General features: G+C 72.7%; 91 protein-coding genes and 1 pseudogene. 32 read left to right on the top strand and 60 right to left on the bottom strand.

The annotated features are described in order from the left end of the window. The 4 genes and pseudogenes from QL987_RS00965 to QL987_RS00950 all read left to right on the top strand — a co-directional run. Positions 1–342 (top strand): annotated as a pseudogene (locus tag QL987_RS00965) (hypothetical protein); the annotation flags it as partial. Beyond that, entirely contained in the window at positions 339–845 is a 507-nt protein-coding gene (locus tag QL987_RS00960; protein WP_290155832.1) for a SprT-like domain-containing protein, read from the top strand. The pseudogene QL987_RS00965 and the gene QL987_RS00960, both read left to right, overlap by 4 nt. 9 nt (positions 846–854) lie before the next feature. Beyond that, the gene (locus tag QL987_RS00955) at positions 855–1,550 is read left to right on the top strand and encodes a CGNR zinc finger domain-containing protein (protein ID WP_111073967.1); all 696 of its coding nucleotides are present in this window, start codon (positions 855–857) and stop codon (positions 1,548–1,550) included. A 134-nt stretch (positions 1,551–1,684) separates the two neighbouring features. Continuing rightward, positions 1,685–2,935, top strand: a complete 1,251-nt coding sequence (locus QL987_RS00950) for an Nramp family divalent metal transporter (RefSeq protein ID WP_111073968.1) — start codon at positions 1,685–1,687, stop codon at positions 2,933–2,935. Positions 2,936–2,990: 55 nt separating this feature from the next. On the opposite strand, the gene QL987_RS00945 is transcribed toward QL987_RS00950, so the two are convergent. Continuing rightward, a complete protein-coding gene (locus tag QL987_RS00945; protein ID WP_111073969.1) occupies positions 2,991–3,293 on the bottom strand; it encodes a DUF427 domain-containing protein in 303 nt (100 codons plus the stop codon). Positions 3,294–3,344: 51 nt separating this feature from the next. After that, entirely contained in the window at positions 3,345–3,959 is a 615-nt protein-coding gene (locus QL987_RS00940) for a 2-phosphosulfolactate phosphatase (protein WP_290155831.1), read from the bottom strand. Positions 3,960–4,032: 73 nt separating this feature from the next. Here QL987_RS00940 and QL987_RS00935 point away from each other — a divergent pair, with 73 nt between their 5' ends. The 4 genes from QL987_RS00935 (at position 4,033) to QL987_RS00920 (ending at position 6,250) form a co-directional block, all read left to right on the top strand. Next, positions 4,033–4,665 carry a GNAT family protein gene (locus QL987_RS00935; RefSeq protein ID WP_111073971.1) on the top strand — a complete coding sequence of 211 codons (633 nt, stop codon included), beginning with the start codon at positions 4,033–4,035 and terminating at the stop codon, positions 4,663–4,665. A 92-nt stretch (positions 4,666–4,757) separates the two neighbouring features. Beyond that, positions 4,758–5,231, top strand: a complete 474-nt coding sequence (locus tag QL987_RS00930) for a hypothetical protein (RefSeq protein ID WP_290155830.1) — start codon at positions 4,758–4,760, stop codon at positions 5,229–5,231. 16 nt (positions 5,232–5,247) lie between these two features. Further along, positions 5,248–5,880 (top strand): DUF1684 domain-containing protein, encoded by a 633-nt coding sequence (locus QL987_RS00925; protein ID WP_290155829.1) that lies wholly within the window; start codon positions 5,248–5,250, stop codon positions 5,878–5,880. 10 nt (positions 5,881–5,890) lie between these two features. Beyond that, positions 5,891–6,250 (top strand): GntR family transcriptional regulator, encoded by a 360-nt coding sequence (locus QL987_RS00920; protein ID WP_111074195.1) that lies wholly within the window; start codon positions 5,891–5,893, stop codon positions 6,248–6,250. A 104-nt stretch (positions 6,251–6,354) separates the two neighbouring features. Here the strand turns inward: QL987_RS00920 and QL987_RS00915 are convergent, their stop codons facing one another. Next, entirely contained in the window at positions 6,355–7,251 is an 897-nt protein-coding gene (locus tag QL987_RS00915; RefSeq protein ID WP_290155828.1) for an endo alpha-1,4 polygalactosaminidase, read from the bottom strand. Positions 7,252–7,778: 527 nt separating this feature from the next. On the opposite strand from QL987_RS00915, the gene QL987_RS00910 reads away from it, so the two are divergent. Continuing rightward, entirely contained in the window at positions 7,779–9,335 is a 1,557-nt protein-coding gene (locus QL987_RS00910; protein ID WP_290155837.1) for a DEAD/DEAH box helicase, read from the top strand. Positions 9,336–9,449: 114 nt separating this feature from the next. Beyond that, positions 9,450–9,650, top strand: coding sequence for a CsbD family protein (locus QL987_RS00905; protein ID WP_111073976.1), 201 nt, complete (start codon positions 9,450–9,452; stop codon positions 9,648–9,650). A gap of 113 nt (positions 9,651–9,763) precedes the next feature. On the opposite strand, the gene QL987_RS00900 is transcribed toward QL987_RS00905, so the two are convergent. Next, positions 9,764–10,318 (bottom strand): NUDIX hydrolase family protein, encoded by a 555-nt coding sequence (locus QL987_RS00900; protein ID WP_221849474.1) that lies wholly within the window; start codon positions 10,316–10,318, stop codon positions 9,764–9,766. 194 nt (positions 10,319–10,512) lie between these two features. Between QL987_RS00900 and QL987_RS00895 the strand changes: the two genes are divergently transcribed. Continuing rightward, positions 10,513–11,493, top strand: coding sequence for a nuclear transport factor 2 family protein (locus tag QL987_RS00895; RefSeq protein ID WP_290155824.1), 981 nt, complete (start codon positions 10,513–10,515; stop codon positions 11,491–11,493). A 107-nt stretch (positions 11,494–11,600) separates the two neighbouring features. Here the strand turns inward: QL987_RS00895 and QL987_RS00890 are convergent, their stop codons facing one another. Then, entirely contained in the window at positions 11,601–12,302 is a 702-nt protein-coding gene (locus tag QL987_RS00890) for a PadR family transcriptional regulator (protein ID WP_290155823.1), read from the bottom strand. Between the two features lie 142 nt (positions 12,303–12,444). On the opposite strand from QL987_RS00890, the gene QL987_RS00885 reads away from it, so the two are divergent. Both QL987_RS00885 and QL987_RS00880 read left to right on the top strand, forming a co-directional pair. Beyond that, the gene (locus tag QL987_RS00885) at positions 12,445–17,208 is read left to right on the top strand and encodes an ATP-dependent helicase (RefSeq protein WP_290155821.1); all 4,764 of its coding nucleotides are present in this window, start codon (positions 12,445–12,447) and stop codon (positions 17,206–17,208) included. Further along, positions 17,201–17,980: a DNA-formamidopyrimidine glycosylase family protein gene (locus QL987_RS00880; RefSeq protein WP_290155819.1), complete on the top strand. Its 780-nt coding sequence runs from the start codon at positions 17,201–17,203 to the stop codon at positions 17,978–17,980. The genes QL987_RS00885 and QL987_RS00880 overlap by 8 nt, the downstream gene beginning before the upstream one ends. Positions 17,981–18,043: 63 nt before the next feature. Here QL987_RS00880 and QL987_RS00875 read toward each other — a convergent pair whose 3' ends face one another. From QL987_RS00875 to QL987_RS00845, 7 genes are all read right to left on the bottom strand, one after another. Next, the gene (locus QL987_RS00875; RefSeq protein WP_290155817.1) at positions 18,044–18,562 is read right to left on the bottom strand and encodes a hypothetical protein; all 519 of its coding nucleotides are present in this window, start codon (positions 18,560–18,562) and stop codon (positions 18,044–18,046) included. A 94-nt stretch (positions 18,563–18,656) separates the two neighbouring features. Continuing rightward, positions 18,657–19,223 carry a glycosyl hydrolase gene (locus QL987_RS00870; RefSeq protein ID WP_290155815.1) on the bottom strand — a complete coding sequence of 189 codons (567 nt, stop codon included), beginning with the start codon at positions 19,221–19,223 and terminating at the stop codon, positions 18,657–18,659. A gap of 339 nt (positions 19,224–19,562) precedes the next feature. Then, complete coding sequence (locus QL987_RS00865; RefSeq protein WP_290155813.1) at positions 19,563–20,225, bottom strand: ATP-binding cassette domain-containing protein; 663 nt, start codon at positions 20,223–20,225, stop codon at positions 19,563–19,565. Next, positions 20,222–21,496 (bottom strand): hypothetical protein, encoded by a 1,275-nt coding sequence (locus QL987_RS00860; protein ID WP_290155811.1) that lies wholly within the window; start codon positions 21,494–21,496, stop codon positions 20,222–20,224. The genes QL987_RS00865 and QL987_RS00860 overlap by 4 nt, the downstream gene beginning before the upstream one ends. Then, positions 21,487–22,404 (bottom strand): hypothetical protein, encoded by a 918-nt coding sequence (locus QL987_RS00855; RefSeq protein ID WP_290155809.1) that lies wholly within the window; start codon positions 22,402–22,404, stop codon positions 21,487–21,489. The genes QL987_RS00860 and QL987_RS00855 overlap by 10 nt, the downstream gene beginning before the upstream one ends. A 64-nt stretch (positions 22,405–22,468) precedes the next feature. Next, a complete protein-coding gene (locus QL987_RS00850; protein WP_146248067.1) occupies positions 22,469–22,729 on the bottom strand; it encodes a hypothetical protein in 261 nt (86 codons plus the stop codon). Positions 22,730–23,007: 278 nt separating this feature from the next. Then, positions 23,008–23,934 (bottom strand): LysR family transcriptional regulator ArgP, encoded by a 927-nt coding sequence (locus QL987_RS00845; RefSeq protein ID WP_290155807.1) that lies wholly within the window; start codon positions 23,932–23,934, stop codon positions 23,008–23,010. 68 nt (positions 23,935–24,002) lie between these two features. Between QL987_RS00845 and QL987_RS00840 the strand changes: the two genes are divergently transcribed. After that, entirely contained in the window at positions 24,003–24,776 is a 774-nt protein-coding gene (locus tag QL987_RS00840; RefSeq protein ID WP_290155805.1) for a LysE family transporter, read from the top strand. Between the two features lie 184 nt (positions 24,777–24,960). Here the strand turns inward: QL987_RS00840 and QL987_RS00835 are convergent, their stop codons facing one another. The 5 genes from QL987_RS00835 to QL987_RS00815 all read right to left on the bottom strand — a co-directional run bounded on the left by QL987_RS00835 (position 24,961) and on the right by QL987_RS00815 (position 30,722). After that, on the bottom strand, positions 24,961–26,433 hold the full coding sequence (locus tag QL987_RS00835) for an amino acid permease (RefSeq protein ID WP_253465321.1): 1,473 nt from the start codon (positions 26,431–26,433) through the stop codon (positions 24,961–24,963). 87 nt (positions 26,434–26,520) lie between these two features. Continuing rightward, complete coding sequence (locus QL987_RS00830; protein ID WP_290155804.1) at positions 26,521–27,408, bottom strand: hypothetical protein; 888 nt, start codon at positions 27,406–27,408, stop codon at positions 26,521–26,523. Positions 27,409–27,459: 51 nt separating this feature from the next. Continuing rightward, entirely contained in the window at positions 27,460–28,284 is an 825-nt protein-coding gene (locus tag QL987_RS00825) for an alpha/beta hydrolase (RefSeq protein ID WP_111073991.1), read from the bottom strand. A gap of 219 nt (positions 28,285–28,503) precedes the next feature. After that, positions 28,504–29,016, bottom strand: a complete 513-nt coding sequence (locus tag QL987_RS00820) for an MGMT family protein (RefSeq protein WP_290155802.1) — start codon at positions 29,014–29,016, stop codon at positions 28,504–28,506. Beyond that, complete coding sequence (locus QL987_RS00815; protein ID WP_290155800.1) at positions 29,013–30,722, bottom strand: AlkA N-terminal domain-containing protein; 1,710 nt, start codon at positions 30,720–30,722, stop codon at positions 29,013–29,015. Before QL987_RS00815 ends, QL987_RS00820 begins: the two co-directional genes overlap by 4 nt. 104 nt (positions 30,723–30,826) lie before the next feature. On the opposite strand from QL987_RS00815, the gene QL987_RS00810 reads away from it, so the two are divergent. Beyond that, positions 30,827–31,387: a molybdenum cofactor biosysynthesis protein gene (locus QL987_RS00810; protein WP_290155798.1), complete on the top strand. Its 561-nt coding sequence runs from the start codon at positions 30,827–30,829 to the stop codon at positions 31,385–31,387. Between the two features lie 97 nt (positions 31,388–31,484). Here QL987_RS00810 and QL987_RS00805 read toward each other — a convergent pair whose 3' ends face one another. The 5 genes from QL987_RS00805 to folE all read right to left on the bottom strand — a co-directional run bounded on the left by QL987_RS00805 (position 31,485) and on the right by folE (position 35,138). Then, positions 31,485–32,033 carry a type 1 glutamine amidotransferase domain-containing protein gene (locus tag QL987_RS00805; protein ID WP_111073995.1) on the bottom strand — a complete coding sequence of 183 codons (549 nt, stop codon included), beginning with the start codon at positions 32,031–32,033 and terminating at the stop codon, positions 31,485–31,487. A gap of 89 nt (positions 32,034–32,122) precedes the next feature. Continuing rightward, on the bottom strand, positions 32,123–32,779 hold the full coding sequence (locus QL987_RS00800; RefSeq protein ID WP_290155796.1) for an HAD-IA family hydrolase: 657 nt from the start codon (positions 32,777–32,779) through the stop codon (positions 32,123–32,125). A gap of 57 nt (positions 32,780–32,836) precedes the next feature. After that, positions 32,837–33,583, bottom strand: coding sequence for a pyrimidine reductase family protein (locus QL987_RS00795; protein WP_290155795.1), 747 nt, complete (start codon positions 33,581–33,583; stop codon positions 32,837–32,839). Further along, positions 33,580–34,521, bottom strand: coding sequence for a dihydropteroate synthase (folP, locus tag QL987_RS00790; RefSeq protein WP_290155794.1), 942 nt, complete (start codon positions 34,519–34,521; stop codon positions 33,580–33,582). The genes QL987_RS00795 and folP overlap by 4 nt, the downstream gene beginning before the upstream one ends. Then, positions 34,521–35,138, bottom strand: coding sequence for a GTP cyclohydrolase I FolE (gene folE, locus QL987_RS00785; protein WP_290155835.1), 618 nt, complete (start codon positions 35,136–35,138; stop codon positions 34,521–34,523). The genes folP and folE overlap by 1 nt, the downstream gene beginning before the upstream one ends. A gap of 154 nt (positions 35,139–35,292) precedes the next feature. Here folE and QL987_RS00780 point away from each other — a divergent pair, with 154 nt between their 5' ends. Then, positions 35,293–36,762: an NCS2 family permease gene (locus QL987_RS00780; protein ID WP_290155793.1), complete on the top strand. Its 1,470-nt coding sequence runs from the start codon at positions 35,293–35,295 to the stop codon at positions 36,760–36,762. 103 nt (positions 36,763–36,865) lie between these two features. On the opposite strand, the gene QL987_RS00775 is transcribed toward QL987_RS00780, so the two are convergent. Continuing rightward, entirely contained in the window at positions 36,866–37,321 is a 456-nt protein-coding gene (locus tag QL987_RS00775; protein WP_111074001.1) for a hypothetical protein, read from the bottom strand. Positions 37,322–37,455: 134 nt separating this feature from the next. Between QL987_RS00775 and QL987_RS00770 the strand changes: the two genes are divergently transcribed. Together QL987_RS00770 and QL987_RS00765 are read left to right on the top strand one after the other, a co-directional pair. Next, positions 37,456–37,719, top strand: coding sequence for a hypothetical protein (locus tag QL987_RS00770; protein ID WP_111074002.1), 264 nt, complete (start codon positions 37,456–37,458; stop codon positions 37,717–37,719). 92 nt (positions 37,720–37,811) lie between these two features. Continuing rightward, positions 37,812–38,333 (top strand): DUF1697 domain-containing protein, encoded by a 522-nt coding sequence (locus tag QL987_RS00765; RefSeq protein ID WP_290155792.1) that lies wholly within the window; start codon positions 37,812–37,814, stop codon positions 38,331–38,333. Between the two features lie 15 nt (positions 38,334–38,348). Here QL987_RS00765 and QL987_RS00760 read toward each other — a convergent pair whose 3' ends face one another. From QL987_RS00760 to QL987_RS00750, 3 genes are all read right to left on the bottom strand, one after another. After that, the gene (locus QL987_RS00760) at positions 38,349–39,116 is read right to left on the bottom strand and encodes an SDR family NAD(P)-dependent oxidoreductase (RefSeq protein ID WP_111074003.1); all 768 of its coding nucleotides are present in this window, start codon (positions 39,114–39,116) and stop codon (positions 38,349–38,351) included. 165 nt (positions 39,117–39,281) lie between these two features. Continuing rightward, positions 39,282–41,789 carry a glycosyl hydrolase family 65 protein gene (locus QL987_RS00755; RefSeq protein WP_253465352.1) on the bottom strand — a complete coding sequence of 836 codons (2,508 nt, stop codon included), beginning with the start codon at positions 41,787–41,789 and terminating at the stop codon, positions 39,282–39,284. Next, positions 41,786–42,556 (bottom strand): beta-phosphoglucomutase family hydrolase, encoded by a 771-nt coding sequence (locus tag QL987_RS00750; RefSeq protein WP_221848975.1) that lies wholly within the window; start codon positions 42,554–42,556, stop codon positions 41,786–41,788. The genes QL987_RS00755 and QL987_RS00750 overlap by 4 nt, the downstream gene beginning before the upstream one ends. A gap of 159 nt (positions 42,557–42,715) precedes the next feature. Between QL987_RS00750 and QL987_RS00745 the strand changes: the two genes are divergently transcribed. Then, positions 42,716–44,068 (top strand): APC family permease, encoded by a 1,353-nt coding sequence (locus tag QL987_RS00745; RefSeq protein WP_290155788.1) that lies wholly within the window; start codon positions 42,716–42,718, stop codon positions 44,066–44,068. A 104-nt stretch (positions 44,069–44,172) separates the two neighbouring features. On the opposite strand, the gene QL987_RS00740 is transcribed toward QL987_RS00745, so the two are convergent. The 7 genes from QL987_RS00740 to hxlB all read right to left on the bottom strand — a co-directional run bounded on the left by QL987_RS00740 (position 44,173) and on the right by hxlB (position 49,772). Beyond that, complete coding sequence (locus QL987_RS00740) at positions 44,173–44,934, bottom strand: alpha/beta family hydrolase (protein ID WP_290155786.1); 762 nt, start codon at positions 44,932–44,934, stop codon at positions 44,173–44,175. 53 nt (positions 44,935–44,987) lie between these two features. Then, positions 44,988–45,623: a PepSY domain-containing protein gene (locus QL987_RS00735; protein WP_290155784.1), complete on the bottom strand. Its 636-nt coding sequence runs from the start codon at positions 45,621–45,623 to the stop codon at positions 44,988–44,990. 104 nt (positions 45,624–45,727) lie between these two features. Beyond that, positions 45,728–47,104 (bottom strand): HAMP domain-containing sensor histidine kinase, encoded by a 1,377-nt coding sequence (locus tag QL987_RS00730; protein ID WP_290155780.1) that lies wholly within the window; start codon positions 47,102–47,104, stop codon positions 45,728–45,730. Then, positions 47,097–47,774 carry a response regulator transcription factor gene (locus tag QL987_RS00725; protein ID WP_204606670.1) on the bottom strand — a complete coding sequence of 226 codons (678 nt, stop codon included), beginning with the start codon at positions 47,772–47,774 and terminating at the stop codon, positions 47,097–47,099. The genes QL987_RS00730 and QL987_RS00725 overlap by 8 nt, the downstream gene beginning before the upstream one ends. Before the next feature lie 127 nt (positions 47,775–47,901). Continuing rightward, positions 47,902–48,369 carry a hypothetical protein gene (locus tag QL987_RS00720; RefSeq protein WP_290155776.1) on the bottom strand — a complete coding sequence of 156 codons (468 nt, stop codon included), beginning with the start codon at positions 48,367–48,369 and terminating at the stop codon, positions 47,902–47,904. Between the two features lie 180 nt (positions 48,370–48,549). Then, the gene (gene hxlA / locus QL987_RS00715) at positions 48,550–49,179 is read right to left on the bottom strand and encodes a 3-hexulose-6-phosphate synthase (RefSeq protein ID WP_111074010.1); all 630 of its coding nucleotides are present in this window, start codon (positions 49,177–49,179) and stop codon (positions 48,550–48,552) included. Positions 49,180–49,199: 20 nt separating this feature from the next. Continuing rightward, complete coding sequence (gene hxlB, locus QL987_RS00710; RefSeq protein WP_221848980.1) at positions 49,200–49,772, bottom strand: 6-phospho-3-hexuloisomerase; 573 nt, start codon at positions 49,770–49,772, stop codon at positions 49,200–49,202. Positions 49,773–49,885: 113 nt separating this feature from the next. Between hxlB and QL987_RS00705 the strand changes: the two genes are divergently transcribed. Then, the gene (locus QL987_RS00705) at positions 49,886–50,710 is read left to right on the top strand and encodes a LuxR C-terminal-related transcriptional regulator (protein ID WP_290155771.1); all 825 of its coding nucleotides are present in this window, start codon (positions 49,886–49,888) and stop codon (positions 50,708–50,710) included. A gap of 319 nt (positions 50,711–51,029) precedes the next feature. Here QL987_RS00705 and QL987_RS00700 read toward each other — a convergent pair whose 3' ends face one another. The 7 genes from QL987_RS00700 to QL987_RS00670 all read right to left on the bottom strand — a co-directional run bounded on the left by QL987_RS00700 (position 51,030) and on the right by QL987_RS00670 (position 60,078). Continuing rightward, positions 51,030–51,719: a response regulator transcription factor gene (locus tag QL987_RS00700; RefSeq protein WP_221848983.1), complete on the bottom strand. Its 690-nt coding sequence runs from the start codon at positions 51,717–51,719 to the stop codon at positions 51,030–51,032. Then, complete coding sequence (locus QL987_RS00695) at positions 51,716–54,208, bottom strand: ATP-binding protein (protein WP_111074014.1); 2,493 nt, start codon at positions 54,206–54,208, stop codon at positions 51,716–51,718. Before QL987_RS00695 ends, QL987_RS00700 begins: the two co-directional genes overlap by 4 nt. A 123-nt stretch (positions 54,209–54,331) precedes the next feature. Further along, positions 54,332–54,937 (bottom strand): potassium-transporting ATPase subunit KdpC, encoded by a 606-nt coding sequence (gene kdpC / locus QL987_RS00690; RefSeq protein WP_290155766.1) that lies wholly within the window; start codon positions 54,935–54,937, stop codon positions 54,332–54,334. Positions 54,938–54,939: 2 nt separating this feature from the next. Beyond that, a complete protein-coding gene (kdpB, locus tag QL987_RS00685) occupies positions 54,940–57,081 on the bottom strand; it encodes a potassium-transporting ATPase subunit KdpB (protein ID WP_290155763.1) in 2,142 nt (713 codons plus the stop codon). Continuing rightward, entirely contained in the window at positions 57,081–58,763 is a 1,683-nt protein-coding gene (gene kdpA, locus QL987_RS00680) for a potassium-transporting ATPase subunit KdpA (RefSeq protein ID WP_111074017.1), read from the bottom strand. The genes kdpB and kdpA overlap by 1 nt, the downstream gene beginning before the upstream one ends. Beyond that, positions 58,763–58,852 carry a potassium-transporting ATPase subunit F gene (locus QL987_RS00675; protein WP_111074018.1) on the bottom strand — a complete coding sequence of 30 codons (90 nt, stop codon included), beginning with the start codon at positions 58,850–58,852 and terminating at the stop codon, positions 58,763–58,765. The genes kdpA and QL987_RS00675 overlap by 1 nt, the downstream gene beginning before the upstream one ends. A gap of 233 nt (positions 58,853–59,085) precedes the next feature. Further along, positions 59,086–60,078 (bottom strand): WYL domain-containing protein, encoded by a 993-nt coding sequence (locus tag QL987_RS00670; RefSeq protein ID WP_290155756.1) that lies wholly within the window; start codon positions 60,076–60,078, stop codon positions 59,086–59,088. 99 nt (positions 60,079–60,177) lie between these two features. On the opposite strand from QL987_RS00670, the gene QL987_RS00665 reads away from it, so the two are divergent. The 3 genes from QL987_RS00665 (at position 60,178) to QL987_RS00655 (ending at position 62,452) form a co-directional block, all read left to right on the top strand. Then, positions 60,178–60,597 carry a VOC family protein gene (locus QL987_RS00665; RefSeq protein ID WP_290155753.1) on the top strand — a complete coding sequence of 140 codons (420 nt, stop codon included), beginning with the start codon at positions 60,178–60,180 and terminating at the stop codon, positions 60,595–60,597. Positions 60,598–60,672: 75 nt separating this feature from the next. Then, positions 60,673–61,497 (top strand): hypothetical protein, encoded by an 825-nt coding sequence (locus QL987_RS00660; RefSeq protein ID WP_290155751.1) that lies wholly within the window; start codon positions 60,673–60,675, stop codon positions 61,495–61,497. A gap of 40 nt (positions 61,498–61,537) precedes the next feature. Beyond that, complete coding sequence (locus QL987_RS00655; protein WP_290155749.1) at positions 61,538–62,452, top strand: hypothetical protein; 915 nt, start codon at positions 61,538–61,540, stop codon at positions 62,450–62,452. Between the two features lie 14 nt (positions 62,453–62,466). Here the strand turns inward: QL987_RS00655 and QL987_RS00650 are convergent, their stop codons facing one another. Continuing rightward, positions 62,467–63,303, bottom strand: coding sequence for a putative RNA methyltransferase (locus tag QL987_RS00650; protein ID WP_290155747.1), 837 nt, complete (start codon positions 63,301–63,303; stop codon positions 62,467–62,469). Between the two features lie 36 nt (positions 63,304–63,339). On the opposite strand from QL987_RS00650, the gene QL987_RS00645 reads away from it, so the two are divergent. Continuing rightward, on the top strand, positions 63,340–63,954 hold the full coding sequence (locus QL987_RS00645) for a hypothetical protein (protein ID WP_290155745.1): 615 nt from the start codon (positions 63,340–63,342) through the stop codon (positions 63,952–63,954). A 109-nt stretch (positions 63,955–64,063) separates the two neighbouring features. Beyond that, positions 64,064–65,002 (top strand): aldo/keto reductase, encoded by a 939-nt coding sequence (locus tag QL987_RS00640; protein ID WP_290155743.1) that lies wholly within the window; start codon positions 64,064–64,066, stop codon positions 65,000–65,002. Positions 65,003–65,004: 2 nt separating this feature from the next. Here the strand turns inward: QL987_RS00640 and QL987_RS00635 are convergent, their stop codons facing one another. The 14 genes from QL987_RS00635 to QL987_RS00570 all read right to left on the bottom strand — a co-directional run bounded on the left by QL987_RS00635 (position 65,005) and on the right by QL987_RS00570 (position 77,381). Beyond that, positions 65,005–65,571, bottom strand: a complete 567-nt coding sequence (locus QL987_RS00635; RefSeq protein WP_290155740.1) for a type II toxin-antitoxin system RelE/ParE family toxin — start codon at positions 65,569–65,571, stop codon at positions 65,005–65,007. Then, positions 65,568–65,885 carry a prevent-host-death family protein gene (locus QL987_RS00630; protein WP_290155738.1) on the bottom strand — a complete coding sequence of 106 codons (318 nt, stop codon included), beginning with the start codon at positions 65,883–65,885 and terminating at the stop codon, positions 65,568–65,570. The genes QL987_RS00635 and QL987_RS00630 overlap by 4 nt, the downstream gene beginning before the upstream one ends. 62 nt (positions 65,886–65,947) lie before the next feature. Beyond that, the gene (locus tag QL987_RS00625; RefSeq protein WP_111074027.1) at positions 65,948–66,142 is read right to left on the bottom strand and encodes a hypothetical protein; all 195 of its coding nucleotides are present in this window, start codon (positions 66,140–66,142) and stop codon (positions 65,948–65,950) included. A gap of 64 nt (positions 66,143–66,206) precedes the next feature. Then, the gene (locus QL987_RS00620) at positions 66,207–66,476 is read right to left on the bottom strand and encodes a hypothetical protein (protein WP_221848997.1); all 270 of its coding nucleotides are present in this window, start codon (positions 66,474–66,476) and stop codon (positions 66,207–66,209) included. A gap of 34 nt (positions 66,477–66,510) precedes the next feature. Then, positions 66,511–68,133 (bottom strand): serine/threonine-protein kinase, encoded by a 1,623-nt coding sequence (locus tag QL987_RS00615; RefSeq protein ID WP_290155734.1) that lies wholly within the window; start codon positions 68,131–68,133, stop codon positions 66,511–66,513. A gap of 45 nt (positions 68,134–68,178) precedes the next feature. Further along, a complete protein-coding gene (locus QL987_RS00610; protein WP_290155733.1) occupies positions 68,179–69,033 on the bottom strand; it encodes a phosphatase PAP2 family protein in 855 nt (284 codons plus the stop codon). A 46-nt stretch (positions 69,034–69,079) separates the two neighbouring features. Further along, positions 69,080–70,765 (bottom strand): bifunctional 3'-5' exonuclease/DNA polymerase, encoded by a 1,686-nt coding sequence (locus QL987_RS00605; RefSeq protein ID WP_290155729.1) that lies wholly within the window; start codon positions 70,763–70,765, stop codon positions 69,080–69,082. A 94-nt stretch (positions 70,766–70,859) separates the two neighbouring features. Then, positions 70,860–71,054, bottom strand: a complete 195-nt coding sequence (locus QL987_RS00600) for a multidrug transporter (RefSeq protein WP_110824332.1) — start codon at positions 71,052–71,054, stop codon at positions 70,860–70,862. Beyond that, positions 71,051–71,845, bottom strand: coding sequence for a hypothetical protein (locus QL987_RS00595; RefSeq protein WP_290155725.1), 795 nt, complete (start codon positions 71,843–71,845; stop codon positions 71,051–71,053). The genes QL987_RS00600 and QL987_RS00595 overlap by 4 nt, the downstream gene beginning before the upstream one ends. Next, positions 71,842–72,750 carry a carbohydrate ABC transporter permease gene (locus QL987_RS00590; RefSeq protein WP_181439155.1) on the bottom strand — a complete coding sequence of 303 codons (909 nt, stop codon included), beginning with the start codon at positions 72,748–72,750 and terminating at the stop codon, positions 71,842–71,844. The genes QL987_RS00595 and QL987_RS00590 overlap by 4 nt, the downstream gene beginning before the upstream one ends. Continuing rightward, positions 72,747–73,706, bottom strand: a complete 960-nt coding sequence (locus QL987_RS00585; RefSeq protein ID WP_290155719.1) for a sugar ABC transporter permease — start codon at positions 73,704–73,706, stop codon at positions 72,747–72,749. The genes QL987_RS00590 and QL987_RS00585 overlap by 4 nt, the downstream gene beginning before the upstream one ends. 109 nt (positions 73,707–73,815) lie before the next feature. Continuing rightward, a complete protein-coding gene (locus QL987_RS00580; protein ID WP_111074034.1) occupies positions 73,816–75,126 on the bottom strand; it encodes a sugar ABC transporter substrate-binding protein in 1,311 nt (436 codons plus the stop codon). After that, complete coding sequence (locus QL987_RS00575) at positions 75,123–76,364, bottom strand: Gfo/Idh/MocA family oxidoreductase (protein WP_290155716.1); 1,242 nt, start codon at positions 76,362–76,364, stop codon at positions 75,123–75,125. The genes QL987_RS00580 and QL987_RS00575 overlap by 4 nt, the downstream gene beginning before the upstream one ends. A 228-nt stretch (positions 76,365–76,592) precedes the next feature. Further along, entirely contained in the window at positions 76,593–77,381 is a 789-nt protein-coding gene (locus QL987_RS00570; protein ID WP_111074036.1) for a DeoR/GlpR family DNA-binding transcription regulator, read from the bottom strand. Between the two features lie 132 nt (positions 77,382–77,513). On the opposite strand from QL987_RS00570, the gene QL987_RS00565 reads away from it, so the two are divergent. From QL987_RS00565 to QL987_RS00545, 5 genes are read left to right on the top strand one after another with little or no spacing between them, the layout of a single operon-like run. Then, the gene (locus QL987_RS00565) at positions 77,514–78,392 is read left to right on the top strand and encodes an SIS domain-containing protein (protein ID WP_111074037.1); all 879 of its coding nucleotides are present in this window, start codon (positions 77,514–77,516) and stop codon (positions 78,390–78,392) included. After that, entirely contained in the window at positions 78,392–79,354 is a 963-nt protein-coding gene (locus tag QL987_RS00560) for an ROK family protein (RefSeq protein ID WP_290155711.1), read from the top strand. Before QL987_RS00565 ends, QL987_RS00560 begins: the two co-directional genes overlap by 1 nt. After that, entirely contained in the window at positions 79,351–80,478 is a 1,128-nt protein-coding gene (locus QL987_RS00555; protein ID WP_290155708.1) for an amidohydrolase family protein, read from the top strand. Before QL987_RS00560 ends, QL987_RS00555 begins: the two co-directional genes overlap by 4 nt. Further along, the gene (locus QL987_RS00550; protein ID WP_290155705.1) at positions 80,475–81,422 is read left to right on the top strand and encodes a PfkB family carbohydrate kinase; all 948 of its coding nucleotides are present in this window, start codon (positions 80,475–80,477) and stop codon (positions 81,420–81,422) included. Before QL987_RS00555 ends, QL987_RS00550 begins: the two co-directional genes overlap by 4 nt. Next, a complete protein-coding gene (locus QL987_RS00545; protein ID WP_290155702.1) occupies positions 81,419–82,255 on the top strand; it encodes a class II fructose-bisphosphate aldolase in 837 nt (278 codons plus the stop codon). Before QL987_RS00550 ends, QL987_RS00545 begins: the two co-directional genes overlap by 4 nt. 9 nt (positions 82,256–82,264) lie before the next feature. Here the strand turns inward: QL987_RS00545 and QL987_RS00540 are convergent, their stop codons facing one another. The 3 genes from QL987_RS00540 to QL987_RS00530 form a co-directional block, all read right to left on the bottom strand. After that, positions 82,265–84,604: a S8 family serine peptidase gene (locus QL987_RS00540; RefSeq protein WP_290155699.1), complete on the bottom strand. Its 2,340-nt coding sequence runs from the start codon at positions 84,602–84,604 to the stop codon at positions 82,265–82,267. A gap of 141 nt (positions 84,605–84,745) precedes the next feature. Next, a complete protein-coding gene (locus QL987_RS00535) occupies positions 84,746–86,134 on the bottom strand; it encodes an L-serine ammonia-lyase (protein ID WP_290155696.1) in 1,389 nt (462 codons plus the stop codon). A 64-nt stretch (positions 86,135–86,198) separates the two neighbouring features. After that, positions 86,199–86,870, bottom strand: a complete 672-nt coding sequence (locus QL987_RS00530; protein ID WP_290155693.1) for a response regulator transcription factor — start codon at positions 86,868–86,870, stop codon at positions 86,199–86,201. 134 nt (positions 86,871–87,004) lie between these two features. Here QL987_RS00530 and QL987_RS00525 point away from each other — a divergent pair, with 134 nt between their 5' ends. Continuing rightward, complete coding sequence (locus QL987_RS00525) at positions 87,005–87,280, top strand: GlsB/YeaQ/YmgE family stress response membrane protein (protein WP_111074045.1); 276 nt, start codon at positions 87,005–87,007, stop codon at positions 87,278–87,280. Between the two features lie 102 nt (positions 87,281–87,382). Here QL987_RS00525 and QL987_RS00520 read toward each other — a convergent pair whose 3' ends face one another. Continuing rightward, the gene (locus tag QL987_RS00520) at positions 87,383–87,577 is read right to left on the bottom strand and encodes a PspC domain-containing protein (protein ID WP_111074046.1); all 195 of its coding nucleotides are present in this window, start codon (positions 87,575–87,577) and stop codon (positions 87,383–87,385) included. Positions 87,578–87,712: 135 nt separating this feature from the next. After that, positions 87,713–88,651, bottom strand: coding sequence for an NADP-dependent oxidoreductase (locus QL987_RS00515; RefSeq protein ID WP_290155690.1), 939 nt, complete (start codon positions 88,649–88,651; stop codon positions 87,713–87,715). Positions 88,652–88,751: 100 nt separating this feature from the next. Between QL987_RS00515 and QL987_RS00510 the strand changes: the two genes are divergently transcribed. Further along, entirely contained in the window at positions 88,752–89,570 is an 819-nt protein-coding gene (locus tag QL987_RS00510) for a shikimate 5-dehydrogenase (RefSeq protein WP_290155688.1), read from the top strand. The last annotated feature ends 62 nt before the right edge of the window (positions 89,571–89,632 follow it).

The raw sequence follows: 89,632 nt of genomic DNA, 5'->3' as shown, positions 1-89,632 counted from the left end.
CGCTTCGAGGAGGCCCGCGCCGTCCTCAGCCGGTCGTACGACGCGTTCCGCGCTGCCGGCGCCCCGGCGGAGCGCACCGAGGCGCTCCGGACCGCCGTCGAGGCCGCACTCCGGGCCTCCATGACGCAGCCGGCGGCGGAACCCGAAGCCGAGCGTCCCCGGACCGCCCGCGACTTCGCGGTGCGCACCGACGCCGAACCCGCACCGCGTGCGGCCGAGCCGGCCACGCCGCTGCCGACGACCCCGCGACGGGTGCTCGGCGCTCCGGACGCCGCGCGGACCGAGGGCGACTCGCTCTGGGGTCGACTGGCCCGTCCGTCGCGCACGGACCGGGACGAGTGACGCTGCTCGACGACGTACGGACCCGTGCCGCGGAACTGATGGGCGACCACCTGACCGACGGCTCGTGGACCTTCGCGTTCGACAACGCGAAGACCCGCGCCGGCCAGTGCGACTTCGCGCGGCGGCGGATCACGGTGAGTCGGCACCTGGCGGTCCGGTTCACCCCGGAGGACGTCGAGCAGGTGCTGCTGCACGAGATCGCACACGCGCTGAGCGGGCCGCGCGCCGGCCACGGTCCCACGTGGCGGCGGACGGCCCAGGGGCTCGGGTACACCGGCTCACGGCTGCACGACGGCCCGATCGCCAGCGAGCTGGCACCGTGGGTGGGGACCTGCCCCGCGGGGCACGAGCACTTCCGGTACCGGACGCCCACCCGGCCGCTGGCGTGTGCACGCTGCGGGCGGCGGTTCGACGAGCGCAACGTCATCACCTGGCGCCGTCGAAGCGGGACGGTTACCCCAGCTTCGGCAGATCGTGCCGGAGGCGCGCCGCTCACCCGTTAGCCTGGGCGGATGCGAACAGGCCAGGACATCCGGACCGATGCCGGGTCCTCGTGGTTCTTCGACGCGGGCCGGATCGCCCTGGACTTCGCACACACCGGCGGGTTCGCGGACGACCCGGACCGCCGACGTCCCCGGGGGCACCTCGGGGAGCTGCTGGCCACCCCCGCCGACCTCGACGAGTGGCTGGGGCTGCACACCGAACCGATCGACGTCGGCGCGACCGCCCGCGAGCTGCAGGACGCTCGGGCGCTCCGAGCCGCGATCGCCCGGTTGGCCACCGCCGCTGCCCCGGCACCCGCCGACTCCGCTGCGGAACGGACCGCGGTCGCCGCTGGACTCCGCGCCGGGACCGGCCGGACGCGTCCGGCGCCGGACGACATCGACACGGTGAACCTGTTCGCCGCTCTGCCGGACGTGCCCCCGAGCCTCCCGGGTGGCCGACGCCGCGCCGGGGCGAACCGGGTGCGGCTGGCGCAGGCGCTGTCGAGTGTCGCGCGCGACGCCGTGGCCCTGCTCACCGAGGTCGGCTTCGACGACGTCGAGGCGGACGGACGCCCGGCGCGTCTGAGCCGCTGTTCCGCGCCGGACTGCGGGCTCGTGTTCTACGACTCCTCGCGCGGCGGCACCCGTCGCTGGTGCTCGATGCAGCGCTGCGGCAACCGGGCGAAGGTCCGCGCCCACCGGGCCCGCCGCGCGGCCGTCTGAACCGAGCGCAGCGCGCGGCCGCCTGAACTGAGCGCAGCGCGCGGCGTCCGGAGCGTGGGCGAGGATCCGCGTAGAACGGACGGCACACCGAAAGTCTGGATTCGGTACGCCGAAACCTCTGGCATGGTGGGTGCATGACGGACACCGCCACCCCGGTCGTGGGCCAGCGCCCGCCCGGTCGCCGCGCCGCCGGACTCGGGCTCCTCGGTCCGGCGTTCGTCGCGGCCATCGCCTACGTCGACCCCGGCAACGTCGCCGCGAACCTGACCGCCGGCGCCCGCTACGGCTACCTGCTGCTCTGGGTCCTGATCGCCGCGAACGCCAGTGCCGTCGTCGTCCAGTACCTCTCCGCCAAGCTCGGCATCGTCACGGGCAGGTCCCTGCCGGAACTGCTGGGCCTGCGGATGCGCCGCACGCCCCGCCTGCTGTTCTGGGCCCAGGCCGAGGTCGTCGCCGCCGCCACCGACGTCGCCGAGGTGATCGGCGGCGCCCTGGCCCTGCACCTGCTCTTCGGCGTCCCCCTCGTCGTCGGCGGGCTCATCACCGGCGTGGTCTCGATGGCGATCCTGCTGCTCCAGCACCACCGGGGCGCACGGACCTTCGAGGCCGTCGTCACGGCGATGCTCGCGGTGCTGACGGTCGGGTTCTGCGCGGGACTGCTGTTCGCGCAGGTCTCCCCCGCGGCACTCGTCGCCGGCATCGCCCCGCGGTTCGCCGACTCCGGCTCGGTGCTGCTCGCCGCGTCGATGCTCGGCGCGACCGTGATGCCGCACGCGGTGTACCTGCACTCGGCTCTGGCGCGCGACCGGCACGGCGACACCCCGGTCGGCCCGGAGCGTCGGCGCATCCTGGTCGCGACCCGGTGGGACGTGGCGCTGGCGCTCGTCCTCGCGGGCGGGGTGAACATCGCGATGCTCGTGCTCGCCGCGGCCACACTGCAGGGAGTGTCCGGCACCGACTCGATCCCGGGAGCGCAGCACGCCATCGCCGAGAACGTCGGCCCCGTGGTCGGGGTGCTCTTCTCGGTCGGGCTGCTGGCGTCCGGCCTCGCGTCCACCTCGGTCGGCTGCATGGCCGGGGCGGAGATCATGCACGGGCTGCTGCACGTGCGGGTCCCGCTCGTCGTGCGGCGCCTCGTCACGCTCGTGCCGGCGATCGTCCTGCTGGCGCTGCGGTACGACCCGACGCAGCTGCTGGTGATCAGCCAGGTGGTGCTGAGCTTCGGGATCGCCTTCGCGATCGTCCCCCTGGTGGCCTACACGTCACGGCGGAGCGTCATGGGTGACGACGTCAACGCGCTCGGCACGAAGGTGCTCGCCTGGCTGATCGCGGCGGTGATCGTCGCGCTGAACATCGCGCTGATCGTGCTCACCGTCACGGGCTGAGGACACCGGGCGGGGCGGCGACCGCACCGCCCGAGGGCAGTGCGGTCGCGGGGCCTCACTCGGAGACCTTGGCGTCCTTCCAGAACGCGACGTACCCGCTGTAGTCCTTGCCGACGCGGTCGAACGACGTCGGGATCGGCTGCGGGTAGGACCATGCGGCGTCGACGTGCTGCTGCCCGTCCACGGTCACGGTCCAGTACTGCGTGTCGCCCTTCCACGGGCAGTGGTACTGCGTGGGGCTCTCGCTGAAGAGCTCGGTCTTCACGCTCGCCGGCGGGAAGTACCAGTTGCCCTCGATCTGGATGAGGTCCGTCTCCGGGGCCTCCGCGATGACGGTGTCACCGATCAGTGCCTGCATGGCTCACTCCTCGTTCTTCGCCGTCGGTGGGACGGCGGTCGACTCGGGACGTTACGCCCGCTCGGTGGACGGCCGCAGCGTGACCAGCTCCGGTCCGACGGCGAGGGCTGCGTGCACCCGGTCGACGTCGAGCGCACCGGCGGACTCGGACGCGGTCACCAGGTGCGTGGCCGCCTGCCGGAGACCCGTCCACGCCGCACAGGCCGCCGCCGCCTCGGGCGAGGTGTGGTCGACGCCGCTGGTCACGAGGGCGTCCACGACCGCGCCGGCCGCGAGCAGGTCCTCGACCGCGAACTCCGGCACCGCGGGCACGTCGGGGAACTCGCCGGCGTCGTCCGCCGTGCCGCCGCCGACCGGCTCGTCGAGGTGGCCGGCCGCGACGACCGCGACGACACAGCGGTCCCCCCGGTCGGCCTGGAGGCGCAGCACCCGTTCCGCGACGGCCGTCACGTTCCCCAGGTGGCCGAGCACGACCTCCGGTCCGTCCGGCAGCAGCGTGAGGGGTGCGCGCGTGCCGTCCGGCCCGGGGCACGGTGCCGTTGCCGTTGCCGTTGCCGGGAGCACGTCGACCCAGACGAGGAGGTGCGCGTCCGCCGCGATCCGTGCGGCACCCGCCGCGCCCCAGCCGAACCGCACCTGGTACCCCCGCTGCCCTCGCTCCTGCACGCCGACACGATACCGAGACGGCAGGGGGTGCTCGCAGCCGGGGTGTCCGCGCCGGCCGGTACGATCCGATGCCATGGAGACCGACCCCGCGCCCACCCTCACCGGCGACCGCGTCACGCTCGAGCCCCTGTCGCTCGAGCACGCGGACGACCTGCGGGCCGCGGTGGCGGACGGGGACCTCTGGCGTGCCTGGTACACCTCGGTCCCCGCGCCGTCGCAGGTCGAGACGGAGATCGAACGGCGGCTGGCCGAGCAGTCGGCGGGCCGGATGGTGCCCTTCGCCGTGCGCGACCGGCCGACCGGTCGGGTCGTCGGGGCCACCACGTTCCTGCACCTCGACGACGCGAACCGCCGGGTGGAGATCGGGTCGACGTTCCTCGCCGCCTCGTCGCAGCGCACCGGCATCAACACCGAGGCGAAGCTGCTGCTCCTCTCGCACGCCTTCGAGACGTGGCAGTGCATCGCCGTGGAGTTCCGCACGCACTGGCACAACACGCGGTCCCGCGCGGCCATCGCCGGGATCGGTGCGAAGCAGGACGGCGTCCTCCGGAACCACTCGGTCGGGCCGGACGGCAGCATGCGCGACACCGTCGTGTTCTCGGTCATCCAGTCGGAGTGGCCGACGGTCCGTCTGTCCTTGTCTGAACGTCTGCGCAGCCACGACCGGGCCGAGGGTGCCCGCCGCCGGTCAGCACGCCACGCCTGAGCCCCGCCACGACCGATCGCCACGCCTGGCCGTCCCACACCGCAGCAGGTCGGTGCGGCCGGACCCCAGCCGGTCCGCGTAGCGTCCGCCGCATGCACGTCGGTCTCCGCATCGTCCTGGACGCTCCCGTCGACGCCGTCCGGGACGCCCTCCTCCGGCCGTCCGTGATGGTCGCCGTCACCAAGCCGTTCCTCGTCTACCGCTCGCTCGACCCCGCCGGGTTCCCGGAGCACTGGACGCCGGACGAGCCGCACCCGATCAGCGCGTCGACGTTCGGCCTGGTGCCGAGCGGTACGAGCCACGTCGACATCGACCTGCACGAGACCGACGGCGTCCCGATCCAGGTCGACCGCGGCGGCGGCACGAGCGGTCTGTTCGCCCGGATGGACATGCGCCACCGGATGGCCGTCTCCGCCCTCCCCGACGGCCGGACCCTGTTCCGCGACCGCCTGACCTACCGCACGCGCCCCGCGCTCCTCGGCATCGCGCTCTGGCCCGGCATGTGGGTCATCTGGCAGTGGCGGGCGTTCCGGATGCGCGCCCTCGCCCCCACCTGGCGGGCGTGAGCGTACGCTCGTCGACGTGACCCAGACGGAGACCACCGACCGCGTCCGCACCGCCCTCGCCACCGCCGACTGGCGCCGCGAGACGTTCGACCTCTTCCGCCGGGTCCGGGCCACGCCCGACCCCGAGGCGGCCCACACGCTGTGGCGCGAGGGTCGCGACGCGATGTTCGCGGGACACCCGGCCAGCCCGCTGCTGCCCGAGGACGCCGAGGGCTTCACGTCGCTGCCCTTCCCGGCCTACGACCCGGCCTGGCGCTTCCACGCCCGGATCGAGGAGGCCGAGCCGAAGGTGCTCGACGTCGAGACCGGCACCGACGGCATCGTGCACTTCGACCGCCTCGGTGTCGTGCAGGTCCCCGGGGTCGGATCGCTCGACGTCTGGAAGCACGGCGGCTACGCGGGCGGCCTGTTCGTCCCGGTGAAGGACGCCAGCGCCGGCAAGCCCGGTGGCACCTACGGCGGCGGGCGCTACCTGATCGACACGATCAAGGGCTCCGACCTGGGCGACACGGACGGTGAGCTCGTCCTCGACTTCAACTTCGCGTACAACCCGTCGTGCGCGTACGACCCGGCGTGGGCGTGCCCGCTCGCGCCTCACGGCAACACCCTGCCCGTGGCGGTCCCGGTCGGCGAGCGGTACGGCTCCTAGGGTGGACCGCATGTCCGGATTCGTCGCGATCGACGCCGGTGGCCGTGTGCCGCCCTTCGAACAGGTGCGCTCGCAGCTCGCCGCCCAGATCGCCGCCGGGTACCTGGTCGACGGGGAGCGCCTGCCGAGTGTCCGCGGACTGGCCGCCGAACTCGGGCTGGCCGCCGGGACGGTCGCGAAGGCCTACCAGCTGCTCGAGGAAGCGGGGCTCGTGCAGACCGCACGCGGTGCCGGCACCCGGGTGGTCCGACCGGCTGCGGTGCCGGAGTCGGTCACGCACGCCGCAGCCGCCCTGGTCGCCGCCGCGCGCGAGGCCGGGCTGTCGGCCGACCAGACCGCGGCCGCGCTGCACGACGCCTGGCCCGCGTAGTCGGTCCGGCCCGGGTTCGCGCTGAGCGACATCCCGCGGCCCGCCACACACGAGCGCCGTCGCCCAGCGCGAACAGCGCCCGCCGCGAACCACGCCCGCCGCACTCAGCAGTGGCGGAAGACGTACCCGTCCTCGCCGGCCGGCACGAGGTCCCGGTCGCGCAGGATCGTCATCCGCGGGCGGTCGGTCATCGCGCACACCGCGGACCACTTCCCCTTGAGGGTGTCCGCGTACTCGACGTCGATCACGCGCGCCCCGTACACGTCCGTGTAGGCGGCGCACTCGTCGTACTGCACGCACTCCTCGGCGACCACGAAGTCGAACCCGGTGCGCTCCCGTCCGTCGGTGCCGAGCTGCGGGGTGTTCTTCTGGGCGGCGGCCAGGCCGTGCTGGTGGGCGACCCGGACGAGCGACGCGGCGAGCGCCAGGTTCCCCGAGCGGGTCATCCGGCCGCCGGAACGGGTCCACGAGTCGAGGTTGTCGAACTCGACGGCGTCGAACCCGTGGTCGGCGCAGCGGGCGATCGACCGTGACAGCACCGAGGTGATCGTGGCCCGGGCGCTCGCGGTCCGGGTGTCGAGGATGAGCTCGTCCGGCCACCCCGGGTCGATGACGGGCTTGCCGGCGGCCGTGCGGAGGACGGCGTCGGGGTGTTCGGACAGCCAGGACGCCCGGTCCTCCGGCTGGGTCTGGAACCCGTTGACGTAGCAGATGCCGTACACGCCGGCGGCGGCCTTCTCCGTGCTGTCCCGTTCGACCACGGTGACGCCGGCGGGAGGCGTGTACGAGCCGCCGAGCTGGTAGTCGGGGACGCCGCCGGTGGGCAGGGCACGCGCGGCGACGTCGGCGCCGGCGGTCGCGCCTCCCGTCCCGGCGTCGTCGACGGTGCGGTGCGCGCCGGGGGTGGTGCCCGCGGAACCGGAGGGGGCGGCGCAGGCCGTCAGCCCGGTGAGGGCGACGGCGAGCAGCGCGGTGGTGACGAGGGTCCTGCGAAAGAGCACGAGGCATCCTCGCACGTGGCGGTGACCCGCCTGTGCCGCCGTCGTCGAGACCGGATCGCAACGCCCGACGCGAACACCCCTCCCGTTCCGACGCCCGAGGCCGCTATGCTGGGACCACTCGAGGCGCCGATCGCCTCGTGCGTCGTACGGACGCCCCCGAAACCTCCCGGTGTCCCGCACACTCGAACAGACTCCCGTGTCTGGTCGGATCGCGTGCGGAACCGACACCGATGTGTATCGCGCACCACCCTCGCCCCGGAATCCGTCCGGTGGCGCAGATCCCGGTGCCAGGCTCTCTGCTGCGGCGACAGCACCCGCACTCCAGCACCGACGTCCACCAGGACCCGGACCGCTGAGCGGATGCGCTCCCGCCCGCGCCGGCCTCGACCGCGCGCCCTTCCGGCCCATCCCGGGCCCGAGAGGTCACCATGACCACCCAGAACTCCAGCACGACACAGAACACCAGCACCACCCAGAGCGCTGACAGCACCGACGTCCGGTTCGCCGACCTCGGTGTCCCCGCCCCGATGGTCGACGTCCTCGTCGGCCAGGGCAAGGAGAACGCCTTCCCGATCCAGGTCGACACCCTGCCCGACTCGCTCCAGGGCAAGGACGTGCTCGGTCGCGGCCGCACCGGCTCCGGCAAGACGATCGCCTTCGCGATCCCCCTCGCCGCCCGCCTGGCAGCGTCGTCCCGCAACCGTCGCGCCGGTCGCCCCCGTGCCCTCGTGCTCGCCCCGACCCGTGAGCTCGCGACGCAGATCGACGCGACGCTCGCCCCCCTCGCCAAGGCGATGGGCCTGAACACGACGACCATCTTCGGTGGTGTCGGCCAGGGCCGTCAGGTCGAGGCCCTCAACCGCGGCGTCGACATCGTCGTGGCCTGCCCCGGCCGCCTGGCGGACCTCATGCAGCAGGGCCACGTGCACCTGGACGCCATCGAGGTCACCGTCCTCGACGAGGCCGACCACATGGCCGACATGGGCTTCCTGCCCGGCGTCACCAAGATCATGCAGGCGACCCCGGTCAAGGGCCAGCGTCTGCTGTTCTCCGCCACGCTCGACAACGGCGTGGACAAGCTCGTCAAGAAGTTCCTGCACGACCCGGTGATGCACTCGGTCGACGACGAGAACAGCCCCGTCGAGGCGATGACCCACCACCTCTTCGAGGTCGCGGACGCCGACGCCAAGAAGGACCTGGTCAAGGCCCTCGCCTCCGGCACCGGCCGTCGCATCCTCTTCATGCGCACCAAGCACCATGCCAAGCGCCTGGCCAAACAGCTCTCCAGCCAGGGCATCCCGGCCGTCGACCTGCAGGGCAACCTGTCGCAGGGTGCCCGTGAGCGGAACCTCGCCCGGTTCTCCTCCGGCGACGCCCTGGTCCTCGTCGCGACAGACGTCGCCGCCCGCGGTGTGCACGTCGACGCCGTCGAGCTGGTCGTGCACGTCGACCCGCCCACCGAGCACAAGGCGTACCTGCACCGTTCCGGCCGCACCGCCCGTGCCGGTTCGTCGGGCGACGTCGTCACCGTGACGATGCCGGCCGAGCGTCGCGACGTCGCGCAGATGATGCGTGCCGCAGCGATCAAGGTCAGCCCGCAGCACGTCACCGCGACCTCCGCGGCCGTCACCGAGCTCGTCGGCGAGGTGGCCCCGTACCGCGAGGACACCACCCCGGCACCGCAGCAGCAGCAGCCGCGCCGTCAGTCGTCCGGTGACGCCGCCGGCCAGGGCCGTGGCCGCTCGCGTGGTCGTGGCGCCCCCGCCGGTGGCACCGGTGGCCGTTCGGGAGGCTCGTCCTCCGCCGGACGCTCCGCCGCCGGTTCCGACTCGGCCGGCTCCGGTGCCCGCCGCGGCGGTCGCGCCGAGGGCGCCGGTCGTGACGACCGTCGTGGCGCCTCGGCCGGTCAGCGTGGCGGTGCCCCGCGTCGTGCCGGTTCCGACACCACCCGCGGTGGCTCGGCGTCGGTCTGGTCCTCGGACGGCGGCTACAGCGCCGGCCGTGCGCCGCGCGACGACGCTGCTCCCGCAGGCCGTCGTGGTGGCTCGCGCCGCGCCTCCCGTCCGGCCGGTACCGGTCGCTGACCCTGGTCCTGAACGCTTCCTCCGAAGACCACGGACGACGAGCGTACGGTTCTGGTCACCGGCGGGAGCGCGAGCAACTGCCGGCGACTTTTTCCGTTGTCGAGAGGAGCGCACATGGCTGGGATCGAAGACATCAAGAACGCCGCTGAGAAGGCGGCAGGCAAGGCCAAGGAAGCCCTCGGCAACGCCACGGACAACGACCGTCTGAAGGCCGAAGGCCAGACCGACCAGGGCAAGGCCTCGGCCAAGCAGGGTGTCACGGACGTGAAGGACGCGGCGCACGGCGTCGCCGACAGCTTCAAGAACGACAAGTAACCAAGCCGGTCTCGTACCGCGCTGCGAAGCCCCCGGATCCGATCGGATCCGGGGGCTTCGTCGTGTGCCAGGTGCAGCGCCGGTCAGTGCAGTGCGACTCAGTGCAGCGCGACTCAGTGCAGCGCGCCGACCGAGGCCAGGCCCGCGCGGAGGAGCGTGCCGCGGCCGCCCTCCATCTCGTCCGCGACGGCGTCGGACGCGGCCTCCATCGGAGTCATCCAGGTGAGTTCGAGGGCGTCCTGCCGGGGCTCGCACGTCCCGGTGACCGGGACGACGTAGGCGAGCGAGATCGCGTGCTGCCGCTCGTCGGTGTACACCGAGGCGCCGGGCAGCGGGAAGTACTCGGCGACCGTGAAGGGGTTCGGGCTCGCCGGCAGCTGCGGGAACGCCATCGGGCCGAGGTCCTTCTCGAGGTGGCGGAACAGCGCGGTGCGGATCGACTCGCCGTACATCACCCGGCCGGAGACGAGCGTGCGGGCGATCGAACCGCTGGGCGACACCCGCAGCAGGACGCCGACCTCGGTCACGACCCCGAGGCCGTCGAGCCGCACGGGCACCGCCTCGACGTAGGTGATCGGGAGACGACGGCGGACGGACGCGAGTTCCTCGTCCGACAGCCAGCCGGAGCCGGAGTCGGGATCGGGATCAGGGGTGCGGGTCGAGGACATGCACCGTTCCTACCAGGCCCGGCGGCGAACTCGGCGACGGACCCGGCCGCGGTGCGCTCCCGGTCCTCGGTGCGCCCTGCTCGTCGCTGGGTCGGCGCTGCGTCGCGGTGAGCGGTGCTCGTGATGAGCGGGTCCTCACGAGCGGGACCGGGGTCTCGCCGGCAGGGCCCAGCCCCCGCCCCGAGGGTGAGCCCATGACGACACCACGAACGACAGCACTCCTGTTCGCGCGCGCTGCCGCTGCAGCCGCCGGCGCCGCCCTGCTCGCCGGCTGCTCCGCCGGTCCGGCCTCGGCCGCCCCCTCGACCACGACGTCCCCCGCGACGACCTCCGCCGCGACTGGGTCGGCGTCCGGGTCCGCGTCCGGCGGCACCGGGGACCGCCTGGACGCCGCCGCCGAACACGCCGACGCCAGCCTGGTCCGGCGGCTGTTCACCCAGGTCTTCCCGGCCCCGTCCAGCGCCGCCGCCGTCCGGACCGCGGGCCGCATCGTCGCACCGGACGCCGTCTCCCACGGCGGGGCCTCCGGGCCGGCCGGGCTCCTCACCGCGTTCCGTGCCGACCACGGCCGGATCGCCGGGGCCCACGCGGTCGTGAAGCACCTGGCGGCCGACGGGGACCTGGTCGCGGTGCACTGGCAGCTCACCGCGGACGTCCACGACGAACGGCAGGGCGAGGCCGCGGTCGACCTCTTCCGGGTCAGCGGCGATCGGGTCGTCGAGCACTGGTCGCTCGCCCAGCCGGTGGCGACCGGGAAGCCGGCCAGCGGCAACACCAACACGATGTTCAGTGACCTGTACCGGGCCCCGGCCGCGCAGCGCCACCCGTCGGAGCGGCAGGAGGAGCGGAACCGCCGCTTCGCCGTCAGCGCCTACGACACCCTGTTCCGCGACCACGACGTGTCGGTGCTCGACCGCGACTTCGACCCGGGGTACCTGCAGCACAACCCGGTCGCGCCGAACGGCACGGCCGCGCTGAAGAAGCTGTTCGGCGGCGGCACCGGGTTCCCGGCGCAGGAGTCGGTGGTCTCCCTGTCCGACGGGGACCTGGTGTGGACGTTCTCCCGCCCGGTCGGTGCCTCGGCGGACAGCCCCTTCCTCGCCGCGGACCTGTTCCGTGTCGACGGCGGGCTGATCCGCGAGCACTGGGACGTGGTCCCGCCCGCGGCTGGCTGACACCGCCGGAGCCGGCCACAGACGAACGGGAGGCCCGTTGCCAGCTGGCAACGGGCCTCCCGTTGGTCTGTGGTGCTGCGGCGCCGGGGTCCGGTGTTGCGGACCGCTCAGTCGCTGAGGACCTGGAGCAGGTCGCGGCGCAGGCCGTCGATCTTCTCGGTGGCGGCCTTCGTCTGCTCGTCCGTCGCGCTCGTGCGGAACACGTGCATGACGCTGGCGAGCTTGCGGAGCGACTCGAACAGCTCGCGCTGCGAGTCCGGCATGCCGGGCGTGGACTCCCACGCGGCGGCGATCTCGTCGGCCTTGGACTCGGCCTCGGCCCGACCGGCGTCGGTGAGCTCGAAGAGGGTCTTCCGACCGTCGCCCGTCGAGACCACGAGGTCTTCGTCGACCAGCTGCTGGAGCGTCGGGTAGACCGAGCCCGGGCTCGGCTTCCAGGCGCCGCCGGTGCGTTCCGCGATCGTCTTGATGACCGCGTAGCCGTTCTGGGGGCCCTCGGCGAGGAGCCCGAGGATGGCGAGGCGGACGTCGCCGCGGCGGCGTCGTTCACGGCCGGGGCCGAAGCCCGGACCGAAGCCGCCGCCGAAGCCGGGACCGAACCCCGGACCGCCGAAGCCCGGTCCGCCGAAGCCGGGACCGAAGCCCCGCCCACCGCGGCCACCGCGGCCGTGTTCGTGGTCACCGTGGTCACGGCCGGGGAACCCGGTGCCGTGGTGCTGGCGGGCGCTGCCGAAGCGGGGCCCGCGCTGGCCGCGACCGAAGGGGTCGCGGGGGGACGTGGAGCTGTTCTCGTCGTCGATGGGGCGCATGACGACTCCTTTCTCGAAGTTGGTTCGCGACCTGTTCAGGACCGGTCGCGATGCATTAACGATAGATCGGTAGTGTTCTCGTTGTCAAGCACCGATCCGCCCCGGGCTCCTGTCGGTGGTGAGGAGCAGGATGGAGCGGACCATGACGGACGTCTTCGAGCGCTTCTCCCCCGCCACCGCCGAGTGGTTCCGGGGGGCGTTCCGCGAACCGACGGCCGCGCAGGCCGGCGCATGGGACGCCATCTCGACCGGGCAGCACGCGCTCGTCATCGCCCCGACCGGCTCCGGCAAGACCCTGGCCTCGTTCCTGTGGTCGATCGACCGGCTCATCTCGGCGTCGGACACCCCGCCCGCCAAGCAGCGCACCCGCGTGCTCTACGTCTCGCCGCTCAAGGCCCTCGGCGTCGACGTCGAACGGAACCTGCGCTCGCCGCTCGTCGGCATCACGCAGACGGCCAAGCGGCTCGGGCTCGAACCGCCCGACGTCACGGTCGGCGTCCGGAGCGGTGACACCCCCTCGTCCGACCGGCAGAAGCTGCTGCGCCTGCCGCCGGACATCCTCATCACCACGCCCGAGTCGCTCTACCTGATGCTCACGTCGAAGGCGCGCGAGACCCTGGTCAACGTCGACACCGTCATCGTGGACGAGGTGCACGCGGTCGCGGCGTCCAAGCGTGGCGCCCACCTCGCCGTCTCGCTCGAACGCCTCGACGACCTGCTCGAGAAACCCGTCCAGCGCATCGGGCTGTCCGCGACCGTCCGCCCGGCGGAAGAAGTGGCGCGGTTCCTCGGCGGCCGGGCCCCGGTGCAGATCATCGCGCCGCCCGCGCAGAAGACCTTCGACCTGCGCGTCGTCGTGCCGGTCGACGACATGACCGAGCTCGGCGCCCCGCCGGTCGGCGCCGACGCGACCTCCAGCCCGACCAACGGCTCGATCTGGCCGCACGTCGAAGAGTCGGTCGTGGACCTCATCGAGCAGCACCGGTCGACGATCGTCTTCGCCAACTCCCGCCGGCTGGCCGAACGCCTGACCGCCCGGCTCAACGAGATCCACGAGGAACGGGCCCTGGCGACGACGGACGTGGCCGAACCCGTGGGTGCCGGTGTCGGCGTGCCGGTGGTCTCGCAGTCCCCGGGGCGGGCGTCGGCACATGCGCCGGTACCCCAGCCCACCCGGCCACCGGCCCAGCTGATCGGCGGGTCCGGCCAGACCGACGGCGGCGGCTCAGACCGGAACATCCCGGTGCTCGCCCGCGCCCACCACGGCTCGGTGTCCAAGGACCAGCGCGCGATCATCGAGGACGACCTGAAGTCCGGACGGCTGCGTTGCGTGGTCGCCACCAGTTCGCTCGAACTCGGCATCGACATGGGCGAGGTCGACCTCGTCATCCAGGTCGAGGCGCCGCCCTCGGTCGCCAGCGGCCTGCAGCGCGTCGGCCGCGCCGGACACCAGGTCGGCGAGATCTCCCGCGGCGTGCTCTTCCCGAAGCACCGGGCCGACCTCGTCAACAGCGCCGTCACCGTCGAGCGCATGGTCAGCGGGCAGATCGAGTCGATCTCGGTGCCCGCCAACCCGCTCGACGTCCTGGCGCAGCACACCGTCGCGGCCGGGGCGATCGACACCGTCGACGTCGAGCACTGGTTCGAGCTCGTCCGACGCAGCGCCCCGTTCAGCGGCCTGCCCCGCTCGGCGTTCGACGCGACGCTCGACCTGGTCACCGGCCGCTACCCGAGCGACGAGTTCGCCGAACTCCGGCCGCGCCTGGTCTGGGACCGCGTGCACGGCACCCTCACCGGGCGTCCCGGAGCGCAGCGCCTGGCCGTCACGAGCGGTGGCACGATCCCGGACCGCGGCATGTTCGGCGTCTTCATGGTCGGCGAACGGGCGTCCCGCGTCGGCGAGCTCGACGAGGAGATGGTCTACGAGTCCCGCGTCGGCGACGTCTTCGCACTCGGCGCCACCAGCTGGCGGATCGAGGAGATCACGCACGACCGGGTCCTCGTCAGCCCGGCGTTCGGGCAGCCCGGCCGGGTGCCGTTCTGGAAGGGCGATGGACTCGGCCGGCCCGCCGAACTCGGCCGTGCCACCGGTGCCTTCGTGCGGGAGGTCGAATCGGCCTCGGACGAGGACGCCCGGGCCCGGGTCGCCGCCGGTGGCCTCGACGAACGGGCCGTCACGAACCTCATCGCCTTCCTCCGCGACCAGCGCGCCGCCACCGGTCACGTGCCGAGCGACACGACGCTCGTCGTCGAACGCTTCCGCGACGAGCTCGGCGACTGGCGGCTCATCCTGCACTCCCCGTACGGCATGACCGTGCACGCGCCGTGGGCCCTGGCGGTCGCGGCCCGACTGCGGGAGCGGCACGGGATCGACGGCGGCGCCATGGCCGCGGACGACGGCATCGTGGTGCGGATCCCGGAGACGGACGCCGAGCCTCCCGGAGCGGAGCTGTTCGTCTTCGAGCGCGACGACCTCGAGACCATCGTCACCGACGAGGTCGGCGGCTCCGCGCTGTTCGCCGCACGCTTCCGCGAGTGCGCGGCCCGGGCACTCCTGCTGCCCCGCCGTGACCCGGGGCGCCGGTCCCCGCTCTGGCAGCAGCGCCAGCGTGCGTCGCAGCTGCTCGAGGTGGCGCAGAAGTACCCGACGTTCCCGATCCTGCTCGAGACCGTGCGCGAGGTGCTGCAGGACGTGTACGACGTCCCCGCCCTGCTCGGCATCGCGGACGAGATCGCCCGGCGGCGGATCCGCCTGGTCGAGAGCGAGACCGAGCAGCCCTCGCCGTTCGCCCGCACCCTGCTGTTCGGGTACGTCGCGGCCTTCATGTACGAGGGGGACTCGCCGCTCGCCGAACGCCGGGCCGCCGCACTGTCCCTCGACTCGACCCTGCTCAGCGAGCTGCTCGGTCGTGCGGAACTGCGCGAACTGCTCGACCCGGCCGTCATCGACGGTGTCGAACGCGACCTGCAGCGGCTCTCCCCGGACCGCCGCGCACGGGACGTCGAGGGCATGGTCGACGTCCTCCGGCTGGTCGGGGCGCTCGACCTCGACGAGCTGGTCGACCGGAGCTGGCTGGCCGACGCCACGGACCGCAGCGAGGCCCAGGCGACGCTCCGCACGGCACTGGAGGCCCTCGAGCGCGACCGCCGTGTCCTCGCCTTCTCGCATGCCGGGGCCACCCGCTGGGCCGTGATCGAGGACGCGTCCCGACTCCGCGACGCCCTCGGGGTGCCGCTGCCGATCGGCGTGCCGACCGCCTTCGTCGAGCCGGTCGCCGACCCGCTCGGTGACCTGGTCGGTCGGTACGCCCGCAGCCACGGTCCGTTCGGCGCGCAGGAGGCCGCGTCGCGTCTGGGGCTCGGCGTCGCGGTGGTGCAGGACACCCTGCGCCGCCTGACCGCCGACCGACGCCTGGTCGAGGGCGAGTTCCGACCCGACCGCCAGGGTGCCGAGTGGTGCGACTCCGAGGTGCTCCGCCGCATCCGGACGAAGTCGCTCGCGGCACTCCGGCACGAGGTCGAACCGGTCGCACCGGACGCCCTCGCCCGCTTCCTGCCCGCGTGGCAGCACGTCCGCGTCCCCGGGGCCCGCGGTGGGCTGCGCAGCATCGACGGCGTGCTGCAGGTGGTCGACCAGCTGTCCGGGGTCGCCCTGCCCGCCAGCTCGTGGGAGTCGCTGGTGCTGCCGGCCCGCGTCTCCGACTACGCCCCGAGCATGCTCGACGAGCTGACCGCCACCGGCGAGGTCCTCTGGTCCGGCGGCGGCACCCTGCCCGGCAACGACGGCTGGGTCCGGCTGCACCTCGCCGACACCGCCGCGACCACCCTGGCCGAGGCGGCGGGCGACGAGACCACCGAACTGCAGCGGGACGTCCTGGGTGCCCTGGCCGGCGGCGGCGCGTACTTCTTCCGGCAGCTCGGGCAGGCCGTCGGCAGCACCGACGACTCCGCCCTGACCACCGCGCTGTGGGACCTGGTGTGGGCCGGCCAGATCACCAACGACACGTTCGCCCCGCTGCGGGCGATGCTCGGCGGCAAGGCCCGGACCTCGAGCGCACCGCGCACCCGCGCCTACCGGGGTCGCCGGCGCCCGACGCTGCCGAGCCAGTCCGGTCCGCCGAACGTCGGCGGACGCTGGTCACTGCTGCCGCTCGCCGAACCCGATGCCACCGTCCGGGCAGCGGCGACCGCGGAGCTGCTGCTCGAGCGCTACGGCGTCGTCACCCGCGGTGCCGTGCAGGTGGAGGGCGTCCGCGGCGGCTTCGCCGGGGTCTACCGCGTGCTCGCCAAGTTCGAGGAGTCCGGCCGTGCCCGACGCGGGTACTTCGTCGAGGGACTCGGTGCCGCGCAGTTCGCCACCGGCCCGACCGTCGACCGACTCCGCATGTACGCCCGAGACCTGGACGACGAGGAGCGCGCCGACCCGGACCGCGCCCGTGAGGCCCTGACGCTGTCGGCCACCGACCCGGCGAACCCCTTCGGCGCCTCGCTGCCGTGGCCGCACGAACCCGCACCGGTCGACCCCGACGACCCGGCCGTGGCGGCGCAACCGGCCGGGGCCGCGAGCGCCGGTCCGGTCGCCCAAACCAGCATCAGCACCACACCCGCGAAGGGCGGCGCCCGCGGCCACCGTCCGGGTCGCAAGGCCGGCGCGCTCGTCGTGCTCGTCGACGGTCGGCTGGCCGTCTACGTCGAACGCGGCGGCAAGAGCGTGCTGACGTTCACGGAGGACCCGGCCGACCTGGCAGCGGCCGCCACCTCGATCGCGGCGACCGTCCGGAGCGGCCTCGGCAAGCTGTCCGTCGAACGGGTCGACGGCGTCTTCGTGCTGGAAGCCCCGCTCGGGGACGCCCTCCGCACCGCGGGCTTCACGGCCACGCCCCAGGGACTGCGGCTCCGTGCCTGAGGGCGACACCGTCTTCCGCGCGGCGGCCCGGTTGCACGCGGCGCTGGCGGGCAAGGTCCTGACCCGCAGCGACTTCCGGGTGCCCGCGTTCGCCACGCTCGACCTGGTCGGCCGCACCGTCGACGAGGTCGTCCCGCGCGGCAAGCACCTGTTGCACCGGATCGGCGACCTGACCGTGCACTCGCACCTCAAGATGGAGGGCCGATGGGACGTCTACGCCCCGGGTGAGCGCTGGCGCCGACCGGCGTTCCAGGCGCGGGTCGTCCTGGACGCCGCCGACGTCTCGACCGTCGGCTTCACCCTCGGGGTCCTGGAGGTCGTCCCACGCGACCGGGAGTCCGAGGTCGTCGGGCACCTCGGCCCGGACCTGCTCGGACCGGACTGGGACGCCGACGTCGCCCTCCGGAACCTCACCGCGGACCCGGACCGACCCGTCGGCCTGGCGCTCCTCGACCAGCGGGTGATGGCGGGGCTCGGCAACGTCTACCGGAACGAGCTCTGCTTCCTCCGGGGTGTGCTGCCGACCCGGCCGGTCAGCGAGGTGCGGGACCCGGCGCGGATGGTGACCATGGCCTCCCGGCTGATCGTCGCGAACCGCGACCGGAGCAACCGGGTGACCACGGGCGTGGACCGGCCGGGACAGCGCTTCTGGGTCTACAACCGGGCCGGCAAGCCCTGCCTGCGCTGCGGCACCCGGGTCCGATCGGGCGACCTGGGTGAGTCGGAGCTGACGCTGCGCGACACCTACTGGTGCCCGCGCTGCCAGACCTGACCGCGGAGGACAGAGCTGACCACGGACCAGACCTGACTGGTCAGGTCTGGTCGTGATCGGGCGTCAGTGGTCGACGGCCTCGACGATGCAGCTCTGGACCTGCTTCGCCGCGTCCGAAGTCTCGGAGAAGTCGGCCGGTGCCGCGGTGGCGGTGCTCTCGTCGGCGACGACGTCCTCGGCGACCTTGTTCACCGGGACGACCATGCCGTCGAAGTCCTCGGCGGTCGGGTCGGACTCGGTGCCGAAGACCGCGACCTCGTCGTCGTTGGGGTCGTCGCTCTGGTTCGGGGCCACCGAGACGCCGAGGTACCAGCCGGCCTCGCCCTTCGTGACGCTCGCGACGTCCGTGTTGTCGTGCGGCCCCACGGCCTCGTCGATCGCGTCGACGGCGGCACTCGAGGCGACCTGGCAGGGGGCGCTGTTGCGCTGGCCGGGGTCGGTGCGGGTGGCGGACTCCTCGGAGCCCGGAACCTTCGCGACCGGGTCGCCGTTCTGGGCGCCGGCGTTCGAGCAGCCGCCGAGCAGCATGCCGATGGTGGCGAGGCCGACGAGGGTGGCAGTGGTCTTCGCGCGCATGCTCATGGCGTGGACGGTAGGCGGACGCAGGTGTGCCGGAGCCCAGGAGTGCGTCCCGTGGCTCCGGCACACGAGGGTCCGGCACATGAGTCGACTCCCGCTACTGGTGCGACATGATCCACGCCAGCAGGTACGACCGGGTGTTGCCCGTGTCGATGTCCTCCGCCGGCAGTTCGCGGGCGAGGGCGAGTGCCGCCGTCGCCTGGCTGCCCGACGCCAACGCCCGGTACATGAGCAGGTAGTCGCCGAACTGCACCGCGTAGTCACCCTCCGGCACGGCCTCGTCGAGGACCTTCCCGATCTGCTGCTTGCCGCCGGCGGCCACGTAGTCCGCGGCGACGGCGGGCATCGGGATGAGCTCGATGCCGGCCGGTGCCGCCGGGTCCGCGCTGAACCAGGTGGCGTGGTCCCGCTTGCCGCCCCAGTTCAGGGAGACGACGGTGTGCTGGAACCCGGGGAACGGCCGCAGGTCCGGGTCGAGGACGTCCCGCTCCGCCGAGGCCGCCTCGTTCGCGAGCAGCCAGTCACCCAGCTGTTCGGTCGCGCGCGACCCGGAGACCTGTCCCCAGCGGGTGAGCCCGTTCCAGGCCGACACCGCCTCGGACGACGACTCCTGGTTTCTCCTGTCGGGTGTCGGAGATGCCGTCCGTCGGGCCCACGGGGGCATGACGGACGACGGTGTCGGCGACGGTGGCGACAGGGACCCGGACGCGGTGGTCCGGCGCGGACGGCGGCTAGGGTTCCTCGTCCGTGGCACGGTGCGCGCCGAGGGTGCGGCGTGCACCGGAGCGGTCCGCCCTCGGGAGACGGGACCGGTGTTCGGTGTGTGTTCGGATGTGTGTCGGCGACCCGTGCCGCCGATGGGGTGAGCGTACGTCACGACTTGCACCCGGCGTGTGACGATCGTGTGAACACGGCCCCTGACCGGGGGTCACGGGCCTGTCACCCCGCGGGCCCTGCGTTCTGGGGACAGTCGGCGGCGGGCGGGCGTGGCTGCGGCTCCGTGTCAGACCTCGGCGAGTCGCTGGTCGACGATGCGGAACCGTCGTGCGCACCTCGCTGCGACGCGTTCGCTGTGTGTCGCGATCACGAAGGTGGCGCCCTCGTCCTGCAGGCGCTCGAAGAGATCGAGTACCTGCGTTTCCGTCTCTTCGTCGAGCGCTCCCGTCGGCTCGTCGGCAAGCACCACAGAGGGTCGCTTCATCAGTGCGCGAGCGATCGCGACCCGCTGCGCCTCCCCGCCCGACAGTGCACCCGGACGGTTCCTCTGGATGCCCGGGAGTCCGACGAACTCGAGACATTCAGCCGCTCGGGTCCGTACCCCGGATCTGTCAGTGGCACCGAGGACGAGGTTCGCGAGCACGCTGCGGTCATGCAACAGGTCGTACCCCTGCGTCACGATCCCCATCGTCTCGAGCCGATGTCGTGCCATCACTGCAGACGTCCGGACGAGGGGTCGTCCAGCACTGGAGTACGAACCGTCGTAGTCCAAGTCGAGGCCCGCCAGCATCCGGAGCAGTGTGCTCTTCCCGCTGCCGCTGCGGCCGAGCAGCGCCACGGAGGGATCAGTGTCGCCGACGACCAGATCCAGTCCGCTGAAGAGTGACCGGATGGCTCCGTTCGGTTCACGGATGGACTTCGACACGTTCCTGAGCTCGATGCTCGTCATCGTCCCCGCCGTCCAGGAGTCTCCGTGGCGAGGATCCGGTGGGCGCGGCTCACAGCGTCGAGCGAGAACCAGACCCCGAGCGCGGCCATCACTCCGAGGAAGGGGTAGGCATGGTGGTTCGGGAGCAGCGCGCATCCCACGGCGTAGAGGACGACGACGATCGAGTACTCCACGGCCCAGGTCTGGCCCACCGTCCGGAGGATCGCGCGGTCGCTTCGCCCGACCGTCCTGCAGATGCGCACCCATCGTCGGCGGTGGTCGCCGAGGACCCTGTTGATCCTTCGGCAGACGACGATCGTCGCCACGCCCGTCATCGCCGACACTGCGCCCAACAGCCCGAAGTTCTCGATCACGATCTGGCGAACGAGTCGGAGCTGGACCAAGTACGTCGGGATGCCCTGCAAGGAGTACTCGTGGAACCCGGTCCTCGCGGCGATCGCACCGAGCTCGCCGATCACGTCGTCGTAGGTCATCGACGTCGACGCCGCGATGTCCGTGTTGAGCATCGCGAAGGCGACGATGCCTCCGGTGTACCGATCTTGCTGGACGAAGCGACCGACATCAGCCGGGTAGGGCAGGACGATCGTGTCGTCCAAGTAGTGGTTGATGTCGCCGCGGTGGAACACGGCGCTGCCGGGCGAGAGGAACCCGGTGACCCGGAGGCGCTCGCGCACACCGTAGACATCCGCCCGGAGTTCGTCGCCGATCTCGTACAGGCCGCGGTAGTCGGAGCCGAGGACGACCGGCACCAGGCCGGAGCTGTAGTCGACGTCCGTCCAGACCGGAGCCGAGCCGGACGTCACATCGAGCCTCGAGAACGCGAACATCTCATGGTTCATCTGCATCGACTTCACGTCGCGGAGCCGTTCCCCACCCTCGCCGCGGTACTCGCCGCGCTCTGCGAGGCCGGAACCAGCGTTCGCGTCGAAACGACCGTCACCGCGGAAGTCCTCGATGACGACGGGCTGGTCGAACGCCGACAGGAAGTCCAGCCGGTCGTTGTGTCCGAGTTGCGCGACGAAGTCGGTGAGCGTGCGGAGGTCACGGTCCGACGCTCGGAAGCGCTCGAAGCCGTCGGTGTCGCCGAGGAAGGTGTCGACGAGGCCGTAGAGGTCGACGTCGCGGTCTGCCGCCAGTGAGCCGTTGACCGCTCCACTCGTCGACTGTGCAAAGGTGCCGAAGGTGTAGAGCGACACGGCGAAGACCGCCATGACGAGCGCCTTGACAGCGATCAGGAGACCGTTGCGCCGAAGATCACGGATCAACTCCATGATCGCCGCCTCATCGGCCCGACGAGGAGCATCACGACGACGAACACCATGCACTGGCTCGAGACGGCGGCCAGGACCGGCCCGGCCAGGCGGACGCCGAAGCAGGACAACCCGGTGAGGACCGCGGCGCAGACGATGATCGGGGTGCTGCACGCGACCAGGACGGTCCGGAACAGCACTGCTGCGGAATCGAGTCCGACCAGGCGGCGGATCCGCGCTCGATCGCCCTCGTGCCGAGCCGCCGAGACGGCCGCCACAGCGCTCGCCATCGTCGCGACGGCGAAACCGAGCGTCAGGACGATCGGCGTGACGAAGTCGACTGTCGTGCGGCGGTTGGCGCCACCGGCCACGGGTTCGATCCGGTCGCTGCCGAAGACCGCCACGGCGCGGGTGCCGATGTCGGGCCCGTCCAGGACCGTGCGGGTCTGGGCCGCGTCGAAGAGGGCCGGGGCTGCGATCAGGATGTCCTCCGCGAGCAGGCTGTCCTCCCTGAGCCCGAGACGCCCGACGACCTCGTACTGTGCACCCGCGACCTCGACGAAGGGGACGCCGCCCTCGACTTCGGTGTGCACGGCTTCCCCGACCAACGCCCGCCCGACATCGGACGCCGAGAACCGGATCCCGATCGACGGTGCGACGTCGGACCAGTTCCCGTTGAGCACGACCACAGTTCGAGCACGAGGTACTTCCTCGAGATCACGGAACGCCCGCGTCCCGACCGCGAACTCAGCTCGGTGCTCCATCAGCTCGCCGACGGTCGCGTGCACGGCGACCGCCTCGGGCGAGAGGAGGGCGCGGCCCTCTGCCGCGAGCGCCTGCGCGCGGGTCTGGAACACACCGAGGGCGCAGACCAGCCCCGTCGTCATCAGCAGCAGCGCGGCAACTGCCAACGCCTGCCTCCAGGTCATAGCTCCCTCTCGATCGACAGCCCACGGACCGGCCGAGCCGGCCTGTGGGGCGCCCCGCTGCTGCTCAGCGGCCGTAGTAGGTCTTCGCAGCGCCGTTCCCGTTGCTCGCCGCGTTGGGGTTGAACGCCTTCCACGGCGACACGGCTTCGGTGGCGCCGGTACCCCATTTCCGACCCGAGGTCGCGATGACGCCGGACGCCGGCCAGTAGTGCTCGAGCTGGGCGGTCGTGTAGTGCCGGGTTCCTGCCCACTTGGTCCATCCGTGTGCACGTTTGTTCGTCGTCCCGCCGATGACGCGCGACTCTGCGGTCCCACGGTGGCTCACGCTCGCGAACGTCCCAGCACGGGGCGCGGAGCCGTCCGAGAAGCTCCCGCTGATCTCACTCCAGCCACCGGCCGTCTCCCGCCCGGTATCGGTGGCGGACGCAGGTGCGGCGATCAGCACCGCGGATAGAGCGACTGCTGCCACACATCCTGCAGCGAGATGACGACGTACGGCCGTGTTCTTCATGGTGCCCCTCCCCTGACCGGCAGTATTCCACCGGTGAGATGATGCTGCCACGCCGCCGATCAAGTGGCAAGGGTCGCATCACCGCAGGTGCATCACATCGACCCCGCCTGGTGCAGCCGCTCCGCCGCGACCGCCCGCACGGCCTCGGTCACCCGTTCGAGCAGCGGCGACGCCAGGTTCCACCGCTGCCACCAGAGCGCCACGTCCGCCCGACGTCCCGGGGTGAGTTCGACCAGGTCGCCCCGCTCGATCGCCCCGAGGCACTGCGCCTCCGGCAACAACCCCCACCCGAACCCGAGCTGCACCGCCCGGGCGAAGTCGGCCGAGTTCGGGACGAAGTGCCGTGGACCACGGGGCGCGTGGCCGAGCACCCGCCGGAGGAACCCCTGCTGCAGGTCGTCGTCGCGGTCGTAGTCCACGAGCGGCACCCGGTCCAGGCGGGCCGTCATCCGCCGCTCGGTGTCCGCGCCGTCGAGGTACCGCCGGACGAACGACGGTGCGGCGACGGCCCGGTAGCGGTCCACCCCGAGCGGCACCGACGAGCACCCCTGCACCGGCTCCGCCTCGGCCGTCACCGCAGCCATCACCGTGCCCGCACGGAGGAGCTCGGCGGTGCGGTCCTGGTCCTCACGGTGCAGGTCGAAGACCACCTCGGTGTCGGCACGGACGATCGCGAGGGCGTCGAGGAACCACGTCGCGAGCGAGTCCGCGTTGACGGCGAGTGGGATCGACGGCGTGCGTCCCGGCACGTCGGAGTCCGGTACGTCGAGCGCCCGGGAGGTCTCCTCGTCGAGCAGCCGCACCTGTCGCGCGTGGCGGAGGACGACCTCACCGTCCGGCGTCGGCGCGATCGGCGTGGTCCGCTGCAGCAGCACCCGGCCGACGAGCTGCTCCATCGCCTTCACCCGCTGGGACACCGCCGACGGTGTGATCGACAGCTCGCGGGCGGCGGCGTCGAAGGTCCCCGCGTCGACGGCGGCCAGGAGGGTCTCGAGGTGGTCACGCTGGAACTGCACCATCAGCGCAGCTTACGGCGCACCAGGAACCTGAGCTGGTCTACGGGTGCGTACCGGCCTAGCGTTCCCCTGTGACCACACCGCTCGACGCCCTGCTCCCCGCCCTGTCCGGCCTGGGCACGGGGCTCGCCCTCATCGTCGCGATCGGGGTGCAGAACACCTACCTGCTGCGGCTCGCGGTGAGCGCGCGACTCGGGGTGGTCGCCGTCGCGGTGGCCGTCTGCGCGCTGTCGGACGCGGCCCTCATCATCGCCGGGGTGCTCGGCGTCGGGGCCGTCGTCGAACGGGTCCCGGCAGCACTGCTGGTCATCCGGTTCGTGGGCGCGGCGTTCCTGCTGACGTACGGGGTGCTCGCGGCCCGGCGGGCGCTGCGGCCCTCGGGCGAGGCGATCCGTCTCGACGAGCGGGCCGCCGAGGACGGGGTGCCCGTCTCGGCGGGTGCGGGCCCTGGGGCCCACGGCCTGGAGGCTGCACCGGCGTCGCGGGGGGAGGGCGTGCCTCCCGGCCGGGCCGGTCTGGGCGACCGGCGTCCGGGAGGCGACCCGGCGGGGCCGACGATGCCTGCCGCGGTCCTGACCATGCTGGTGTTCACGTGGGCGAACCCGCACGTGTACCTGGACACGCTGGTGTTCCTCGGGTCGGTCGCGAACCAGCAGGGGGTCGACGACCGGTGGTGGTGGACCGTGGGGGCGGTCGCGGCGAGCTGCCTGTGGTTCGGGGCCCTCGGCTTCGGAGGTCGGCTGCTGCGCCCGCTGTTCGCGAAGCCGCTGACCTGGCGGGTCTTCGACGCCCTGGTCGCCGTCGTGATGCTCGCCTTCGGCCTGGCGCTGCTCCTCGGCGCCTGAGCCCGCGGCCTCGTCGGCGCTGCCGCCCGCTGCCGCCCGCCGCAGCCCGCCGCCCGGCGTCCCGCCGGCGTCGTCGGGCGCCGCACCACAGAAGACGGCTCGCGCCACGGGATGCCGTGGCGCGAGCCGTCTTCTGTGGTGCTGATCCGAACGGCACCGGGCGGCACGCTGGTCGGCGGAGGTGCTACTCGCGCATCGCCTTGCCGACGCGGCTGTTACGGCGGCTGTAGCCGAAGTAGATCGCGAAGCCGATGACGAGCCAGACGACGAACCGGATCCAGGTCTCGACCTCGAGGTTGAGCATCAGCCAGAAGCAGAGCACCGCGGACAGGATCGGGACCACCGGCGACCACGGCACCCGGAAGGCGCGGGGTGCGTCGGGGCGGGACTTCCGGAGCACGATGATGCCGATCGACACGAGCACGAAGGCGGAGAGCGTGCCGATGTTGATCATGCCCTCGAGCTTGTCGACCGCGGTGAACCCGGCGAGGAACGCGACGACGATGCCGGCGACGACCTGCACCCGGACCGGGGTCTGCGTCTTCGGGTTGGTGACCGAGAACCAGCGGGGCAGCAGGCCGTCGCGGCTCATCGAGAACACGATGCGGGACAGGCCGAGCAGCAGCACCATGACGACCGTGGTCAGGCCGATCAGGGAGCCGATGGCGATGATGCCGGCCGCCCAGGGCAGCCCGACGATGTCGAACGCGGACGCCAGCGAGGGAGCCTTCTCCTCAGCGAGCTGCTTGTACGACACCATGCCGGTGATCACGATGCTGACGCCGACGTAGAGCAGCGTGACGATGCCGAGCCCGATGAAGATGCCTCGGGGCAGGGTCTTCTGCGGGTTCTCGGTCTCCTCGGCACTCGTGGCGACGACGTCGAAGCCGATGAAGGCGAAGAACACCAGCGACGCCGCGGCGAGCAGGCCGAAGACGCCGTACTGCGCCGGTGCCGCACCGGTCACGAAGGAGACGAGCGACTGGGTCAGCACGCTGCCCTCGGCACCCTTGGTCGGCTCCGCGGCGGGGATGAACGGCGTGAAGTTCGCGGCCTTGACGAAGAAGGCGCCGACCACGATGACGAACAGGACGATCGCGACCTTGATGACGGTGATGACCGCGGAGACCCGGCTGGACAGCCGCGTGCCGAACGCCAGCAGCGCGGTGAACACGCCGACGATGAGGACCGGACCCCAGGTGAAGCCGATCGGCCCGATCGCGATGGTGCTCGGCAGTGTGACGCCGAACACGTCGAACGCGGTGCTGAGGTAGATGCCCCAGTACTTCGCGATGACGGCGCTGGCGGTCAGGGTCTCGAGGATCAGGTCCCAGCCGACGATCCACGCGAGCAGCTCGCCCATCGTGGCGTAGGTGAACGTGTACGCCGAGCCGGCGACCGGGATCGTCGAGGCGAACTCGGCGTAACACATGATCGCCAGGCCGCACGTGACGGCGGCGAGCAGGAACGACACGATCACGCCGGGGCCGGCGAAGTTCGCGGCGGCGTTCGCGCCGACCGAGAAGATGCCGGCACCGACCGCGACGGCGATCCCCATCGCGGCGATGTCGAACGTCTTCAGGGAGCGCTTGAGCGAGCGCCCCTTCTCGTCGGCGTCGGCGAGCGACGCCTCGATGGACTTGGTGCGGAGGGCCATGGGACGTTCCTGTCATCGGAGCAGGCGGACCCCGGAAGGGTAGTGGTATACCGCACAGCGGTGCAACCGGGGACCGTGCGTCGCCGATCAGACGGCAGCGTCGGAGCGCCCCTCGCGCCACGCACGGAGGAACCGGGCACCGGCCTCGTCGTGGATGACCCCGTCCGGCGCGGTGAGCACCGGGTACGGCGTCTCGGGGACACCGTCGGCCGGTCGGACGTCGACGTGCGCGACCCGGTGCCCGTTCGCGTGCAGCCAGTCCGCCATCGCGTAGTCGCTGCGGGAGTCGCCGACCGTCCGCCACTCGAGGGGCAGGTCGCCGTCCTCGGCCAGGAGCTCGAGCGCCCGCTCGGCACCGAGGTCCTTGCCGCTGCGGTCGGACTCGACGTCGGTCGAGATGATCGTCGGGTCGATGCGCCACGCGACCGCGCCGTGCTCGTCCGGACGCACGTCGTCGAGGCGGCGGACGCCGAGCCCGCGGCGCTCGAGTGCGGCCATCGCCTGCGCGTCGAACGCGGGCTGCCGGGCCAGGTACGCCGCACTGTCGACGTCCACCAGCTGCTCGATCGACACCATGGCGTGCTTGGTCTCGTCGAAGAAGACCAGGTCGGCGTACTCCTCACGGACGAGCTCGCGCATCTCGTCGGCGAAGTCGCGCGGCAGCGCCAGGTCCTCGGCGACGGTCAGGTCGCCCATGCCGCCGGGGAACTGCGGGCCGATCGAGCACCAGACGGCACCCTTCTCGCACACCGCGTGCACCCGCCCGCCCGCGGCGAGACCGCCGGCGAGGAGGGGGCCGACGACCTGCTCCCGGATGAAGGCGTCGCTGCGTCCGGTGTTGAACACGACGGGGATGCCCTCGGCCGCCAGGGCGACGAGGTCCTCGACGATGCTCGGGATCGCGATGGTCCGCGAGAGCGGGCTGGCGATCGGGCCGTCGACGTCGAGCAGGAGTCCGAGGCGGGGTGCGTTCACCCGTCCATCCTGGCGTAGGTCAGCGCGCGCAGCCACGGCGCGGCGTGCGGTTCAGTGCGCGTCGGGACTGGGCTGGGTCTGGAGGAACCCGTCGACCGTGCTCCGCAGCACCGCGGGGTCCGGCACGTGGCCCTGCCCCTCGAGCACCACGGCCGTCGAGCCGGGCACCGTCTCGACCACCGCGCGCGCGGCCGCCCGGGTCCAGGTGGGTCCGGTGGTGCCCGCGGCGACGAGCACCGGGATCCCCACCGCGGCGAGTGCCCGCTCCGGCACGACGAGGCCACTGAGGACCCGGACGTCACGGCCGAGGACCCCGGCGTCGGCGAGCAGGGCCTTCCACAGCTTCGGTTTGAGGGGCACGGCGGAGACCTGCAGCATCGGGATGCCGAGCACCCGGGTGAGGTAAGCGCGGACCGCGGCGGCTCGGCGGCCGCCGGCGATCATCTCGTCGAGGCGGTCGGCGAAGAGGACGTCGTCGGCGTGCGCGTCGACGCTCGCGCGGTACGGCGGTTCGTAGAGCACGGCACGGCCGACCGGGACGCCGGTGGCGACGGCGTGCAGGACGACGGCGGCACCGACGCAGATGCCGAGGAGGTCGACGGGAGCGCCGACGTCGGCGACCACGGCGGCGAGGTCCTCGACCTCTCGCGCGACCGACCAGGGCCGGGTGTCACCGCTCTCTCCGCGGCCGCGGCGGTCGTACGTGACGACCCGGTAGCGGTCGGAGAACGCGGCGACGACCCCGTCCACGAACGGGGTGCCCCGGTGGTCGAAGGCTCCGCCCACGAGGACGAGCGCAGGGCCGTCCCCGCTCGACGAGACCGCGATCCGTGTGCCGTCCGCTGACAGCACCGATCGGTCGGCGGTGGTCGTCATGGCGTCCTCGTTCGGTCTCGACGGCGAGTGGCGCGCCCCCGGTCGTGCGGCACCCGGGGGGTACGACACGCATCGCGCTCGACGCTGATCTCGGTCCACGGAGTTCCGTGGACCACGCCGTCGTCGTGAGTCTGACAGGCCCGGGGCTCCGCGTCACCACCCACGTCCTGGGGGAGCGCTTGATGCTCCCTGTGAACGCGTGACCCGTCCGAGGGGTGCTCAGACGAGGGCGTCAGCGGCCACGGACTCGCGCTCGAGCAGCGACCGCTTGACGTCGAGCCCCCAGGCGAACCCGCCGAGGGAACCGTCAGAGCGCAGGACCCGGTGACAGGGCACGAAGAGGGCGGGGGCGTTCCGGGCGCAGACACTGGCGGCAGCGCGGACGGCGTCCGGGCGACCCATCGCGCTCGCGAACGCCGTGTACGTCAGCGTGGACCCCGCGGGGATGTCCCGGAGCCGCCGCCAGCCCTCGGCGAAGAGCTCGGTGCCGACCTGGTGGACGGGCACCTGCATGGCGTGCTCGGGCTCCCCCGCGTAGTAGGCGTCCACGGCGTCGGCCGCGCGGACCTGCCCGTCGAGGACCCGCGTCGGCCGGTGCCGTTCGGCCAGGCGCGCGAGGATCCGGTCCGGGTCGGCGGTCCACCCCGAGGCGAGGACCCGCCCGCGGTCGTCTTCGAGCACGGTGAAGGGCCCGTCGGGGGTGGAGAGGGTGGTGAGGACGGCGTCGGTCATCGGGGTTCCTTCCCGGGGTTCGTGGAGGTCGCTGCGGTCCGGTCCATCGCGCGATCGATGATCGGCCGCCAGCAGTGCATCGTGAGGTAGCTCCGCCAGGGGGCCACCCGTTCCGACCATAGGGAGAGTTCACGCGCCGTCCCGGGCAGCCCGAGTTCCTGTGCACCGTTCCGCACGGCGAGGTCGCTGTGCAGGAAGAGATCGGGGTGGTGCCGGACCCGGAGTGCGACGTAGTCCGCCGTCCACGGGCCGATGCCCTTCACAGCGAGCAGGCCGGAGCGGAGTTCGTCGAGCGACTGACCACCGTGGACGACGAGACTGCCGTCCGCGAGCGCCGCCGCGACGCGCATGATCGTGTCGACCCGGGCTGCGGGGCCGCGGAGGACCTCCCGCCCGCGCTCGGCGATCACCCCGGCACGGGGGAACAGCCGGACGACGGGCTCGTCGGAGTCAGGGACCCCCGGCACGAGACCCGCCGCCACCTGCTCCCCCAGCGCCGCCACGAGCCGCGTCTGCGCCGTCCGGGCCGCCGCGACGGACACCTGCTGCCCGATGAGGGTGCGGAACACCACCTCGTGCGGGTCCACCGCCCCCGGCAGCCGCATGCCGGGCACCCGTGCGACGACCGGTGCGAGCTCGGGCACCGCCGCGAGGGCCGCGTCCACCGCCACCGGGTCGGCATCGAGGTCGAACAACGATCGCACCCGGGCCACGAGGGTGGGCAGGTCGGACAGGTCGGTGAGCCGGACGAGCAGGTCCAGCCCGGTCCGCCCCCGACCGGAACGCTGGCCGGAGCCACCAGAACCGTGCCCGGCCCCGCCGGGCCCGGCCCCGCCGGACCCAGCCCCGCCGGTACCGGACGCGACCCCGTCGTGGTCCGCAGCCGTCGCGCGGAACCAGCCCGGGCCTCCCGGCAGGTCCAGCACCCGCCCGTAGGACGCGACCCGCCCGGCCGCGTCGAAGCCGACCTGCTCCATGCCGGCGAGCGCGTGCAATGCGTGCCACTCGAGCAGCCCCTGCACGTCGAACGGCGGCCGCGCCGGCAGGTGCACGCGGAGCGCGCCGTCACCGCCCGGCGCGACCCGTCGTCGGGACCGCAGTTCGGTGGGGGTGAGCGCGAAGACCTCGCGCACGGTGTCGTTGAACTGGCGGACGCTCGCGAACCCCGCGGCGAAGGCGACGTCCGCCATCGGCAGGTCGGACGAGGTGAGCAGGGTCCGCGCGGTCTGCGCCCGGTGCGCGCGGCTGAGGGCCTTCGGTCCGGCGCCGAGCTCGTCGGTCATGATCCGGTTGAGTTGCCGTTCCGAGTAGCCGACGCGGGTGGCGAGGCCGGGGACGCCCTCCCGTTCGACGACGCCGTCGAGGACCAGGCGCATCGCGCGGCCGGCGACGTCCTCGCGGAGGTCCCACTCGGGGCTGCCGGGCGTCGCCTCGGGCAGGCACCGGCGGCAGGCGCGGAAGCCGGCGAGGTGCGCGGCGGCACTCGTCCGGTAGAAGGTGACGCCGGTCGATCGGGGTGTGCGGGCCGGGCAGCTCGGGCGGCAGTAGATGCCGGTGGAGTGCACGGCGGTGACGAACTGACCGTCGAACCGCGCGTCCCGCGAGGCCGCGATCCGGTACCGCTCGTCGTGCTGTGAGACGGGCTGCGAGACGGGCTGCAGATCGGGCTGCGCGTCGAGCGGCGCGTCGGCTCCGGTGGTCGTCATGCGGTCAGCCTGGCACGGGCCGACGACACCGGACTGGCGGGAATCGGACGTCGCAGCACCCCGGGTGGACGGGACGGCCGGGAGGCGCGGCTACCGTCGACCGCATGCCTCCCGTCCTCGACCCGGTCGCCTCCGTCGCGCTGCCGCACGCCCGCGACGTCGAGGTGACGATGCTGCTGGTCTCCCGGAGGCACCGCTACGAGGGCCGTCCCGCGGACGGGGCGACACCGTCCGACGAGGAGGAGCTCCGCGACCGCATCGAGCTGCGCGCAGGACTCGGGATCGTCGGCGACCGCTACTTCGCTGCCCGGGCGCACGTGCACGCGTCGGTGACCCTGATCGGGCTCGCGGGGCTCGAGGCGGTGGGACGGGAGCTCGGGGTGTCGATCGACCCGGCGGCGACCCGACGGAACGTGTTCCTGCGCGGCGTCGACGTCGAGGCACTGCGGGGCGAGCCGTTCGCCCTGGACTCCGGTGACGGCCCGGTGCTCTTCCGCGGCTACCGGCCGGCGAACCCGTGCGCGTGGATGGACACCGAGGTGGCACCGGGGGCGTTCCGGGCGATGCGCGGGCGCGGCGGGGTGCGCTGCGACCCCGAGTCCGACGGCGTGCTCACCCTCGGCCACGCCGTGCTCCGCACCGCGCACCCGGTCCCCGCCGGCTGAGTCCCGCAGCCTGGCGGGTCCGCGGAACGCAACGTGGGCGGCTCCGCGCAACGGAGTACCGCTGCGCGTTGCCGCCCACGTTGCGTGTTGCGAGGGGTCAGGCGAGGGCGGCCTGGATCGCGTCGACGAACGCCGGCAGGTCGCCGGGGTTCCGCGACGTGATGATCGTGCTGCCGGTCTCGTCGACCTGGACCTCCTGGTCGACCCACTCGGCACCGGCGTTGCGGACGTCCGTCTGCAGCGAGGGGAACGAGGTGATCGTGCGACCCGGCAGGACACCGGCCTCGACGAGGGTCCACGGGCCGTGGCAGATCGCCGCGACCGGCTTGCCGGCCTCGACGAACGCCTTCACGAGGTCGATCGCGGTGGCCTCCTGGCGGATGGTGTCGGCGTTGATCGTGCCGCCGGGGACCACGAGGGCGTCGAAGTCGCCGGCCGAGACACCGTCGAGGGTGGTGTCGACGTCGACGTCCTTGCCCGGGTCCTTGTCGCCGACCAGGGTCTGGATCGAGCCCGACTCCTTCGCGGCGACCGTCACGGTGGCGCCGCGCTCACGGAGCTGGTCGGTGGGGACGACGATCTCGTCCTGCTCCACGCCGTAGTTCGTCGCGATGACGAGGATCTTCTTGCCGTCGAGGGCTGCCATGGTCACTCCTTCCGCAGGCCGGGGTCTCCGGCTGCGCACACCACGGTCGTCGGACGCCGCTGGGTGTGTTCGCAGAGCGCAGGAGACGCTCAGCCCCGGATGCGGAACCCGTCGCCCTCGGCCGTCACGGTGACCCCGTCGTACCCCGTGATGCGCACCAGGTCCGCCGGCAGGTCGGCGGAGGCGAGCGTCCCGACGGCGACGGTCGTCGCACCGGAGGCGAGCGCAGCCTCCAGTCCGGCGGGGGCGTCCTCGAAGGCCAGGCAGTCCTCGGCAGCGACCCCGAGCAGGGCGGCACCCCGCAGGTAGCCGTCCGGGTGGGGCTTGCCGTGCTCGACGTCGTCGGCGGCGACCACGGCGTCCGGGACGGGCACGTCGGCGGCGCGCATCCGGTTCACGGCGAGGTCCCGCGGGGCGCTGGTGACGAGCGCGACCGGCACACCTGCGGCCAGGAGCCGACGGACGAACGCACCGGCGCCGGGGACCTCGATGATGCCGTCGGTGTTCTCGACCTCGTCGTTGACGAGCTCGAGCGCGACCCGGCGCTGCTCGTCGGGAGCCAGGTCGGGCAGGAAGTGGCGGATCGTGTCGATCGTCTGTCGGCCGTGCGAGAAGCCGAGGATCGTCTGCGGGTCGAGGTCTTGCTCGGCGCCGAACCGGCTCCACGCACCCTCGACGATGGCGGTCGAGTCGACGAGCGTCCCGTCCATGTCGAACAGGACCCCGGACACCACGACGTCGATCACGCGCCCGACCCTACCCGGCAGGCGTGACGTGCAGCGGGACGAGCAGGGGGCTCCTCGTCAGCGCGCCCGCACGTACCGCGTCAACAGCACGTCCCCGGCCCCGTGCAGCACGTGCGCGAGCCGCATCGGCCGGAGTTCTGGCGACGACCCGTGCACGATGCGGCCGCCGTCGCCGCCCTCGAGCGACGGGTCGATCGACAGGCACAGCTCGTCGACCAGGTCGGCCGCCACCAGGGCACCGAGGAAGGACGGCCCGCCCTCGCAGTGGATCGTGCGGAGGCCCCGGTCGACCAGGGCGGCCCGGACCTGTGCCGGGTCGACGGAGTCCTCGCCGCAGGACACCACGTCGGCGACGGCCTCGAGCGCGTGCCGCCGCTCGAGGTCCGCGGACGCCGAGGTGAGGACGACCGGTCGGACCGGCGCCTCGGTGAACACCCGCGAGGCCGGGTCGAGGCCGAGCGACCCCGTCACGATCGCGAACACCGGGTGGTCGGGCAGTCCGTGCTCTCGACGCCAGGCGACGTCGGCGTCGTGCAGCACCATCGGCCCGTACCCCTCGTCGCGGACGGTGCCCGCGGCGACCAGGACGACGTCGGCGACGCGGCGCAGCAGGTCGAACACGCGCAGGTCGTCGTCACCGCCGAGGGAGCCGGACTTGCCGGCCGCGGTGGCGGAGCCGTCGAGGGAGCTGACGAAGTTCACGCGGAGCCAGCCGCCGTCAGCGGTGCCCTCGGCACCGTCGGTGTAGGCGGCGAGCAGCTCGTCGTCGGACAGGTCGGCGATCGGGTCGGGCAGGTGCGTCACGTGTTGTGCCTCGCTTCCAGGGGGGCGCGCCAGCCGAGGACGGTCTCGACCATGCGCATCGCGTCGACGGACTCGACGACGTCGTGCATCCGGACGATGCGGGCACCGAGCATGGCGCTGACCGTCGCGGCCGCCAACGACCCGGACAGCCGTTCACCGCGGGGTCGGCCGAGGCTCTCCCCCACGAAGTCCTTGTTCGACACCGCGGCGAGGACCGGGTAGCCGAGCGCGACGACCTCCGGCAGACGCCGGGTCAGCTCGAGCGTGTGCACGGTCGTCTTGTTGAGGTCGTGACCGGGGTCGATGATGATCCGGTCCTCGGGGATGCCCGCCTCGAGCGCCCGGTCGACGCGCAGCCGCAGGAAGGCCGCGACCTCGCCCGCCACGTCGGCGTACTGCGGCTTCGGGTACTGCTGGCGCGGTGCCGCGAGCGAGTGCGTGATGACGATCGTCGCATCCGAGTCCGCCACGACGGCGGCCATCCGCGGGTCGGCGAGGCCGGTGGTGTCGTTGACGACGCTGGCACCGGCGGCGATCGCGGCGGCCGCGACCTCGGGCCGGAAGGTGTCGACGCTGATCGTCACGTCGGACTGCTGCGCGACCTGCTCGACGACGGGCAGGACGCGCTCGATCTCGTCGGCGGCGGACAGCTCCGGCCCGGGGGCGAACTTCACGCCGCCGATGTCGACCCAGTCGGCGCCCTGTTCGGCGGCGGTGACGGCGGCCTCGACCGCGCGGTCGAGCGCGAAGGTCCGGCCCTTGTCGTGGAACGAGTCCGGCGTGCGGTTCACGATCGCCATCACGGCGATGCGGTGGTCGAAGTCGAAGGTGCGGCGGCCGATGGTGCGGACGGGTTCGCGCAGGTCCGGCACCACCCACCCGGGTCCGGACGACGCGGCCGCACCGGACGGGAGGCCCGTGCCGAGTCCGACGCGCATCAGGCGTCCGCCCCGGTGCCGGTGCTGCTGCCGGTGCCGCTGCTGGCTCCGGCTCCGCTGCCGATCAGCGCGATCGCCTCGGCCCGGCCCGCCGCGTCGGCGAGGATCCCGCTCGCCGCGACGGTGACGGTCGTGGAGCTCGTCTGCCGCTCCCCCCGGGTCGTCACGCACTGGTGCTGGGCGTCGAGGACGACCAGGACGCCGCGCGCCTCGAGGCCGTCCTGCACCGCCTGGACGACCTGCTCGCCGAGACGCTCCTGCAGCTGCGGGCGGGAGGCCAGTGCCTCCACCACCCGCGCCAGCGTCCCGAGGCCGATGAGCCGCTCGCCCGGCGCGTACGCCAGGTGCGCGGTGCCGAGGAACGGCAGCAGGTGGTGCTCGCACACCGACCGGAACAGGATGTCGCGGACGATCACCAGGTCACCGCGCTCACCGTCGCCGGCGGGCACCGTGCCGTCGCGGGCGATCTGCGTCGCGTCCTGGTCGAGCCCGCGGAAGAACTCCGTGTAGGCGTCGGCGACCCGCTGCGGGGTCCGCTCCAGTCCGGGTCGGTCGGGGTCTTCGCCGATGCCCGCCAGCAGCTCTCGCACGGCGGCCTCGACACGGGCACGGTCCATGCGCTGCGTCACCCGGTCATCCAACACCGCCCGGCGGGGGTGCGACTGGACACGGAACGCGGTGACGTACCCCGATCACGGGGAACGGGCCTCCCGGATGGCTACCCTGCGGCCGCGACGTGCCGGCGGTCCCAGGTTCCTTTAAACTCCCCCGGTGAGCGCCCCGCAGACATCCAGCCCGCCCCGGAACAGCGTCGCATCCGGCCTCGACCGCTTCTTCTCGGTCACGAAGCGCGGATCGACCATCCCCCGAGAGATCCGTGGTGGTCTCGTCTCCTTCGTGACGATGGCCTACATCGTCATCCTCAACCCGCTCATCCTCGGCGGGTTCAGTGCCGACCAGGCCGCCAAGGACGTCAGCGGCGGATGGCTCGAGAACGCTCAGGTGGCCGCGGCCACCGGCCTGGTCGCCGGTCTCATGACCATCGCGATGGGCGTGGTCGCGAACCTGCCGTTCGGCATCGCGGCGGGCCTGGGGATCAACTCGTTCCTCGCCGTCAGCGTCGTCCACCAGGTGACGTGGGCCGAGGCGATGGGTCTCGTCGTCATCAACGGCGTGATCATCGTGATCCTGGCGTTGACGGGCATCCGGACGATGATCTTCACCGCCGTGCCCGCGCAGCTCAAGGCGGCGATCACGGTCGGCATCGGCCTGTTCATCGCGTTCATCGGCCTGGTCGACTCCGGCTTCGTGCGCTCCTCGGGGCTCGCCTCGCCGCCGCTGCAGCTCGGTGAGGACGGCTCGGTCGGGGCCCTGCCGACGATCGTGTTCCTCATCGGCCTGGTGATCATCGGCACGCTGATGGCCCGTAAGGTCAAGGGCGCGCTGCTCATCGGCATCATCGCGACGACGATCATCGCGATCATCCTGCAGGCGGTGTTCCACGTGCCGACCTCGGTCGACTCGAAGACCGGCTGGAACCTCAACGCCCCGGGCCTGCCGAGCGCCCTGTTCGCCCTGCCCGACCTGTCGCTCGTCGGCCAGTTCGACTTCGGCGCGTTCGCCCGGATCGGCCCGCTCGCCGCGTCGATGCTCGTCTTCACGCTGGTCTTCACGAACTTCTTCGACGCCATGGGCACGATGACCGGACTCGCGAAGGCCGCCGGGGTCGCGGAGAAGGACGGCACGTTCCCCCGTCTCCGCGCCGCGCTCGTGGTCGAGGGTGCCGGCGCGATCGCCGGTGGCGGCGCCTCGGTGTCGTCGAACACGGTGTTCATCGACTCCGCCGCCGGCATCGGCGAGGGTGCCCGGACCGGCATGGCCTCGGTCGTGACGGGCCTGCTGTTCCTGGCGTCGATGTTCCTGACGCCGCTGACGCAGGTGGTCCCGCTCGAGGTCGCCGCCGCCGGACTCGTCGTGGTCGGCGCGCTCATGGTCGCGCAGGTCGCGGACATCGACTGGTCGGACTTCGGCTCGGCGCTGCCGGCGTTCCTGACCATCGTGGTGATGCCGCTGACGTACTCGATCGCGAACGGCATCGGCGCGGGCTTCATCAGCTGGGTGCTCATCAAGGCGCTGTCCGGCAAGGGCCGACAGGTCTCGTGGCTGCTGTACGTCGTCGCCGCGGGCTTCCTGCTGTACTTCGCCCGCGGCCCACTGGAGACGGCGCTCGGCGTCGGCTGACCCGACCCGCTGAACGCAACGTGGGCGGTTGCTCGCAACGACATCTCGTGGCGAGCAACCGCCCACGTTGCGTTCCGAGGAGGGGACGGACGGGAGGCGCGGGTCAGTCCGGCAGGTCGGTGGGCGTCGCCTCGTGGTGGCGGTGGGCCGGCGTGCGCCGGTCCTCCTTCATGCCCGCCTCGAACAGGTGGCGCTTGCCGCCGACGAGCTGCTCGCGCGCGGTCCGCTCGAGTTCCTTCGCGGTCGCGTAGTAGCCGTCGTCGTAGTCCTCGACGATCTGGAACGTCCACCGACCGGCGATCACGTTCCGGCCGACGAGCTCGGTGTCGATGCGCTCCGCCAGCTCAGTGTGTCCGGCCTTCCGCAGCTGCTCCACCGCCTCGCCGATGTTCAGGTCGGCGGTGCCGGTCAGACGGTGGAACCCGTACAGCAGACCGCGGGCGTGCTCGATGACCTCGAGCGCTGCGGACAGGCTGCCGAGGGCTTCGACCGTGGCCTCGGAGACCCCGTCCGGGACCTGGTGTGCGGCGTCGGGACCCTGGCTGTCGTCGTTCGTCATGATGCTCGTCTACACGACTGCTCCTCGGTCGGTTGTCGGCATCCGCACAGGGCGAACGCGGCGCGCCGGAGCGGTTGCGGGTGTCGGATGGCCGACCTAGCATTCGAACACACGTTCGAACGAGGAGGCTCCTGATGATGATCGTCGACACCGCGGTCACCGTGTGGTGGACCGGTGGCACACCCGTCCGACTGGTCTGGCTGGGCCGGCGCTGGCGCGTCACCGACGTCCCGACCCGACTGACCACGACCCCGACCGACCTGCCCACCGCGATCACCCACGCACCGGAACGCACCGCCGGGTGGCGTTTCCAGGCGACCGCCGAGGACGGCGAGACCCTGGTGGTCGACATCGTCCCGGACGGCAGCGGGTGGACCGTCGCCCGAACGTGGACGTGAGCACCGTGAACGTGAGCGCCGTCGACGTGAGCGCTGTGGACGGCACCGGGGTGGGTGTGGACCCCGACCCGACGCCGCGCTACGGTCACCGCATGACGACCTGGGTCGCCCTGCTGCGCGGGGTCAACGTGAACGGCATCACGATCCGGAGTGCCGACCTGGCCGAGCTGTTCCGTTCCCTGGGCCACACCGACGTCCGGACGGTCCTGGCCTCGGGCAACGTCGTGTTCACCGCGGCGGACCCCGTCGAGCCCGCGGCGCTGCGGTCGTCCGTGGAGCAGGCTCTCCGGGAGCGCTTCGGGTACGACGCCTGGATCGTGCTCGTGCGCCACGATGCCCTGGCCGACCTCGTCGCGGGGTTCCCCTTCGCGTCGACGGCCGTCCGGCACGACTACGTCGTGTTCACCTCCGAACCCACAGCGCTCGACGACCTGCTCGCCGGACTCGACCTCGATCCGTCGGTCGAGCAGGTCGCCCGCGGCGACGGCGTCGTCTACTGGTCGTGCCCGAAGGGGTCGAGCACGTCGACCGTCTTCGCGAAGCGTGCCGGTGCCGCCCGGTTCAAGCGGACCACGACGGCACGCAACACGAACACGCTCCGCAAGCTGCTCTGACCGGAGACGCCCGGATCAGGCCTGCGCCGGCTGCCCGTTGCTCGCCATCGTGCCGCCGTCGACGGGCAGGATCGCGCCCGTGATGAACGACGCCTCGTCGCTCGCCAGGAACAGCACCGCCGCCGCGACCTCCTCGGACCGGCCGCCGCGGCCGAGGGCGATCCGCTCCGAGAACTCCCGCTTCAGCTCCTCGTCCTCCGCCTGCGACTGCGTCAGGTCCGTCCAGATCAGGCCCGGGGCGACGGCGTTCACGCGGACGCCGAACCCGCCGTTGTCGAGCGCCGCCGCCTTCGTGAAGTTCGAGACGCCGCCCTTCGCCGCGTTGTAGGGGCTCATCCGCCAGTCCGCGGCCTCGCCGGACACCGACGAGGTGTTCACGATCGAGCCCTTCGTCTCGCGGAGGAACGGCAGCGCCACCCGGGTGCCGTAGAACACGCTCGACAGGTCCGTCTCGACGACACGGTGCCACTCGGCGGGCGAGATGTCCGTGATGTCGCCCGAAGTGAACGTCCCGGCGTTGTTGACGAGCACGTCGAGCCGGTCCCACCGGTCGATCGCCGCGTCGACGATCGTCTGCCACGCGTCCGGGTCGGCGACGTCGGCCTGCAGCCACAGTGCCTGTTCCGTCGGCAGGGAGTCGGCGACGTCGCGCACCTTGTCCGCGACGCTGTCGACCAGGACGACCCCGGCGCCCTCCGCGACGAACGCGCGTGCGGTGGCCTCACCGATGCCGGACCCCGCGCCGGTGACGATCGCGACCTTGCCCTCGAACCGCTTGCCCATGGTGTGTTCCTCTCGCGTCGGTGGTCCCCTCGTCAGGGACACCGTCGGCCCGGAGGACACGGGAGATCACGGTGCCCGCCCCGCCCTGGACGGGAGTCCAGGCGGAGGCGGGCATCGGTGGCGGACGGAGGGCGGGCCTCCCGGCCGGATCAGGCGATCAGGCGATCAGGCGGTGGTGTCCTCGTTCTCCATGTCGCGTTCCAGCGAGATCGTCGGGATGGAGGCGGTGATCACCGAACCGTCGGCGCGGAGCGTCCCCTGGATGTCACTGGTGGTCGGCGCGTGGCCGGCCATCCGCGGACCCTGGTGCGGCAGCGGGACGACGGTCGGGTCGCCCGGGCGGACCTCGATCTGCTGGTTGTGGACCCACGCGTCGAAGCCGTCACCGGTCTCGACCGTGAAGGTCAGCGCCTTCTGCTCGAGATCGACGCGCACGCGCGAGCCGTGGACGGTCATCCGGTACGTCAGACGGTCCCAGTCGACCGGCAGCCGCGGGTTGAACGACAGTCGTCCACCGTGGTCGCGCATGCCGCCGAAGCCGTTGACGAGTGCACCCCAGATGCCGCCGGTCGACGCGATGTGCACGCCGTCGGTGGTGTTGCCGTGCAGGTCGGCGAGGTCGACGTAGAGCGCGGTCTGGAAGTACTGGCCCGCGAGCTCGTGGTACCCGACCTCGGCCGCCATGATCGACTGCACGACCGCCGACAGCGTCGAGTCGCCCGTGGTCAGGGCGTCGTAGTAGTCGAAGTCACGACGCTTCTCGGCCGGCGTGAACTCGTGGCCCTGCAGGAACAGGGCGAGCACGACGTCGGCCTGCTTGAGCACCTGGAACCGGTAGATGACCAGCGGGTGGTAGTGCAGCAGCAGCGGCCGCTTGGACTCGGGCGTGCGCTCGAGGTCCCACAGCTCCTTGTCGAGGAACTGGGCGTCCTGCGGGTGGATGCCGCGGTGCGGGTCGAACGGGATCTCCATCGACTCGGCCGCGCGCTCCCAGCTCTCGACCTCGGACTGGTCGAGGCCGGTCCGACGGATCATCCGCGCGTACTCGTCCGGGTCGTCCACGGCGAGGTGCCGGCAGGCGTTGACGGCGGACCAGAGGTTCGCCCGGGCCATCACGTTCGTGTACATGTTGTCGTCGACGACGGTCGTGTACTCGTCCGGGCCGGTGACGCCGTCGATGTGGAACTTCTGGTCGCCGTTCGAACGCCAGAACCCCAGGTCCTCCCACAGGCGGGCGGTCTCGACCAGGATGTCGATTGCGCCGCGCTTGAGGAAGTCGGTGTCGCCGGAGGCCCGCACGTACTGCATCAGGGCATGGGCGATGTCGGCGTCGATGTGGTACTGCGCGGTGCCGGCGGCGTAGTACGCGCTGGACTCTTCACCGTTGATCGTGCGCCACGGGAAGAGGGCACCGCGTTGGTTCAGCTCGCGGGCACGGGACCGGGCGGCGTCGAGCATGTTGTAGCGGAACCGGAGGGCGTTCCGGGCGACGATCGGTGCCGTGTACGACAGGAACGGCAGGACGTAGATCTCCATGTCCCAGAAGTAGTGGCCGCCGTAGCCGGAGCCGGTGACGCCCTTCGCCGCGATGCCGTGGCCATCGGTGCGGGCAGTCGCCTGCGCCAGCTGGAACAGGTTCCAGCGGACGGCCTGCTGCACCTCGGGCTGGCCGGCGACCTCGACGTCGCTGCGGGCCCAGTAGTCGTCGAGCCACTTGCGCTGCTCACCGAAGACCTGCTCCACGCTCTCGTACTTCGCGCGGTCCAGGGTGCGGTCGCAGCGGTCGGCGAGCTCGCGCGCCGGGACCCCGCGGGACGTGTGGTAGACGACGCTCTTGACCAGGCGGATCGGCTGCCCGGCCTTCGCCTGCACCCGGTAGACGTGCTTCGCCAGGTCGTCCTCGATGCTCGAGGTCTCGTCCCAGCTGTTCTCGGTCTCGAGCCGGTGCTCGACGCCGACGCAGATCGTCATGCCCGAGCTGGTCGCCTGGTAGCCGAGCAGGGACCGCGAGCCCGCGTTCCGCTTGAGCCGCGGCTGCAGCACCCGGTCGGTGAAGGACTCGGCCTTGCGCGGGTCGAACGCCGCCGCGGCCGCCTTCATGCCGGCGTGGTACTCGTCGGCGACGTCCTGGCGGTTGAGCACCTGGCTCGACAGCAGCACCGAGGCGTCGTGGTCGAGCATGGTGACCTCGTAGTCGATGACGGCGAGGTGCCGCTCGACGAAGGACACCAGGCGCCGGGAGCGGATGAGCACTCGCTTGCCGGACGGCGTCGACCACTCGGTCTCACGCAGCAGGTACCCGCCGCGGAAGTCGAGCCGGCGGCTGTGGCGGAGGATGTCGGCCTCGGACAGGACGAGCGGCTCGTCGTCGACGTACAGCCGGATGACCTTGGCGTCGGGGACGTTGATGATCGTCTGCCCGGTCTTCGCGAAGCCGAACGCGGTCTCGGCGTGCCGGATCGGCCAGGTCTCGTGGAAGCCGTTGATGTACGTGCCGTACTGCACGCCGCCGCGGCCCTCGTCGAAGTTGCCGCGGAGACCGAGGTACCCGTTGCCGACGGCGAAGTTCGTCTCGTCGACGCCCTGCTCGTCCGCGTACTCGGTCTCGATCAGCGCCCACTCGTCGACCGGGTACCGGACGCGGTCGAGGGGATCGGAGGTGATGGGGTTCATGCGGTCTTCCCGGAGTCGGCAGCAGACAGGTCGGGCAGGAGGTCGGCGAGGTCCGTCACGACGAGGTCCGCACCGTGCTCGCGGAGGGCGTCAGCACCGGCGCCGCGGTCGACCCCGATGACGAGCCCGAACGCGCCGTTGCGGCCGGCTTCGACCCCGCTGGTGGCGTCCTCGACCACGACGCACTCGGCGGCGGTCAGGCCGAACCGCGTCGCGGCGTCCAGGTAGGTGTCCGGCGCGGGCTTGCCGGCCAGGCCGTCGGCGCGGGCCACGGCACCGTCGACGATGACGTCGAAGCGGTCGATGATGCCCGCGGTCCGGAGCACCTGCTTCGCGTTCGCGGAGCTGGAGACCACGGCGACCTCGTACCCGGCGTCGATCGCCGCGGTGAGGAACCGCAGCGACCCCGGGTACGGCGAGACACCGTGCTCCTGCAGCTCGGCGGTGAACTCGGCGTTCTTCCGGTTGCCGAGCCCGCACACGGTGTCGAGCGTGGGGTCGTCGTCCGGGGTGCCCTCGGGGACGTCGATGCCGCGGGCCTGCAGCAGCGACCTGACCCCGTCGTACCGGGGCTTGCCGTCGACGTACGCGAAGTAGTCCTGCTCGGTGTACGGCGCGACCCCGTGGTGCTCGAGGTAGGGCGTGAAGAGGCGACTCCAGGCACGCATGTGCACCTCGGCCGTGGGCGTCAGGACGCCGTCCAGGTCGAAGAGGAGGGCTCGCTGGTCAGCGAGCGGTGCAGGGGTTCGCCGATCCGACGACGTCATGGGCAGACCTTCCAGGGGAGCGGTGTCGAACACGTTTGCTGCGGGGTCAACTCTAGGACCGCTCCGCCGCCACGTGTTCCACGCTGGGGAGTGTGCCGCCCCGTCCGGGGAGCGCGGATCTGGACCGCCGTCCAGACGGTTCCCGGGACGCTCGCGGGCATGACCTCTGACACCGCAGCGCCGCCGCGGGACGGGACCGGATCGAAGCTGAAGCAGGCGATCACCGGCCCTCTGCTGTTCCTGTTCATCCTCGGCGACGTGCTCGGGGCGGGCATCTACGCCCTGATGGGCACCCTGTCGAAGGACGTCGGCGGGGCACTCTGGGCACCGCTCCTGCTCGCCCTGCTGCTGGCCCTGCTCACCGCCGGTTCCTACGCCGAACTCGTCACGAAGTACCCGAAGGCCGGTGGCGCCGCGGTGTTCGCCGAGCGTGCGTACAAGGTGCCGCTGGTGTCGTTCCTGGTCGGGTTCTCGATGCTCGCCGCCGGGGTCACGAGTGCCGCGGGGCTGTCGCTCGCCTTCGCCGGGGACTACCTCGGCACGTTCATCGACGTCCCGCCGGTGCCGGCCGCGATCGTGTTCCTGGCCCTCGTCGCCTGCCTCAACGCCCGCGGCATATCGGACTCGCTGCGGAGCAACGTCGTCATGACGATCATCGAGCTGTCCGGCCTGGTCATCGTGATCGTCACGGTCGCGGTGATGATGGGTGGCGGCGGCGGTGACGTCTCGCGCGTCGGGGCGTTCCCGGCCGAGGCGAACCCGGCCCTCACGACCCTCAGCGCGGCCATCGTCGCCTACTACTCGTTCGTCGGCTTCGAGACGTCCGCCAACGTCGCCGAGGAGGTCCGGGAACCCCGCAAGGTCTACCCGCGCGCCCTGTTCGGCTCCCTCGCCACCGCCGGCGTCGTCTACGTGATCGTCGCACTCGCGAGCTCGATCGCCCTGCCCGCGTCCGAGCTGTCCGACTCGAGCGGCCCGCTGCTCGCGGTCGTCGCCGCGACCGGCGTGCCGATCCCGGACTGGGTGTTCAGCATCATCGCCCTGGTCGCGGTGGCGAACGGCGCGCTGCTCACCATGATCATGGCGAGCCGTGTCACCTACGGCATGGCCGAGCAGCGCCTGCTGCCGCGGCTGCTCGGCAAGGTCCTGCCGAACCGGAAGACCCCGTGGACGGCGATCGTCGCGACGACCGTGGTCGCGATGCTGCTCACGCTGGTCGGGGACGTCGGCACGCTCGCAGAGACCTTCGTGCTGCTGCTGCTCTTCGTGTTCATCAGCACGAACGTCGCGGTCCTGGTGCTGCGGAAGGACCGGGTGGAGCACGAGCACTTCCGGGTGTGGACGTTCGTGCCCGTGCTCGGGGTCGCGTCCTGCATCCTGCTGCTCACCCAGCAGAGCGGGCAGGTCTGGCTGTACGCGGCGGTCCTGCTCGCGGTCGGCGCGGTCCTGTACTTCGTCGCCCGTGCGACGCGGGGTCGCGACCGCACCGACTCGGGGACGTCGGCCTCCTGACGGGGGTGGGGCGGGCCTCCCGGCCGGACTGGAGGCCCGCCCCACGTCCGCCACGCAGCCCGGGCCCGCGCGCTGACCCTTGTACGTGCGCTGGCCCGTGCGCGTCAGCGCAGGTCGCGTACCCAGCTCTCGATCGCGGCGGTGATCGCCCGCCGTGCCTCATCGGGGCTGATCGTCGCCGTCCGGTCGCCCGGCTGCGCCCCGTACGCGCCGAAGTCGGCATGGTTCGCGCCGGTGACCTGCGTCATCGTGGCGTCTGACGGGAGTTCGTCGCGGGCGGCGGCCACCTTGTCCGGCGTCGACAGGCCGTCGCGCGAGCCGGAGACGCTGAGCACGTCGAGGTCGGTGGCCGACAGGTCGTTCGCGCAGTAGCTGCCGAGCAGCAGCAGGCCGGCGACGTCGGGACCGTCGGCCAGCTGGCAGGCGCGGACGCCGCCGAGGGAGTGGCCGCCGACGGCCCAGGTGCGGACCTCGGGGGCGTGCGCCTGGAAGACCGAGAGCGCCCGGGTGTCGAAGAACGCCAGGTTGAGGGTCGGCTTCGTGATCACGACCGTCGTGCCGTCGGCGACCACCTGCCGGAAGGTCGCCATGTAGGCGTACGCGTCGACCTTCGCGCCGGGGACGAACACGACGCCGACGCCGTCCGGGGTGCCCGTCGGGGTCATCACGACGGAGTCGCCGGCGTCGCGGACGGACACCCGGTCGTCGCGCCAGACGGTGAGGGCGGCCGAGCGGGTGCCCTGCATGACGATGTGCGCCCAGACGAGGAACACCAGGACCAGCACGAGCAGGACGGCCAGGACCCACCCGCCGATCCGCAGCACGCGGTGGCGGGGGGCTGGGGTGGTTCGTCCGTCGGTGCTCACGCCGCCGACGCTACTGCCACCACCTGGCCGGCGGAGACCCGGGCCTGCGGGGGTCAGTCGTCGGTGTCGACCGTGTTCGTGACGACCTCGCCGCTGCCGGCGTCGATGCGGATGCTGTGCTTCGTGCCGGACGCGTCGAGGACGTCGCCCTCCCAGACGACCGCGCCGGCGTGGTCGTCGAGGCCGAGCTCGGTCACGGTGCCGGAGACGGTCTTCGTCAGGGCGGAGGCGGCCTGGGCGACGGACAGGTCGGCGGCACCGACGAACCGCTTCGCCTCGGCGACGTCGTCCGCGTCCGAGGTCTCCTTCGTCGGGCCGGCCGTGGTGCGCCGGCCGTCGGCGTCGACGTGGACCTCCTGCTCACGGCCGTCGGCGGTGACGACGAGGACCTCCCACGAGGTGCCGCCGGCCTCCTGCTCGATCGCGGTGACGGTGCCGGAGCCGACGGCCTTCCGGGCGGTCGCGGCGGCGGTCGGGAGGGCGTCGTTGCCGGCGGTGGCGGCGGCGCTGCTGCTGCCGTCCGACGCGACCGACGGGGCGGAGGCTGCCGGTGCTGAGGCTGCCGGTGCGGCCACGTCGTCGCGGTCGTCGTCGTCCGACGAGCAGCCGGTGAGCGCCAGGGCCCCGACGAGCGGGAGTGCGGTGAGGAGGGCGATGCGGCGGGCGGTGGTCTTCGTCGTGGTCTGCATGGGACCACCCTGGGCAACGGGCACTGAAGCAGACCTGAAGCGACCTGGGGCGACGCCTGGTGCCGGTCGGGCCTGCGCCTGCGCCTGTGCCTGTGCCCGCCCGTTCAGTCGTGCAGGAGCGGCAGCCGCACGGTGAACCGTGCTCCCCCGCCGGGCGCTGCCGACACCACGACGCCGCCGCCGTGCCCCCGGACGACGGCGTCGACGATCGCGAGCCCCAGCCCGGAGCCGCCGGCGTCCCGCGCGCGTCCCTCGTCCAGCCGGACGAACCGCTCGAACACGCGGCCGCGGTCGGCTTCGGGGACACCGTGCCCGTCGTCGTCCACGGTGAGCACCGCGCTGCCGCCGTCGGTCCCGAGCCCCACGACGACCGTCCGCTCGGCGTGCCGGACCGCGTTGTCGACGAGGTTCCGCACCACCCGGCCGAGCAACCGGTCGTCGCCGCGGACCCGGGCCGGGGTCACGCCGGAGACGTCCACCCGGACGGCCGCGCGGCCGTCCGAACGCACGGCCGCTCCGTCCGTCCCGCGGACGGAACGTGGTCGGGATGCCTCGGTGAACACGAGGTCGTCGAGGTCCACCGCCCGGTCGCGGTCGCGACCGCGTTCGTCGACGCGGGTGAGCAGGAGCAGCGACTCCACGAGCTCCTGCAGCCGGGCACCCTCGTCGAGGACGACGTCGGCGAGGTCCGCCGTGCCGGTGACCTCCGGGTGGGCGCGGGCGACCTCGGCGTGCTGCCGGATCGTCGCGAGCGGGGAGCGCAGTTCGTGCGAGGCGTCGGAGACGAACTGCCGCTGCGCCTGCTGTGATGCCTCGAGCCGCCCGAGCATCCGGTTCATGGTCGTGGCGAGCCGGTCGACCTCGTCGCCCGAGCCCGGCTCGTCGACGCGGGCGTGCAGGTTCGTGCCCTCGACCGCATCGACCTCGCGGCGCATCCGGTCGACGGGGCGCAGGGCCCGGCTGACGACGAACCACGTGACGAGCGACATCAGCGCCACGACGACGGGCACCGCCACCACCAGCAGGACGGTGACGGTCCGCACGGCGGCGTCGGCGTCCTCCAGGGGTGCGCCGACGACCAGGGTGCCCTCCCCGCCGTCCGGCAGGTCGACGTCGTCGGCGACGAGCAGCCACCGCTCGCCGTCGTGCCGGGAGCGGGACTCCTCGGCGGTGTCGAGCGGCCGGGGCGGGCTGTCGTCGGCGCGGGCGAGGACCCGGCCGTCGCCGTCCTGCAGTTGGGCGAGCACGTCGTCGCCCTCCGCCTCCACTGCGGGTGCGCCGTCGGCCTCCACCCGGGTGCTCAGGCCGTCGAGGGTCTGCTCGGCGGCGGTCCGCACGCCGTCGGTGAGCGAGGTGCGGAGGACACCGACGAAGGCGACCGCCCCGAGGGCCAGGGCGACGAGGACGACGAGGGCCGCGCCTCCCGTCGCGCGTGCGCGGATCGACGCAGGCCGACGCGACCGGGCGGTGCGCTCAGCCACCGTCGGCGTCGAGGCGGTACCCGGCCCCGCGGACGGTCTCGATGGCGTTCCGGCCGAACGGGCGGTCGACCGCGCGGCGGAGGTGCCCGACGTACACCTCGACGATGTTCGGGTCACCGGTGAAGTCGTCGTCCCAGACGTTCGCGATGACGTCGCGCTTCGACAGCACCTGCCCGGGATGGCGCATCAGGTACTCGAGGACCGTGAACTCCCGGCTGGTCAGGTCGAGCAGGACCTCGCCCCGCCACACCCGTCGCGCCGCCGGGTCCAGGCGCAGGTCACCGGCCTGGAGGACCGTGGGCCGTTCCCGGGACCCGCGCCGGACGAGCGCACGGAGACGCGCGACCAGCACCGGGAACGAGAACGGCTTCGTCACGTAGTCGTCGGCGCCGGCGTCGAGGGCGTCGACCTGGTCCCACTCGCCGTCCTTGGCGGTGAGCATGAGCACCGGGGTCCAGTCCTGCTCGGCGCGGAGGGTCTCGCAGACCTTCCAGCCGCTCATGCCGGGCATCATCAGGTCGAGGACGATGGCGTCGTAGGGGTTCTCGCGGGCGTACCAGAGGCCGTCGACCCCGTCGTGGGCGACGTCGACGGCGAAGCCCTCGGCCTGCAGCCCGTTCCGGATGCCCTCGGCGAGCCGGACCTCGTCGTCGACCACCAGCACGCGCATCGTCCGAGCATGGCCGGGCGGCCTGAACCGCCGCTGAAGCCGGCTCCCCCGCGGGACGCAACCTGGGCGGCCCCACGCAACGGAGTACCGCTGCGTGGAGACGCCCACGTTGCGTCTTGCGAGGCCGTCAGCGACTGAGCGCCCAGGTCTGGATGCCCTGCAGGACGAGCCCGAGGCCGACCAGCACGCCGACGCCGCTGAGGACCAGGGCCACCGCGGGACTCCACCGCATCCGACGTCGGCGGGCCGACCACGCCGCCGTGGCGGACAGGACCACCATGACCGGCAGCGTCGTCAGCTGGAGCATGCCCCACGCCGCTCGGACGTGGTCCATCTGGTCCGGTGATGCCCCGTCGATGCCGCTCGGTGCCACGCCGCCGAGCGGGACACCCCAGGCTCCGGCGCGCTCGACGATCGCGAGCAGTCCAGCACACCAGAGCAGTACCCCGACGCTCGTCACGACGGCCAGCGTCCGTGCTCGCTCCCGGGACGGTCGTTCGACGCGCTCCCTCGGCTCGCGCTCGGCCCGTGGCGGCCTGGCCGTCCACCGTTCCCAGTCGTCGTCCTGCCCCCACGCGTCCCACCCCGAAGTCATGGCTCCACGCTAGGCAGCGCGGGGGACGGTGACATCGGCCGAACGGTGGTGCCGGGTCAGCCGGAAGACGGAGCCGGCCACATGCCTCCCGGCCGGGCTCCCCGCGGAACGCACCGTGGGCGGCCCCACGCAACGGAGTACCGCTGCGTGGAACCGCCCACGGTGCGTTTTGCGGAAGGACTACGCGGCGTCGATCGCGGCGCGGATCTCGGCGGCGGCAGCGCCGACGTCCGAGGCGCTGTAGATCGCGCTGCCGGCGACGGCGACACGGGCGCCCGCGGCCTTGACGGAGGCGACGGAAGACGCCTTCACGCCACCGGCGATCGAGAACGGCACGCCCGAGGCCTTGCCCTCCTCGAGCAGCGTGTCGAAGGTGAAGCCCTCTTCGGCCTGCTCGTCGAGGCCGGCGTGCACCTCGACGAACTCGACGCCGAGCTCGGTGACCTCGCGGGCCCGGGCGGCCTTGTCGGGGACGCCGATCAGGTCGACGACGATGCCCTTGCCGTGCTTCTTCGCGGCCTTGACGGCACCGACGATGGTGCTGTCCCCGGCGACGCCGAGCACGGTGACGAGGTCGGCACCGGCCTGGAACGCCATGTCGGCCTCGAGCTCACCGGCGTCCATCGTCTTGAGGTCGGCGAACACGATCTTGTCCGGGTGGGCTTCCTTCATCGCCGTGATGGCGGCGACGCCGGCGCTCTTCACGAGCGGGGTGCCGAGCTCGAGGATGTCGACGTGCGGGGCTGCCGCGGCGGCGAGTTCGAGGGCGGTGTCGGTGGAGAGGGTGTCGATGGCGAACTGGAGCTGCATGGTGGTTCCTTCCGAAGGGGTCATTCGAGGTTGGCGTGCCGCGGCCAGAGGTCGTCGGCGGAGTGTCCGCTGCGCTGCCACAGCGCGTGGAACAGTGCGTCACCGAGCAGGACGACGCCCTGCTCGAAGAGGCCGCCGGCGTACTGGGCCGAGGCGGTGCCGGAGCGGTCGGTCTTCGTCGCGGCCGGCAGCACGAGGGTGACCTCGGCCAGTTCGGCGAGCGGCGACGACGCGGTCGTGGACACGGCGACGACCTGTGCGCCGACGTCCACGGCGGTCCGTGCGGCCTGCACGATGCTGCCGGTGGTGCCCGACCCGCTCGCGGTGAGCAGGACGTCGCCGGACTCGATCGCGGGGGTCGTGACCTCGCCGACGACGTGGACGTCGAGCCCGAGGTGCATCAGCCGCATCGCGGTCATCCGCAGCGCGAGCCCGGAGCGTCCGGCACCGTGCACGAACACGCGCTCGGCGCCGTCGAGCAGGTCGAGTGCCCGGTCGGCGGCGGCCTGGTCGCCCTCGGCCACGCCGTCGACGAGGTCGTCGAGTTCGTGGCTGACGAGGTCGAGCGCGGCAGCGAGCGTGTGTGTGGTCATGCAACAACAGTGCTCCCCCGCACCTGCGGGTGCCGCTACCCGACACGGCGGGCGTCCCACCCGTTCGGACGGCTCCACGTTCGCGGACGGGCAGGGCGGGTAGGTTCGTCCTGATGGACACGCAGCCCGGCCGGGAGGCCCGGATCACCCCCGCCGAGCACGCTCGCCTCCTCGCCGACCAGGCCGACCGGCACACGCTCACGCTCGAGTCCGTGCTGGCCGTGCTCCGCTCACCCCGGGTGGGCGACGCCGCCGCCCGGGCCGAGGCGGTCGAGATCGCCTCGGCGGCACTCGTGGACCTGCGGACGTCGACGGACCGGCAGCGCGAGGTCCTGCTCGAGCCGGTGGCCGGGGCGTTCTCGCGTCTGCGGGCCGACCTGCGCCCCCTGGTCCGGTTCGGTGACCTGGACGTGCAGTTCGTCGAGCCGCCTGCGAACGGTCGCGCCCTGCCCGGCGACGTCGCCCACGCTGCCCGGGCGGTGGTGCGGACGGCGGTGCTCACCCTCGTGGACGAGGGCCGGGCGAACCGGGTCCGCATCCAGTGGGACTGCGACGGCCGGAACCTGCTCATGCAGCTCCGCGACGACGGCGCCGGGACGCACGACGTGCAGGACGATGCGATGCGGCCGATCGCCGAACGGGTCGCGGCGCTGGCCGGGCAGATGCGGGTCGACTCGACGCCCGGGTGGGGATCCGTGATCGACGTGACGGTGCCGCTCGACCCGCCCGTCGCCTCCGCCCCGACCCCCGAGGACTCCGACCTGACGCCCCGCGAACTCGACGTGCTGCGGCTCGTGGCGACCGGGGTCGGGAACCGGGAGATCGCGGACGGCCTCGGCATCACCGTGAACACGGTGAAGTACCACGTGGCGAACCTGCTCCGGAAGCACGGTGCCCGGACCCGGGCGGAGCTCGCGGCGCACGCGCACGCCGGCTGAGCGGCGGCGCGGCAGCGGCGGCGCCGCCCAACAGCAACCCACTCGAACCACGGGATGCCGCGGTGCGAGCGGGACACGGTTGTGCGGGTCCGATCGGCGCCGGGACCGGGGCCCGCCACCTGCACGACAGCGACCCGACAGCCTCCCGACAGCGCCGCATCACCCGTTCCGGACGGTCGCCGGACGTCGCCGCCCAACAGCATCCCGCTCGAACCAGGGGATGCCGCGGCGCGAGCGGGACACGGTTGTCCGGGTCCGATCGGCGCCACGCGCCACGTGCCACGTGCCACGCGCCACGGCACCGCGACGCAGCGGCGGGTCAGCCGGCCGGCGCGAACCGGTAGCCCATCCCCGCCTCGGTGACCAGGAACCGCGGGTGCGACGGCTCCGGCTCGAGCTTCCGCCGCAGCTGCGCCATGTACAGCCGCAGGTACCCGGAGTCGGTGCCGTGCGTCGGACCCCACACCTCCGTGAGGAGCATCTCGCGCGTCAACAGCCGGTCGGGGTTCGTCACGAGGACCTCGAGCAACCGCCACTCAGTCGGGGTCAGGCGGATCGCGGGTCCGTCGGGCGCGGTGACCTGCTTGGCGACGAGGTCCACCACGAGCGCCCCGATGCGGATCGTCGGCGCGGCCTCGGCCCCGCCCGCCGGTGCCCGTCGCCGGCCCAGGGCCCGCAGCCGTGCCAGCAGCTCGTCCATCTGGAACGGCTTCGTCACGTAGTCGTCCGCGCCGGCGTCCAGGGCGTCCACCTTGTCGCTCGAGTCGGTGCGCCCGGACAGCACCAGCACCGGCACCTGCGACCACCCGCGGATGCCCTCGAGCACCCCGATGCCGTCCAGCCGGGGCATGCCGAGGTCGAGCAGCACGATGTCCGGCCGCTCGGTGATCACGGCGTCGATGGCGGCCCGACCGTCGCGGGCGGTGACGACGTCGTAGCCCCGGGCACCGAGCGTCACGGCGAGCGCCCGCACCAGCTGCACGTCGTCGTCCGCGATCAGGACCTTCATCTGCCCACCACTCCCAGGTGTCCCGCGATCGGCAGCCGCACCACGACGGTGAGCCCACCGCCGGGGGTGTCGTCGACCTCGATCGTGCCGCCCATGCCCTCGGTGAACCCGCGCGCGAGCGCCAGGCCGAGTCCGAGTCCGGTCTCGTTGTCCGTGTCCCCGAGCCGCTGGAACGGCTGGAACACGTCTTCGCGGCGGTCCTCGGGGATCCCGGGGCCGCGGTCCGCGACGCGGAGTTCGACCCTGCCGGCGAAGGCGCTCGCCGCGATCCGGACGCGCTCGCCGTCGGGTGAGTAGCGGACGGCGTTGGCGAGCAGGTTCACGACGACGCGCTGCAGCAGTACCGGGTCGGCGAGGACCGGCGGCAGTTCGGCGGGCAGGTCGAGGTCGACGTCCTCCGGGCCGAGTTCGAGTTCGTCGAGTGCGGGCGCGACGACCGTGTCGAGTGCCGTGGGGACGGGGGCGGCGGCGAGCACTCCGGCCTGTACACGGCTGACGTCGAGCAGGTCGGCCAACAGGACCGCCAGCTGACGGAGGCTCTCGTCGGCGGTCGCGAGGAGCGCCTCCCGGTCGGCTTCGCCCAACCGCACATCCCTTGCGCGGAGGGACTGGACGGCGGCGCTGGCGGCGGCGATCGGCCGGCGCACGTCGTGGCTGACGGCCGCCAGGATGGCGCTCCGCACCCGGTCGACGGCGGCGATGCGTTCCGCGTCGACGGCGGTGCGGGTGAGGGCGCGGTGTTCCAGGGCGGCGTCGAGCTGCTGCTCGACGACGCGCAGCAGCCGCCGCTGGGTGGGGTCGTCGGGCGCGCCGGCGAACTCCAGGACGGCACCGGACGGGAGGGTCGTGGCCGCGTCCGGCTCGTCGCCGAACGTCCCCGACGTGGCCGGCACCTCGTCGCCCTGGCGGACCCGGACCCCGGCGAAGCCGAAGGCCTCGCGGGTGCGCTCGACGAGGGCCTGGAGCGCGTCGTCCCCGCGGAGGACGCTGCCGGCGATCCCGACGAGGAGCCCGGACTCGGCGGCGGCCCGGCGTGCGGTGCGGGAGCGTCGGGCGGAGCGGTCGACGACGAAGCTGACGAGCACCGCGCTGACGACGTACATGACGAGGGCGAACAGGTGCCAGGGCTGCTGGACGGTGACCTGGTGCAGGGGTCGGACGAAGAAGAAGTCGAGACTCAGCCCGGACAGGACGGCGGCGAACACGGCGGGCAGCATGCCGCCGATCAGCGCGACGACGAGCACGAGCAGCTGGTAGGCGAGCACGTCGACGGTGATCGAGTCGGGGTCGTCGGTCAGGCTGAGGAGCCAGGTCAGGACCGGGCCGGCGACCAGGGCGAGCAGGAACGCCGCCACGGTCCGGGAGCGGGACAGGCTGCCGCCGAGCTTCGGCAGCGCGAAGCCGCCGCCCGCGCGCTCGTGGGTGACGACGTGCACGTCGATGTCCCCGGACTCGCGGATGACGGTGCTGCCGATGCCCGGCCCGGTGAGGGCCGCGGCGAGTCGGCTGCGACGGCTGATGCCCATCACGATCTGGGTCGCGTCGACCGACCGGGCGAACCGGACCAGGGTGGTGGGCACGTCGTCGCCGACGACCTGGTGGTAGGTGCCGCCGAGCTGTTCGAGCAGGGCGCGCTGCTTGCCGAGGGCTCCCGGGTGCCGTTCGCGCAGGCCGTCGTTGGTGGTGACGTGCACGGCGGCGAGCTCTCCGCCGGCCGAGCGGGCGGCGATGCGGGCTCCGCGGCGGAGCAGGGTCTCGCCCTCGGGGCCGCCGGTCAGGGCGACGAGCACGCGTTCCCGGGTCTCCCACCGGTTCGCGATGCCGTGTTCGGCGCGGTAGCGCTTGAGGGCGTCGTCGACCTCGTCGGCCAGCCAGAGCAGGGCGATCTCGCGGAGGGCGGTGAGGTTGCCGAGGCGGAAGTAGTTCGACAGGGCCGCGTCGATCCGGGCGGCCGGGTACACGAGCCCGTCGGACAGCCGGTCGCGGAGGGCCTGCGGGGAGAGGTCGACGACCTCGATCTGGTCGGCGGCGCGGACGACGGCGTCGGGGACGGTCTCGCGTTGGACGGTGCCGGTGATCTCGCGGACGACGTCGCCGAGGGACTGCATGTGCTGGACGTTCACCGTCGAGATGACGTCGATGCCGGCGGCACGCAGTGCTTCGACGTCCTGCCAGCGCTTCTCGTGCGGGCTGCCGGGGGCGTTCGAGTGCGCGAGTTCGTCGACCAGGGCGACCTCGGGTCGGCGGGCCAGGACGGCGTCGAGGTCCATGTCGTCGAGTTCGACCCCGCGGTGTTCGACCGTGCGACGGGGGACGACCTCGAGCCCGTCGACGAGGGCGGCGGTGGCGGCGCGGCCGTGGGTCTCGACGACGGCGATGACCACGTCGCGGCCGTGGTCGGCCATCCGGCGGCCCTCTTCGAGCATCGTGTAGGTCTTGCCCACGCCGGGGGCCGCACCGAGCAGCACCCGCAGCTTCCCTCGCTTCACGCGCTCATCCTCTCCTGCTCGGGGCCCGGCGCGAACCGGACCCGCACAACCTCGTCCAGCTCGAACCGCGGTTGCCCGTGGTTCGTACGGGTTCTGGTTGTGCGGGTCCGATCGACACCGGGGTCAGCCGAGCTTCGCCAGCGCCAGGTTCAGCTCGAGGACGTTGACCGCCGGGGCGCCGAGGAACCCGAGCTGCCGGGACTCGGTGTGCTCGTCGACCAGGGCACGGACCCGGGCCTCGGAGACGCCGCGAGCCGAGGCCACACGGGCGATCTGCAGGCGGGCGTACTCCGGGCTGATGTCCGGGTCGAGCCCGGAGCCGGAGGCCGTCAGCGCGTCCGCCGGGACCTCGGACGCGGGCACACCGTCGGCCTTCGCGATCGCGGCACGTCGTTCCTCGATCGCCTTGGTCAGGTCGGGGTTGGACGGGCCGAGGTTCGACCCGGACGAGGCGTTCGCGTCGTACCCGTGCTCGCCGGCTGCGGAGGGGCGGGACTGGAACCAGCGGGCTGCGTCCTTGCCGGTGAACGACTGCCCGATCAACGACGAGCCCACGGTGGTGCCGGAGGAGTCGGTGACCATCGAGCCGTTCGCCTGGTCGTGGAAGGCGGCCTGGCCGACACCCCAGACGGCGAGCGGGTAGCCGACGCCGAGGACGACGGTGGCGAGGAGGGTGAGGCGCACGGCCACACCGGTGGAGCGGAGGAAGGAGCGAGAAGAGGAAGCCATGACTAGAACCCCGGGATGAGACCGACGACGAGGTCGATCAACTTGATGCCGATGAAGGGGACGATGACGCCGCCGAGCCCGTAGACGAGCAGGTTGCGGCCGAGGATCGACGACGCCGAGGCTGCGCGGTACTTGACGCCACGCAGGGACAGCGGGATGAGCGCCACGATGACGAGCGCGTTGAACACGATCGCCGACAGGATCGCCGACGCCGGGGAGTGCAGGTGCATGATGTTCAGCGCACCGAGGCCCGGGAACGTCGCCTGGAACATCGCCGGGATGATCGCGAAGTACTTGGCGATGTCGTTGGCGATCGAGAACGTGGTGAGCGCACCGCGGGTGATGAGCAGCTGCTTGCCGATCCGGACGACGTCGATGAGCTTCGTCGGGTCCGAGTCCAGGTCGACCATGTTGCCGGCCTCCTTGGCCGCGGTCGTCCCGGTGTTCATCGCCACGCCGACGTCCGCCTGCGCCAGGGCCGGGGCGTCGTTCGTGCCGTCACCGGTCATGGCGACGAGGTTGCCGCCCTCCTGCTCACGACGGATCAGCGCGAGCTTGTCCTCCGGGGTGGCCTCGGCGAGGTAGTCGTCGACGCCGGCCTCGGCCGCGATGGCCTTGGCGGTGCGCGGGTTGTCGCCGGTGATCATCACGGTGCGGATGCCCATGCTGCGCAGTTCGGTGAACCGCTCGGCCAGGCCGTCCTTCACGACGTCCTTGAGGTGCACGACGCCGAGCAGCTGGACCGTGCCGGCAGCGTCACGACGGCCGACGACGAGCGGCGTGCCACCCTGGTCGGAGATCTCCGCGACGGTCGCGTCGATCGCTGCGGTGACACCGGCATCGCGGGTGTCCGCCCAGGCGAGCACTGCCGCAGCAGCACCCTTCCGGACCGAGGACCCGTCGGGCAGGTCGACGCCGGACATCCGGGTCTGCGCCGTGAACGGCACCTCGACCCCGCCGGCCGGGAGGGGCGTGGAGACCCCGGCGGCGAGCGCCAGGTCCACGATCGAGCGGCCCTCGGGCGTGCCGTCGGCGGCACTCGAGAGCGCCGCGGCGGCCATCAGCTCCGGCTCGGTCACGCCCGGCACCGGGACGACCCGGGAGGCGCGGCGGTTGCCGTACGTGATGGTGCCGGTCTTGTCGAGGAGCAGCGTGGTGATGTCACCGGCGGCCTCGACCGCACGGCCGGACATCGCCAGGACGTTGTGCTGCACGAGCCGGTCCATGCCGGCGATGCCGATCGCGGAGAGCAGCGCCCCGATGGTGGTCGGGATGAGGCAGACGAGCAGCGCGATGAGCACCGTGATGCTGACCGTCGAGCCGACCAGGCCGGCGATCGGCTGCATGGTGAGGCAGACGATCACGAAGACGATCGACAGCGACGCGAGCAGGATGTTCAGCGCGATCTCGTTCGGCGTCTTCTGGCGGGCGGCGCCCTCGACCAGGCGGATCATCCGGTCGATGAAGGTCTCGCCAGGGGTCGAGGTGATGCGCACCACGATCCGGTCGGACAGCACCCGGGTGCCACCGGTGACGGCACTGCGGTCGCCGCCGGACTCGCGGATCACCGGAGCGGACTCACCCGTGACGGCGGACTCGTCGACCGAGGCGATGCCGTCGATGACGTCCCCGTCGCCGGGGACCACCTCGCCGGCGACGACGACCACCAGGTCGCCCTTCGCCAGGTCGACCGAGGCGACGTCCTCCGTGGCGGTGGACAGTGCGGCCGGGTCGGACGCCGAGTAGCCGACGACGCGGCGGGCGCTGGTCGTCGAACGGGTCTTGCGGAGCGTCTCGGCCTGCGCCTTGCCGCGCCCCTCGGCGACGGACTCGGCCAGGTTCGCGAAGACGACCGTCAGCCAGAGCCAGACGGCGATCGCGATGGTGAAGGAGGACGGGACGGGCGCGCCGGAATCTGCCGCGCCTCCCGACCGGGTGAAGGGCTCGACGACGGCGGTGACCGTCGTCAGGGCGGCCCCCACCTCGACGATGAACATCACCGGGTTCTTCCACATCAGCCGGGGGTCCAGCTTGCGGAACGCACCCGGGAGGCCCGCCGCCAGTTGGCGGGGTCCGAAGGCCGACGAGCGTCGGCCCGGCTGCTCAGCGGTGTGCTGCTCCGTCTCGGGAGTCAGGGTGGTCATCAGGACAGTCCTTCTGCGAGCGGGCCCAGTGCGAGCACCGGGAAGTACGTGAGTGCGGTGACGATGACGGCGACGCCGCCCAGGAGCACGATGAACAGCGGCCGGTGCGTGGGCAGCGTGCCGACGGTCGCCGGCACCTTGTCCTGCTTGGCCAGCGACCCGGCGAGCGCCAGGACGAACACCATCGGCACGAAGCGGCCGAGCAGCATCGCGACACCGAGCGCGGAGTTCATCCACGTCGTGTTCGCGGTGAGACCGCCGAAGGCCGAGCCGTTGTTGTTGCCGGCGCTGGTGAAGGCGTAGAGCAGTTCGGACAGGCCGTGGTTGCCCGGGTTGAAGAGCGACGTGCCGAGCACCTGCTCACGGACGCCGGGGATCAGGAGCGACAGGGCCGTGCCGGTGAGCACCACGGTCGGGGTGACCAGGATGTACAGCGCGGCGTAGGTCATCTCCTTGGCGCGGATCTTCTTGCCGAGGTACTCCGGCGTGCGGCCGACGAGCAGCCCACCGATGAAGACCGTGATGACGGCGAGCACGAGCATGCCGTACAGGCCGGACCCGACACCGCCGGGGGTGACCTCGCCGAGCATCATGTTGATCAGCGCCATCATGCCGCCGAGCGGGGTGAAGCTGTCGTGCATGGCGTTCACGGCGCCGGTGGACGTCGAGGTCGTCGCGGTGGCGAAGAGCGTCGAGCCGAGGATGCCGAAGCGGACCTCCTTGCCCTCCATCGCGGCTCCGGCAGCGTGCGTGGCGGACCCGCCACCGGCGAGTTCGGCGATCGACATCGCGGCGAGGGACACCAGGAAGATGCCGCTCATCACGGAGACGATCGCGGTGCCCTGGCGGGTGTCGCCGACCATCTTGCCGAAGGTGCGGGGCAGCGAGAACGGGATGACGAGCATGAGGAAGACCTCGAAGAGACTCGTCCAGGCCTGCGGGTTCTCGAACGGGTGGGCGGAGTTGGCGTTGAAGTACCCGCCGCCGTTCGTCCCGAGCTCCTTGATGGCCTCCTGCGAGGCGACGAAGCCGTGCGGGATGTGCTGCGTGCCACCGGCCAGTGTGCTGACGTCGGTGCCGGCGCCCCACGACTGGATGATGCCGCCCGCGACGAGCACGAGTGCGGAGACGAACGCCAGCGGCAGGAGCAGACGCCCGGTGCCGCGGACCACGTCGACCCACACGTTGCCGAGCGTGCCGGACTTCCGACGGGCGAACCCGCGGACCAGGGCGACGGCGACGGCGAGACCGACGGCAGCGGACAGGAAGTTCTGCACCGCCAGGCCGGCCATCTGCACGGTGTACCCGACGGTGGCCTCGGGCGAGTACGACTGCCAGTTCGTGTTCGCCACGAACGACGCCGCGGTGTTGAACGCGAGCGCGGGGCCGACGGCGGGCAGGCCGAGGTCACCCGGCAGCACCACCTGGATGCGCTGGAGCAGGTAGACGAGCAGCAGTCCGGCGACGCTGAAGAGCAGCACGCCGCGGAGGTACGCGGCCCACGACTGCTCGGCGTCGGGGTCGACACCGATCAGGCGGTAGACCCCACGCTCGATGCGACCGTGGTGGGTGCTCGTGAAGACGCGGGCCATCCAGTCGCCGAGCGGCCGGTGGGCCACGACGAGGAGCAGCACGAGGAGGGCGACCTGGGCGATGCCGGCCCAGGTCTGCGCGGCGCCCATCAGAACTTCTCGGGGCGGACGAGCGCCCAGACGAGGTACACGACAGCGGCGAGGCCGAGGACGGCGGCGGCGATGGTGATGGCGATCACAGCCGCTCCACCCCCTTGGCGATCAGTGCCACCACGCCGAACACGGCGAGGACACCGGCGACGACGAAGACGTCGAACACGTGGGACTCCTGGAGATCGAGGTGCCCGCGGCAGCTGCCGTGGACCGCACCGGTTGTGGTGCAGTCCGATGGTGGCTCTGGTCGGGGTCGCGACCGACGGTCCTAACGGTTCCCTCACGGCCCCGTGGGTGACGCGTGCACCGCCCTAACGGCTCACTCCGGAGCGGCGGACCGGAGACGGTCGGCCACCTGCTGCACCGCGTCCCGCAGGGCGTCGGGGCCGGTGACGACGAAGTCGGCGTCGAAGCCGGCGAACTGCGCCGCGAGGGCTGGCCACGACCACGAGCCGGCGGTGAGACGACAGGTGTGGTCGGGGAGGGCCTCCAGGACGGCGTCCTCGGTGAGGTACGGCGCGATCGTGCGCGCGTCCACCTGCAGCACCGCGGTACCGACGCACGGCCAGGCGGGCCCACCGTCGGCCGGGCCCACGTCGGACGGCCCGGTGCCCCGGAAGCGGGCCGCGACGAACGCGGACGGGTCGCCACCCGGGACGTCCCGGGGGACGAACGGGAGACCCGTGGGCACCTTCGGCAGGATCCGGTCCACCCGGTAGGTGCGCCAGTCCCCCGCGTCGGTGTCCCAGGCGAGCAGGTACCAGCGGCCGTTCCGCGCGAGGAGTGCGTGTGGTTCGACACGGCGGGGTGGTCGGTCGTCCTCCGCTCCCGGCGGCCAGGCGGGCGCGTACCCGAAGCGGAGGACCGTGCGGGTGCGGACCGCCTCGCTCACGGCGACCAGCACGCCCGGGTCGACCACGACCGAACCCGGTGTGGTGACGACCTGGACGGCGTCGATGCGGTGGCGCAGCCGGGACGGCATCACCTGCCGGACCGTCGTCAGGGCGCGGGTGGCCGCCTCGGCGATGTCCGCGCCGGACGCCGGGGCGACGGCGAGCGCGAGGGCGATCGCGACGGCCTGGTCGTCGTCGAAGAGCAGCGGCGGCAGGTCGGACCCGGCGGACAGCCGGTAGCCGCCGGCGGGTCCGCGCAGTGCGTCGACCCGGTAGCCGAGTTCGCGGAGGCGGTCGACGTCCCGCCGGACGGTTCGCGGGCTGACGTCGAGTCGCCCGGCCAGGTCGGGTCCAGACCACTCGCGGCGCACCTGCAGGAGGGACAGCAGCGCGAGCATGCGGGAGGACGGGGTGGGCATGCCCCCGAGCATGTCAGGAGGAGCGGACACGATCTGACCGCATCTGCCGCGATGCTCCTCGTGACGAGGACGACTGGTCCTCGCAGACGAGGAGTCGACATGACCATCACCACCACGCCCCACGTGAACTTCGACGGACAGGCCGCTGCGGCCCTGGCGTTCTGGGGCGAGGCTCTCGGGACCGAGCCGGTCCTCGTGACGTACGGGCAGAGCGGCGCCGTGGCGGACCCGGTCTGGGCGGACCGGGTCGTCTGGGGCCAGGTGTCCTCGGCGAGCGGCGTCCGCGTGATGGCGTTCGACGTGTGGCCCGGACAGCCCTACGACCAGGGCGCGAACAGCTCCTACGTCTACCTGTCCGGAACGGACGAGGACGAGATCCGCGCGGTGTGGGACGGCCTGCAGGAGGGTGCCGAGGTGCGGCAGCCGCTCGGAGCCTCGGCGTGGTCGCCGCTCGCCGGGCAGCTCCGCGACCGGTTCGGCGTCGTCTGGGCGCTCGACGTGCCGGCGCAGCAGGGCTGACCGCGCCCGAGCCGGACAGCGGAGCGGCACGGACCGTCGGCGGACGCGCACGCCGACGGTCCGTACGCTGACCCCATGGGGACCACGATCACATCCGTGACCATCGCCTTCGTCATCGCCGCCGTCGTCCCGGTGGTCGTGACGTCGGCCATCCGCCGGGGGGACCGGAAGCGGAAGCACCAGCGTGTGCTCGCGGGAGCAGCACCGGACGCGCTGTTCACCGTGCGGCCGCGACGGTGGCAGCGGGTGATCCTGCGCACGATCGGCATCCTCCTCGCGGTCGTCGGCGCCGTGCTGCTGCTCGCCGGGGTCACGTCGACCGACGAACCGGACGCGCTGCCCGTGGGCATCACGGGCGGGTTCGCCCTGCTCGCCGGTGTCGCCTTCGTCCTGCTCGCTGGCGCGCTGGCACGGACGCGGATCGACGCGCTGCCGGACCGGTTGATCGTGCGGAAGGGCTTCCGGGCCGAACGCGAGGTGCACCACACCGCCATCGCGTCGATCCGCCCCTGGACCGGCCCGTACGGGGGCATCCAGGCGCGGGACTCGAACAACGCCGTGCTGTTCGACACCGTGTCGATCGCGATCGGGTACCCCGACCTCGAGGCCTGGCTGGCCCAACGCGCGCCGTGGGCGTGGTTCGCCTACGCGGGTGCAGGCACCCCGGCTCCGAACTGGCCGGCAGCCAACGCGTCGGCACCGGGCTGGCCGGCACCGAATGCTCCGGCACAGAACGCTCCGGCACAGGGCGCTCCGTACCCGGCCGCTGCCACGCAGGGCTGGCCGGCACCGGGCGCTGCACCGCAGGGCTGGCCCGCACAGCGTGGACCCGCCGAGCCGTGGCCCACGCCCGAGACGCCGGGGCCGAACGCGCAGGGCCCGGACGCGCCGAAGTACTGACCGACGGTCCCGGGAGCGTCCGGACCGGCATGCTGGTGGCATGGGGGACACGGGCGCCGCGGTGGGACCAGGACCCGAGCAGGATCTCGCCCGGGCGCGGAAGGCCCGGGCGCGAAAGCTCCGGAAGCGGCGCGACCTGCGCCGCGCGCTCCGGCTGCAGATGGACTGGCGCGGGCGGCCCGTCCCGCTGCTGGGGTGGTGGGTGGCGCTCGTCGCCGTCGCCTCCGGCCTGCTCTACGGCAGTGCAGCCGACCCCGGCGACCTCGATGTGGCCGGGCTCCCCGTCGCCCTGACCGGGATCGCCGGCGGTGTCCTCTGGGGCGCCCTGGTGGTGGCCGCCGCACCACCGCTCATCGGCGTCCCCGTCATCGTCGTGAGCTTCTTCGTCGCCGAGCTGACGTTCGGACCAGCTGTCCCCGGGGCCGTGTTCGCAGGGATCGTGGGCCTGGTCGCCGGGTGGATGGTCGGCATCCAGGTCCGCTGGCTCCTGGTCGGACGACGGCGTCAGTCCGCACCCCCGTGGCCACAGCAGCAGCTCGTCGACCGGAGCCGCCCCCGACGCCCGGCGCCGCTCACCCGGTCGGAACGGGCGTCCCTCGTACCGTCGGGTGTGGCCAGCGTCGGGCTGCTCGTCTTCTCCCTGCTGTTCTTCGTGCTGCCGGCGCCCAGCACGCTGCCCGCGTGGTTGCTGCTCGTCACGCTGGCTCTGGCATGGGCGGTGCCGACCGGGTGGTGGAACGGGATGGCGCAGAGCCGGTACGCGGTGGGCGGCGCGCCGGTCGCCGCCGCGCAGTGGGGCATCCTGTTCAACGCCTGGGGTGCGGCCGGTGTGCACGGGCAGCCCGTGTCCCTGACCGCGGGGATGGCGGGCGCGGGCCTCGGCTTCGTCGCACGTCGGCTGTACGAGGCCCGGGTCGGACGCCACCCCCGGCAGCGCCCGGGGTCGGCCGTCTGACCGCAGCCCGCCGCTCAGGCCGTGGGCGCCCAGGTGCTGACGGTCACCGCCGCTGTCACCGACTCCGGCGCGAACACGGTGTCGGGTGCCACGTGGTGGTGACTCGGCCCCATGTGCACGACGTCGTGCACGTCCTCGGCCGTCAGCGCCATCGTCCACGTCAGGTCTTCGCTCGACCGCAGTGTGAACGCGGGGGTCAGGCTGTCGTGCAGCCGCCGCTCCTTCTCGGGGTCGACGCTGATCGTCGCCGCCGCGAGCTCCGCCAGGTGGCCGGCCCGGGGCGTGACGACGACGAGCACACCCTCCGGGTGCAGCACCCGGGCGTACTCGTGCTGGTTGCGGGGTGCGAAGACGTCGAGCACGACGGCTACGGCACGGTCGACGACCGGGAGGCGCTCGGTCACGTCCCCGACGACGGCCCCGACACGCGCGTGGATGCGAGCCGCGCGGCGGACGGCGACGGCCGACAGGTCCAGGGCGACCCCGAGCCTCCCGGCCGGACCGGCGGCGGTGTCGTCGCCGGCACCGTCGAGGGTGTGGGCGAGGTAGGTGCCGGGGCCGGAGCCGACGTCGAGGACCACACCCGGCGCGGTCGCCTCGCCGACCACGCGGGTGAGCGCCCGCTCGACCGGGGCGTAGTGTCCGCGGCCGAGGAAGCGCAGACGCGCGTCGACCATCGCCGGGGTGTCCGCGGTGAGTGTCCGGCGCCTGGCCGGCAGCAGCGTCAGGTGGCCCTGCTTCGCCTCGTCGTACCGGTGCCCGTTCCCGCAGCCGGCCTGGCCCGGGGCGGTGCGGGCGAGCGGCTCGGCGCACACCGGGCACGCGAGCACGGGCAGCAGGTCGTCACGCACCGGTCCAGGGTACGGGCGTGCCGGTAGGTTGCCGTCATGGCCGTCATCCACGAAGCGACTCTCACCCCCGGCAAGCTCGACGCCATCAGCGCCTGGCTGCCCGGACAGCCGTGGAGCGCAGTCCCCACCGGCACCACGGTCGAGCAGGTCGGGCGTTTCCGGTTCGACGACCCGGACGGTGAGGTCGGCGTGGAGACGTACCTCGTGCGCGCCGGCGACGGCCCCGTGCTGCACGTGCCGCTGACCTACCGCGGGGCGCCGCTCTCAGGTGCCGAGGCATTCCTCGTCACCGAGATGGAGCACTCCGTCCTCGGCCACCGCTGGGTCTACGACGCCGTCGGCGACCCGGTGTACGCCGACGTCCTGCGGCGGGCGATCGCCACCGGCGGCCACGAGGCGGAACTCGAGCGGGCCTCCGGGCCGGGCACCCTCGAGAAGGAGGGTCGGGCGTCCGGCGACGGCACCGAGCAGACGTCGCCGACGGTCACGACGGTCGATGCCCGCACCGACGGCTCGGTCACCACCGTCACGACCGACCACGGCACGCTCGCCGTGCTGCGGGTGCTCGGGGGCGACGTCCCTGCCGGGGCGGCCCTGACGGCTGGCTGGGGTGCCGACGGCTCGGCGGTCGTCGCGGTGCTGCTGCCGTAGACCGGCTGCGCTGGCCGGTCCGCCCTGCGCCGGCGGGGCAGTCCACCCTGTGCTGGCGGGTACGGCCAGGGCCTGGCTCACCCGGGTGGCCGCTGGCAGGATCGGTCGGGTGAAGACACTGGAGTTGCCACAGACGGACCTCACCGCATCCGACGTCGTCGTCGGTTTGATGCGGATCAACGACATGAGCGACGAGGACATCCGGTCGTTGTACGCCGCCTCGCGGGACGCGGGCGTGACGATGTTCGACCACGCGGCCGTGTACGGCGGCTGGCACGGCTGCGAGGAGCGCTTCGGCGCCGCCGTGACGCTGACCCCGGCGGAGCGCGCCGAGATCGTGCTGCAGACCAAGGTCGGCATCCGGCCGACGGACAACGGCGCGTACTTCGACTTCTCGTACGAGCACATCCTGTCCTCGGTCGAGGAGTCGCTCGCCGCCCTCCGCACCGACTACATCGACGTCCTGCTCCTGCACCGCCCCGACGCCCTGGTCGAGCCGGAAGAGGTCGCGAAGGCCTTCGACGAGCTGCACGCGGCCGGCAAGGTGCACCACTTCGGCGTCTCGAACCACACCCCCGGGCAGGTCGAGCTGCTAAAGAAGTCCGTGCAGCAGCCGCTCGCGTTCAACCAGGTGCAGCTGAGCATCACGCACGCGAACGTCATCACGCAGGGCCTCGTGGCGAACATGGGCGGCCTCGACCAGGCGATCGACCGCGACAACGACATCCTGAACTACTCGCGGTTGAACGACGTGACGCTGCAGGCCTGGTCGCCGTTCCAGAAGGGCTTCTTCGACGGGGTCTTCCTGGGCGACCGCGAGCAGTACGCCGAGCTGAACGACGTGCTCGAGGAACTGGCCGCGGCGCACGGCGTCACCCCGACCGGCATCGCCGTGGCGTGGATCACCCGGCACCCGGCGCACTTCCAGGTCGTCCTCGGCACGACGAACCCGCAGCGCGTCCGGGACTCGGCCGCCGGCTCCGACCTGGAGCTGTCCCGCGAGGAGTGGTACCGAGTGCTCACCGCGGCGGGACACACCGTCCCCTGAGGTCAGCTCCCCCGAGGCCGTGACCAGTGTTCGGCGAGTCGCTGCTGTGCTTCCTCTTCCGAGAGGCTCGCGATCTGGTCCTCGGAGAGACGGAGCACCTCGGCCAGGCCCCGCGCGAGCCACTCCGGCAGCGCGGGGCCGCGGATCGGCTCGGGAGCGGGTTCGACCCCCTCCCAGAGGCGCCCCATCTCCTGCACGACGGATGCGAGCGCCCTGACCCGGACGTCTCCGTCGCGCTGGGCGCGACCCACGCGACGGGTCAGTTCCGCGTAGACCTCGCCATCGGAGCGCGCACCGGCGGCCCAGACCTCGGCGATGTCGAGCACGGGCGTGTGTTGGTCGTCCTCGGTGACTCGCCAGACGATCCGCCAGTCTCGGTTCCCCGCGGTCAGCTTGCGGAAACCGACGAGCGCCCCGAGCAGCGGTTCACCGGCCTCCGGAGAGCGCTCGAGCAGCAGCATCTTGCGCACGAGCGTCCGGACGATGGCCGGGTCCTTCCGGTGCAGACGGACGACGTCGGCGACAGCATCGTCGGTGAGGCGGACGCGACACGGCCGGTCGGACGTCACCGTTCTCGTTCCGAGGAGTCCGCGTCGGACGCGACCTCTCTGTCGAGCTCGAGCTCGAGTTCCGCGCGGGAGAACCCGAGCGAATCGATGAGGGCATCGAGCTCGGTGCGTCCGCCGTCGTCAGTGGCGAACCGTGCCATGACGAGCGCCGCATCCCGGAGCACATCGCGGTCACGCCGCATCTCGGCCAGTTCGTCGGAGCCGACCACCTCGGCGATCACTCGGCCGTGGCGGGCCAGGGCGATGCCGTCCCCGCGTTGTGCAGCGGCGGCGAGCGCCGAGATGCCGGCGCGCGACGCTTCCGTGATGCTCATGGTGGTCATGGTCCGAATCTACACAGAAAACTGACCAGACACCACGGGCCGCGACGCTGCGTTCAGTCGCAGTCAGGAGCCGCGATCCGGTCGGTCGGCATCGCGGCCGCCGCGGGGTCCGCCGTGCCACCGGACACGACCTCGAACTGGATCCCGAGCACTGCCGGGTCCTCGTCGAGCTCGAGACCGTCGCCGGTGACCTGTTCCTCGGGGATGGCGAGACCCTTCGACGGGTCGAACGCGCTGCTCATCGACATCCGACGAGCATGCACGGCAGACCCGGGAGTCCCCGCAACGTCGCCTGTCCAGCCGTCGAGCTGACTAGCCGTCGAGGTCGTCCGCATGCAGCCGGTCGCCGGGCTGCGGGCGCCGGAACACCGGGCCGCCGCCGGCCTCGTCCTCGTCGTCGTGCCGGACCGGGGAGTCCGCCGGGTCACCGGTCGCGTCCGCTCCGCTGACGTCGGCTCCGGACGGCTCGGAGCCCGAGGCCGTCCCGCGGGACTCCTCCACCTCGAGTTCGTCCTGGTCGGAGCCGTCCACGGGGACGTCGCTGCCCGGCTGCTGGGGATCGAACGGTGCGCTCATCGACATGGCTCGAGTGTGCTCCGCCGAGGTGAACGACAGGTCAGCCTGCGGGCTTGTTCTGCCCCGGAGCGTCGCCGGACTTGCCGGGACCGGTCCCGCCGCCAGCACCCGGGCCCTGCCGCGAGGTGGTGTCGACCCCGGTGTCCAGCGGGTCCTGCACCGGCAGGGTCGTGTCGTTGCCCGGCACCGGGTCGGTCGTCGGCAGTTGGTCGGTCGGGTCGCTCGACTCGTCCGTGGGCTCGGAGGGCTCGTCGGACGGCTGCTCCTGCGCCGGCTCGGAGGGCTGCTGGGACGGCTGCTCGGCCGGCTGGCTCGGCTGCTGCTGCGCCGGCTCGCTCGACTCGTCGGACGGCTCCGAGCTCGGCTGATCGTCGGTCGGTGCGGTCTGCTGCGTCGACTCGGTCGGGTTCGGCGTGCTGCTGTCGTCACGGTTGAACGCGAGGGCCGCCACGACGATGCCGGCGACCACGAGGACCGCCAGGACGATCAGCGGCAGCACCCATCGCTTCCGCCGAGGCTCGTCGGGGTCGGTCGCGAGCGGCCGGGCCGGGGTGGCGGTGCCACCGGAGCGCCCACCGCCGCCGGAGCCCGGACCTGCCGCTGCGGCTCCGGGCGTGCCGAGGATCGTGGTCGCCACGTCGTCGTCCGCGCTCCGCGACGGCTGGGACTGGGCCGACAGTCGGCGCGTGGCGTCGTCCGGACGGGAGGCACCGCTCACCGGCATCTGACGCGTCGCCGCGTCCGCGGGGTCACCTCCGGCAGCGGCAGCTGCCGCGGCGGCACCGGCCACCCCGGCACCTGCGGCGGCGCGCGTGACGGCCCCCGGGCCTCCCGGCAGGAGCTGCGTGGCGGGCGCGACGTCGTCCCGGCCGAGTGCGCGGAGGCGTGCTGCGGCCTCGGTGGCGGACGGGCGGTCTCCCGGGTGCTGCGCCGTCATGACGTGGAGCAGCGTGCGCCACGCCGTCGGCAGGTGCTGGTCGATCTCCGGCGCTCGGGCGAGTCGGGCGGTGGCGGCCTCGACCGCGCTGCCCGGGAACGCCTGCTTGCCGGTGAGGGCCTCGAGGAGCATCAGACCCAGCGCGTACACGTCGGCCTCGCCGGTGACGGGCTGGCCGAGGACCTGCTCCGGCGCCAGGTACGCGGCGGTGCCGATGACGGTGCCGGTCCCGGTGACGCGGGCGGCGTCGCGGAGCAGCGCGATGCCGAAGTCGGCGAGCTTGACGTGCTCGCCGTCCTGCTCGAGCAGGACGTTCGCGGGCTTCACGTCGCGGTGCACGATGCCCTGCGCGTGCACGGCGGCCAGGCCCTCGGCGACCTGGGCGCCCACGCGGGCGGTGGTCGTCGGGTCGAGCGGCCCCTCGCGCAGCCGGGTGGCGAGGTCGCTGCCCGGGACGAGCTCCATGACGAGGAACGAGTCGCCGTCGTCGGTGTCGAGGGCCGCGTCGAACAGGGTGACGAGGTTCGGGCTGCGGAGGCCGGCGAGCACGTGGATCTCGGCCTCGGCGCGCGCACGTTCGCCGTGGTCGACGGGTCCGATGCGGAAGAGCTTGACCGCGACCTCGCGTCCGAGCTGCTCGTCGACGGCGCGGTACACCGATGCCATCCCCCCGTGCCCGAGGGTCCCGGTCACCCGGTACCTGCCGCCGATCAGCCGTTCTTCCATGCGGGGAAACCTACCGGGCCGACCTGACGAGGGCGCGCAGCCGCGTCACGACGGGGTCGGCTCGGCGCCTCGGTGCAGCGCCGTCAGGTACAGCCGGTGCGCCGTGATGACGAGCGCCAGCCACGCCAGCCCGAGCGCCCACGCCGCCAGCACGTCGGTGGTCCAGTGGTGCCCGAGGAACACCCGCGAGACCCCGACCGACAGCACGAACAGCGTCCCGACGACGATCGTCCAGACCCGGGTCACCACACGGCTCTGCCGGAGGAGCAGCAGGTACACGATCGTGCCGACGACGACGGTCGCGTTGAGGGTGTGCCCGGACGGGAACGACGGCGAGTGCTCGAACGGCGGGACGGCGTCGGACAGCGGCGGCCGGGCGCGGCCGATGAGGTCCTTGCCGGCGATCGTCATGGCGAGGGAGCCGGCACTCGCGGCGACGAGGAGCACGAGCGGCGTCCACGCCCGGCGTTGGATCGTCAGGCCGACCAGGAACAGCACGGCGACGATCGGCATCCCGATGGTGCCGGCGATGTCGGTCCACCACGTCACGCCCTGGTCGAGCGCCGGGGTGCGGTGCGCGATCATCCAGTCGAGCACGGGCCGGTCGAGCACGGCGACGTCGTCGGACTCGCGGACGGCGTCGTAGACCTCGGACGCCACCCACGTCGCGACCGCGGCGATGCCGATCCCGATGAGCAGGGTGACGAGCAGCAGCGGCAGCGCTCCGAAGCGGCGGCCGAGGGCGGCCCACGAGTCGGCGATCGTCCGGCCGGCACGGGTGCGCCAGCGGGTGAGGTCGACGTCGCCGACGGTCCGGTCGACGCGCTCGCGCTCGGCGCCGCCGATCGCGGGTGCGCGGCCGGTCACGGGTGGGCGACCGTCGGCGTGGTGCTGTTCCATCCGACCACCCTGCCCGTCCGCGGCTGTGCGGGGACGGCCGGGGTGGCTACTTCGCCTGGTCGTACGACCGGACCACCGCGACCGTCAGCGGGAAGGTGACCGGGAACCCGCCGAACATGATCCGCCCGGCGTCGACCGCCGCGGCCCGCACCTGCTCGGCAACCCACTCGGCGTCGGCGGCCGGCGCGTGCACCACGAGTTCGTCGTGCACGAAGAAGACCATCTGCGGGCCCGCGGTGACCGGTCCGTCCGTCCGCGCGGCCAGCCGGGTGCGCAGGCCGCCCATCCAGGACAGCGCCCACTCGGCCGCTGTCCCCTGCACCACGAAGTTCCGCGTGAACCGCCCCCAGCTCCGCGCTCGGGACTCGACGGCCCGCTGCATCGCCGGAGCGCCGTCCACCGAGTACGCGCGGTTCCGGGCTTCGAACCAGGACTGCTCCGGCACCGGCGACGTCCGACCGAGCCGGGTGGTCACCGGTTCGCCCCGCTCCCCCGCCCGGGCCGCCTGCTCGACCAGGTCGAGTGCCCGCGGGAAGGCCCGGGCGAGCCGTGGGACGAACCGTCCGCCCTCGCCCTGGGTGGCGCCGTACATCGCGCCGAGCATCGCCATCTTCGCCTGCTGCCGGGTCTGCACCGCGCCCGAGGCCACGACCCCGTCGTACAGGTCCTGCCCGTCCCCGGCGGCGGCCATGTCGGTGTCGCCGGACATCGCCGCGAGCACCCTCGGTTCGAGCTGTGCCGCGTCCGCCACGACGAGCTCCCAGCCCGGGTCGGCGACCACCGCGCCGCGCACCTGCTTCGGCAGCTGCAGCGCGCCGCCGCCGTTCGCCGCCCAGCGTCCGGTGACGACCCCGCCGACGACGTACTCCGGGTGGAACCGGCCGTCCTGCACCCACTCGTCCAGCCACGTCCACCCGTTGGCGGTGAGCAGTCGGTAGAGGCGCTTGTACTCCAGCAGCGGTTCGATCGCCGGGTGCTCCAGTCGTTCGAGCTCCCACTTCCGGGTGCTGTCCACGACGAGTCCGGCCCGCCGCAGGGAGCGCAGGACGTCGGCGGGCGAGTCCGGGTTCAGGTCGGGGTCGTCGAGTCGCTGACGGAGGACGACGGCGAGCTCCTCGAGCTTCCGCGGCCGCACCCCGTACGGCACGCGCGGCCCGAGGGCGTCGGCGAGCAGCCGCTCGTGCACGTCGGTCCGCCAGGGCAGACCGGCGTGCTTGATCTCGGCGGCGACGAGTGCGCCGGCGGACTCCGCCGCCAGGAGCAGCCGCAGCGCTCCCGGCTCCGTCGCTCCCGCGACCGCTTCGAGTTGCGCACGCAGTTCGGCGACCGGGTCGAGGTCGTCGTCGGCCGGGGCGATCGTGAACAGGTCGTCGTCGAAGAGCGAGGCCTGCGTGACGGGCGCTGGTCGGGCCTCCGGAGCGGCGGCGGCGTCCCACGCACTGACCGGCGCCTGCGCGAGTGCGGACCCGCGGGTGGCGAGCGCGGTGCGGAGCAGACGGTGCCCGAGGCGCAGGTCGACGCAACGAGCCACGCGTCCGCCGGCCGCCAGCACGGCCGGGTACCAGCGGGCGGTGTCGGACCACACCCAGCGGACGCCGGGGCCGTCGTGCGCGGCGACGAAGGCCGGGAGGCCCGACTCGTCCAGGCGCGTCGGCTGACCGTCCGGCGCCCCCGCGTCCGTCAGCGGCGTCGCGGTGAGGCCGCCGTCGACACGGGCGAGGACGAGGTGCACGCCGTTGATTCTGCCGTGCGCCGCCGTCACCGGCGGACGCGGGCTCCGCGCAGTGGACGAAGGCGAGCTCGCCGGTGTCGGTGCAGGGAGGTGCTCAGTCGCCCGGTCGGACGGCCGCGCTGTCGGCGACGTCGATGCGCACGTCGCCGGACTCGGTCTCCTCGACCTCGACACGGGGTGCCTCGTCGTGCTCGTCCGACCCGGACATCCGGCGGAACGTGTCGTGGCGACGCTCCTCGAAGGTCATGTCGACGCCGTCGTCCAGGTGGTCTCGGTCGGGTGCGCTCATGTCCGGAACGGTACGCCGACCGGGGCGGTCCCGGTGCGCTCGGACCAGTGCCCGCCGGCCGCCCACCGCTCCTGGACGGCGTGCTGCAGTCGGCCGACGGGGACGGCCCGCCGTGCCGCGGCCAGGTCGGTGCCGAAGACGAACTTCGCCATCGACTCGTCACCCTCGTTGACCTCGTCGGGGTCGTCCGACTCCGGCAGCAGCGTGAACCGCGCCGCGAACCGCGCCGTGTTCGACGACGGTCCGAGGACGGCGGTGACCTCGGGATCGAGCAACCACGACGAGCACACGAACGTGTCGACCGCCAGGTCGGGGTCGAGCCGCCGGAGCACCGCGGGTGCCGCCGCGAAGGACCGGTCGCAGGCCGCCGGGTCGAGCGGACCCGCCTCCGGCACGTGCACGCCCCACGCGGGCGTCCCGTCCGGCAGGTGGGCGGCCCGCTCGAACTGGAGGCGCCCCACGGCCACCACACGACCGGTCGCGACCTGCGCCAACCAGTCCAGCCCGGTGCCGTCGAGCCCGTAGTGGTCGGTCTTCCGGTCCACGTCCGCGACGCTCGCGGCGGCGTCCTCGGCGCTGCAGCCGTGCGTGACCAGCCACCGCTCGGTGACCGGGAGCACCGCGCGGAGGGCGGTGAGCAGCGCCGCCTCCCGGCTCGCCGGGCCGACGTGCTGCACGGCCGCCTCGAGCGCCGGGGCCAGCCCGGCGGGCTCGTCCCGCGACCCGACGGCGGCGGTGAGGAGCGCGACGGGGTCGGGACGGGCCTCCCGGCCGACGGCTGCCGGACTCACTTGAGACCCGAGGAGGCGAGCCCGTCGATCACCCGGCGCTGGAGCACGATGAACATGATGAGCACCGGCGCCATCGCCATCAGGCTCGCGGCCATGAGCACGGGGTAGTTCACGGTCCGGTCGCTCGAGAGCGTCGCGAGCCCGGCGGCCAGCGGCATCGCCTCGGCGCGGGTGGACACCACCAGGGGCCAGAGGAGCTCGTTCCACGACCAGAGCACCGTGGTGATCGCGAGCACGCTCATCGACGGCCGGGCCAGGGGCAGCATGATCCGCCAGAACGTCTGGAACGGGTTCGCGCCGTCCATGCGCGCGGCCTCCTCGAGCTCGGCCGGCATGCTCAGGAACGCGGTCCGCATCAGGAAGGTGCCGAACGCGCTGAACAGGCCCGGCGCGACGATGCCGGCCAGGGTGTCGAGCCAGCCGAGGCCCTGCACGATCTGGTACTGCGAGATCAGGTACACCTGCGACGGCACCAGCAGGATCGACAGCACGATCCCCAGGATGAGTCCACGGCCCCGGAAGCGCATCCGCGCGAACGCGTACCCGGCCAGGGTGCAGAGCACGATCTGTGCTGCCGTGCGGATCAGGGTCACCCAGATCGACGTGCCGAGCTGGCTCAGGAAGGGCAGCCGCTCGAACACCTGCGCGAAGTTCTGCCACTGCAGCTGGCCCGGCCAGAACACCGGCGTGGGCGACGTCACCTGCGCGTTGGTGGACAGCGCCATGATGATCTGCCAGAGGAACGGGAACGCCATCACGAACCCGCCGACGCCGAGCACCACGTGGATCCACCAGTGGCTGCCGCCGCGGCGACCGGGACGGACCTGGCCACGGACACGGGTGCGGCTGGCGGCCTTGGTCGCCGCGGACAGCTTGCTGCCGTGCGCTTCGATGATGCCGGTCATGACTGCACCCACTTCTTCTGGACACGGAACTGGATGACCGTGATGATGCCGATGAGCAGGAAGATCACCATCGCGATCGCCGCCGCGAAGCCCTTGTCACCGTCGACGAACCCGGAGTTGTAGAAGTAGAAGACGAGGGACATCGTCTTCGGGATCACCGGGTTGAGGGGGCCCAGGATCGCGTAGAGCAGGTCGAACAGCTGGAAGCTCGAGATCGTCGTGACGATGAGCACGAAGAAGATGCTCGGGCTGAGCAGCGGCACGGTCAGCGAGCGGAACTGCCGCCACCGGCTGGCGCCGTCGAGCTCGGCTGCTTCGTACAGCTCCGGCGGGATGTCCTTGAGCCCGGCGCCGAGGATGATCATCGAGAAGCCGAGGGACGACCACAGGCCGACGAGCGAGACCGCGACGAGGGCGAAGCCCGGGGTGGAGATCCAGTACGGGCCGGCGATGCCGAACAGCCCGAGGAACGAGTTCACGATGCCGAAGTCGCCGTTGAACATGATGCGCCAGACCAGCGCGATCGCAGCGGGCATCGCCACGTAGGGCAGGAAGAACAGCACGCGGTAGAACTGGGCGAAGCGCAGGCCCGGGGTGTTCAGCAGGCTGGCGAGCCAGACCGCGATCGGGATGCCGAGCAGGACGATCACGGTGTAGACGATCGTGTTGAGCAGCGACTGGTACAGCTGCGGGTCCGCGATCAGGCGGGTGTAGTTCGCCAGCCCGGTGAAGCTCGAGCCGCCGAAGACGCCCCAGCTCGTGAACGAGTAGTAGAACGTCTGCAGGATCGGCCAGATGAAGAACGTGCCGACGCCGATGAGCAGCGGCAGGACGAACAGCCACGGCCAGAAGCCGTCGGTGCGCGGGGCCTGCGTCGGTCGCGAGCGGTCGGCGGGGCGTGTCTCGGGCGGTGGGGACGCCTCGGCGGCGTCGGGTCGCTGGGTGTGGATCGTCATCAGGTCGCTCCTCGGCCAGGGCGGTCGGATCGGGTGGTCCGGGCGGTGCGGATGGTGGACGTGCGACGGCCGGCCGGTCGGGCGGGGTGCCCGACCGGCCGGCTCGTCGTCACTCCTTGGCGAGTGCTGCGTCCATCTTCTGGGCGAGTTCCTTCGCGACCTGGTCGACCGGCTCCGAGCCGTCGAACGCGCTCGGGAGCAGGTTCGTCTCGAGGGTGTTCCACGCGGCGGTGTTCTTCGACACCGGCAGCGGCTTGGCGTACTCGACCGCGTCGAGGAAGACCTGCAGGTCGGCGTCCGGCATGGTCTTCGTGAAGGCGTCCTGCGTGCCCGTGTAGGCGGGGATGACCGCACCCATGTCGCCCTGCTGCTGCTGGGCGGGCTTGCTGGCCAGGTACGCCTGGAGTGCCTGCGCGGCGGCCTTGTCCTTCGAGCCCTCGGCGACGACGTTCGAGACGCCGTGGATGACCGTGGCCTGCTCCTTGCCCTTCGGCAGCGGGTAGGCGACGACGTCCTTCTCGATGTCGGAGCCGATCAGCGCGGAGCGGAACCAGCTGCCGCCCTGGTACATCGCGACCTTGCCGGAGGTGAACCACTGGTCTGCGGTGGTGTCGGTCAGCTGCTTGATCGAGGGCGAGGCGCCGGACTTGATGAGGTCGGTCCAGTAGGCCAGCCCGGCTTCGGCGGCCTTCGAGTCGTACTCCGACTTCTCGCCGTCGATGACCGAGCCGCCGGCCTGGAAGATCGTGTCGTAGTAGGTCGTCTGGCCGTCCATGCCGGCCGCGGCACCGTAGGCGCCGTCGGACTTCAGCTTCTGGGAGAGCTCGGCGCCGGTCTTCTGGAAGTCGCTCCAGGTCCAGTCCTTCGACGGCATGGGCACGCCGGCCTTCTCGAACAGGGCCTTGTTCATCCAGACGCCGATGGTGTCGAAGTCCTTCGGGACGCCGTACTGGGTGCCGTCGTACGTGTACAGCTTGTTGAGCGCTGCCGAGTAGTTGTCCGGGTCGATCGCACCGGACTTCACCTCGTCCGTGATCGGGGCGATCTTGCCGTTGGCTGCGTACAGCTGGAAGTTCGGGCCGTTCATCCAGAACAGGTCGGGCAGCGTGTTGCTCGAGCCCTGCGTCTGCAGCTTCGTGAAGTAGCTGGCGTACGGGGTGACGTCGACGTTGACCTTGATGTCGGGGTACTCCTCGTTGAACCCCTTGATGTTGGCCTTGATGGCCTTCACCTGGTTCTGGTCCCAGACGGCGTACGTCAGGTTCGCCTTGGTGTCCTTCGCGACCTCGCCGGAGCCGCCGGAGCTGCCGGAGGACGAGGTGCTGCAGCCGGCGAGCAGCGCGACGGCGCTGACAGCGGCGGCGAGACCGAGCAGTGCGCGGCGGCGGCCGTGGCCCGGGCGGGCGGTCGGAGCGGTCATCGGGTGGTCCTTTCGGGAACGTCGTCGCGGTCGGGAGTGGTCGCGAAGTGTCGGAGGGTGGCCTCGGGGAGGGGCGGCACGTCGATGGGGACCGAACCGTTGCGGAGCGAGCGGGTGGCGAGTGCCCCGGCGGCGACCGCGGCGCGGGCCGCGATCGGGGACAGGGTGGTGGGCTCGCCGAACGCCAGCGAGCGGAGGAACTCGGTCATGGTGAGCAGGTCGGCGTCGGCGTGCCCGTCCTCGACGCCGTCGATCAGGTACTCGACGTCCCCGGCGACGTCCCAGTTGCGGCGGTGGTTCCAGACCTTCACCACGCCACCGCCGGTGTCCCCGATGTTCTCGAGACGCCCGTGGGTCCCGATGACCGTGTAGTTCCGCCAGTAGTCGGGCGTGAAGTGGCACTGCTCGTAGCTGGCCTGCACGCCGTTCTCGAGCGTCATCATGACCATCGACACGTCCTCCACGTCGACGACGGGGTTCAGGCCGGTCTGCTCGGCGGGCGGCCAGTTGTCGAACGAGAACCAGTCGGTCATGAGCTCGTCGCTGCGGTCGCGACGGTCGGTGACGTCCCCGTAGACCGAGAGCGACCCCATGCCGACGACCCGGCTGGTGTAGGCACCGGCGAGGGCGTGCACGACGTCGAGGTCGTGGCTGGCCTTCTGCAGCAGGAGCGAGTTCACCCGACTGCGGTCGGCGTGCCAGTCCTTGAAGTAGTAGTCACCGCCGTTGCCGACGAAGTGGCGGACCCAGACGGCCTTCACCTCGCCGATCTCGCCGCGGGCGATCACGTCGCGCATCAGGCGGACGACGGCCGCGTGCCGGAAGTTGTGGCCGACGTAGAGCGGGGTGCCGGTCTCGGCGGCGGTGTTGAGGACCGCGTCGGCGTCCTCGACCGTGATGGCGAGGGGCTTCTCGAGGTAGACGGCGATGCCCGCACGGAGCAGGTCGATCGCGATCTCGGCGTGGGTCCAGTCCGGGGTGGTGACGATGGCGGCGTCCACGAGGTTCGGGGCGCCGTCGGTGCCGATCAGTGCGCGGTGGCCGTCGACCACCGTGGCGTCGGGCCAGGCCTCGGCGGCGCGCTGGCGGCCGGGTCCGGTGACGTCGGCTGCGGCCACGATCCGGGCGTCGACCCCGTCGGCGTCGAGTCCGGCGGCAGCGACGTGGTCCGCGATGTAGGACCGCTGGCCGATGCCGACCACGCCGACTCGGAGTGTGCGCGTGCTCGTGATGCTCATCTCGCTCCCTTGCGTGATTGTGACGCCCATGATGCCAAATCGATCATGAATGCACAATATGCGCTCACGGATCGCTCACGGAAGCGAGATACGAGGGTTTAACACGCCGGTAACGTGACGGCGCTCGGACGGGAGGCACGGGGTGCGTCCCCGGGGCCGGCCCGGCTGCCGACGCGGCTCGCCCGGGCACCCCGCGCAGGCTGACCCGCGCGGCGTGCGGTCCGGTGGTCAGTCGGCGACGACGAGCTCCACACCGGCGGCGGCCAGGTCCGCGACGAACGGGGCCGGGACGTCGCGGTCCGTGACGAGCACGTCGATGCGATCGAGCGGGCAGATCCGGGCGAAGGTGGAACGCTCGATCTTCGTCGAGTCGGCGACCACGATCACCCGACGCCCGACCGAGGCGAAGTGTCGACTGACCTCGGCCTCGCCCTCGTGCATGGTCGTGGCCCCGTACTGCCCGGTCAGCCCGTCGACGCCGAGCACGACGACGTCCAGGGCGAACTCGTCGAGCGTGTCCCGGACCAGCGGCCCGATCAACTCGTAGGACTGCCGGCGTGCGACACCGCCGGTCACCACGATCTTCACGTTCGCCCGGACCGACAGCTCGTACCCGATGTTCAGCGCGTTCGTGACGATCGTGATGCCGTACTCGCCGTCCGCGCGGATGAAGCGCTCGCTCTTGCCGAGCTCCCGCGCCACCTCGGTCGTGGTCGTCCCGCCGTTGAGGCCGACGGTGTCCCCGGGGGCCACGAGTGCGGCGGTCGCGCGGGCGATCGCGGTCTTCGCCTCGGCCTGCCGCGCGATCTTGTACTGCAGCGGCAGCTCGTACCCGGCGCCGAGGGCAGCGGCACCGCCGTGGGTCCGGGTGACCAGCCGCTGGTCGGCGAGGGTGGCGAGGTCGCGGCGGGCGGTCGCGGCGGAGATCCCGAGCTCGTCCCCGATCTCGGTGATCGAGACGTTGCCGCGGTCGCTCACCAACTCGAGGAGGGCGTTGAGCCTCTGCTGCGGGGTCATGGCGTCATCCTACGGGCGCTCCTCCGGCCCGTGGATGATCGGAAATGACGTTTTGCACTTGCATCGAGCACGATCGATCGTCATGCTGGCCGATATCCGATCACCAAGGATCGGTCCGACCGGAAGGACACCATGTCCGACACCTTCGTGGGCGACGAGCTGGCATCGCAGCCGGCCTCCTGGCGCTCCGCCGCGGCCCTGCTGCCCTCGTTCACCGACGTCCTGCCCCAGCCCGGCGAGCGCGTGGCCGTCATCGGCTGCGGCACGAGCTGGTTCATCGCGATGAGCTACGCCGTCGCCCGTGAGTCCGCCGGCCTCGGGCAGACCGACGCCTTCGCCGGCTCCGAGTACCCCGCCGACCGGCAGTACGACCGCGTCGTCACCATCTCGCGCTCCGGCACCACCACCGAGATCATCGACCTGCTCCGTGCCCTGCCGACCCAGCGCACCGTGCTCGTCACGGCCGTGCCGGACAGCCCCGCCGCCGCGGACGCCGACGACGTCGTCGCGCTGCCGTTCGCCGACGAGCGCTCGGTCGTGCAGACCCGCTTCGCCACCACCGCACTCGCACTGCTCCGTGCCTCTCTCGGCGAGGACGTCGAGGCCCTGGCCGTCCAGGCCGAGACCGCGCTGACGCTGCCGATCGACGACCTGCTCGACGCCGAGCAGGTCACGTTCGTCGGCCGTGGCCCCGCCGTGGGCCTGACGTTCGAAGCCGCCCTGAAGACCCGCGAGGCCGCACAGTTCTGGGCCGAGTCGTACCCGGCGATGGACTACCGCCACGGTCCGATCGCGATCGCACAGCCCGGCCGCCTGGTCTGGTCGCTCGGCCCTGTGCCGGACGGTCTGGCCGACGAGGTCGCCGCCACCGGTGCCCGCCTGGTGCACCACGACCTCGACCCGCTCGCCGGACTCGTCGTCGTGCACCGATTCGCCGTCGCCCTCGCCGAGCGCCGCGGTCTCGACCCGGACCACCCGCGCTCGCTCACCCGTTCGGTCATCCTCACCTGATGGCCGCGCGCGGGGCAGTGCTCGGGGTCGACGTCGGCGGCACGGGCATCAAGGCCCGACTGACCGGCACGGACGGACAGGTGCTCGACGAGCAGCGCGTCCCGACCCCGCGTGACGACCCCGCTGCGGAGTCCCTCGCCGTCGTCGTGGCCGAGCTCGCGGTGCACGCGCGCTCGGTCGCCCGACAGCAGGGGACGACCCTCGACGCCGTCGGCCTGGTCGTCCCCGGCGTGGTCGACGAGGCCGCCGGCCGCTCGGTGCTGTCGGTGAACCTCGGCTGGCAGGACGTCCCGGTCCGCCAGCGGGTCGCCGAGGCACTCCGGGCGACGGGCACCGACGTCCCCCTCGCCTTCGGCCACGACGTCCGCGCCGGAGCCCTCGCGGAGGTGCAGTCCGGTGGCCTCGACCACGGCACGGTCGCGTTCGTGCCGGTCGGCACCGGGCTCGCGAGCGCCCTGGTCGTCGACGGCCGGGTCGTCAGCGGTGACGGCTGGGCCGGCGAGATCGGCCAGGTGCGGATCCCCACCGGGCCGCACGCGGGCCTCCGGGTCGAGGAGGTCGCCTCGGCCGGTGCCGTCGCCCGCCGGAGCGGCGCCCCGTCCGCCCACGCCGCGATGCTCCGCGTCGTCGACGGCGACCCCGTCGCCCGACGGGCGTGGGACGAGTGCGTGGCCGTCCTCGCCGACGCGCTCGCCTGGCTGACGGCGACCGCCGGCTGCCACACCCTGGTCATCGGGGGCGGGCTCGCGCAGTCCGGCCCGCTCCTGCTCGACCCCCTCACCGTGGCCCTGGCCGACCGTCTGGTGGGCGTCCGCGTCCCGGCGCTCGTCGGCGCGCGGCACGGCGACGCTGCCGGTGCGATCGGCGCGGCCCTCCTCGCGCAGGGGCTGCTCGCCCGCGACCTGGAGCGCAACCACGACCTCGACCACGACCACGACCACCCGAGGGCGGTGTCGGCGTGACGACGCTCGTCCGCGCGCCCCGCGTCGTCACCGCCGCGGTCGACCTCGCCGACGGCTGGATCGCGGTCACCGACGGCCGGGTCGCCGCGCTCGGCACCGGCCCGGCTCCGGACCACGACGCCGTGGTCGAGGCACCCGGTACCGTCGTGCCGGGCTTCGTCGACCTCCACGCGCACGGCGCCCTCGGCCACGACTTCGCCTCGTGCTCGGCCGACGAGGCCCGCGCCGCCGTCGCCCACCACGCCGCCCGAGGGACGGCCCAGCTGGTCGCCTCGATCGCGACCGGCACGGTGCCGGACACGATCGCCGCGCTCCACCGGCTCCGCCCGCTGGTCGCCGACGGCACGCTCGCCGGGCTGCACCTCGAGGGCCCCTGGCTCGCCCCCGCACGCCGAGGCGCGCACGCCGCCGCCCTGCTGCACCCGCCGACCGCCGCCGAGGTCGAGCTCCTCGTCGACGCCGGCGGCCCCGCCCTCCGGATCGTCACGCTCGCCCCCGAACTCCCCGGCGCAGTCGACGCGGTCCGCCGACTCGTCGACGCCGGCGTGATCGCGGCGATCGGCCACACCGACGCCGACACCGAGCAGGTGCAGCGCGCGGTCGACGCCGGAGCGACCCTCGTCACCCACCTCTTCAACGGCATGCCGCCGCTGCACCACCGACAGCCTGGTCCGGTCGGGGTCGCCCTGACTGACGAGCGGCTGACCGTGGAGTGCATCGTCGACGGCCACCACCTCGACCCGGTCGCCGTCGGCCTGGTCCGCCGTGCCGCCGGCAGCCGCCTGGTGTTCGTCTCGGACGCGATGGCCGCCACCGGTTGCGCCGACGGGGCGTACCGGATCGCCGGCTCCGACGTCATGGTCGAAGGCGGCGTCGCGATGCTCGCCGACGGGTCCTCGCTCGCCGGCAGCACGATCACGGTCGGCGACGCCGTCGCCCGGGTCCTCGCCGCCGGTTCCTCCGCCAGCGCGGACCCCGGTGCCGTCCGGGAGGCGGTGGCCGCCTCGTCCGTGCACGCTGCGGCCCTGCTCGGCCTGCGTCCACCCCTGTCGGTCGGGTCCGCCGCCGACCTCGTCGTCCTCGACCCGGCGGGCCGCCCCACCGTCCTGGAGGTCCCCGCGTGATCGTCGTCGTCACCCCGAACCCCGCCGTCGACGTCACCTACCGCGTCGCCGAGCAGACCGTCGGGATCACCCAGCGTGTCCTGGAGGTCGTCCGTCGCCCGGGCGGGAAGGGCGTCAACGTCGCCCGGGTGCTCGCCGCCGCGGGCTCGACCACGACCTCGGTCCTGCCGCTCGGTGGGACGTCCGGGGCCTGGGTCGCCACTGCCCTGCAGCAGGACGGCCTGACGACCACGCCCGTGCCGGTCGGCGGCGACACGAGGACCACCGTCACCGTCGTCGACGACCACGCGCACCCGACCATGTACGGCGAGCCGGGGCCCGTCGTCTCGACGGACGAGTGGGCGGCCGTGACCGATGCCGTCCGGACCGCCCAGCGGCACGCGACCGCGCTCGTCGTCTCCGGGTCGCTCCCCCGTGGCACCGACCCCGGCGTGGTCTCGCCCTGGATCCGCGGCGCGGTCGACGCCGGGCTGCTCGTGGTCGCCGACCTGTCGGGTCCGGCGCTCCTCGGGGCCGCCGCCGCGGGCGCCACGGTCTGCAAGCCCAACCGCGAGGAACTGCTCGACGCCACGGGTGCGCCGGACGAACGCTCCGGTGCGCTCGACCTGCTCGCGCGCGGCGCCGGGGTCGTCGTCGTCTCCGCCGGCTCGTCGGGCATCACCGCGCACACCCGCGACGCCGTCGTGACCGTCCCCGCGGTGCCCGACGTGCACGGCAACCCCACGGGTGCCGGGGACGCGGCCACCGCCGGGCTCGTCCTCGCGCTGACGGCGTGGGGCCGCCGCCCGACCGCAACCCTCGCCCCAGCCGATCTCCGCCAGGCCCTGGTCGCCGCTGCCGCGTACGGCGCCGCCGCGGTCCTCCGCCCCGTCGCGGGCGAGGTCGACCTGGCCGCCGTCGACCGCTTCACCGCCCTGCTCGACCGAACCGGGAGCCCCACATGACCACCGCCCTCGCCCTCACCGGCCTCCTCGACTCCGCACGCACCGCCCGCCGCGGTGTCGGCGCGTTCAACGTCGTCCTGCTCGAGCACGCCGAGGCGATCGTCGCCGGCGCCGAGCGGGCCGGGCTGCCCGTGGTGCTGCAGGTCAGCGAGAACTGCATCCGCTACCACGGTGGCCTGACGCCCATCGTCACCGCGACCCAGGCCGTCGCCCGTGCCGCCGACGTCGAGGTGCTCGTGCACCTGGACCACATCGAGGACACCGCACTCGTGCACGCGGGCATCGACCTCGGCGTCGACTCGATCATGTACGACGGCTCGCACCTGGACTACGACGCCAACGTCACCGCGACGCGCGAGCTCGCCGACCGCTGCCACGCGGCGGGCATCGCGATCGAGGCCGAGCTCGGCGAGGTCGGCGGCAAGGACGGCGTGCACGCCCCCGGGGTCCGCACCGACCCGTCCGACGCCGCGGCGTTCGTCGCCGCGACCGGGGTCGACGCCCTGGCGGTCGCCGTCGGCACCTCGCACGCGATGCAGACGCGGGAGGCGTCGGTCGATCGCGACCTCGTGGGACGGCTGCGGGCCTCCGTGCCGGTGCCCCTGGTGCTGCACGGATCCTCCGGGCTGTCCGACGAGGAGCTGCGGGGCGCGGTCCGCGCCGGCATGACGAAGATCAACATCTCGACGCACCTCAACGGGCTGTTCACCCGCGCGCTGCGGGACGTGCTCGACGAGCGACCGGACCTGGTCGACCCGCGCCGGTACGTGTCGGCGGGACGGGACGCGGTCGCGGTCGAGACCGCTCGACTACTCACGCTGCTCGCCGGGTAGCCGACCGGCTCAGCCTCGGGTGTGGCTCGCCCAGAGCGCGGAGCGGCCCTTCCGGAGCACGACGTTGCCGTCCGACCCCATGCGCAGGGTCACCCCCGTGCCGCCCTTCCCGCCCGTACCGGTCGACCATCGCCGGTCGCCGAGGGGCCCGGCGAGCAGGAGGTCCCCGTTCGGCAGGAGCAGGAGGGACGCACCGGCGCCGCCACCCGCCTTGCGGAACACCGCGGTGCCGCGGACCGTGACGACGAGTTGTCCGTTCGAGCGGACGGCGAAGCGCCGGAGCCCGCTCGCGTCGTGGATCGCCTGGCCGGCGACGAGGGTGGCACCGGGGACGAGCTGGTCCGTACCGGGAGCACCGTTGCGCCAGAGGAGCGCACCGTCGCGCGCGGTGACCCGCACGTCGCCGGTGTCGTCGACGGTCAGGCGAGCGCCGCCGGACGCGGTGCGGGCCGACGTCGACCAGAGGACCGTGCCCGACGGTGCGACCACCGCGAGCACCCCGCTCGCATCGAGGCGCAGGACGGCGCCGTCGGCCGAGCCGGTGCTCCGCCAGAGACGGCGCCCGTTGCCCCACTCGACGAGCGAGCCGTCGGCCTGCAGGTCCAGCCAGTACTGCCCGGACGGCGAGTGGATCGAGGTCCCGGCGGGGACGGTCCGGTTCCCCGAGGCGATCGCGGTCGCGGTCGCCCCGGCCGCGGCGGCCGTCGTCGTCGGTGCCGTGCAGTCCTTCGCCGTCGGGAGCAGCCGTCCGAGAGCCGACCAGTTCGGCGAGCCGAGACCGGTCGCCGCGTCCCACCCGCGGGCCGCCCGGGCCGTGCCGTTGCTGCCGGTGACGACGTCACGGAACGCAGCCGGGTTCCGGTACAGGGCCTGGTGCACGTCACCGACGCCGACGGCGCACCCGCGGGCGGTCAGCGCGACGGCGAGCTGTCCGGCGAGCACCGGGGACGCCAGGCTGGTGCCGCCGCCGAGCACGAACCCGTGTGCGGTCGACAGGTACACGCCGAGTCCCCTCGCCGGGTCGGCGAGTGCGGCGACGTCGGGCAGCTGGCGCTTCGTGCCGCTGGTCCCCGTCCCGGTCTGCCACGAGGGTCGGGCGTAGGCGCTCGAGGTCCCGCCACCACCGGCACCGAGGGTGTTCGACCAGCCGGCCTCGGTCCAGCCGGTCTTCGTCTTCGTGAGCGAGGTGCCGCCGACGCCGACGACCGCGGGCGAGGACGCCGGGTACGACACGTCGCGGATGGTCGTCCTCGGGCCGGTCGGGCAGCGTGCGCCGTCGTCACCGGTGGCGGCGAAGACCGTCGCGCCGGCGGCGACGATCCGGGACAGGGCGGCGTCGAGGGCGGCCCGGGCGTCCGCCGGGGTCCGGGTCTCGCAGCTGCCCCAGGAGATGCTGACGGCGGTGATGCCGGCGCTCCGGACCTCGTCCGCGATCCGGCTGTACGCGTCGTAGCTGCCCTGGAACGAGTTGTCGGTGACGTACACCCGCTGCCGGGCGCCGGGCGCGACGGCGAGCAGGGCCTGCTGGTCGATCGCGACCTCGGTCTCGCCCTGGGAGCCGTCGCCGACGTGCGGGTCCACGCCGTCGACCGCGATCTGGTCGAGCGCGGGCAGCGGACGCCCGCTCGCGACGGCGTAGGCGCTGAGGTCGTTGCGGTCCCACCCGGAGAACTGCACGGTGGCGATCGTCGCTCCGGCACCCGCCGTTGCCGAGCCCGTGGACCGGTACGCACCGGCGAGGTCGGCGGACGCGTACCCGGCGGGGACGGCGGCGTGCGCCAGGGCCGGACGGGTGTCGAGGCCGAGCACCGAGACGACCACGCCACCGAAGGACTGCGGGACGGCCGGTGCGGTGGTCGGGTGCATGCCGTCACCGGTGCCGACCAGGGTGATGCCGAAGAGCGCCTCGGCCTGGGCGGCGGTGCCGTGCGCCTCGACCTCCCACGTGTCGGTGTCGGTCACGGTGAAGCCGGCGCCGGTCAGCACCGATCGCGTGCGCGACGTGGCGTCGTCGGCGGGGGCCACGGCCTCCACCGCGTCCGCGCGCTGCTCGGCGGTGTCGCCGGTGGTCGCCGTGGGCAGGGCGGCGAGGGCGGCCGGGTCCGTCGGACGGAGGACCAGCGTCAGGTCGACCGGGGCGTCACCGGGCGTCGCGCCGACGGTGGGGTCGGCCGGTGCGGGGACGCCGGCGGCGGCCGGCACCGCGGTTGCGGGGGCGACCGGTGCGGGCGTGGCGGCGACGGGCGCGGTCGCCGCGGGCAGCGCCTGCGCCGGCAGGCCCGTGCCGGTGACGGCGAGCGCCACGGCCACGGCGGTCGCGGCGAGGAGGGTCGGGGTACGGCGTGGCATCGGCGATCGCTTCCGGGGATCCGGGACGACGACCGTCCCTGGCCGTCGGTCCGGGGTGCCGGACGGTGCACAGTACCCCGGCGCTCCCCGCCCGCCGCAGCCCCAGTTCCGGGGCCGCAGCTCGGTGCGGGGTCGTCCGCGTCAGCAGAGCGGGACGTTCACCGCGAGACCGCCCATCGCGGTCTCCTTGTACTTGTGCGACATGTCGGCGCCGGTCTGCCGCATCGTCTCGACGACCTGGTCGAGGGAGACGTGGTGCACGCCGTCCCCGCGCAGTGCCATCCGGGCGGCGTTCACGGCCTTGTTCGCCGCGATCGCGTTCCGTTCGATGCACGGGATCTGCACCAGGCCGCCGATCGGGTCGCACGTCAGGCCGAGGTTGTGCTCCATCGCGATCTCGGCGGCGTTCTCGACCTGCTCCGGGGTGCCGCCGAGCAGTTCGGCGAGCCCGGCCGCCGCCATCGAGGCGGCCGAGCCGACCTCACCCTGGCAGCCGACCTCGGCGCCGGAGATGGAGGCCCGCTCCTTGTAGATCGAGCCGACGGCGCCTGCGGTGAGCAGGAACCGGACGATCGCGTCGTCCCGGCGGTCCGGGGTGATCGTCGGCACGTAGGTGAGCGCGTAGAAGAGGACGGCCGGGATGATGCCGGCGGCGCCGTTCGTCGGGGCGGTGACGACGCGGCCTCCGGAGGCGTTCTCCTCGTTGACCGCCATCGCGGTGAGGTTCGTCCACTCCATCGCGAAGAGCGGGTCGTGCCCGGGGTCGTCGCGGGTGAGCTGCTCGAACCAGTCGGCGGCGCGGCGTCGGACCTCGAGGCCGCCCGGCAGCGTGCCGGTGCGACGGACGCTGCGGTCGACGCAGTCCTCCATCACGGCGTGGATGCGGAGCAGGCGGTCGCGGACCTCGGCCTCGGTGCGGGTCGCGGTCTCGTTGGCGAGGGCGACGCCGCTGACCGGGAGGCCCGTGGTCGCGCAGGCCGCCAACAGCTCGGCCCCGCTGGAGAACGGGTGGGGCACCGCGTCGGTCTCGACCGGGATCGCGGTGCCGGCGACGTCCTCGCCCGGCTCCTCGTCACCGTCACGGGCGATGAACCCGCCGCCGATCGAGTAGTAGGTCTCGACGGCGGTCTCGGTGCCGGTCGCGTCGAAGCTCCGCAGGCGCATGGCGTTCGGGTGCCGCGGCAGCATGGTCAGTGGGTGCAGGACGATGTCGCCGAGCCGGAACGCCACGGTCGGGCCGTCCGCCAGGGTCAGGCGGCCGGTGGACTCCAGGGCGTCGAGTGCCGCCGTCATCACGTCGGGGTCGACGTCCTCGGGCCGGTGGCCCATCAGACCGATCGCGACTGCGCCGAGTGTGCCGTGCCCGTGCCCCGTCGAGGCGAGCGAGCCGTAGAGGTCGACGCGGATGCTCGTGACCGGCAGGTCGGCGACCCGTTCGGCGAAGTCGACGCCGGCGCGCATCGGGCCCACCGTGTGGGAACTCGACGGCCCCACACCGATGCTGAACAGATCGAAGACGGAGACCGGCACGACGTCGAGCCTACGCCGTCCGGACGGCAGGCTCAGTGGCCTGGTCGGGCCTGCCACCAGTGGATCAGGGCCCGCCGAGCCAGTGGTCGATCCGGTGGTGATCCGGGCTGAACCCGTTCGCGACGCCCCAGAGCACCGCCTGGGTGCGGCTGTCGGACCCGATCTTGCGGTAGACGGAACGGATGTGTGACTTCACGGTGTTCGGGCTGAGGTAGGTCAGCTGAGCGACCTCCGCGTTGCTCTTGCCCTGGGTGATGAGCGCGAGGACCTCGGACTCGCGATCGGTGATGCCGACGCCCTTGCCCGGCCAGTCCAGGCCGTCGGCGCTCGGGGCGCGACGTCCGGCGCGGCTGACCACGACCTCGCCGGCAGCGATCCGCTCGAGCGCGTCCACCAGGTCGGCGGCACCCAGCGTCTTCGACAGGTACCCGTGCACCCCCTCCGCGAGCGCTGCGTCGACGAGCTCCTGTTGGAGGTTCCAGGTGTAGACGACGACATGCCGCGCTCGTGGGTTCGCGACCAGTGCGGCGATCTCGAGCTGGTCGGACTCCGGCTGCGCGAACGAGTCGTAGAGCACGATGTCGATCGAGTCGTCGAGCGCTGCGTTGGCGTCGATCTCGGCCACGACGATCCGGTCGCGGTACGCGTCGAACATGTGCGCGAGGCCCTTGAGGACGACGTCGTAGTCGTCGACGAGCGTCACGAGGAGCGGAGTGGGGGGAGCGTCGACCGGCATGGGGCCACCTTTCCACCCCAAGGGGTGAGACGGAACACCCTTGGGGGTGGAAGGGTTGTCGACGTCACCCGATCGGGTGACGGACGCGCTCGGCCCTTCTACCGGTCGTGCAGAACGCACCAAGGAGTCAGCCCATGCTCGGTCTCATCCTCAGCCTCATCATCGTCGGCCTCATCGCCGGCGCACTCGCCCGCCTCATCGTCCCCGGCAAGCAGGACATCAGCCTCGTGATGACGATCGTGCTCGGCATCGTCGGCTCGTTCGTCGGTGGCTTCCTCGGCTTCTTGATCTTCCAGCACGACCCGATGGACGGCTTCTTCCAGCCGGCCGGCATCATCGGCTCCATCATCGGCGCGATCATCGTGCTGCTTCTCTACACGCGCTTCGCCGGTGGCCGCAGCCGCCGCTGAGTGCCTGAACGACGAACAGGGTCCGGATGCGATGCGTCCGGACCCTGTTCGTCGTTCCCGGCGCGTCCGCACGGTGGCACGGACCCGCGGGAGCGGGCGGGATCAGCGCCTCCCGCCCTGCGTCGGCATCACGATCCAGAGCACGACGTAGGCGATCCAGAGCGGCCCGGGGAACAGGCTGAGCAGGACCCAGAGCACGCGGACGGCCGTGCGGGACCAGCCGAAACGGTCGGCGATGCCGGCACAGACCCCGGCGAGCAGGCGACCGGAGCGGGGGCGGTGGAGTGTGTTCGTCATGTCCTCGACGCTACGGGTCGAGGCTGCGCGGCGGCATCCGGCCAGGCCCCCACTCCGGGGTGGGGACAACCCCACCGACACGGGACGAGCCTGCCGGACGGTGGTCGGGCCTCCCGGCCGGACTGACCCGCCGTCCTACGGCAGCAGGACGATCTTGCCGCGGGTGTGGCGCTCCTCGAGCTGGGCGTAGGCGTCCTGCACCGCGTCGAGCGGGAAGGTGGCGGCGATCGGGACCTCGACGGAGCCGTCGGCGACCATGTTCGCCAGCGCCGACAGGATCTCGGGGTCGGCCGTGTCCGCGCTGCCCGACGCCTTGGCGCCAACCTCGGCCGCGGCCTCGAAGGCGATGACGGTCTCGATGCGGTCGGCCGGGACGCCGAGTGTGATGCCGAGGTGCACGTACTCGGCGCCGAAGGTGTCGATGACGGCGTCGATGCCGTTCGTGGCGAGCTCGCGGATGCGGTCCTCCAGCCCGTCGCCGTACGCGACCGGGCGGGCGTTCTTGGACTGCAGCCACTCGTGGTTGGACTCGGAGGCGATCGCGATGACGTCGATGCCCTCGTTCGTCAGCAGCTGGGTGACGAAGGAGCCGACACCACCGGCGGCACCGGAGACGACGACGGTCTCGCCGGCGCGGGGGTCGACGGCGCGGACAGCGGCTGCGGCGGTGGTCGCGGCGACATCGAGGCCACCGGCGGCCTCCCACGACAGCAGGCGGGGCTTCGGGACGAGCTGGCCGGCGGGGACGGAGACGTACTCCGCCTGGCTCGAGCGCTCCCACGACCAGCCGAGGACCTCGTCGCCCTCCTCGAACCCGTCGACGTCGAGGCCGATCGCGGCGACCGTGCCGGCGAGGTCGGTGCCCTGGCCGGAGGGCAGCTTCTCGGGGTCGTGGTCGTCGACGACACCCTGGCGGATGGCGGACTCGCCGGGGTTGATGCCGGCGGCGCGGACCTTCACGAGCACGCGGCCGGGCTCGACCTCGGGAACGGGGACCTCGGCGACGTGCAGGACGGAACGGTCGCCCCACTCCTCGAAGCGGACGGCGCGCATGGTGTCAGGGAGAGCAGTCATCCCCGCAGACGGTACGCCAGGCCGGCGACGGTCGCCGCACTCCACGCTGACCGCGTCGGTATGGACCGCTCCATCGCACCGCTCGTGGGAGACTGACGACATGCCCATCCTCCACAAGGACATGCAGCTGTGCATCTCGCTGGCCGCCCGTCCGAGCAACATCGGCACCCGGTTCCACAACTTCCTCTACGACGAGCTCGGGCTGGACTACGTCTACAAGGCGTTCACCACGACGGACCTGCCCGGGGCGGTCGCCGGCATCCGCGCGCTCGGCATCCGCGGCTGCTCGGTGTCGATGCCCTTCAAGGAGGACGTGATCGCACTCGTCGACGAGCTCGAGGAGTCCGCCGCCGCGATCCGCTCCGTCAACACGATCGTCAACGACGCCGGGGTCCTGACCGCGTCGAACACCGACTACGAAGCCGTCGACGCCCTGCTCGACTCGCACGGGGTCGACCGCGACGCCCGGGTGCTGCTCCGGGGCTCGGGCGGCATGGCGAAGGCGGTCACGGCGGCGTTCCGTGGGGCCGGGTTCGCGCACCTCACCGTCGTCGCCCGCAACGAGGCGACCGGCAGCGCCCTGGCGGACCAGTACGGGTACGCGTGGGTCGGTGCCGAGGAGCAGGCCGGCGACGCCGACGTCCTGGTCAACGTCACCCCGCTCGGCATGCGCGGCGACCAGGAGGACGCGCTGTCCTTCGCCCCGGACCGCATCACCGCGGCGGGCACGGTGTTCGACGTCGTCGCGTTCCCGTCCGAGACCCCGCTCGTCCGGGCCGGCCGCGACGCCGGTGCGCACGTCATCACGGGTGCCGAGGTCATCGCGCTGCAGGCAGCCCGCCAGTTCGAGCGGTACACGGGCGTCGCCCTGACGGCGGACCAGGTCGCGCGCGCGAGCGCGTTCTCCCGCCAGGAGTAGGCGCGGCGGCAGCGCCGAGACGCCGCCGCTTGCGCGAGACGCCGCCACTTCCGGCGGCGTCT

It is taken from the genome of Curtobacterium sp. APC 4022 (genome assembly GCF_030407555.1).
GTDB lineage: Bacteria > Actinomycetota > Actinomycetes > Actinomycetales > Microbacteriaceae > Curtobacterium.
Note: the sequence above shows the minus strand (reverse complement) of the source record. Positions and strands in the feature narration are given on the sequence as shown.

What these genes read in the sequence shown, in the direction of transcription:
- QL987_RS00955 (WP_111073967.1), top strand. Translation starts at nt 855, where the DNA reads ATGCGAACAGGCCAGGACATCCGGACCGATGCCGGGTCCTCGTGGTTC.
- QL987_RS00950 (WP_111073968.1), top strand. Translation starts at nt 1,685, where the DNA reads ATGACGGACACCGCCACCCCGGTCGTGGGCCAGCGCCCGCCCGGTCGC.
- QL987_RS00945 (WP_111073969.1), bottom strand. Translation starts at nt 3,293, where the DNA reads ATGCAGGCACTGATCGGTGACACCGTCATCGCGGAGGCCCCGGAGACG.
- QL987_RS00935 (WP_111073971.1), top strand. Translation starts at nt 4,033, where the DNA reads ATGGAGACCGACCCCGCGCCCACCCTCACCGGCGACCGCGTCACGCTC.
- QL987_RS00930 (WP_290155830.1), top strand. Translation starts at nt 4,758, where the DNA reads ATGCACGTCGGTCTCCGCATCGTCCTGGACGCTCCCGTCGACGCCGTC.
- QL987_RS00920 (WP_111074195.1), top strand. Translation starts at nt 5,891, where the DNA reads ATGTCCGGATTCGTCGCGATCGACGCCGGTGGCCGTGTGCCGCCCTTC.
- QL987_RS00910 (WP_290155837.1), top strand. Translation starts at nt 7,779, where the DNA reads ATGGTCGACGTCCTCGTCGGCCAGGGCAAGGAGAACGCCTTCCCGATC.
- QL987_RS00905 (WP_111073976.1), top strand. Translation starts at nt 9,450, where the DNA reads ATGGCTGGGATCGAAGACATCAAGAACGCCGCTGAGAAGGCGGCAGGC.
- QL987_RS00900 (WP_221849474.1), bottom strand. Translation starts at nt 10,318, where the DNA reads ATGTCCTCGACCCGCACCCCTGATCCCGATCCCGACTCCGGCTCCGGC.
- QL987_RS00895 (WP_290155824.1), top strand. Translation starts at nt 10,513, where the DNA reads ATGACGACACCACGAACGACAGCACTCCTGTTCGCGCGCGCTGCCGCT.
- QL987_RS00890 (WP_290155823.1), bottom strand. Translation starts at nt 12,302, where the DNA reads ATGCGCCCCATCGACGACGAGAACAGCTCCACGTCCCCCCGCGACCCC.
- QL987_RS00885 (WP_290155821.1), top strand. Translation starts at nt 12,445, where the DNA reads ATGACGGACGTCTTCGAGCGCTTCTCCCCCGCCACCGCCGAGTGGTTC.
- QL987_RS00875 (WP_290155817.1), bottom strand. Translation starts at nt 18,562, where the DNA reads ATGAGCATGCGCGCGAAGACCACTGCCACCCTCGTCGGCCTCGCCACC.
- QL987_RS00870 (WP_290155815.1), bottom strand. Translation starts at nt 19,223, where the DNA reads ATGCCCCCGTGGGCCCGACGGACGGCATCTCCGACACCCGACAGGAGA.
- QL987_RS00865 (WP_290155813.1), bottom strand. Translation starts at nt 20,225, where the DNA reads ATGACGAGCATCGAGCTCAGGAACGTGTCGAAGTCCATCCGTGAACCG.
- QL987_RS00860 (WP_290155811.1), bottom strand. Translation starts at nt 21,496, where the DNA reads ATGGAGTTGATCCGTGATCTTCGGCGCAACGGTCTCCTGATCGCTGTC.
- QL987_RS00855 (WP_290155809.1), bottom strand. Translation starts at nt 22,404, where the DNA reads ATGACCTGGAGGCAGGCGTTGGCAGTTGCCGCGCTGCTGCTGATGACG.
- QL987_RS00845 (WP_290155807.1), bottom strand. Translation starts at nt 23,934, where the DNA reads ATGGTGCAGTTCCAGCGTGACCACCTCGAGACCCTCCTGGCCGCCGTC.
- QL987_RS00835 (WP_253465321.1), bottom strand. Translation starts at nt 26,433, where the DNA reads ATGGCCCTCCGCACCAAGTCCATCGAGGCGTCGCTCGCCGACGCCGAC.
- QL987_RS00825 (WP_111073991.1), bottom strand. Translation starts at nt 28,284, where the DNA reads ATGACGACCACCGCCGACCGATCGGTGCTGTCAGCGGACGGCACACGG.
- QL987_RS00820 (WP_290155802.1), bottom strand. Translation starts at nt 29,016, where the DNA reads ATGACCGACGCCGTCCTCACCACCCTCTCCACCCCCGACGGGCCCTTC.
- QL987_RS00815 (WP_290155800.1), bottom strand. Translation starts at nt 30,722, where the DNA reads ATGACGACCACCGGAGCCGACGCGCCGCTCGACGCGCAGCCCGATCTG.
- QL987_RS00810 (WP_290155798.1), top strand. Translation starts at nt 30,827, where the DNA reads ATGCCTCCCGTCCTCGACCCGGTCGCCTCCGTCGCGCTGCCGCACGCC.
- QL987_RS00805 (WP_111073995.1), bottom strand. Translation starts at nt 32,033, where the DNA reads ATGGCAGCCCTCGACGGCAAGAAGATCCTCGTCATCGCGACGAACTAC.
- folP (WP_290155794.1), bottom strand. Translation starts at nt 34,521, where the DNA reads ATGCGCGTCGGACTCGGCACGGGCCTCCCGTCCGGTGCGGCCGCGTCG.
- folE (WP_290155835.1), bottom strand. Translation starts at nt 35,138, where the DNA reads ATGGACCGTGCCCGTGTCGAGGCCGCCGTGCGAGAGCTGCTGGCGGGC.
- QL987_RS00775 (WP_111074001.1), bottom strand. Translation starts at nt 37,321, where the DNA reads ATGACGAACGACGACAGCCAGGGTCCCGACGCCGCACACCAGGTCCCG.
- QL987_RS00770 (WP_111074002.1), top strand. Translation starts at nt 37,456, where the DNA reads ATGATGATCGTCGACACCGCGGTCACCGTGTGGTGGACCGGTGGCACA.
- QL987_RS00765 (WP_290155792.1), top strand. Translation starts at nt 37,812, where the DNA reads ATGACGACCTGGGTCGCCCTGCTGCGCGGGGTCAACGTGAACGGCATC.
- QL987_RS00760 (WP_111074003.1), bottom strand. Translation starts at nt 39,116, where the DNA reads ATGGGCAAGCGGTTCGAGGGCAAGGTCGCGATCGTCACCGGCGCGGGG.
- QL987_RS00755 (WP_253465352.1), bottom strand. Translation starts at nt 41,789, where the DNA reads ATGAACCCCATCACCTCCGATCCCCTCGACCGCGTCCGGTACCCGGTC.
- QL987_RS00750 (WP_221848975.1), bottom strand. Translation starts at nt 42,556, where the DNA reads ATGACGTCGTCGGATCGGCGAACCCCTGCACCGCTCGCTGACCAGCGA.
- QL987_RS00745 (WP_290155788.1), top strand. Translation starts at nt 42,716, where the DNA reads ATGACCTCTGACACCGCAGCGCCGCCGCGGGACGGGACCGGATCGAAG.
- QL987_RS00735 (WP_290155784.1), bottom strand. Translation starts at nt 45,623, where the DNA reads ATGCAGACCACGACGAAGACCACCGCCCGCCGCATCGCCCTCCTCACC.
- QL987_RS00725 (WP_204606670.1), bottom strand. Translation starts at nt 47,774, where the DNA reads ATGCGCGTGCTGGTGGTCGACGACGAGGTCCGGCTCGCCGAGGGCATC.
- QL987_RS00720 (WP_290155776.1), bottom strand. Translation starts at nt 48,369, where the DNA reads ATGACTTCGGGGTGGGACGCGTGGGGGCAGGACGACGACTGGGAACGG.
- hxlA (WP_111074010.1), bottom strand. Translation starts at nt 49,179, where the DNA reads ATGCAGCTCCAGTTCGCCATCGACACCCTCTCCACCGACACCGCCCTC.
- hxlB (WP_221848980.1), bottom strand. Translation starts at nt 49,772, where the DNA reads ATGACCACACACACGCTCGCTGCCGCGCTCGACCTCGTCAGCCACGAA.
- QL987_RS00705 (WP_290155771.1), top strand. Translation starts at nt 49,886, where the DNA reads ATGGACACGCAGCCCGGCCGGGAGGCCCGGATCACCCCCGCCGAGCAC.
- QL987_RS00700 (WP_221848983.1), bottom strand. Translation starts at nt 51,719, where the DNA reads ATGAAGGTCCTGATCGCGGACGACGACGTGCAGCTGGTGCGGGCGCTC.
- kdpC (WP_290155766.1), bottom strand. Translation starts at nt 54,937, where the DNA reads ATGGCTTCCTCTTCTCGCTCCTTCCTCCGCTCCACCGGTGTGGCCGTG.
- kdpB (WP_290155763.1), bottom strand. Translation starts at nt 57,081, where the DNA reads ATGACCACCCTGACTCCCGAGACGGAGCAGCACACCGCTGAGCAGCCG.
- kdpA (WP_111074017.1), bottom strand. Translation starts at nt 58,763, where the DNA reads ATGGGCGCCGCGCAGACCTGGGCCGGCATCGCCCAGGTCGCCCTCCTC.
- QL987_RS00670 (WP_290155756.1), bottom strand. Translation starts at nt 60,078, where the DNA reads ATGCCCACCCCGTCCTCCCGCATGCTCGCGCTGCTGTCCCTCCTGCAG.
- QL987_RS00665 (WP_290155753.1), top strand. Translation starts at nt 60,178, where the DNA reads ATGACCATCACCACCACGCCCCACGTGAACTTCGACGGACAGGCCGCT.
- QL987_RS00660 (WP_290155751.1), top strand. Translation starts at nt 60,673, where the DNA reads ATGGGGACCACGATCACATCCGTGACCATCGCCTTCGTCATCGCCGCC.
- QL987_RS00655 (WP_290155749.1), top strand. Translation starts at nt 61,538, where the DNA reads ATGGGGGACACGGGCGCCGCGGTGGGACCAGGACCCGAGCAGGATCTC.
- QL987_RS00645 (WP_290155745.1), top strand. Translation starts at nt 63,340, where the DNA reads ATGGCCGTCATCCACGAAGCGACTCTCACCCCCGGCAAGCTCGACGCC.
- QL987_RS00630 (WP_290155738.1), bottom strand. Translation starts at nt 65,885, where the DNA reads ATGAGCATCACGGAAGCGTCGCGCGCCGGCATCTCGGCGCTCGCCGCC.
- QL987_RS00625 (WP_111074027.1), bottom strand. Translation starts at nt 66,142, where the DNA reads ATGTCGATGAGCAGCGCGTTCGACCCGTCGAAGGGTCTCGCCATCCCC.
- QL987_RS00620 (WP_221848997.1), bottom strand. Translation starts at nt 66,476, where the DNA reads ATGTCGATGAGCGCACCGTTCGATCCCCAGCAGCCGGGCAGCGACGTC.
- QL987_RS00615 (WP_290155734.1), bottom strand. Translation starts at nt 68,133, where the DNA reads ATGGAAGAACGGCTGATCGGCGGCAGGTACCGGGTGACCGGGACCCTC.
- QL987_RS00610 (WP_290155733.1), bottom strand. Translation starts at nt 69,033, where the DNA reads ATGGAACAGCACCACGCCGACGGTCGCCCACCCGTGACCGGCCGCGCA.
- QL987_RS00600 (WP_110824332.1), bottom strand. Translation starts at nt 71,054, where the DNA reads ATGAGCGCACCCGACCGAGACCACCTGGACGACGGCGTCGACATGACC.
- QL987_RS00590 (WP_181439155.1), bottom strand. Translation starts at nt 72,750, where the DNA reads ATGACCGGCATCATCGAAGCGCACGGCAGCAAGCTGTCCGCGGCGACC.
- QL987_RS00585 (WP_290155719.1), bottom strand. Translation starts at nt 73,706, where the DNA reads ATGACGATCCACACCCAGCGACCCGACGCCGCCGAGGCGTCCCCACCG.
- QL987_RS00580 (WP_111074034.1), bottom strand. Translation starts at nt 75,126, where the DNA reads ATGACCGCTCCGACCGCCCGCCCGGGCCACGGCCGCCGCCGCGCACTG.
- QL987_RS00575 (WP_290155716.1), bottom strand. Translation starts at nt 76,364, where the DNA reads ATGAGCATCACGAGCACGCGCACACTCCGAGTCGGCGTGGTCGGCATC.
- QL987_RS00570 (WP_111074036.1), bottom strand. Translation starts at nt 77,381, where the DNA reads ATGACCCCGCAGCAGAGGCTCAACGCCCTCCTCGAGTTGGTGAGCGAC.
- QL987_RS00565 (WP_111074037.1), top strand. Translation starts at nt 77,514, where the DNA reads ATGTCCGACACCTTCGTGGGCGACGAGCTGGCATCGCAGCCGGCCTCC.
- QL987_RS00560 (WP_290155711.1), top strand. Translation starts at nt 78,392, where the DNA reads ATGGCCGCGCGCGGGGCAGTGCTCGGGGTCGACGTCGGCGGCACGGGC.
- QL987_RS00545 (WP_290155702.1), top strand. Translation starts at nt 81,419, where the DNA reads ATGACCACCGCCCTCGCCCTCACCGGCCTCCTCGACTCCGCACGCACC.
- QL987_RS00540 (WP_290155699.1), bottom strand. Translation starts at nt 84,604, where the DNA reads ATGCCACGCCGTACCCCGACCCTCCTCGCCGCGACCGCCGTGGCCGTG.
- QL987_RS00530 (WP_290155693.1), bottom strand. Translation starts at nt 86,870, where the DNA reads ATGCCGGTCGACGCTCCCCCCACTCCGCTCCTCGTGACGCTCGTCGAC.
- QL987_RS00525 (WP_111074045.1), top strand. Translation starts at nt 87,005, where the DNA reads ATGCTCGGTCTCATCCTCAGCCTCATCATCGTCGGCCTCATCGCCGGC.
- QL987_RS00520 (WP_111074046.1), bottom strand. Translation starts at nt 87,577, where the DNA reads ATGACGAACACACTCCACCGCCCCCGCTCCGGTCGCCTGCTCGCCGGG.
- QL987_RS00515 (WP_290155690.1), bottom strand. Translation starts at nt 88,651, where the DNA reads ATGACTGCTCTCCCTGACACCATGCGCGCCGTCCGCTTCGAGGAGTGG.
- QL987_RS00510 (WP_290155688.1), top strand. Translation starts at nt 88,752, where the DNA reads ATGCCCATCCTCCACAAGGACATGCAGCTGTGCATCTCGCTGGCCGCC.